The following is an 87,837-nucleotide window of genomic DNA, read 5'->3' on the forward strand; positions in this document are numbered from 1 at the left end:
ACGTCGTACTGATCGGCGGACCAGGCACCGGCAAAAGCCACATCGCGACGGCTTTGGGCATCCAGGCGGTTGAGCATCACCGCAAAAAGATCCGCTTCTTCTCTACTGTCGATCTGGTCAATGCGTTGGAGCAGGAAAAGGCCGCAAACAGGGCGGGCCAGTTGGCCGAGCGTCTGTTGCGCCTCGACCTCGTCATCCTTGATGAGCTGGGATATCTACCCTTCAGCCCTTCAGGCGGGGCCATGCTGTTCCATCTGCTCAGCAAACTCTATGAGCGGACCAGCGTTGTTATCACCACCAACCTGAGCTTCAGCGAGTGGTCCAGTATCTTTGGCGATGCCAAAATGACCACCGCCCTGCTGGATCGCCTCACGCATCATTGCCATATCCTTGAAACCGGCAATGACAGCTTCCGCTTCAGAGCCAGTTCCGCCGCCCCAAAATCCAGAAAGGACAAATCACCCGCTTGACCCTGCTCGTCGCAGGCAGCACATCAACCACGCCCACCCGGGTCACTTCTCAATGAAAATCCCGGGTCACTTCTCAGTGCAACTCAACACTCTCGCTGGAGACCGCAGCCTTGCACAGTGCTCGTGAGAACTACCTGGACTATGTCTCTACCGCTCGGCTCGACCGGAGCGAACCGATCGAAAACGACGAACTAGCTCAGGCCGAGGTCGCGAGCGACTTCGCTGAAGCGCTCGATGACACGCTCCATGACTATGCGGATAAACTCGAAAAGCTCAGGACGATCGATTTCGGCCCCAAGTTGGCCGTCGGCGAAGGCGCTGTCGTCAAGCTGTCCGGCCGCCACTTTGTGATCGCGGTGTCAACGAGCAAGTTTACCTGTCAGGGGCGTGAGCTCATGGGCATTTCCACGATGGCGCCGATCTTCGAAGCGATCGAGGGTGCCCGAGCCGGGGAGACCGTGCAGTTCAACGGCCGGGACCTCACCGTAGAAGACGTGGAATAAAGCCTGTCCGCCGTCAGCGCCCATGGCACAGATTTGAGGTTGTGATTTAAGGAGGATTTGGGCTTCGTCGTAGTGACGAAGGAACGAAGATGAAGCCCAAATCCTCCTATTCAAAATCGCCGTCGAAGGCCCCTGCGGAGCAGGTGGTGAAGGACATCCGGCGGCAGACCCGGCGGCATTTCTCGGCGGAGGACAAGATCCGCATCGTGCTGGAAGGTCTGCGCGGCGATGACAGCATCGCCGAGCTGTGCCGCAAGGAGGGCATCGCCCAGAGCCTATACTACACCTGGTCGAAGGAGTTCATGGAAGCGGGCAAGCGGCGCCTGGCAGGCGACACCGCCCGTGCCGCGACAACCGGCGAGGTGCAGGATCTGCGCCGCGAAGCCCGTGCCCTGAAGGAATGCGTGGCCGACCTGACGCTCGAAAACCGCTTGCTGAAAAAAAGCATGATCGCGGATGGGGGCGACGAAGAATGAGGTATCCCGCATCCGAAAAGCTCGAGATCATCCGGATCGTCGAGCAGTCGCACCTGCCTGCCAAGCGCACGCTGGACCAGCTCGGCATCGCCCGCCGGACGTTCTACCGCTGGTATGATCGCTACGTTGAAGGCGGGCCAGAAGCGCTGGAGGATCGGCCATCGGCGCCGAGCCGTGTGTGGAACCGCATCGGTGACGACATCCGGGACCAGATCGTCGAGATGGCGCTGGAAACAACCGAGCTATCGCCCCGGGAGCTGGCTGTGCGGTTCACCGACGAGAAGCGCTACTTTGTGTCGGAAGCCACGGTTTATCGCCTGTTGAAGGCCCATGATCTGATCACCAGCCCGGCATACGTGGTGATCAAGGCGGCCGATGCGTTCCACACCAAGACCACGCGACCGAACGAGATGTGGCAGACCGACTTCACCTACTTCAAAATCATCGGGTGGGGCTGGATGTATCTGTCGACCGTGCTCGACGACTTCTCGCGCTACATCATCGCCTGGAAGCTGTGCACCAACATGCGCGCCGAGGACGTCACCGACACGCTGGACCTCGCCCTCAAGGCATCGGGCTGCGACAGCGCCACGGTGCTGCACAAGCCCCGACTGCTGTCAGACAACGGCCCGAGCTACATCGCCGACGATCTGGCCGCATACATCGAAGCCCAGAAGATGAGCCATGTGCGCGGCGCCCCGTGTCATCCCCAGACCCAAGGCAAGATCGAGCGCTGGCACCAGACCCTGAAAAACCGCATCCTGCTGGAAAACTACTTCCTGCCCGGCGACCTCGAGGCCCAGATCGCCGCCTTCGTCGAGCACTACAATCACCAGCGTTACCACGAGAGCCTGGCCAACGTGACGCCCGCCGACGCCTACTTCGGCAGGGCTCCGGCCATCATCAAACAGCGCGAAAGGATCAAGCAACAGACCATCGAATATCGGCGCTTGCAGCACCGCAAGCTCGCCGCTTAACATCAACCCCCAGACGAGGCCCGCACTCCGCTAATCTACGCCGCGATCTGCGCCGAATGTTCTGACGACGGACAAGCATCTGCGCCGACGGCGGTCAAGGCACAGTCGCCCTCCTCGAACGCGGCTGACGGTAGATCAACGCCATGACAGCGATCCGCTTCCAACTGTCGGAGACGCGATATGACAACTGATGTGCTGCTGTACAGCACGAATTGGTGCCCGTTCTGCCGCCGGGCGAAGACGCTCCTCAAGGAGAAGGGCGTGCAATGGAAGGAACTCGATATCGAGGCGGATCCGGTTCACCGGCAGGCCATGACGGAAGCGTCGGGTCGAAACACCGTGCCGCAGATCTTCATCAACGGCACGCATGTCGGTGGCTCCGACGAGCTTTTCGAGCTCGATGTCAGAGGCGAACTCGACAAACTCCTCGGGCGCACGCCGCGCGCCAACTGAGGGGGCGCGGCCCGGGCAGACACCCCATGACCCCGCGCCGGTTTTTGAACGGGAAAGGAGAGTCCGTTGGTCTCAGCTATCTGGAATGACGCCACCATCGCCACAAGCAACGAGACGGTCGTCGTCGAGGGAAACCACTACTTCCCACCGTCGGCGGTCGATTTTGGCCTGCTTGAGATGAGCCCGCACACGTCCGTCTGTCCGATCAAGGGCACCGCGCGCTACTTCCATGTTCGTGTGGGCGATGCGCTCAACGCGAACGCGGCCTGGACCTATCCCGATCCGACGCCGGAAGCCGAGGGCATTCGGGATCACGTCGCTTTCTGGAAGGGCGTGGACGTTGCATAGCAGACCGGTCAGGCGGCGGCTTCGCTGATGGCCCTGTGCAAGCGCCGGCATCTAAAATCTTCCGCCCATCCCGAAACGGCTCGGCTGAAGGACACTGCCCCGGGCCGTTCGGCGCCAACAGCGTCGAATCCTTGCGTCTCTGCCGGATCAAGACGGGTGGATTGAGATGGAGCATGCCGGGTTCGATGCCGCTTTCGCCAAGCTTGCGGAGGGATACAGCGAAGGCGCCTACGAAGGCCGGCGTTTCGGCCTGACTGTCCGGCGATCCGGGGATGGGCGCCGCAACAGCCTGTTCGCCAGGGAGTTGGCCGGGACCGACATTGTCAGCTTCAACCTCTACCGCGTTACGTCAGACAAAACCTTGCTGAAGCCGTGCGAGATGTCCGCCGAAAAGGTCGTGGCGTTCGTGCTGGATTTCAGACCGGCCCCCTGACGGGCAGGTGGCGGTCCCGGCCGACCGGTCCGCGTGCGACGCCCGCTCCCTACGACTGCGCAGGTCGCTCAAAGGTATCGAAACTATAGCCGCTGGTCATTGGACTTCGTCTGGCGATGAATTCATCTTCTATGCATCGCCATCCGTGGGGAAATCGGTGCTGGCTCCCGTGTAAGCCAGATTGAGAAAGTCTAAGCGATGACGAATAACAATTCCGCCACCCTTCCGACACCTTCTGATCTTGACGAATGCGCAGCGATGACTGTCGCCGACGCTCTGAAGATTATTCTCGCGAACAGCTTCGCGATCTACCTGTAGACAAAAAATTTCCACTGGCACGTCTCCGGACCCTACTTCAGGGACTATCATCTGCTTCTTGATGAGCAGGCCGCAGAGATCCTCGCCGCCACCGATGCGATCGCCGAGCGCGCGCGAAAGACGGGTAACACCACTATTCGATCGATCGGCGATATCGCGCGCCACCAGACCATCAAGGACAATGATGCTGAGTTCGTGACGCCGCAGGACATGCTGGGCGAGCTCCGCGCCGACAATCTCCACATGGTCGAGTCATTTCGCCGCGCAAAGGACGTCGCGGACAAGGCGAAGGATAATGCGACGTCCGGCCTTATCGATGCCTGGACGGACGAGGCTGAGCGCCGTGCGTGGTTCCTCTTCGAAATCAGCCGCTAGCACTGCGCAGGGCAAACCTACGTCAGGAATGACGTCTGGGCGTGGGAGGTGATGATGGCGAAGGCCGGCTTTGGAGGGGGATGCCATTGGTGCACAGAAGGAGTGTTCCAGGCGTTGCGCGGCGTCGCCCAGGTCGACCAGGGCTTTGTCCAGTCGGACGCGCCGGCAGATACCTGGTCAGAAGGGGTGATCGTCACCTTCGATCCATCGGTTGTTCCGTTGGCGACGCTGTCCGAGGTGCATCTCAGAACGCATTCCGCTGCCAGGGCCCGCTCACCTCGCAGCAAGTACCGCAGCGCGATCTACATCTTTGAAGAGAGCCAGCGGCCGGAGGCCGAACTGGCGATCGACCGCTTCACCGACGCGTCGGGCAAGCCGGTGCACACCCTGGTCCTCCCGTTTAAAGGTTTCAGGGCGTCGGACGAGCGTTACCAGAACTACTATCGAACCGACCCGAGCAGGCCCTTCTGCCGCCGCTACATCGATCCCAAGCTGGATCATATCCGACGGCACTTTTCGGAACTGGCGCTCCCTGAAGCGAAGCCGACTGTCGGGGAGATCGACATGAAGTCGGAGCCGGGGCCTGTCAGGGCTTCACGAACCGATAGGCGAAGCGATCGGTTTTGCCCTTGATCGAGGGATCGAACACCTTGATCGAGTGCGGATCGTCCTCGTTCGCGAGTATGGTGCTTACCGCGTCCAGCACGAAGCCGGCCGCCTCGACCTCCTCGCGGACGGACGCGGGATCGATCCGATGCAGCGACTGGGCGTCGCTCGTGCCCGACCCAGCGGCGGCGGCGTGGTCGACGATGACGTAGGACCCACCCGGCTTAAGCCGCTCGTAGACGGCTCGATTGAAGTTGGCCGCCGTCGCGCCCTTGTCCTGGATCAGCGCGGTGTGGAGATCGTGGTAAAACAGGTGCAGCCACAGGACATCCGCGGGCTGCGTGGCCTTCGGCATCGCCACGAGGTCCGCCGAGACGGCCTCGACGTTCTCTCGGCCCGGCTCCTTCGCAAGCGTCCGCATGCTGCCGACCGGATCGTTCTTGAAGTGGGCGACTTCGGCCGGCACGAAGCTGTAGACCCGTCCTTCGGGTCCCACGACGTCGGAGAAGAGGCGGGTCCAGTCGCCGTCGCCTGGGTAAACGTCGATGACGGTGCAGCCCGCATCGACGCGTGCGAACCGGATTAATTCGGATAGCTTGGATTGGTCGTACATCGGGCTCTCCTTTACGTTTGAGCAGTCGACGAGGGCGCGCGGGGTGCGAGAGGCGATGCAAGGCTGATCCACCGTATGCTCCGATGCGATGGCCGCAGATGGTCAGCGCTATGCCGGCCCGGACGCGTCCACCTGCGCGGCCCGAGCCAGTGCCTGCGTATCGACATATTCCCGGATTGTCAACGGCGGAGTAAAAACCGGCCACTTGGCGGCGCAAAAGTCGGCCACCTTGGCGCGCGCATGAGACCCGCGGGAGGGCGTAGCCCGAGCGGGGTCTCATGCGCGCGCGGCGATTTTTTGAGAGGTCTCAGCCGGCCTTTCGGGCGCGGCTTTGGGCGAGACGATAGCTGTCGCCGTTCATCTCGAGGATGCTGACATGGTGGGTGATACGGTCGAGCAGAGCGCCGGTGAGACGCTCCGACCCCAAGGTCTCGGTCCATTCGTCAAAGGGAAGATTGCTGGTGATCAGAGTGGCGCCGCGTTCATAGCGTTGCGAGATCAACTCGAAGAGCAACTCTGCGCCGGTTTTGGAAAGCGGCACAAAGCCCAGCTCATCGATGATCAACAGCTTGTAGGCGGCCATCTGTTTCTGGAGCCGTAGCAGTCGCCGCTCGTCACGGGCCTCCATCATCTCGCTGACCAGTGCGGCGGCCGTGATGAAACCAACGGACAGGCCCTTCTGGCATGCGGCCAGACCGAGACCGAGCGCGACATGCGTCTTTCCCGTGCCGCTGGGGCCAAGCGCAATGACGTTCTCGCGCCGCTCGACCCACTCGCAACGCGCCAGGTCCAGCACCTGCATCTTGTTGAGCTTGGGGATGGCTGCGAAGTCGAAACTGTCGAGGCTTTTGACGACCGGGAACTTGGCCGCCTTGATGCGGCGTTCGACCTTACGGCGATCCCGTTCGATCATCTCCCGCTCGGCAAGCCGGAATAGGTATCCGACATGATCGACGCCTTCGGTGGCGCACAGCCGGGCCAGCTTCTGATACTCACGCTGGAATGTCGGCAGCTTCAGGGTCTTGAGATAGTGTGCGAGAAGGATCTCCGGCGCTTCGGTGCTCATGCCGCTTCTCCCGCATCCGACGACAGGAGGCGCATGTAGGCTTTCGCCGAAGTCGTCTCGACCGTCGCCCTCGGCAAGTAGGGATAGATGGACAGGTCCAGTCGCGGCGGCCGGCGTTCCACCCGGCACAGGATCAGATGCTTGATCGCGTCGAAGCCGATGGCTCCGAGTTGGAGGGCCTGCTTCACCGCCGCGTGAAGGTCGGCACGCTCAAAGCTCTCCAGCAGGCGCAGGACCTGAACATACTCACGCCGGCCATGCTTGGCCATGCGGCTCTCCATCAGACGGCGCAGCGTGGCGAACTCTTCGGGCAGGTCCCAGCCCTGGAGAGGGGCCGCCTGATCCAGCGAATTGATCTTCTGCTCGATCAGCGGCAGGTAGTGCACAGGATCGAAGACGACGTCCTCACGTTCCCAGCTTCGGGGATGACGCGCAATGATCTCGCCGCGGCAGCCGATCACCACCGCATCGACATAGCCCCTGACCCAAACATCCTGATGGCCATAGGCGACCGGGACGGAATAGTCGTTGGTCTTGTAGCGCACCAGCGACTGGGCCGTGACCTTGGCGCTGGCTTGATCGCAGGCATCGAATGGAGAGGCCGGCAACGCACGCATGGCAGCCAGATCCCGCTGCAGCCGATCGCCGATCGCCTCGCTTTCGCCCCGCAGTCTGTCACGCTGGCGCTTGCGGCATTGTTCTTCAAGCCAGGTGTTGAACGCCTCCCATGTCGCGAACTGCGGGATCGGAACCATGAAGTTGCGCCGGGCATAACCGACGAGACCCTCAACGTTTCCCTTGTCATTTCCCTTTCCCGGACGGCCGTAGCGATCCCGGATCAGATAATGGGACAGGAAGCCGCTGAACAGTGTTGCCCGCTTGCGTGTCCCATCGGGCAGGATTTTTGCGACAAGGCAACGATCGTTGTCATAAACGATCGACTGCGGCACGGCCCCGAAGAACGCGAATGCGTGGATGTGGCCGTCAACCCAGGCCTCGGCCACCGCCGCAGGATAAGCCCGCACGTAGCAGCCGTCGCTATGCGGCAAGTCGAGCACGAAGAAATGAGCCTTCTGCTCCACGCCGCCAATGACCACCATCGCCTCGCCGAAATCGGCCTGCCCATGGCCCGGTGGATGAGCCAATGGCACAAACACCTCCTGGCGACGCTGATCCCGCTCGCGCATATAGTCCTTGATGATCGTATAGCCGCCGGTGAACCCGCATTCGTCACGAAGCCGGTCGAACACCCGCTTGGCCGTATGGCGCTGCTTGCGCGGCACCTTCACGTCCTCATCAAGCCAGTGATCGATCGTCGAAACAAACGCATCCAGCTTGGGCCGCCGGATCGGTGATTGCCGCTGATAGCCGGGTGGCGTCGAATAGGACAGCATCTTGGAAACACTGTCGCGCGAAATGTTGAAATGCTTTGCTGCCTGACGCCGGCTCATTCCTTCAGAACAAGCCAGACGAACCCTCAGATAAAGTTCCACGGTATAAATCCCCAGCCCTCCTGCATGCGTCGCAGAAGGAAAATAGGTGGCCGACTTTTACGCCGCCCGAGGCGGGACTATCCCGCCGCTACCGTGGACTAATTTTGCACCGCCGCTCTCATCTCCGTCGAACGCGAACGACCCACCGCCGCCGGTCCGCCGCGATAGCCTGCTGAGTTTGACCTGATTTAAGAATGGTGCGGGTGGTCGGAATCGAACCGACACTCCTTTCGGAACCGGATTTTGAATCCGGCGCGTCTACCAGTTCCACCACACCCGCACATTTGCCGCCGATTCTAGCCGACGCTCTCTGCACCTATACTGCACCTAGAGCGAAAACCGAATATCGCCAGCCACTTTTCCTTCCTTCTCAAACCCCTGAAAACACGACGTTTTCAATTCATCGTGTTTTTCTGTGGATTGGTAGACAAACCACTTTTTGAAGGGAGTCGCGTCTTCCCCCCCCCCGCCTGCAACCGCCCCGCAGTGACCTCGAAAAACGCCTCATTCGTCGACGTAGCGACACCTATGCCGCACCTGACCGCTGCCGCGGTCACCTGGCAGAGAGCGCAACCCCGCCGATGTGGCGTCGCCTGTATCCATTTTCCCGACACTCACCTGAAAGCGCTTTTGCGGAAGAAAATTGCACAGCATTGATGTCGGTGCAGAAGCGTGAGCGCCCGGGCCTGGGTGATGAAAGTGGTGATCCGGAGGGACGGCCTTCGGCCTCATCGCCTACACGCGATCGTCAACCTAGAATCGGCGACACGACCTCAGTCGTTGCGGCGGACGGAGGCAGAAATGGCAGAAAGCAAATTCCTTACTCCGGAAGAGGTGGCGGAGCGCTACCGCGGTGGCATCTCCGTTGGGACCCTCCGAAATTGGCGCGCCATGCGTCATGGTCCTTCGTTCGTCAAAGTTGGCAAGGCGGTGCTCTATCCAGTTGACGAGCTTGATGAGTGGGACGAAAAGAATAAAGTGCAGTGCCGTGCATCCAAACGACTTGTCGAACACACGGGTGATCAGGCGTGATTATCACGGTCGGGCACGAACAACCGATCCCAATGCGCGGCACCATCATCTCCAAACTTCCAGAATAATACTGCAAAATCAGCAGGTTGGAAATCTCGTTGGCGTGGTGCACAACCACCCGTCCGGTGACCCGACCCCGTCGCGGGCCGACATCGACATGACGAAAACGATCGTGGAAACCGCCCGCCCGCTTGGTATCACGGTGCATGACCATATCATCATCGGCAAGGACGGGCATGCCAGTCTCAAGGGCTTGAGACTTATGTGACATCCCAAAATCGGATGAACGTTCTTTCATCCGATTGAAATGCTTTGCTGCCACATACGGTTGACGAAATTTGCAAGGCGAAGACAATTGCTGCGACGCAATATGATTCTTCCCGCACAGGACTGGGGCCATCTCACATGCAGGAATATGATCTCGTCGTCGTGGGCAGCGGCCCCGCAGGCCGCCGCGGCGCCATTCAGGCAGCCAAACTCGGGCGCAAGGTTCTGGTCATCGAACAGGGCAAGCGCGTTGGTGGCGTCTCGGTGCACACCGGCACCATTCCCTCCAAGACGCTGCGCGAAACCGCACTGAACCTCTCCGGCTGGCGCGAACGCGGCTTCTATGGCCGCTCCTACCGCGTGAAGCAGGAGATCAGCGCCGACGACCTGCGCCGCCGCCTGCTCATCACGCTCGACCATGAAGTCGACGTGCTGGAGCATCAGTTCGCGCGCAACCGCGTACAGCACATTCGCGGCAAGGCGAAATTCGTGACGGCCGACACGATGGAGATCGTCAAGGACGACGGCGAGGTCATCCATGTGCAGGGCAAGAGCATCATGCTCGCCGTCGGCACGAAGCCCTACCGTCCCGAAAGCATTCCTTTCGACGGTGTCAGCGTTCTCGACAGCGACGAGTTGCTCGATATCCAGGAGCTACCGCGCTCCATGGCCGTCATCGGCGCCGGCGTCATCGGCATCGAATATGCCACGATCTTCTCGGCGCTCGACACGCAGGTGACGGTCATCGATCCGAAGCCCACGATCCTCGATTTCATCGACAAGGAAATCGTCGAGGACTTCATCTACGAACTGCGCGACCGCAACATGAAGCTGATCCTCGGCCAGAAGGCCGACAAGGTGGAGAAGCTGGCAAACGGCAAGTGCGAGATCACGCTCGACAACGGCCGCCACGTCACCTGCGACATGGTGCTCTATGCCGCCGGCCGCGTCGGCGCGACGGACAGCCTGAACCTAGCGGCTGCCGGCCTCACCGCCGATTCGCGCGGCCGCCTCAGCGTCAATCCGGAAACTTTTCAAACCGAAGTGCCGCACATCTTTGCTGCCGGCGACGTCGTCGGTTTCCCGAGCCTTGCCTCCACCTCGATGGAACAGGGCCGCATCGCCGCCCGCGTCGCCGTCGGGGCGATTGCCAAGGAGCCGCCGAAATACTTTCCCTACGGCATCTACGCCGTGCCGGAAATCTCGACCTGCGGCCTCACCGAGGAAGAGGTCAAGGAGCGCGGCATTCCCTATGAATGCGGCATGGCGCGTTTTCGCGAGACCTCGCGCGGCCATATCATGGGGCTGAATTCGGGCCTGCTGAAGATGATCTTCTCGCTCAAGACCCGCCGCCTGCTCGGCGTGCACATCGTCGGCGAAGGTGCCACCGAACTCGTCCATATCGGCCAGGCCGTCTTGAACCTGAAGGGCACCGTCGAATATTTCGTCGAAAACACCTTCAACTACCCGACGCTCGCCGAAGCCTACAAGATCGCTGGCCTCGACGCCTGGAACCGCATGGGCGACCTGTCGCAGGCGGGCTGAGCCATCGGCGGGAGGAGCGGCACATGAAAATCCTGTCGCTGAACGTCTGGGGCGGCATGCTGCACACGCCGCTCCTCGCCTATCTCGCCGCCGTCGATGCCGATGTCTATTGCCTGCAGGAGGTGCCGCGCGCCGTCGCCGCGCGGTCGGACTGGCTGACCTACCGCGATGGCGCAGTGGAACTCCAGCAGCGGTCGAACCTTTACAGGGAAATCGCAACCACCCTGCCCGGCCACGATGGCTTCTTCGCGCCGGCGATGCGCGGTGAACTGCTGGACGGCGACCGTCCCTGCTTTCAGGAATTCGGCCTGGCAACCTTCATCCGGCACGACCTTGCCGTGATCGGCCAGGCGCTCGATTTCGTGCACGGCGCCTTTTCCCCAGACGGTTTTGGCGCCCATCCCCGCGCCCGCAACGCCCACGCCGTCCGTCTCTATGACTATGCGGCGGACCGCCCGCTTTCAGTCGTGCACTTCCATGGCCTTCGCGAAGTCGAGAGCAAGGGCGATACCGTAAACCGCGATGCCCAAGCCGAAGCCCTCGTCTCGCTCATCGGGCGATTGCATCGTGAAGGCGAAGGCCTCGTTCTGTGCGGCGATTTCAACGTGTTGCCCGAGAGCCGTACGTTCCAGGCCCTGGCCCGCCTCGGCCTCACCGACCTCGTCACCACGCGCGGCTTCACGGATACGCGAACGTCGCTCTATACCAAGCCGGGCCGCTATGCGGATTACATGCTGGTGAACGACACGATACGGGTCTCGGCATTCACCGTCGTGGAGGCACCCGAGGTCTCCGACCACCGGGCACTGCTTCTCACAATAGACTGAAGACGAACGGCAGTTGCGCCGCAGGCCGAGGGAGGAGCTCCCTCACCTTACTTCGGCCGCGTCATCGCAAAGACGTCCGCTCCGCCATCGGCATAGTCCATATAGCCCATCCGGCCGAGCGGACGGGCAACAGCCATGTCGATCATGCCATCGCGCAGGATTTCCGGGCTGATATGGATGCCGACGACCTGGCCGAACACCACCCAATTGTCCGTTTCCCGGCCTTCGATATCGACCGGCCGCAGGATCTGCGTCGCCCGGCATTCCAGTGCCGCATAGGCCTCGCCGACATAGGGCGCATCGACGAGGCGACCGGTCACCGGCGTCAAGCCGGAGAGGTCGAATTCATCGACCTCCCGCGGCACGGTGGCCGAACTCAGGTTCATCCGTTCGGCGAGATGCCGGCTCGCCAGCGAGCAGGTGAAGACACCGGTTTCCTCGATGTTCGTCACGCTGTCCTTGTGGCCACTGGAGGAAAACATCACCAGCTTCGGCCTGTCGCTGATCGCGTTGAAGAACGAATAGGGCGACAGGTTCAGCCCCCCATTCGCCGCTTTCGTGCCTATCCAGCCGATCGGTCGTGGTGCGACGATCGCCTTGAAGGGATCGTGCTTCAGGCCGTGCGCGTTTTGCGCGGTCTCGTAGAACAGCGCGTCAGGCGTCATCGCCAACCCATGTGACGATCTCGGCAAGCTCCGGCCGCGGCCGTTCGGTCGGCGGCACGGTCGGCGTGCCGATATGGATGAAGCCGGCGACTTTCTCGCCCTCGTTCACGCCGAGGATCGCATAGGCGCGCGGATCGAAGGCATACCATTCCGTCAGCCAGTTCGAGGCAAAGCCATGCGCATTGGCGGCCATCACGAGGTTGAGGCAGACGGCGCCGGCCGACATCAGCTGCTCCCATTCCGGGATCTTGAAATGCGGTGCGGCACGGCTGACAACGGCGACCACGACGGGCGCGCGGGTCAACCGCGTATTCTCCACCTTCACCATTTCGTCGGACAGGTCCGGCCTGTCGCCGATGGCGATCTTCGCCAGTTCCTCGCTGATGCGCCGGCGCTCCTCGCCGCGATAGACGATGAAGCGCCAGGGGGCGAGCTTGCCATGGTCCGGCACGCGCGAGGCGAGCGTCAGCATCTCCTCCACCACGTCTTTCGACGGGCCGGGCTCGCCCATCTGGAAGGCAGGGATCGACCGGCGGGTCGAAAGATAATCGATCAGCTTGATTTCGGTTTTCATCGGGAGAGAGTTCCAATAACTTGGCCAGCAGGCGCGGCCTTGAAAATGCCACTAGACGCGTCTTCAAGTGGAGCCTTACAGTCAGGAAGTCAATCATCCCCATGCGCATGCCGATCCATCCCGCCATTGCCGTGAGCCTTGCCATGGCGAGCCTCGTCTCGTCGCTTGTTCCGGCCCATGCGCAGGATTCGGTTGACAGTTTTTCCGAGATAACTGCGCCACTGAAAGGCAGCAAGCTCACCTCGTTCAATCCGGTAGTGACGGGCGAAGCAACGCCGAAAAACCTGCGCGACATCACCTGCGAGGCGCTGCTGACCAAGGATGGCAGCCCCATGCAGCATGGCCTGACCTGGCGCGTCTTCTCGCCGATCCCGGCGGCCGATGGCAAGCTGCCGCTGCTGGCGACCTCCGAGGGCGGCACGGCCGCCTTCCAGCTTGTGCCCGGCGAATATTTCGTCAACGTCGCCTTCGGCCGCGCGGGCGCCACCAAGAAGCTGCTGGTTCCCGAATCCGGAGATGTCGACAAGCAGGTCATGGTGCTCGATGCCGGCGGCATCATGCTGAACGCCGTCTCCGGCTCGGACGTGCGCATCCCGCCGAAGGAGCTGAGCTTTTCCATCTTCGCCGCCGAAGTGCGCGAGGACGGCGAGCGCAACCTCGTTGTCGCGGAGGTGAAGCCGAACTCCGTCGTGCGCCTCAACGCCGGCACCTACCACGTCGTCTCCGACTATGGCTCGGTCAATGCCGTGATCCGTGCCGACATCCAGGTCGAGGCCGGAAAATTGACACGCGCGACGATCCAGCACCGCGCCGCAAAACTCACGCTGAAGCTCGTCTCCGATCCCGGCGGCGAGGCGATTGCCGACACGGCCTGGTCGATCCTCACCTCCTCGGGCGACACCGTCAGCGAAAGCGTCGGCGCCTTCCCGACAGTGGTTCTGGCGGAAGGTAGTTACATCGCGGTGGCACGCAACAAGAACCGGATCTACCAGCGCGATTTCGCGGTGAAGGCCGGCGTCAACACGGATGTCGAAGTGCTGCTCGACGAAAATGCCAACGATGAGAAGGCTGCCGCGGAAGACGTGGTGGACTGACCCGGCGGAGAAATCCCGCGCCGGGTCGCATCCTCGCGCAGCGGTGATGCCGTTGCCGCGCAACAGCCCACCGCGTGCCACTTGGCTTAAAGAATGAAATCCGAAGCCACGAGGCTTGAGATGTTGTCGAACAGGATCGAGAAGTCGGCGGCCTTGTCGCCGTCGGTATCTGCAGAGACGTAGATATCGCCTCCGCTGGCCGTGGTGCAACGCAGTTCGCCCGCCGTTCCGGAAAAGCCGCTAGCACCACGGAACGTAAACGCCTGATTTCCATTTACCGTTTCGGAAGCGTCGATCCCCGAAAGATCGATGCGATCGCCTTCCGTACGGCTGAAATCTTTAACAACGTCGCGGGTTGCCGCAGTAATGCCACTCTCCGTCGAGCGGAGATAATAGAAGACATCGGCCCCACTGCCGCCAAAGAGTGTGTCCTGCCCGCCGCTGCCTCTGAGGGTATCCTTGCCCGCCCCGCCGTACAGCGTGTCGTTGCCTGTATCGCCACGAAGGGAATCGTTGCCGTCGCCGCCCTCGAGCCTATCGTTCCCGCCGCCGCCAAAAATGGTGTCGTTGCCTTTCTCGCCGAGAAGCTTGTTTGCTACGGCGCTACCGACAAGCCTGTCTCCGCCCCAACCGCCGACGACGTTCTCAATGCCGATATAGGTATCTCCCAACGCGTGGCCCGCGAGGCCCTTGCCCGCGGCCAGATCGACGGAAACGCCAACCGAGAGATAGGGGAGAAAAGAAAGGCTATCCACGCCGGCACCGCCATTCATGTGATCGACCGCTTCGCTTGCGATAAAGCGATCATTCCCGTTCTCGCCGTAAATCGTATTGGTTCCCTGGTCACCGAAGAGGATGTCGTCGCCGTCGTTGCCGTGCAGGACGTCATCGCCAATACCGCCTCTGAGGATGTCGTTTCCGGCATCGCCCCACATGTCGTCATTGCCATCGCCACCCCAGATCTGGTCGTCGCCTTCCTTGCCGTAGACGCCGTCATTGCCCGCGTCGCCCCACAGGGCATCGTTTCCGGTACCGCCGTTGACGTTGTCGTTTCCGGTGCCGCCACGGATGGTATCCGCGCCGTCCTCGCCGTAGAGGTTGTCGTTTTCGGAGCCGCCATCCATCGTATCGTCGCCGGTTCCGGCATAAATCGTGTCAAAGCCGGCATCGCCCGAAAGCCGGTCGCCTCCCTGGCCGCCGCTCAAGTAGTCGTTGCCGTTGCCGCCATAGAGGAAATCGTTGCCGTTTCTGCCATAGATCGTGTCGTTGCCATCCTCGCCATAGAGGGAATCGTCGGCACCCAAAACAAATAAAAGCCCACCGTCGCTATCGCCGCTGTCGATGACGTCGTCGCCGGTGCCGCCGTAGATGGTGTCCTTGCCCGTTCCGCCTTTTAGGGTATCAAGGCCCACGCCACCGTAAATGGTGTCGTTGCCTGTGCCGCCGTCGATAATGTCGTTGTGATAATAGTTGGACTCGGCGATGAAGTACGCGGCATCGCCCCAGATGGTGTCATTGCCGCTCCCGCCCGAGAGGTTATCCCGGCCCTCGTTGCCGTAGATCGTGTCCGCTCCGGCATCCCCGGCGACCAGGTCGTTGCCAAGGCCACCGGACATCGTGTCGTTGTCGCCACCGCCTTGCATATCGTCCTGGCCGTTATCCCCCCACATCCAGTCGCTGCCGAAGCTGCCGCGCATGGTATCGGCATCGTCGCCCCCATGCATCTCCTCGCTGCCGCTGCCGCCGAACATCTTGTCCGCGCCGGCATCGCCCCACATGGCGCTGTTATAGCCATCGGTGCCCCAGAAAGTGTCCCAGCCGACCCCGCCGAAAAGCTGGTCGTAGCCGCCGCCACCGGCATAGAGAATGTCGTCCCCCTCATCGCCGTTCAGGATATCGCTGCCGGCCCCGCCGGAAAGCACGTCATGGCCCCTTCCCCCGAAAAGCTTGTCGTTACCATCGCCGCCGTAGAGCCTGTCATTGCCGCCGAGGCCATAGAGGTAATCATCGCCGCCGTAACCGTAGATCGTGTCGTACCAATCATCACTTTCGACGCTGGAAATCACATTGTTGTATTCATTGCCTTCAAGAGTTCTGTAATACGGCATCGCATCTTCTCCTCGACCTTCGCAACAAGGCTCACCGCCGAAACAAGTCTTGCGGAATCTTGTTCACCCGGGGCATACTCACTCTTCGATAGCCATCCCGCCATTCCCATCTGGGAGTAATACCGCATGAAACCCGAGCAGATTCTGGACAAAATCCAGTCGATCTACGCCTGGGCGGGCGAGGCTGACACACGAAGCGGTCTCGACATCCTGCGGGACGCCGTCGGAGCCGAACATGCCGTTCTGGCACGCCAGGACAGGACAGGTGTCGATACCCCGCTGACCTGCAGTCGGCTGGCATCGGCTGAATTCGATTGCCTAGGCACATTCTGGAGCCGTGATTTCACCACCGCGCCGTTGAGACGGATGCCCGTCGACGGTGCGTTCCGCATTACTGATATCGTTCCGCTGCAAGCGTTGACGAACAGCCACAGCTACCAGGAAGTTCTGCGGCACATCGATGGCGGACTGGCGGCGGCAACCAAGTTGGCGGGCGCGGAAAGCTCATCCACGCTGTTCATCTGCCGTTCCGCCCGACGCGGGTTCGATTTCTCCAACCAGGAGCTGGTGACAATCAATCTCCTGGCCAGACACGTTGTCGAGGCAAATGAAATCCGTCTTCGACTGGAAACAGGCCGGGAGCGGGAAGCCCAAAGCTACGGCATTCTCGATCTTGTCGACGAGGCTGTCGTTCTCCTCGATCATGACGGACGGATCATCTTCATCAACCGTGAAGCCGATGTGCTCTTTTCCACATCCGCGGCCCTGTCCAGTGTCAACGGCTATGTTCGGGCAACGAGCCACGAGCACGACCTCCGGCTTCAGTCAGCGATAAGGAATGTCGTCGACCCCGACGTTTCGGGCTCGTCCCATGCGCCGTATACCGGGGCTCCTCACCGCTTGTCCGTGCCGCAGGAGCGCGGGCTTTCGCTGACGGTAAAGATCCTCCCCGGCAGAGAGATTGGCGGCGGTCCCAATCGAATGACGGCAGCCGCCGTCCTGCTCATCAAGGATCCCGAAAAATCCGGCCGGATTCACGCGCAGGAGTTTTCCGCGCAGTTCGGCCTGTCGGAGCGGGAAGCGCAACTGGCGGCGCTGATCTGCGGCGGTGCAACGCTGAAAGACGCGTCGGCGATCCTGGGCATCTCGGTCGGAACGGCGCGGCAATATCTGAAATCGGTGTTCCTGAAGACGGGCGTCGCCCGCCAGTCCGATCTCATCCGCCTCATCCGGAACTGACCACCGGCCGGCATTCAGGACGCTTCCAAGAACTGCGACAACCGAAGCCTCACCCCGCCCTGCGCAGAAACGGTTTTGGCGTCGGCGCCATGGCAAACACGGCCTCATAGAGCCGCGCCATGATGTTCTTGCGGTCGCCCGCATCCAGCTCCGCCCAGGGAATGATGCCGCCGATGCGCGCCGCGATGGTCGAACCGGACAGCCGGCGGAATTCCCGGATCAACAGCGACAGCCTGAGTGTCATCGACACCTTGCTCGCCAGGTGAAACAGCCGTCCGTTCTGCCCTTCGAAATAGACAGGGATGACATTCGCCTGCGCCGACTGGATGAGCTTTGCCGGAAACATCTTCCACGGCAGGTCTTCCGCGCGGCCGAAAACCTTCTTTGCCGTGGCCACGCCGCCCGCCGGGAACACGATCACCGTCGTGCCCTCCTTGAGCAGCCGCACCGCCTCCGCCCGTGTGCGCATGTTGAGCGCAAGCGCCTCCTTGGTCTCCTCGAAGGAGACCGGCAGCGCATAGGGCTGCATTTCCGGCACTTTCAGCAGATCGTTGTGGATCATCACCTTGAACGGCCGGCCGAGCTGTTCGGCGAGCGCCAGCACCGCAATGCCGTCGCCGATGCCGAAGGGATGGTTGGCGACGATGACGACCGGTCCTTCCGGCAGGTCCGGCGGCGGCCAGGAACCCTGCACGCTGAGGCGCACATTGATGAGTTCCAGCATGTCACCGAAGACGCGCGCGCTCGTGCCGACGATGGAGTGGCGCCACGTGTCGTAGATCCGGGCATAGCGGTTACGCCCGGCAAGACCTTCCATGGAGCGGATGAACCATCGTTTGAGGCGCGGATCGTTTTCGTTGGCGTAGGAGAGTTCCTTGAACCGCACGGTGTTCCCCAAAAAAATAATCCCGCACGGATAGCACGGGATCATTACAGTTTTCAGACAGGCGGCGAGACCATCAGGCCTTGCGAAGCTTGCGCTTGAGATCGGGCGGCGTGGCTTCCAGCGTCAGCGAAGCGATCGCCTCGTCGAGCGACATCGCCGTCTGGTTCTGCGAACCAAGCCGGCGGATGTTGACGGAGCGCTCCTCCGCCTCCCGCTTGCCGCAGACGACGATGACCGGAACCTTGGTCACCGAATGCTCGCGGACCTTGTAGTTGATCTTCTCGTTGCGGAAGTCCGTCTCGACGACCAGCCCGGCCTCGCGCAGCAGTTCGGCGACCTCGCGGCCATAGTCGTCCGCCTCTGAAGTGATGGTTGCCACCACCACCTGCATCGGCGCGATCCACAGCGGCATGTGCCCGGCGAAGTTCTCGATGAGAATGCCGAGGAACCGTTCCATCGAGCCGCAGATGGCGCGGTGGATCATCACCGGCTGCTTCTTGTCGGAGTTCTGGTCGATATAGAAGGCGCCGAAGCGTTCCGGCAGGTTGAAGTCGACCTGCGTGGTGCCGCACTGCCATTCGCGGCCGATGGCGTCCTTCAGCGTATATTCGAACTTCGGCCCGTAGAACGCACCCTCGCCCGGCAGGATGCCGGTCTTGATGCGCCCGCCGGACTGCGCCTCGATCTGCTTCAGCACGTCCATCATGACGCTTTCCGCCCGGTCCCACAGCGCATCGGAGCCGACGCGCTTTTCCGGACGGGTCGAAAGCTTCACGACGACCTCGTCGAAGCCGAAATCCTTGTAGACCGAGAGGATGAGGTCGTTGATGCGCAGGCATTCCGCCGCCATCTGTTCGTCGGTGCAGAAGACATGCGCATCGTCCTGCGTGAAGCCGCGCACGCGCATCAGCCCGTGCAGCGCGCCGGACGGCTCATAGCGATGTACGTTGCCGAATTCCGCAAGGCGAACAGGCAGTTCGCGATATGACTTCAAGCCATGCTTGAAGATCTGCACATGGCCCGGGCAGTTCATCGGCTTCAGCGCGAAGACGCGCTCGTCGTCGGTCTCGTCGCCGGCAACCGTCACCTTGAACATGTTGTCGCGATACCAGCCCCAGTGGCCAGACGTTTCCCACAGCGACTTGTCGAGCACCTGCGGCGCGTTCACCTCTTCATAGGTGCCGGAAAGACGACGGCGCATATAGGCGACGAGCGTCTGGAACATGCGCCAGCCCTTGCCGTGCCAGAACACGACGCCCGGACCCTCCTCCTGGAAATGGAACAGGTCCATTTCGCGGCCGAGGCGACGGTGGTCGCGCTTTTCGGCCTCGGCGAGGATGTGCAGGTAGCTGTCGAGCTCCTCCTGCGTGCGCCAGGCGGTGCCGTAGATGCGCGTCAGCATCGGATTGTTGCTGTCGCCACGCCAATAGGCGCCCGCGACCTTCATCAGCTTGAAGGCCGTGCCGATCTGGCCGGTCGCGGCCATGTGCGGACCGCGACACAGGTCGAACCAGTCGCCCTGGTAATAGATCTTGAGGTCCTGCCCCGCCGGAATCGCATCGACCAGCTCGACCTTGTAGGCCTCGCCCTTGGCGGCAAAAACCTCCTTCGCCTTGTCGCGCGACCAGATTTCCCGGGTAAACGGCTTGTTGCGCTGAATGATCTCCTTCATGCGCTTTTCGATCTTCGGCAGATCGTCCGGCGTGAAGGGTTCGTTCTTGGCAAAGTCGTAATAGAAGCCGTTGTCGATGACCGGACCGATGGTCACCTGCGTGCCGGGCCAAAGCTCCTGCACGGCCTCGGCCATCACATGCGCGGCATCGTGCCGGATCAGCTCCAGCGCACGGTCGTCCTCGCGCGTGACAATCTCGATCCGCCCGTTGGAAACGGTCTCGGAGAGATCGCGCAACTCGCCATCGAGCGCAATCGCAATCGCCTTCTTGGCCAAGGACTTGGAAATCGCCTCGGCGACATCACGGCCCGTCGAGCCCGCGGGATATTCGCGGACGGAGCCATCGGGAAAAGTCAGGGAAACAGGTGCAGACATTCAAAAATCTCCTATCCAGTCCCGCCAACGAATGCGGGTGGTATGCGAGGGTAATAGCCGGAGACCCGGCGCGTGCGTCGCGCGGTATACGGGGATTTGGGGGGGATTGGAAGGGGCGTTGATCTCGTGAAAACCACATGCGTCCACGCGTAGGGATTCGTCCTACTTGGGTAGCTCAAGAAATAGCCGTGGAGTACTCAAAAGATTCACATCTGATATAGCGATACCAGAGAAAATAGCACACTTGGTGTGAATCCAAAAAAACGCTTCCACTATTTTTCAATTTTATTGGAGTTACACACCAAGTTTAGATATCATAAATGAATACTGAATTTGCCCGCTGAGGAAAGCATGCAAGGCGATGGATTTCACCTGAACGGACAACGATATTCTGTTGCCCAGTTTCGCCGCCTACCTCGCACCAAGAAAATTGAAGCTCTTACAGAGTGGTTTCATTTTCATTATATGGCGGAAAAGAATTTAGATAACGAAGAAAAACGAAACAAAGTTGAACATAAATCTCAAGTCCCGACTGGGTCAATTTTAGAGAAACTTGAAGGAAAGTTCGGGGGCATTTTTGGGCGTTCATTGATACAACAATCGGCCGAAAATATTGCAGCAAATGGCGAACACAATTGGATAGAAAAAATAAAACCTCTCAGAAGCGATACGATACTGAAAGAGCCGGACTATCTGGCACATAACGTAGCAGAAATAACCTTTTCGGAGGCAGACAGGCAATATGATTTACCTTTCTCGTCCGCAGCTATTTTTCGTAACCTAAATTCTATCTATATAGAAAACAACGAAAAAGGGACAAATCATGGAAGTGAAGTAAATTTACTATCTGATTTGATAAATAAACTTGAGATACTTGAGAGTCAAATCGCGGCAATATTAGATAAAAAAAACAGTAGATCCCACAACAACCCACCAGAATTGATCGAGGAAACCTCACCATCGACGCAGTTACAAATCGCTGAAATTATGAAGGCGATCGATGATATTCGAATTCAAACCAGATCGTCGGCCCCAAGCCCATCGATCGTTATAGATAACGCAAAACTATTTAAGAGAAGCGGCGTATTGCTTATAGCAATGGGAACTTATACCGCTGGCAGTATGGCTGGTGGTCCGCTTGGAGATTTGGGAAGTTACATTTGGAACAATCGGCAAGCGATCATGAAGGCGCTTCAAGACGCCGCCACAAGCGCAATAGAGTGGGCCCAATACATCAGTTCAATGTAGATTCTTCATGCCAATCTGAAGGAAGAACACCCTTGAGCTGATACACTGCTTCATCAGATTCTCAATTCAACATTACACAGAAAATACGGAAAACTGTTAGCGCAGGCGGCTTTGCGTCGCACATGAACGACACGAAGTGGAGCGAATTCCGTGCTGCCACACAGGCATTTCCTTTCCCACTGGCTTATCAAGTCAAAGTTGTCAAAGAAAACGAGCTGTATCACTCCGGCATCGAATTTGCCCCGACCTATTCATGGTGAGATTGGGGGATGACGCCAGAGGCGGAGTTGGGAATTCATGCGAATGGATCCAAACTTCGCCGAGTTACGAGCGCCATATCGGACGTCTTGTTCAGCCAGAAATCGAGACATGCTCGGACGAGTTACGTATCGTACTGAAGAGCTAAAGATTCCCTTTGCTGAGGACGGCTGCTTCTTCACGACCTATGGACACGTTTCAGGCATCGATTTCCACAACAATTGACGCCGCCCCGGTGCAAGAAACCGCGTACACCACCGGCGAGTACCCACCCCCGCAATCTGGCACGTCCTCTCTTCCATCACCTAGGGCCGCGAGCCTGGATCCAGCCACCGCGTCCACGCGGCGAAAGGCCTCGCTTCTGCAAGCCGCCACGCCTCATGGCGAAAAAATCACACGTCGATTTCCCCACCCCCAAAACCTCCCATATCCTAAACCTCCTTCCGCCGTCGGACGGATCGCGTAACGTGTCGATGCGGGCGGGAGGAGGCGCTTTCGTTTCCTGCCGAAACGTACGGCAGGGGCGAAAGAGGCGTGGAGCGCCGTGGTGACCAAAAGCCTTTTCCCGTGTCTTACGGGATCGGGCCGGCGGGAGTTGCGGCGGGCGAGGCTTCCCCCTTCCCCGGGTCGCGGGGTCGGCTTGGGTCCGCCATGCAAGTATTGCCACGCATGCCCCCGAAACCCGTGCCAAGCGGTTTTCGGACAAGGCGATGCGAAGACGATGCGCAGCGAAGCCTTGCCATGCCTGAAGGAGGATTAGACCGCCTCCGAAGAACGCCTGGGCCGCGCGAAAGCGAAGCCACCCACTTACCCCATTCCAGAGGCAACGCTTTCGCGCGGTTCTCCGGACCAGGGCAATTCCAGCAAGGTGTTTGGAATTGCGAAACGAAAACGCCACACCAACCCGATGGGCAACCTGCGGGCCGTTTTTGGCTGCGCGCGATTTTGGGGAGTGCCGATGATGCCGGATACGAGGAAGACACCGCAGCCCGCGATCGACCGCAGCAGCCTGCCGGTCTACCATGCCGCGGCGAGCCAGGCCGGCTTCTTCCACACCTGCCGCCTGCCGCAATGCCGGCGTGCCCGGCGCTGCATCGGCTGGCACCCGGAGGATGCGCACGGCCCCGACGTCGTCGACCTCACGCTGCCGCCCTGCGTCACCGACAAAGCCAGCTTTCGACGGATGGGGCAGGCTCTGGACGAATTTAACCGTTGCCTCCAGGCGGCGTTCGACGCCGATGGCGACACCGACGACGCGCAGGACGCGGATGAAGACAGCGACGATGACGCAGACGTCTGGCCGTTCCCCGTCGTCGTCATTCCCCGCCACCGGCGCAGCCGCCACGGCGGCCGGCGCTAAAACACTTTCAGCCGAAGCGGCATCGCTTCGGCGCTGGAGACGCGCGGGAAAAACAAGACGCTAGACCATACCGGTGAACCGGATTTCACCGGCATTGATCCAGCGGATCAGGAGACGCCGAGCGCTTCCGCCGAAATCCAGAACACCGCGTCCTGCGATTCGGCGGTTTCCAGCCAGACGAAATCGAGATGCGGGAATTCCTCTTCCAGGATTTCCCGGCCCGAGCCGATCTCGCAGATCATGCCGCCGTCCGGATTGAGGAAGGCCGGCGCGTCCTGCAGGATGCGGCGCACGAGATCGAGACCGTCGACGCCGCCGTCATGGGCCATTTCCGGCTCGGCGCGGAATTCCGGCGGGTAGCCGTCGAGCGCCTCGTGGTCGACATAGGGCGGATTGGTGATGATGAGGTCGTAGGTGCGGCCGGCGAGCGGCGCGAAGAGATCGCCTTCGAGAAGGTTCACCTGCCCCGCGACGTCGTGTTCGGCGACGTTGAGCGCCGCCACCTCCAGCGCATCGGCGGACAGGTCCACCGCGTCCACCGTGGCGTTCGGGAAGAATTTCGCCGCCAGCACCGCCAGGCAGCCTGAGCCGGTGCAGATGTCGACCGCACTTTCCACCGCCATCGGATCGGGCAGGAAGGACGAGCCGTTTTCGCCGAGATACTCGGCAAACAGGATTTCGCCGATATGCGAGCGCGGCACGATCACCCGCTCGTCGACATGGAAGCGCACGCCCTGGATATAGGAGCGGCCGGTAATATAGGCGGACGGCTTGCGCGTCGTCACCCGCGTCTCGATGCGCTCGGCGATGAGCTTGCGCTCGGCCGGCAGCAGGCGGGCGTCAAGGAAGGGATCGAGCGCGTCGATCGGCAGGTCGAGCGTGTCGAGCAGCAGGAAGGCCGCGTCGTCGCTCGCCGTCGTCGTGCCGTGGCCGTAGCTGAGTTCTGCCGCATTGAAGCGGGAAATCGCATAGCGCCAGTAGTCGCGCAGCGTCACGAGTTCGGTTGTGATGTCGTCCTGTGTCAACGGCGGCCTCGCTTCGGCTATAATCCTCTGGACGGAACCGGCTTTAGAATGGCAAGGGCTGGCGGGTCAACCGATAGAACGGTGACAGGACGACGATGGCAGGGTTTTAGGGGCATGGCGAAGGATATTCGGAAACCGCAAAGGCAGATGCCCGGCTCCAGGCCGCGGGCCGGCCGCACGCCGGTCGTTGCCGATAGCGGCAAGCGCGTCACCCTGCCCCGCGCGCTCTCCAAACTCGGCTTCTGTTCCCGCACGCAGGCCGAGGCGCTGATCGCCGCCGGCCGCGTTTCGCTTTCCGGCCGCGTCGTCACCGATCCGGAAACGTGGATCGACCTCTCCACCGCCGCGATCGCCGTCGACGGAAACCCCGTAGTCGCGGAAGAACGCGTCTACCTGATGCTGAACAAGCCGCGCGGCCTCGTCACCACGCGGCACGACCCGGAAGGCCGGCCCACGGTCTACGAATGCCTGAAGGACCACGCGCACGCCCACCTCTCCCCCGTCGGCCGCCTCGACAAGGCGAGCGAGGGCCTGCTGCTCTTCACCAACGACACGGAATTCGCCAACGCGCTGCTCGATCCCGAGACGCATGTTGCCAAGACCTATCACGTCCAGATGGATCGCCTCGCCGACCAGCCGCTCCTCGATGCGCTGACGCAGGGTGTCGCGCATGACGGCGAATTCTTGCGCGCGAAGGCGGTGCGGGTGCTGCGCGAGGGCGAAAAAAATGCCTGGCTCGAAATCGAGCTCGACGAAGGCCGCAACCGGCAGATCCGCCGCATGCTGGAGGCACAGGGCGTCGAATGCCTGCGCCTCGTGCGCGTCGCGATCGGCAATCTCGCGCTCGGCGATCTTGAGAAGGGCGCTGTTCGGCCCCTCGCGGACGCGGAACTTCAGGACCTGCGCCGGCTCGTCAAACGGGCAGGCGAGCAGTGAGCCTTGCTGGCTGCGCTGCGCACGGAAACTTTCCGGTCCATTTTCCCCGCCCGCAAAATTTCCCGTATTCTGAATATGCAAACCGCCTGCGGTGGCAAAAACAGGCCTTGATCCTCTAGTCGCTAGAGCAAGTAGCGTGGACTGATCATCGAGATGGAGATTCGGTCGTGCCTTCCCTGCCCCTGCTGTCCGCCGCCATCATGGGCGGCTACCTCGCCGCCTTCCTCTACCTGACCGCCCGGTCCGCCCGTGCTGCCAAGAAGAATGTCTGGCTGTTTGGCCTTGGCAGCCGACAGGGCCTGCCTGCCCTGCTCTTCCGTCTCACCTTTGCCGGTGCGCTGATCCATCCGGCCCTGCTGGCCTTCGGGCTGGAGCCGGTGCCGGCATTTTTCTCGCCGCCCGCTGGTCTGCGTGTCACTGGCCTCGTCGTCGCGCTCGCCGGTGCCGTCTTTGCCATCCATGCCCAGCACTATATGGGCACCTCCTGGCGGATCGGCTCCGTGGCAGGGCATTCCGGCGCGATCGTCGATACCGGACCGTTCGGCCTGTCGCGCAATCCGGTTTTCGTCGGCCAGATCGCGATGTTCACGGGGTTCCTGCTGGCGCGGCCAGATGCAGTCCAGCTGGCGCTTGCGGCTGGTCTGGTGCTGGCCGTATGGCTGCAGGTGCATATCGAGGAGAAGGTGCTGGAGCGCGACCTTGGCGACCCCTATCGCGACTATCGACAGCGCGTTCGGCGTTGGCTGTGATGTTAGCCGAGCATTTTCGCGAGACCGTTGATCGTGTTGGCGTTGCGCAGGGTGCCGATGCCGAGTTTCCTCGTCGTCAGATGGGAAAGCAGTTTCGTTTCGCTCGGCTTGCGGCGAAAATCGATCCAGAGATCGCCATCAACGAGGGCAAGGGCGAGGTCGGAATCGGCGATCCGTTCGAGCTTCGGCAAGACATCGGCACCAAGCGGATGGCGCATGATGCGCACGCCGACATCCGCGCCTTTGCCTTCCGGAAAGGGATTGCCTGCGGCAACGCGATGCCATGCTTCGGCCGTGCGCAGGATGATATCGACATGCTTGCCGAAGCGCTCGCGAAAGGCTGTTTCGAGCTGGTTCTCAAGTGTGGCGACAGGGGCGGCATCGGCATCGAAAAGGAGATTGCCGGTCGCGACGAGGGTGCGGGTGTTGCGAAAACCGAGACCCTCCGCCATGGCCTTGAGGTCCGCCATCACGAGGCGCCTGCCGGGGCCGAGCACGATCGAGTGCAGCAGGGCGACATAGGTCGTCACGGTTCAGCCCCGTTCCGCTCGCGACAGGCGCCAGAGCCGCCACGGCGCCCACCAGCGAAAACGCGCCTCCAATCCCTCCGGCACAGGATCGAAACCATGGGTCCCGCCGGGGCCGCAGCGGGCGACCCGAAACAGCGTCATGAAGCCGCCCTGCCAGAGCCCGTGGCGAGCGACCGCCTCGTAACCATATTCCGAACAGGTCGGCAGGTGGCGGCAGGCATTGCCGATGAAGCCGGACAGCGTGAGCTGGTAGAGGCGGATGATGCCCATGCCGAAGAGCCGGCCCGGTGTCTTGCGGAACGGCCCTTGCCAGTTGCGGCCTTTATACGCCAGGCGCTCGCCGGAATGCCGGCAGTCCGGGGCATCGCACATCGCCCCTCACCCCGTCTTTTCCAGCCGCTTCGCCTCGATCTGGCCGATGGCATCGACCACGGCGTCAAAGGTCAGCATGGTGGAGGCGTGGCGGGCCTTGTAGTCCTTGACGGGCTTGAGGAAGCGCATGTCCTCGAATCGGCCGGACGGCCCCTCGCCGTCGGCCTTCAGCATGGCCAGCATGTCTTCGCGCGCCTGGCGAATTTCCCCGGTCGTCGCGCCGATGACGTGGCGCGCCATGACCGAGGAGGAGGCCTGGCCGAGCGCGCAGGCCTTCACCTCATGGGCAAAATCGCTGACCCGGTCGCCATCGAGCTTCAAGTAGACCTTGACCCGCGAACCACAGAGCTTGGAGTGGGCGCCGGCTTCCGCATCCGCGTCGGCAAGCGTACCGATCTTCGGGATGTTGCCGGCAAATTCCAGGATACGGCTGTTATAGATATCGTCCATCATGGCCCTGTTTTCCGCTTTTTTGCGGAATCTTCAATGATCCGAGGAGATTATTCCGGCGGCGGCGGGAAAAAAGCATGCCGTGTCGCCTTCAACCTCTTTCGCAGTCACCGTTCGATACTATATGATAACTCGTATTGGGGTGAGCGTTTTGCAAGAAGCAAGCATTCACCTGTTGTTTGGGAAACCGTGCCGGACGGTCTAGCGCACTGATAAGCCGAGACCAGAAAGCCCCGGAGCCCGCCGACGGAACCCAAGCCTGCAGGGTTAGGCGAATGGCCAGTGGCGAGTCCGATAAACACGTCAGGTAACCTGCAGAAAGGTTTATGGGTCCATGGACGCCATCGTCACCAATTTTCCGCGTCTCGACGATCAGTCGGACCGTCCCTCGCAGAAAGAAGCTGAAGACGCCGTTCGCGTCCTGCTTCGCTGGGCGGGCGATGATCCGGAACGCGAAGGCCTGCTCGACACGCCGTCCCGCGTCGCCAAATCCTACCGCGAGCTGTTTTCCGGTTATGACCTCGCCGCCGAGGACGTGCTGGGCCGCACCTTCGAAGAGGTCGCCGGCTACGACGACATGGTGCTGGTGAAGGACATTCCGTTCTTCTCGCATTGCGAACATCATATGGTGCCGATCATCGGCAAGGCGCATGTCGCCTACCTGCCGAATGGCCGGGTGCTGGGCCTCTCGAAGATCGCCCGCGTGGTGGAAATCTACGGTCGTCGCTTGCAGACGCAGGAAACGATGACGGCGCAGATCGCAAAATCGATCGACGAGACGCTGAACCCGCGTGGCGTCGCCGTGATGATCGAAGCCGAGCATATGTGCATGGCGATGCGCGGCATCCAGAAACAGGGCTCGACAACGCTCACCACCACCTTTACCGGTGCCTTCAAGACGGAGCCGACCGAACAGGTCCGCTTCATGACCATGATCCGGAGATAGGCGAAAGCCGGCTTCGTGCACCCGCAATTCGAGCAAGAGTGAGCAGCGATTTTGCTCGAATTGCGCAAGAACAAAAGACAAAGCCGACCGCCATGACGATCACCTTCAAAACGCCATCCAAGGACAAGGCCGAGCTGGAAACCGGCCCGGCCTTCACACCGCGCTTCGACGAAAACGGCCTGGTGACAGCCGTTGTGACGGATGCCAAGGATGGAGAGTTGCTGATGGTCGCCCACATGAATGCCGAGTCCTTGGCGCTGACCATCGAAACGGGCATTGCTCACTACTGGAGCCGTTCGCGCAAGTCGCTGTGGAAGAAGGGCGAGACCTCCGGCAATCTCCAGACCGTCGTGGAACTGCGGACGGATTGCGATCAGGATGCCGTCTGGCTCAAGGTGTCGGTTGCCGGCCATGACGCGACCTGCCACACCGGTCGCCGCTCGTGTTTCTACCGCACGGTTTCGAACGGGCCGGATGGCGCGGTGGTGACGATCACAGGTGGCGAGCCGCAATTCGACCCGGCCACGATCTACGGTAAAAATTAAGCATCTGCGCGAATTCCGTTCAGTTCCGGCACGGATTCACCAATTGGCAACCGGTCTGATCGCCTAATGCCACGCATGGCGGCCTGTATCCCCGCCATGTGGATCGGAACATGGAACCCAATCGCTGTAGTGCGTCACGACCGGTTTCCACCGCCACCCCGAAGGGGGCGACGATCCTGCGGGCCAGCGCCCTCCTCCAGCCTCACATGAACGCACGCGGCAGACGCGACACAGGGTTTTTTCCAGCAAAAGTTCCCCGGGTCACAGTCTGCCTCTATCCTGTCATCTATTGTGTAGCAGATAGGCCCGAGGTTCAGGAACCGATTGCCTCGGCGCGAATTCCTCTTTGGAATGGAGGCCTGGCATGCTGAACTGGAGTTTCAATCGTAGTCTCGTAACGGCAGATGCCTCAGATCCCGGCGGCCCTTCCATGAACGACATGTCTACCATTCCCGCGCCGGCTCCGCCGCGCAAATCCAAGATCGCGCTGGCGCTTGGCGGCGGCGCTGCTCGAGGCTGGGCCCATATCGGCGTGCTGCGGGCACTGGACGAGGAAGGCATCGATGTCGGCATGATTGCCGGCACCTCGATCGGTGCCCTGGTCGGCGGCTGCTACCTTGCGGGCAAGCTCGATGAACTGGAAACCTTCGCCCGGTCGCTCACCATGCGGCGCATCGCCAGTCTTCTCGACTTCACCATTCGCGGCTCCGGCCTGTTCGGCGGCATGCGGCTGACCAAGCGCATGCAGGAGCACCTGCAAAACCTGTCGATCGAAGACCTCGACCGTCCCTTCGTCGCCGTTGCGACCGAGGTGAACAGCGGCCACGAGGTCTGGATCAACAGCGGCTCGCTGATTACCGCCATCCGCGCCTCCTATGCCTTGCCGGGCATTTTCGAACCGATCAAGTGCAACAACCGGACGCTCGTGGACGGTGCGCTGGTCAATCCGGTGCCGGTTTCCGTCTGCCGGGCACATGAGGAACCGCTCGTCGTCGCGGTCAACCTCAACTACGATCTCTACGGCCGCTCGGCGGTGATCAAGCACAGTGCCAGCCAGCAGAAGATCGACGATCACCGGCAGGAAGACAGCGCAGCGCGCATGGGGTTGACGAGCGTGATGGTGCAGTCCTTCAACATCATCCAGGACCGCATTTCCCGCGCGCGCCTTGCCGGCGACCCGCCGGATCTTTCGCTGCATCCGAAACTGTCGGATATCGGTCTTTCGGAGTTCCACCGCGCAGGCGAAGCGATCGATCGCGGATACCTGGAAGCCAAGGCGCGGATTTTCGAGATCAAGCGCATGCAGGAAGTCGTCCTGATGCGCTGACGCGTTCTCAAAACCAACACGCACGAAAGGGCGGAGCGATGACAATCGTTCCGCCCAAAACCGTTTTGAGAGCAATCAGCTTGCGATGTAGGCCTTGATGGCGTCTGCTTCATGCTTGATGGCGCGGATGTGGGATTTCACCACGTCGCCGATCGAGATGATGCCGACGAGCCGGCCTTCCTTCTCCACCGGAATATGGCGGGCGCGCAGCTTGCTCATCATTTCCATGAGGTCATCGACGGTCTGGTCTTCATCGCAACGATAGACATTGCCCCACATGATGGAGGAAATGGGCTTGTCCAGGCTGTCTGCCCCATTGCGCGCAACCGCGGCAACGATGTCGCGCTCGGTCACAATGCCCGCGATGCGGTCGTTGCGATCGACAATGACAATGGCGCCGATGTGATTTTCATGCAGATAGACGGCAGCCTGTTTGACAGTGAGCTGCGGGCCGCCGGTTACGACGTTGCGGCCTTTTTCGTCCAGTATCGTCTTTACATACATGCGTACCTCCCGAGTGCATCATGACGCAGAAGGCGGGACACCCGCGCAGGGATGCCCTGCCTGTACCAGCGACATCCGCTTCCTCCCGCGGTATGCCGCATCCGTTCCGATGTGCATGTGCGAACCGGAACGCTTATATGGTGCGCCACGAAGGAGGCGATTGCAAGTCCGCTAATGGACAATCGTTAATCCCGGCGGGTTTCCGCCGCACCGACGTCGAACAACGGAAAGAACAGGAAGCCGAACAGGAAGCCGCCGATATGCGCCTCCCAGGCAATCGCGCCGCCCTCGGCCGAGCCGAACACCTGGCCGAAGCCGATCAGGAAGTTCGTCAGGAACCAGATGCCGGAGAATACCAGAACGGAGCGGTTGGAGAGCGCCTCGCCGATCGTCAGGCGCCGGTTGAGATGGGCGAATTGCCGGCTGATGCGGCCGCTCGGCGAAAAGACGAAGCGGGCTGCGGCCCCCATCAGACCGGAGACGACGCCGGACGCGCCGACCACCAGAATCATCGCGCCCCAGTGCAGCACCGTATGGAAAGCGACAGCCGCGGCGGCCGACAGGCACCAGAACAGGAAGAACCGCAAGAGACCGATGCGGCGCACGACGGGCGCACCGAAGGCGACCATCCAGAAGGCGTTGAAAATCAGATGTTCCCAGCTGCCGTGCAGCAGCGAATAGGTCACCGGGCTCCACAGCCATCCCAGATCCTGTTCGGCGAAGGGAATGGCGTAGCGGCCGGGGATGAAGGCGAAATGCAGCAGGACGAACTCGTCCGTCGAGGTCGAGAGCAGATAGGTCCGCACCACGTGAATGGCGATGAGGACTGCCAGAACCACGACGAGACTGCCCGGCAGGTTGAAGGCCGGCTCCCGCCTGCGGATATCCGCTCCGCCACCCTGCACCTCAACGCCATCGTTACTCATGAGCAGTCCACCAAATACACAAAATACGAATCGCGCTTATACAGATAAAAGAAAGGCCGTGCAGCTTTCGCTGAACGGCCGGCGCCCCCAATCCCCGGGACTAAAGTCGATGTGCAGTAAACCATTCCCTCGTGGAGGGATGACCGGATGTTCCCTCAACCCGGCCCGACGCGCAATCGAAACCAATCGTTAACCTTAACGGAGGGCTGGCACGAAAATCGCTCTTCCTTCTGAATACCGCCGTGCACGCGCTCTTTCGTGTCGGAACGGAACAGAAGCGATTGGAAGTGAGCATGCAGACGAAGGCCGCAACCGCACTTTACGACTATTGGACACGCCAGCGCGGCGATCGCGCCGTTCCGCTACGCGGCGCAATAGAGCCCGCCGACATCGCGCCGATCCTGCCTGACGTCTTCATTCTTGAACACAGCCGTCTTGCCGATCCGCACTTCCGCCTTGCCGGCACACGCATCTGCGCGCAGTTCGCGCAAGAGCTGAAGGGCGCGGCCTTCGACCAGCTCTTTGCGCCCGATCAGCGCAACCGGGTGGCACGGATCACGGAGAACGTCATGGCGCACTGTGCACCGGCAGTCATGCAGGTCGTGCTCGTCGACGGCACGCTGGAAACAACAGAGGCGGAAATCGTGCTGCTGCCGGTCGCCACGAAAGGCAAGGTGGCAGACCGTATCATCGGCGCCCTCGCGCCCCTGCCCGGCCAGTCGCCGCCGCTCGCGGCCTTCCGCTACGCGACGCTCGGCGCGCTTTCGGTGATCGACACAAGCCGCATGCCGGGTTTTGCAGGCAGCCGGCCGGCTGTTCCGATGCCCACCTCGATCATGGCCATCCGCCCGGCCGGGCTGGGTCAGACGATGAGCCGCGTGTTGCACCTGAGGATTTTTGAAGGCGGTCGACACGTTGACGGTGCATAAACACGCATGGCGACACCCAAAAAACTAGCGACACTAAATGGTTGCTAATACATATATTTATAGTTGCTTTTAGTGGTGTGGCAAACCTTCTGTTAACCCCGAAAGATTAAGAGTTGGAAACAGATAGGATCATCAGGCCCGCGCGCACATGTATTCATTCCAGCAGGCATCACCCGCCGCCCGGAAACCACAGCCCGAGCAACGCAGCTTCCAGCGCGTATCGGTGAACCTGGGTGGCCGGCTGATGTTGCCCAATCACGACGAATATGATTGCTCCGTTCTCGACATGTCGCCGGGTGACGCAAGCTTCGTCTGCGTGGCGCGCCCGCGCATCGGGGAGCGCATCATCGCCTATGTCGACCATCTTGGCCGCATCGAGGGTACGGTCGCCGTCCTCAACGACAACGGCTTCGCGATCTTCCTCAACGCCACAGATCGCAAGCGCGAAAAACTCGCCGCTCAGTTGACCTGGATTGCCAACAAACACGAACTCGGTCTGCCCGAGGATCGTCGGCATGACCGGCTCAGCCCGCGCCAGACGCCGACCGACCTGATGCTCGACGACGGGCGACGCTACCCCTGCCGCATCATCGACCTTTCACTTTCCGGCGCGGCGGTCGATATCGATGTCCGTCCAGCCCTTGGAACATCGGTCCAGCTTGGCAATATGAAAGGCCGCGTTGTGCGTCACTTCCAGGAGGGCGTTGCCATCGAGTTCTCCTCTGTCCAATCCCGGGAAGCCCTGACCGCGTTCCTGTAGCATTTTGGCACGGCCGCAAGTCGGATCCGTTCTATTGGGGGCCTTCGGCCCCCTTTGTTGTTTCAAGGCGAGACGACAGGCCAGCTGGAAAACAATCTCAAAAAAAAATTGCCGCCTCTAGATCCTTCAGCCGCTCTTTTAAGCAGCTAGGCTGACGTATTTCCATCTTTGACACTCCAGCAGTGGGCCTTGTCCAGCGCCTCCGGCCCGGTTTAAGGGCGCGGTTTCTCAGACTACGTCAGCTCACTCCGCAAGATTTTCGTTTCGATTCAAATACTTGTTGCAGCGCCTCAATCGCCCTCAGCCGAACGATTCCTTCAAATTTTACTCAAATTCCGCTCAAATACAGTTCAAATCAAAATCAAATTTTATTCTTGTTTAATTCTTATGCCTACTTGATTTGAACTAAGTTATACTTCGGCTTTTCGCGCAAGCTCAAAACATAGCTGCCATTGTGCCCTCATCAAACGGGGACACCGCAATGACAAAAATAATCAAGACAGGGACGTTCGCATTCCTCTTTTCTCTGGTTGCGGCGCAGGCCGCCCTAGCACTTCCGGCCAACATTCCGCTGGCAGGCGCAACCAACCAGCCCATCGGACATTATGAATTCTGCAAGCAATATTCCGACGAGTGCGGCCCGACCGGCAAGGACGCCGGCCCGCTCAAGCTGACGCAGGAAAGCTGGAAGACGATTCTCAACGTCAACTACGCGGCCAATACCGAATTCATGCCGATGACCGACATGGAGATCTACGGCGTCGAGGAACAGTGGACCTATCCTGATGGCGCCGCAGATTGTGAAGACTACGTGCTGATCAAGCGCAAGCGCCTGATGGAGGCCGGCATTTCGCCCTCCAATCTCCTGATCACCGTCGTGCTCCAGCCCAATGGCGAAGGTCACGCCGTACTTACGGTGCGTACCGATCGCGGTGACTTCGTGCTCGACAATATGCGCAACAAGGTCCTGCTCTGGTCCGAGACCGAATACCGCTACCTGAAGCGCCAGTCCTCGGTGAATGCCGGCAAGTGGGTGAAGCTGCAAGACGGTCGTGCCGACGCCGTCGGTAGCGTCAAGTAAGTCCCGGCGTCCACCAGACGCCACATGACGAGACTGCCCGGCGACACCGCCGGGCGTGAGAAAGGGCCCGGTCAGTCCCCAATCCCCGTCCCGACCATGGCCCTGCGGCCGGTTCCGCTGTCCCCGGAACCGGCCGCTCCCCTTTTGGGAAGCCCACACCATTGATCTCAACCAAAAATTAACCCTGTTCGCAGACGCTCCCGCAAAGACGGTTCTGACCCGAACCACCGGAGAGATGCGAGATGACAGCGGCCGCAACCGGCAACGAAGACCACGCCCCCCTGCTCTCTACCCGCCTTCTCACGCGCCTGACGATCGGGGTCGCTGTCCTGGCTGGCCTTACGGTGGCGATCAGCCTTGGTGGTCGCATGCTGGGCGAGCGCATCGCGCTTGCAGGCCACACGGAAAGCGGCGACGCCATCGACGTCGTCATCGGCCAGGACCAGATCCGGCTGCCGGCCAACACGATCCGCTTCGAGGAGCAGCGCCAGACCGGCCGCGCCGAGCGGCTCGACCTCTACCTGACCTGGCCTGAAATGAACGGCTATTCCAACGCGCAGCGTGGCCGGTTCAACGATGCCAGCCGCCCGGAAAGCCTGATTTTCCTCAATCTTTCGCAGAGCACGATGTCCAGGGACATGTCCGGCCGGCTCGGTCCGATATACAGCCACCTGTTCGACGACCGGCCGGAACCCGGCCCGGCGGGCCTCACCCTGCGGCGCGTTAAAGAAACGTCGGGCTACGGTGGCGAGATTTTCTTCACCGGCACACTGTCCGACGGCTCGGCCTATGTCGTGCGCTGCATGATGCCGATCGACGAATCGCAATCGACCAGCGCGGATTGCCAGCGCGATATCCACATCGGCCGCGATCTTTCCGTGCTTTACCGCTTTTCGAGCAGACTTTTGCCGCAGTGGCAGGCGATGGAGGCGCGCGTTCGCGACTATCTCGGCCGTTCGCTGATCCAGAACGGCCGCCCAGCCTCCACCCGCCAGAGCCGATAAAACAAGACCGATCTTAGAAACCTATGATTCATCATAAACCGATTGGTAACGCTATCTCGCTACTGTGCCAGGAACGGTCGTTCTGGGAGGCCACGCCCGGAACCCATCTGCAATCCGAGAATGAAGAGTAACGTAGTGTCCCGTTCCGTATTCCTCGATTTCCTCCCCCGCTCCTGTCAGGCAGTTGCCACTGCGGCGAAAAGTCTGGTGATGATCGGAATGGTCGCCACCGTTGCCGTCGCCACACCCGCGCAGGCCGCTCCGGAATATGCCGGCATCGTCATCGATGCGAAGACGGGCAAGGTGCTCTACAGTGAAGACGCGGACCAGTTGCGGTTTCCAGCCTCGCTCACCAAGATGATGACGCTGTATCTGACCTTCGAGGCGCTTGAGGCCGGCAAGATCCGTGTCAATACGCGGGTGCCCTTCTCCAAGAATGCGGCCAGCGAGCCTCCGACCAAGCTCGGCGTCGGCACGGGCAATTCGATCACCGTCGAACAGGCGATGCTTGGCCTGATCACACGCTCGGCGAACGATGCCTCGACGGCGCTTGCCGAACTCCTTGGCGGCTCGGAAGAGCGTTTTGCCCGTATGATGACGCAGAAGGCGCGTGCACTCGGCATGACGCGCACCGTCTACCGCAATGCCAACGGCCTTCCCAATTCGGCGCAGGTGACGACGGCACGCGACCAGGCCCGTCTCGGCCTCGCCTTGCGCCAGCATTTCCCGCAGTACTATTCGTATTTCTCGGTGCGCAGCTTCCGCTTCGGCAAGCAGACCATCAACGGCCACAATCGCCTGCTCGGCAGCGTGCGCGGCGTCGACGGCATCAAGACAGGCTACACCCGCGCCTCCGGCTACAACCTTGTGACCTCGGCCGTTGCCGATGGCCGCAGCGTCGTCGGCGTTGTCCTGGGTGGTCGTTCGGGTGGCGCTCGTGACCAGCAGATGCGCAAGCTCATTGCCGCCTATATGCCGAAGGCCTCGCGCCGCGGCGGTGGCGACCTGATCGCCGAAACCAAGGATGCGCCGACACTGACGGCAGAAGCCGACGACGCGCGGACCCTGTCCGCCGAGGTCGCCAGCAAGGCGACGACCGCTTCGGTCTCCGGCACGCTCGACCTGCCGGAAAACGGCCCGGTGCCGACCTACCGCTACAATGAAGCCCGCATCGAAACAGCCTACGCTGCAACATCGGAAGACAGCTCCAGCGTCGTCGGCAAGCGCGCGCTCGCCGCAACGCTGAAGATCCAGCGCGATGCCGCCGTTCCGCCGGCCGATCTCACCGAGCAGGGCGACACGAATGGTGCCGTCGACCAGCTGACCACCTCCTCGACGGTCGCATCCGCCTCCACGCCTTCGGGTTGGGTTATCCAGATCGGCGCCACGCCGGACCAGGGCCAGGCGTCGGATCTTCTCGCCAAGGCAAAGAACCAGGGCGGCAAGGCACTCTCCAGCGCGCAGCCCTTCACCGTGGCCGTCAACAGCGGCAATGGCCAGCTCTACCGCGCCCGCTTCGGCGGCTTCGACAACCAGAACGGCGCAGCGGCCGCTTGTAAAGCGCTGAAGCGCAAGGGTTTCGCCTGCTGGGCCAGCCAACAGTAACGACACTGGAACGCGCCATGTGCTGGCGCGCTCCCTGGATTACCGCCTTGCGCCCGCAACGGTCCCGGACAGGTATTGCGTACCGGGTGACTGCGCAGCAAGGCAGGCGGATCGCCGTGAAAGCGGCTCTGCCATCCTCGATTGGGTAATGCGTACGAGGCAAATTATGGCGATGAACGAGAACCTGTTCGACTTCCCTCCCACGACGCGCGACGAGAAGCGCAAGTCGCTGAAGGGCACGCTCCACCCGCTGCACGAAGCAGCGATGCGGATTGCGGATATCGGGCTTGGCCGTTCGCGCAACAGGACGAAGGATCTCGTCGGCATGCTGCTCGCCCACGGCGCCCGCGCCTGGCGCTCGGGCCAGCCGACCGCCGGGATTCACCTGCATGTCGGCGTCAGCGAGCGCCGCTATCCCGTGCGGATGCGGTTGCGTTAAGCGTCGGTTTCTTCAGAGAAGACCGAGTTCGGCGAGTTCGCGTCGAAGATCGAGCGGCAGATCGGCGGTGCCGTCGCCCATGTTCATGAGGTCGCGCGGCGCGTCGTCTTCCGGTAGGTAGCGCCACCCCTGAAAGGCGCGGCGCGGCTGGAGTTCCGTCTCTATGACCTCCGGCCCCAGCACAAGCTCGCAGCGCGAAATGCCGTCCACGTCCGTAAAACTCTTCAGATTGTGAAGGCGCTGGCGAGCCTGCACCTGCCCCTTGATCACCCAGTACAGCGAGCCGCCATCAAGCAGTTCATGATCCCGCTTCGGGATCATGCGGGTGATATGGCTGGAATGCGGCTCCATGCCGGCGGCGATCGCGATCAGCGAGCGCTCGGAAACCCATTCACGCAGGTCATCGATGGAATCCGCACCGACACAAAGTTTGATGAGATGTAGGGCCATGGCCTTTTGAACGCCCTTGCGGCGGCCGGGTCAAGGGGCCGCCGCGTCGCACTCCACAACGAATGCGCTGAAAACCTCAGCACTCCACCACGTTGACGGCGAGGCCGCCGGTGGAGGTTTCCTTGTATTTCTCGTTCATGTCGACGCCGGTCTGGCGCATCGTCTCGATGCAGGCATCGAGCGGCACGAAATGGATGCCGTCACCCTTGAGGGCGAGCGAGGCGGCCGTCACCGCCTTCACGGCGCCGAGCGCATTGCGCTCGATGCAGGGCACCTGCACGAGGCCGGCGATCGGATCGCAGGTCATGCCAAGATGGTGTTCCAGCGCGATTTCCGCGGCATTTTCCACCTGCTCCGGCGTGCCGCCCATGACGGCGGCGAGGCCGGCAGCGGCCATGGCGGAGGCGGAGCCCACCTCCCCCTGACAGCCGACTTCGGCGCCCGATATCGAGGCATTGTGCTTGATGATGCCGCCGATGGCGGCCGCTGTCAGCAGGTAGTCACGGACGCCATCCTGATCGGCATCCTCATGGAAATGCAGGTAGTAGCGGATCGTGGCAGGCACGACGCCGGCCGCACCATTGGTCGGCGAGGTGACAACACGGCCGCCGGCGGCATTCTCCTCGTTGACGGCCATGGCGTAGACGGAGAGCCAGTCGTTGGCGAGCAGCGGGTTGACCTTGTTGGAACGCCACTCCTCCTGCAGCTTGTCATGGATGGAGCGGGCGCGACGGCGCACCTTCAGGCCGCCCGGCATGATGCCCTCATTCTTCAGGCCGCGGTCGATGCAGCTCTTCATCGCGCCCCAGATGCGGTCGAGACCGGCATCCAGTTCCTCGCGCGACATGGTCGCCTCTTCGTTGGCACGCTTCATCTGCGCGATGGTGAGGCCGGAGCGTCCCGCCATCTCCAGCATCTGCTTGGCCGAGGAAAAGGGGAACGGCACCTTCTTGTCGCCGGCGCGCGCCTTGCTGGCCCGCATCTGCTCAAGTTCGGTGTCGGTGACGACGAAGCCGCCGCCAACGGAATAGTAGATGCGCTTCAGGAGCAGCCGGTCGTCACGGTCATAGGCCGAGAAAGTCATGCCATTGGCGTGGCCGGGCAGCGGGTTCTTCTTGTCGAAGATCAGATCGGTCTTCGGCTGGAAGGCGTAGCCGGGATGGCCGGGCGGGGTGATTCGGCCAGTGCGCTCGACCTCGCCGACAATCGCATCCATCCGGTCGGGATCAACCGAATCGGGCCGCTCGCCCATCAGGCCGAGGATCACGGCACGGTCGGAGCCGTGGCCGACGCCGGTATAGGCAAGCGAGCCGTGCAGACTCATGCGGATGGTGGCGACCTGTGCGCCGGAGGGGCGCGGCCAGTCGGAGGAAAGGATCAGGTCGAGAAACCGGTTCGCCGCCGACATCGGCCCCATCGTATGGGAGCTCGACGGGCCGATACCAATCTTGAAAACATCGAATACGGAAAGAAACATAACCCGGACTTCTCCCTTGCCTTTTGCAGGCGTCTTGATCCCTGAAGCTACGTTATCATGCCGTGCGGATAAGGCGATCTCCCGACATCGGGTTTTACTTACGCGACATAGGGCCAAAACAAAAACAGCGCGCTCGCGAGAGCACGCTGTCTATGTAGGGGCTGTCGTCTGGTATTTTCAGATGCCGCCGAAGAGATAGGCGATGACCAGGACGACGCCGAAACCGAGAACTGCACGGGCAGTTACGCCCCAGCAGGACTTTTGAGCAGTGCTTTCCATGATTACCCCAATGGAAGATGTCGTTGCAGCAGCCGTTTTCAGCGCTGCATGGGCTCTGTTTAATGAAGATTTCATGAAATCGCAATCGCGAAAAATGGCAAAACCAAGGCGGTGCCGTCGTAGGAGATACGCGCTCAGCGCATGACCTGTCGCAAAATCATACATTTACCGACGCCGACGGCAGGACCGGATTGCCCCTTTTCCGCCAAAGGTCTGAATGCGGCGAGCATGGTTTTCGAGGCCGGCTTGCAAATTGCCAGATCCGTGGCACAACGCTCATCCATGAGCACCCCGGATTTTGCCGCCCTCTTCATCTTCGTCGCCCTGTGGGTCGGATATTCCTGGATCACCGACCGGGCGAAATTTCTCGACCGTATCAGCCTCACCCGTGCGATGAGTTCGCAACGGGCGGTGTGGATCCGCAATACCATGCACCGCGACCTTCGCATGATCGACACACAGATCATGGCCGGCCTGCAGAACGGAACCGCCTTCTTCGCCTCTACGTCGCTTCTGGCGCTCGGCAGCTGTTTTGCACTGCTCGGCGCCACAGAGCAGGTCTTTGCTATTTTCAACGACCTGCCCTACGTCTTCCGCGGCAGCCGCGCCGGGTTCGAGCTGAAGGTCGGCGGCCTCGCCATCATCTTCGGCTATGCCTTCTTCAAATTCGGCTGGTCCTACCGGCTGTTCAACTATTGCACCATTCTGCTCGGCGCGATGCCGATGAGCGGCGACATCCACAAGGATCCCGCTGGCGCTGATCTCGCTGCCGACAAGGTCATCCGCATGAACATCCTGGCGGCAAAACACTTCAACATGGGACTGCGCGCCATCTTCCTGTCGATCGGCTACCTTGGCTGGTTCGTCAGCCCCTATCTGTTCATCGTGACGACCATCGGCATCATCATCGTGCTCGTTCGCCGGCAGTTCTACTCCGAAGCGCGCCTCGCCGTGCTGGAACGGCTCGACTGATCAATCCCCCCATCGGCCACCTTTCGGCCATCCGCCCGGCGCAAGCTTGGCGTGGCACTTTCCTATGGACCAAACAATGCGACGACCCGGAACCATGACCACCACGGTGATTGACGGCAATGTGGCAGGAGACGGCGCAACGATGCGCCGCCTGCCGCGCATTCCGCTGATCGACCAACTGCGCGGCATCGCGCTGATCGCCATGGCGATCTACCATTTCACCTGGGACCTCGGCTTCTTCGGCTATATCGAACCGGAAACGGCAACAACCGGCGGCTGGCGTATCTTTGCGCGGGTAATCGCCGGAAGCTTCCTGTTCCTCGTCGGCTTCAGCCTCGTGCTCGGCCATCAACAGGGTTTTCGCCTGCGGCCGTTTCTTATCCGCTTCGCGAAGATCGGCCTTGCAGCGGCGGCCATAACCATCGCCACCTGGTTTGCCTTTCCCGAAACCTTCATCTTCTTCGGGATTCTGCACGCGATTGCGGCGACGAGCCTGGTCGGTCTTCTCTTCCTGCGCCTGCCGGTCATCGTCACACTGCTTGTCGCCGCAGCGGCCGTCGCCGCGCCGCTTTATCTGCGCGCTCCGCTCTTTGATCATCCGGCCCTGTGGTGGGTCGGCCTTTCCGTCAACATCCCGCGCTCGAACGACTATGTGCCGCTGTTGCCATGGCTGGCGCCGGCCTTGCTGGGCATTGCGCTTGCCCGCCTGTTCGTCGCCAGTTCACTGCCGGAGCGGCTTGCCGGCTACGGGAACACGACGAAAATCTGGTGGAAAAGCCTTCTGGAAAAGGCCGGTCGCCACAGTCTTGCCATCTACCTTATCCATCAGCCCTTACTGATTGCGCTGGTCTACGGCTTTTCTCTAGTGGTTCCAGCACCTGCGCCGGACCCGGTCGTGGGTTACACGAAGAGCTGCATGCGCGCCTGCGAGAATGGCAGCAGCGCCGTTTTCTGCCAGAGTTTCTGCGGCTGCACGCTGGATCGCCTGATCGGCGAAAACCTGTTTGCCGATCTGAACCGCGGCACGATCGACATAACGACAGACGAGCGGATCTCGAAAATCTCGTCGCAATGCACTGCGAATGCGGAAACGAAAACCGACCTGAAGGAGTAGGATCATGAATGCCTATCGCATGAAGCCACTCGCCTTTCCATGGCCGCCGTTCATCTACGGCGCGGCCATAGCGGCGGCTTTCCTGCTTCAGGCGTATTTTCCGCTCGCCGTTGCGGAAACCAATATCTGGATTGCGCGCGTGGCTGGCGGCGCGTTGATCGTCACGGCGATCGTGCTGGATGTCTGGGCGATGCGCACGCTGCTCGACTGTCACACGACAATCCTGCCAAACCGCTGTTCCACCCATCTGGTGACTTCAGGCCCCTACCGCCTGACGCGCAATCCCATCTATCTCGGCTATACGCTGGCGACCGCCGGCATCGGCCTGGCGGTCCTCAATCCCTGGTGCATACTGACGGCCATGGTCGCGACCGGTGCGACGAGCATCGTTGCCGTCCGTCGTGAAGAGCTGCATCTGCTCTCCCGCTTCGGCATCGACTTCGAACGTTACTGCACTGGAACGGCACGCTGGATCTGACGCTTTTCCGGTAGAACAGCGACCGGGCCACGTCCGAAATAACGCAAGGCAGGATATCAGGTACCGACGCCGATTTCGGCCAGGCGTGTGAGGCAAGCCTCCTCGACATTGTCGAGTTCGGTCAGCGTTTCCTCGATATCGCGCCGCTTCTGGCGCAACTCTTCCCGCTTCTCGCTGACTTTCGTCATGAGCAGTTCAAGTTGCCCCACCTCGCCCGGCGGGTCCTTGTAGACTTTGATAATGTCGCGGATTTCAGCGATGGTGAAGCCAATGCGGCGGCCACGCAGGATTTCCAGGATGAGGCGGCGATCGGCAGGGCGAAAAAGGCGCGTACGACCGCGACGCTCGGGGTGGATCAACCCTTCGTCCTCGTAGAAGCGCAGGGTGCGGGTGGAAACCCCGAATTCGCGCGTCAGCTCGGTTATGGTATAAAACTTGTCCACGCCTGCTCCGATCTCGTCTGAGCGGGTATTTTATTGACTTTTACGTATAAGTCAATTTTTTCGCTCAACGGATGGCGAACCACCACGTTGCAAGCCCAAGAAACGCGAAGAATCCGACGATATCGGTGACCGCCGTCACGAAGACGCCGGAGGAAACGGCAGGGTCCGCCCCTGCCCGGTCGAGCAGGATCGGGATCGTGATGCCGGCAAGAGCTGCCGCACACATGTTGATCAACATGGCGGTGGCAATGACCCCGCCGATATTGATGTCGTGGAACCAGAGGGCGGCAACGGCGCCGATCATCAGGCCGAAGGCGATACCATGCAGAAGGCCGACGCCCGCCTCACGCCGCACGACGCGCCAGGCATTATGAATATCGAGATCGCGCGTCGCCAGCGCTCGCACCGTCACGGTCATCGTCTGCGATCCGGCATTGCCGCCCATGCCGGCGACCGTCGGCATCAGAATGGCAAGCGCGACAATCTCCTCGATGGTCGCCTCGAACAGCGAGATGACAGAGGCAGACAGGAAGGCCGTCAGCAGGTTTACGAGGAGCCATGGCACGCGCGAACGGGACGTCGCGATGATGGTGTCCGACAGCTCTTCGTCGCCCACGCCGCCGAGGCGCATCAGGTCTTCCTCGGCCTCTTCCTGGATGACGTCGACGACGTCGTCGATGGTGAGCACGCCGACAAGGCGACCGTTCTCGTCCACGACGGCGGCGGACAGAAGGTCATACTGCTCGAAGAGCTGCGCCGCCTCTTCCTGGTCCATCTCGGCCGGGATCGGATGGTTGGTCTCGCGCATGACGGCTTCGATCTTCGTGCCCCGCGCGGTGCGCAGAATGCGGTCGAGATCGATGGCGCCGAGCAGGCGGAACGTCGGGTCGATGACGAATATCTGCGAAAAGCTCTCAGGAAGATCGGCGTCCTCGCGCAGGTAGTCGATCGTCTGGCCGACCGTCCAGAACGGTGGCACGGCGACGAATTCGGTCTGCATGCGGCGGCCGGCCGTGCTTTCCGGGTAGTCCAGCGAGCGGCGCAGGCGAATCCGTTCGGTGAACGGCAGCTTGGAGAGGATCTCCTCCTGGTCCTCCTGGTCGAGGTCTTCCAGAATGTAAACGGCGTCGTCCGAATCCATCTCGCCGAGTGCCGCGGCGATCTGCTCGTTCGGCATGTGCTCGACGATGTCGAGACGGATCGCCTCGTCGACCTCGGTCAGGGCCGCGAGGTCAAAATCGGTGCCGAGCAGCGAGACAAGCTGGCGGCGCTGCTCCTGCTGGATCGCCTCCAGAAGGTCGCCCATTTCCGATTCATGCAGCCGTGCCACATGGCGGCGCAGGAACAAGAGGTCGCGGTCGGCAATCGCCGCACCGACATACATGAGGAAATCCGAGCGGATCGAGCCGTCCTCGGCGTAGATATCCTCGCCGTCGAAGGTACTGTGGCCCTGTTGCCCCTGATGGATACGGTCTTCGTCGCCGGTGTTTTCCATCGGGCCGCTCCTTGTATCGGGTTCGTCCCGCCCGGCCTGTCGGCGGAGAGACGACAGGGATTGAGATGCAGGGTTTCCTCGGCAAGGCTCAGCGCGCCGAGCCCTCACTTTCACCGTGCTAAAGCAAAGCGCGCGAACGGTCCATCGCCGAAAGCGGCAAAAGGTCTGCGGACATTAAAATTTCGCAAGCTGTTGCAATTTCATGCAAATCGCATGTTTTGGGGTGCCAAGGAGAGGGTCGGCATTTTCCCGCTGCCGCAAACAGGCTAGGAAGGGCTGACCTCGTTGACGCCCGGAGCCCGCATGGCGATCCTTCCCATTCTCCGCTATCCCGATCCCCGCCTGCGTTTGCCCTGTAAAAAGGTCGAGGCGTTCGACGCACGATTGGCAACGCTTGCCGACGATCTCGCTGCTACGATGCGTGCCGCACCCGGCATCGGCATCACCGCCGCCCATGTCGGCATTCTCGAACGACTGACGGTGATCGAACTCGCTGGGCCAGATTCGCAACGCGTCTATGTGAACCCCGAAATCGAATGGTTCTCACCGGACATCCAGCGACACGCGGAGGGAAGCGTTTCCATGCCCGGCGTGACGGACGAGGTGGAGCGCCCTGCCCGCATCCGCCTCACCTACCAGGACCTCTCCGGCAACAGCCACACGGAGGATGCCGATGGCCTGCTCTCCATCTGCCTCCAGCACGAAATCGACCAGTTGAACGGCATTTTCTGGATCGATCGCCTCTCGCGGCTGAAGCGCGAACGCATCGTCAAGAAGTATAACAAAGCCCGGGACTGAAGCGCGCAAGCCATGCTCTGGCCGGTGACCTGCGGCGAGGTCTGTCAGCCGACGCCTGCCCTGCATATCCACGTCTTTGAAGGCCACGACAGGCCGGCGTGCGCGCCTCACCGTCATCGTCGCGGTGCGGGAAGTGCGCCTGCGGATCATGCCGTATCTGTGCGGATCATCTCACACGCAAGCATCTGATAGAAAACAAAAAACCCGGCTCGAAAGCCGGGTTTTTTTGGTGCGGTCGAGAAGACTCGCTCTCACGCCGCAAAGCCCTGAAAATGAGGCGTCGGGCGGTCCAACGCGTTTGAAATTGGGCCACAAAGAATCAACTCGTTACAGCCAAGTGGTCCAACGCTCGTTCACGTTTTGAGCATCCGGCGGGCAACTCTATCCACTGCTATCGGCCTGCTGTGGATAACCCTTGACACCTCCCCATCTGCCGAACCGCCAAACCGATCGGCTGACCATTTTTTGATTCTCTTTTCTCGTCTGTTGACTCCATCCCAGACAAGAACATATTGAGAACAAACCGGCGATGCGGCCGCTAATCTGAAACCCAATGACCAATGCCTGCTGTGGCATAGACACAGGAGAACGAAGACGTGCGCCCGCTTGAAAGACAACAAGATGAGACCAGCGAGATCGACGAAGCGCTGGCTTGGCACGATGGGAACGCCCGCGCTGCAATTGCCACTCTACTTGCCGATTGCGCTTACTTGCGCTGGCAGCTTGAGCTTGCCGGGCGGGCCTTGAGCCCCGGCTTTACCCGCGGCTGGCGTCCACACACCGATCGGGAGTGAGGAAGGTGGAAACGCTAGGTGAAGCCTGGGAGGCTGGCTGGGCCGTGTCCGCGGTCTGTCATGGCGGCATGATCGATCTCGGCCCGAAGAGTCACAAGAAATGCGACTGGAAACACGAACTGGATATGCCGACGCTGCTGGCCGCGAAAGGGCGGAAATTCCCGGTTTGCGACCTTTCAATGAAAGTGCGCTGTCCGCGTTGCGGTATCCTTGGCCTGCGGCTGATGTTTTACGTTCCAAGCGGGCACGATAGGAAGGTGGCAAGATGAGCAGGCGCAAGGGGGAATTGACCAGCGCCGGCATCGACAGCGGATGGCCGCATCAGATTGCGCGGCTGGCCTCGCTCGGCACGATGGAGCAGGGTGACGCCATCGCGAAATTCTGCGCTAGCTTGTCGCTGTGCCCACGAGGTCATAGCGTCGTTTGGGAATCCGAATGGCATCGGGTCTATTGCTTTGCCAAGCTGGAGGATGCGGAGGCCTTCCTGACTCACTTCGGCGGAGAGTGGTTCGATCCCCGCGATCGAGGTCGAGGTCATAAGTGGCACTTTTGGTATAAGGGAAGGGCAAAGGAGAAGCGGAATGGCAGGGGCAGGTAAATTGATCGTGCTCGCAGCATTCAACAAAAATGATGAGGGAGATTTGATGCCGGCCTTCGAGCCACGCCAGATCGACACGGAAGAGCGAGCGATCAGTGAGGCGAGGCTCATGGCGAGCCATTTTGCCGGCGTGCTGGCGTGGAGCCGCGATGCAGATCCAGCGCTTGGAGAGTATGGCCCACCGTCGATACTGTTTCAGGCCGGCGAAATTCCGGTGATGGAATAAAGCGGCGCAAAGGGAACAAGCGGAGGCGATCACGGTTGTTGACGCGCGGTCGCCCGGTACCCACTGAGTATTTGGTCCCCCCAAACCAACGGCCGCACCCCGAGAGCCGCAAAGCGCGTCTGGGAAGTCGCGCTTTGCGGTTCTCAAGGAGGATCGGTGGCCCTTTCGGCGGCTTCCCGCCACTACCCTCAGTTTACGGGTTGTGGTTCGGGAAATTTCCATTCTCTGCTCAGAATTTCAGGACGCGGCCGGTACATCCGAATGGCAGCATTCCACCCCTTCATAATCGGTATGCAATTCGGAATGTTGCCATCGCAGCCTCCAAACTGAATAGCGGTTGAGCCGTCGACTTCTTTTTTGGCCGTGATGTTGTTGAGAGAATAGGCGTCCTCCGGGTTTTTGACGAAGTAGCCTTCCTCGTTGTAGACGCTGACCGACCAGAATCCATCAACCGGGACGTCTTTGACGTTTAGCTTGTAGACTGTGGTTCCATCGTTCTTAGCTGGCGTCACCATGGCGTAGGTCGCATCCTTGTCCGGATTGCCGCCCCAGCCGGAAGCGGTGCCGATTAGATGCATAATTGGATCGACCTCGCCTTTAACCCCAAAACCGTTTTTAAAGTCGGAGATGGTGGTATTGAGCACGAGCAGTGCGTCGCGCACCTTCTTCTGACTGGCTTGATCCCACGTCGGCACTTCGAATTTACCGATATCTTTCTGGCTCGCCTTGAGCCCGTCTTGAAGTGCGTGAACTTCCTCGAGGTCTTTCGGGTCAGCCGGATCAACCAGCGTGCGCACCACTGCCGCGACGTAGCGTGTTCCGATTCCCTCCTTCGTAAGGGTGTGTGTGCCAGCATCGTAGAAAACCGCGGGTACGTAGTGGTCTTGGTCGACGATCATAACAGACATAAAACGCTTGCCGGCGTCCGGCATTGTGATTGTGACCGGCCCCGCATCGAGATCGAAAACCGCTTGGGAATATAGCGTGTCGCGGTTCATGCGGATAACAGTTTGATTGTCGATGTTTGCCGGTTCGCGGCTATGAGTGAACTTTCCTAGAGCGTCGCCTTTGACTATGCCGCCAAAGTACATGTCGGTTTCCGCCCGGGGGAAATTGGTCACTGTTACCGGCACCGCTTCGGCGGCTGGGCTCAGCCCAGGAAAACTTGCCGCAAGAATGAGGCCTAACGCGCCAGCACTGATTATTCGGCTCATTTTTTCGCTCCATGTTGAGTAGCGGCTCACCAAACGTGCTCGGCAACCTAATGCCCTGGTCTGAGGGCTTGGAAGTACGTTACGGTAACATGGGCGTAAATTCGCGAGGCGTCTCTTGGTCGTTGCCCGCCGCGGCGCGGAAGGCGTTTATCAAGGCGGCGGATGTGGCAGGGGTGTTTATCCGGACGTACAAATCGACGCGCCGGTGCGGCGCGCACCTCACCTAGACCGGTTGCATATTGCTGACTTCCTCCGGCATTTCATCGCCATGGAAATAGATCAGCTTCGGCTCGCCAAAGTCGCCACTCTCTGGATCTCCTTCCATCACAGTCGCGAAGACCATGGGCTTGCTCAACGCCAGGCGTTCGGCCACCCGCCGGGCATGCACGAGGCTATTGGCTTGGACGGCAATGTCTGGCTTCATGCCGCGCTTACCCGGGCTGAAGGACTGAACCACGAAGTACGACGCCATGCTCATTCTCCTGTACGCTAAACTGCTTCTACCACGGTTCAGCTATCAGGCCTAAGCTAGAACAGTCGCCTCTCTTGTAAGCCGACGGAATCACGATATCGTGCGGCAGGCGTCTAGGAGGGATTGATGCCGAAGAAACCCAAACCTCAGAACCGCTTCGACATGCGCGAAGACGGAACAGGCTTGTGGGCGGTCTACGACATCTTCACGGGGCTGACGGCCGAGGTGAATGGCGTGCCGCAAGACGGGCTGGACATCGAGGTTGCCGACGACCTCGTCGACCTGTTGAACGCTGAGTACATCGCGAGACGCAAGGGGACGACGCATTGAGGAAACGAGATTGGAGGCGAATTGGGACCACAATCCATTAGCGATTGGCTGTCGCTCTGCCAACAACATGAACGAGCGGCGAAGGCAATCGCAGAAGACAAAAGAGCGTGTGCACAGGCGGTGCATCACGCCGGGTTCGCAGTTGAATGTGCGCTTAAGGCATACATCTGGCATGTTGAACGCTTCAACCAATGGCCCTCGAAAGACGCACGGCCCGATTTGTATGTTCACGATTTGCGCAAATTGAGAGTAATTTCGGGCATTCAATTGAACCCGGGGGACCCCACTGCACCTTATTGGCATATCATGCTACAATGGGATCGAAATCAGGGCTACGACCCTAAACCGATGCCAAGGAAAGTTGCCCGCTCGTTCGTGGAAGCTGCTTTTGGATCGGATGGAGTTGCGACATGGCTACGCCTGAAATTGACGAACGCTTCCTGACGGCGGGAAGAGAATACGGTGACGCCCTTGTTAATCTGGGGCTGGAACCGCATGCGCTGTTCTGGGCTTATGATAATGGCGAACAGCGCCACATCCTTGTCCTCGTAACAGATTTCTTTGACTTTAAAGGCCCCTTGGAGATCTCGAAACAATTATTTCGAGCCTACAACGCGTCTGTGACACCTAAGGAAATCGACCCGTTCACAGTGAGGCTGCATAGCATCAATCAGTCCATTGGGGAAGAATACAGAAATTTTGCAGGGTCTGACGGCAAGTTCAAGGTTTGGGACAAAAACATGGTAAGAAAGCCCTTACCAGAAGAAGCTCGCGTAGAGTCCATGAACATAGGCGACATCACAATGAAGCCTACCTGGACGATCTGCGTCCGCCCTGGCAAGCGCCGCACCGGCGTTGATTTAAGCCGTAGATGGGAAAGGTTCACGCGCAATGTGGACCGAGCTGCGGCCTAAGCAGTCTGTATCCATCAATGAGCCCCGAGCCCGCCCTCACCGGCGGGCTTTTTGGTGAACCGTACCGGATTGACGGAATCGGACCTTCCCCCCGGCGGGCAAATGGCTAAGCTAAGGCCGAGTCCTCTCTGGCTCTCCCGCGATACTGAGCCAAGGGTATCGCCTTCTTGCCCCGCCACTGTGCGGGGCTTTTTTGTAGGCCTTCAGCCGCATACGATCTATACCGGTAAGTTGTGCGCACGCTCATCCTACTCCGTTCATCTCGCGTTCAGCGAATTTGGACGAGTTTCATACTCGGTCGCTGTGCATGTGGCCTGAGAGGGGTCCGTGGACTCAAGCCCCCTACGCCCCTGCGGACCTCTCACAACTAGTGTTCGCCCGTCCTCACCCCTTCCCGATCACCACCACACCTATCCGCATCACTCGCGGCCGACCGGCTTGAACCGCCGAACGACGAACTCGAACAGCGCATCGCTGATCCACATGGCCGAGACGCCGATCAGGAACGCAGCCGCATGCTGCGCGGCCAACTCATCGGGCGGCAGCGGCCAGTTGACGGCGCCGAGGTAGTGAACTGCCGGTGACGTCAGGTATCCGGCCGCCAGGGCTCCGCAAATCGGTGATGCCACCAGTTCGCGGACCTTGTACGACCGGCGAGACAAAGCGCGCAGCACCCCGCCAGAAAGGCCAGCAAGGACGATACTGGCTTTGATTCCCAGGAAGTCGAAGAATTCAGCGGGTGTCATGCAGCACCTTGCCTTTCAGGTATCAGGATGCATTTTTCGGAGCGAGATAGGCGGCGACCGCCGGCAACAGGATCACCGCCGCATAAGCCGCTATCGTGCCCCACCAGGGCGTGCCTTCCGGCAGCGCGAACGGCAGCACCGCAAGACCGCCGACAACGCCGCCGGCACCGGCGCCGAGAGCTTTCGAAATCTTATCCATGGTCATTTCCTTTCGAGAGTTGAGGCCTACGCCTCGTTGGTGGAAATCTTGGCGTTGAAAGCGCTGAATTCGAGCGGCTTGGCCGGCAGGGAGAACGTGCGGGGGAACCGGAGCCCCTTCACGCGGCCCTTCGGCATCTTGACGATGCTCACACTGTTGGACTGGTTACCGCCGAGGGCGTGGTAGTTGTCCTTGTCGTGGCCGACGACGAAGAAGACATGGCCGCCCCCGTTGCGTTCAGCCGCGCCGATCGAGCCGAGGACGGGCTTGTCCTTTGAGACCTCTTGGCCGAACTTCAGCCAGTTGAGAGCCCAGTAGGGATTGGCAATCATCGCCTCGTTCGGAAGGGCGACAGCGATGCAGGTCTCGACGAAGTCCCCGCACCACGGCAGCTTGGCCGGATCGCCGAGAGCATGGCCGTCGCTCTTCAGGAATTCCTTCAGCCACTTGTTGTCGCGGACCTCGTGAAGGCCCATCTTGCGCTGCGCCAGTTCAATCCAAGGCGGGATGACGGCCTCTGTTTCGGACAGCCCGAGCGCCGCCCGGGTCTTCGGCCCGACTGAGCCCGGATTCTTAATGTCGAGCCCCTGATCCTGCTGAAAGCGGATAATGGCCTTTGTCGTGTTACGGCCGGGAACGCCGTCGGCACCTGTCGGGCCGAGATAATAGCCGAGCGCAACCAAGCGCTCCTGGATTGCCAGGGTCGTTGACATGGAAATATCCTTGAAGTTGAAGTGACTCGACTCTTGCGAGTGTCGGTGCTTCTCTCCGCCAAAACGGAGGGAAGGATGTATCAAGTCGATCCGGAAATTCTGCGAGAGATGGAGGCCGGCACCGAACGCGCGTCCGTCATAGTAGGGCACGCGCACATTGAGGAAGAATGCACAGCTGCACTACGCAAGATGCTGAGGAAACACTCAGCATTCGATGACGCCATCAAACAAGGTTTCCTTAACAACCATACCGCAAGGGTAAATCTCCTGCATTTGCTTGGCGCGTACAACGACGAGATTAGGAACGATTTGAGGATCCTAGCGAGGATACGAAACGAGTTCGCACACAACTCGCATGTGAAGGACTTCACAAATCCAACAGCTTCCAAACTTCTAGCGAAAATAACACTTCTCAGCGTAGGCGGCGCGATGTTCCGGTTCTCCGAAGGGCACGACGCGCCTAGACGGCAACAATTCGAATACTGCGTCGGGAATGCTGTTGCTATTCTTCGCCGGAGATACCCTCAGGTCTCGCTGGAATAACCTGTTGCATTAACCGAACGCGCCGCATCGCAACAAACGCCCGGTAGATACACTCCTCGGCGTACAGGTCAGGCTCCCCGTACGTCTGAACCTCCAAAGCCGCCTGAACTCCCGCTGCCAACATGGCATCATTGACATCCACGTTGATGTGGCGAAGCGGAGCGTCTATCGCCACATCGAGCGCATCATTGAGCGCTTTTTGACGGTCGATCTTCGAGAGTTTAGGATCAAACATCGCATCAAACACGGCGGCCGTTAGCCTGGGAAACGTGATCTTCATTGCGTCATCTCCGGCCAGTTCAGCGCCGGCAGTTCGTTAAGAAACCCTTCCTCGGTCGGCCGCGCCCGCTCACCAGCCATAACTTTGGCAAGCTCCCGATAGGCGAAAGCCCATACTTCATCGCGCCATTCGATGAAGGCCAGCGCCTGCGCCTGCCAGTTCGGATTGGTCGACGCCGCATAGCTGGCCAGCGTCACGCCGTCGCGGAACGCGCGTTCCCGCGGCTTGGCGTCGACATGGGCCTGAATAGCCTGCTCATAGAGTGCGACCAGCGCGTCGTTCTGCGCGGCAGCCTTCGCCTCTATCGTGATGATTTTCGCGGGATCAGGCTTCCACATTCGCTGTCTCCTCGTCGTGTGGCACTGCGATCGCCCCGTCAGGCGGATTGATGATTGGCGCCGGATGCGCCACGGCGGCGGACGGATTGGCGCCATGCGGCAGAATAAGGGTGACATGGATGGAGCCGCCGATGCGCTCGACGTCACCTGTGATCCATGGGCAATTGATTTCGGAGGCCGGATAGGTCGCACCTTCCGGCAGGTCCGAGAAATCGTAGAATTCGCCGTTGATCGTCAGGATGTCGCCATGCTTTTGCACGGTCAGCCGCCCGTCGATGCGCAAGGGGTCTAGAGTAATGAGCATCAGTACCATCTCCCGATGTAGAGGGCGTCGACGACAAAGGTCGTCGCGCTGCTGGTCGCCGGGCGGTAGAGGAGCACGGCGCCGCCGTCCGTCGATGTCTGAGGTGACGAGCTGGAACCAAGCCAGCACTGCGCGCCGCCTGGTTCACGGGAAAAGGCCATGCGCCGCGGCGGCGTCGCGAAAGCGGCCGCCATTGTCCCGATCGCGATATTGGCGGAGATGAATATACCCCCGACCGCCGTGTTAATCGGTCCGAGACCCGTCAAGGTTTTGAGGCATATCTGCGTGCCATCGGCCCACCGGATATACTCGCCGTTGGCGTTGGTGCCGTATTCGACGATTGCCCCCGTAGGCACCCCACTGGATTGACCGACCGTGCCGACGATATCGCGCAACGCAGCAGTGCTCGCCCCGGTCACCACAGGGATCTTCGCGCCGGATACCCCGGTCAGTGCGAGGATTGCCCGGGCGGCCGCGGTGAAATCAGTCAGCGCCGCAGAGCCAGCCCCCTGATAATACGGAAGCTTGTTGGCGGCCGTCGTCAGCGCGGCGATCGAGGACAGGTTGCCGTTGGTGAGCGAGGCAAGAAGTTGCCGGGAGGCCTCCAGCACCCGAACCTCGTCGGGCACCCGCTCAATTTCGTATGCCGCGGCCGTTCGCGTGCTTCCGGGCCAAGCATAGGCCAGAGTGAGCGACGTGTTGCTGTTGATCGAGGCGATGCGGACAAAATACCCGGCCGCCCAGAAAAGATCGCCAGCAGTGAGGCCGATGGTCAGCCAGCTCGTGCCCTGTCCCGTAGCGGTAGTTTCGCCGGCATTGATGCTGGCGGTCCCCGTATTATAGACGGTGGGTATCGCCATCATGCACCTCCAATCTGATCAACAAGGATGTCAGCACTAGCCGTCGCCGTGGCGGCTTCCTTCAGAGCGGCGATCTGCGCCTCGGCACTGGCGAGGTCCAACCGCAAATCATGGACCACTTGAGCGAGAAGAAGGTTGCGATCCTTCAGGTATTTGAGCATGTCGTTGCTTTCCTGCTGAATGACAGCAGGGCTGATATCGATGGTTGTCATGATGTTTTCCTGTCAGGCTGGAATGCCGAGGACGAAGTAACGAATGCCGACGATCGGGTTATCGTCGAAGACCTCAACGATGCCTTGGGACTGGCTAAAGTAGCGGTATCGGGAGTTGCCTTTGGCGGTGTAGAATGTTGCCGAGGTGCTGTTGTACTTGCAGTAGGAAGCGTCGCCGCCCATGCCGCCGGGGCTCAAGCTGTTCTGGTAGCGCCGGTTGACGCGTGGGGCACGGACCTCTTCGTTTAATCCGGAGCCGTGGTGCGTCATATATTTGACGTAAGGGAAGAACCCTGCGGCGTTGAAGGCAACGGTCTGATCGGTGACGCCGTTCGGGACGGTGAGGTAGCCTTCGTCGAGGATCTGGATCACCGGTCGGCGCGTATCGAGAATGATATCGCTAAACCGGGGCGGATTGCCCGAGCCAGGCCGCAAGAACTGCACGACGTCTTGCCCGTTCTCGCTGAAGTGCCGCAGGACGTCGTTCGTGCCCGTCGATGGTCCGAGGGTGTCGACACCAAAGACAATAAACCGTGCCCGGCAGGCCGCCTGCACATTGAAAAAGCGGATCAATGGGCCATCGTACTCGTAATCAATTCCATAGCCGTTATCATTCCCGGCCAATTTCATCGGATAGTAGATGTTCGCATTGTCGTCATAGCATGACATTTCAACGTGAATGTTCGGCGGCAAGGGTATTCCTGTGTCGTAGGTGGTAACGCCGACCGGAATGGCAATGTCCGCCGCAGCAATGACACTCAGCGGCCGGCCTGAACTATTGAACGCGAGTTGCGCGGGGGTAGCCGTCCGCAGATCGTATCCTGGCTTGGCAACACGGCACGCGTCAGAATCAATCTCGATGGCATATTTTCCGGCACCAGGTGGGATTGTCGTCGGCCCATCGAGCGGCGCATCGTTGCCCGGGAGGTTCCACACCAACAGAGAGCCGGTGCTGGTCTCCGTTCCAGAGAGCACTTCCGGGCTATAGTCGATGGTAAAGTCGGTGAATGTCTGACGGCGAAACCAAGAACCACCGCCCCCCGTGCCGACGAACCCGCCGACGACTCCCGCTGGCCCATATTCTTGACCGAACGATCGCTGCGTCATCTGCCGTTGCTTGTATCGGCCGTTCGCAGGGTTGATCCACTTGACCTCCATCATCGGCAGGTCGTATCGGATGCTCGGATACCGCAGCTTGCCCCGAACATAGTAGTTGCTGACAAACCCGCTCGCGTCGTGGCGCATCATGGCAAAGCCCGATGCACCGGAGCCGGACGGGAAGTAGACCTTGCGCTCGCTACCGAACGGCACCAGGGGCGCAACCTCGATCTCCGGTGTCGTGACCTGATTGGGCCACTTGGAGTTGAAGTGAAACCGGGCGCGCTGGCTGTCGTTCGTCGCCAGCGGGTCGAAATTCCCGATCATGATCTTCACACATTCGATGCCGGTGGCGTCTTCACCAATGAGAATGGTCGTCATGTCCGGATCAATATCCTGCCGTTGTTGAGGTCGATCGTCATCTTCCCGTTGGTACTCTCCAAGAGCCCGGCATTGACCGTGCCGATGTTGGCGACGTTCATGCGGACAACACCGCCCTCGATGACGAACGGAAATTGCCGAGCCGAGCCATTAAGCACAGCAAACTGATCCGCGACGATGACCACGCGGCTCTTGCCGCCGGTGATCGCCTCCAGGAATAGCGCCGCTTCGGAACTTGCCTCCGACCCGTTCGCCGCCGCGGAAAGGCCAATGCGCGAGCGGGCGCCCGAAGGTGTAGCCTCGACATCGACCCTAAAACGTCCTCCGGCCGAGACATTCCCTACCGTGGCATTGATGGCCGTGATCGAACTGGCCTGCGATGTGATTGACCCTTCCGCATCCGATACCCGCGTCGTCAACGCATTAAGCGCCGACGTGCTTGCCTTCGTGCCGAGCGTAGAGTTGATCGACGTGATCGAACTGGCTTGCGACGTGATCGTGTTTTCTGCCTCAGTCACTCGCGTCGTTAGGGCGTTGAGCGCGGAGGTGCTCGCTTTCGTTCCGAGCGTGGAGTTGATGGACGTGATGGAAGACGACATCGCGGTAATGTCGCCTTCGGTCGCCGTTACCCGCGACGTCAGCGCGCTGAGGGCGGCCGTACTGGCTTTCCCCGTCAACGATGCATTGATCGAGGTGATCGAGCTAGATTGCGACGTGATAGTGCCTTCGGCTTCCGTCACGCGCGTGGTCAAGGCATTCAGCGCCGACGTGCTCGCCTTGCCCGCCAGGTCTGAACTGATCGAGGCGATGGACGTGCTGACCGATGAGATGGAACTTTCGGTAAGCGTGACGCGAGTCGTCAGCGCTGACAACGCGGACCCACTTGCAAAGCCCGGAAGCTCAGCCTTGACCTGTGTTACCGCCCTGGAGACGATCGCGATGCCTTCGTTGGTCAGCTCGATCCGGTTGTCGAGGGTAGTCGCCGCTTCCGCCGTAGCGCGCAGGCCGTCCATTTTATCCAGGAAGTTCGCGAAATCCTGTTCGACCCCCATGCCTGCCATCGGCAGCAGCGTATTGCGGATCGCCGTGATAGCGCTGCCCTGGGAGACCACGCCGCCGCCGCCGATCGCGGATACTTCCGCCTCCAGCGCGGTCAAAGCATCAACGCTGGCTTTCTCATCCACCTCCGCCGTCAGGGCAGTGAGAGCCGCGCCCTGCGCAACGATCTCGTCGCCAAGATCATCGACGCTGGCGGTGAGTGTCGAGACGCCTGTGGCTAGGCCGGAAAGCTCACCGGTGGCGTCGGTCAGTTCCGCACTCAGAGCCTCGATGCTGCTGGCGAGCGCGCTATCGGAGTCGATACGCGTTAGCCGCTCCGCCGCGAGTGCTGCACGCGACGCACCGGGCGAAGGCGAGCCGATCGACACCCAATCGATCGTGAAATAGTTGCTCGACGTCTGCGCGGTCGAGAGGTCGAGACGGATGCGCTCGATGGTCCCGCTCCAGTCGGGATCGAAGGTGATGAGACCCACGCCATTCCCATCGAAGACCGGCTCGGCAACGGACATGCGCCGTCCAGTATCCCACGACTGGCCTTCGGCGGCCCACCACAGATAGCCCTCCCACGTCGGCGAACCATACCGCCGGATGCGCAGGCGCACCTGCCGGTAGGTCGCGGCCACAGCCGCAACAGCCGCGGACACGACATAAGGGTCGGACGCGTGGTCCGCGGGACGCAACCAGCCATTCGAAACGGTTGGCGTGCCGTTGCCACTAAAACCTTCAACGGTGGTGTCAAATCCCCATAGGACATAGGGGTCAAACTGGTTGTCAGTGCCAGCCGTCAGCAGCGCCATCTGCTGTGTGATGGCAACGTCACCATCAACGCGGGCCTGGTCAATGGTCGTCAGACGAGCGTTGAGTTCGCCGGCGGAGACCTGGAAGTCGGCAACACGCTGCACAATCGCAGCCGTTTCCGAAACGGCAACGGTGATACGCTCGTCAAAACTTGCGAAAGTCGTCTCCATGCGCACGGTAAGCGCACGTCGGATTTCCGCCATGTCCGAGTAGTTGGCGAAATCCTGTTCGACCACAAACTGTCGAAGCGTGTCGATGGCGCCAAGGATGGACCGCGCCTGCGCAGCCGCCGCTATCGCATCGGTCGTGCGCTCGGTCACCTCCTGCGAGAGGCCGTTCGCGACCTCCGTCAGTTCCGTAGCCTGCGCCTCGATCTGCGTGATCACCTCGCCGATGTCGCCGAGGAGTTCCGCGACCGCTGCATCAAGCTCGCCGCCCATAAATTCGCGCAGTTCGTCGAGCTTTTCGTTGATCTCGTCGACCATGCCCGGCAGGTAGACGTCGGCGTCGATCAGGCGGACGTCGAGCGTGGTAACCGGCAACCAGCCGGACCACGTGAATTCACGGCCGGAGAACGGCAAGTAGGCGAAGCGCGCCTCCAGCGCCATGGCAGGCGGCAAAGTATTGTTGATCCGCGTACTCTTGGGGTCGGGGTTCGTCGCCGGATCGCCGTAGGGAATGTCGCCGGCGGCAATCAGGTCGGCGTCGGCCGCGGCGTTCAATTTGATCTGGAAGCCGACCGCGCGCACGTCGTCGAGGTCACCATCATACACTACGCGGATAACAGGACGGCGCGGCGTGCCGGCATTGTCGTTGATGGAGTCGGGGAAGACTGCAAACCCGGTAACGTCCTGCACCGGCGGCCAGCGTGGGTCGAGGTCGCCGACGATCCACGGCAATTCATCCGTGTTCGGCGTCCAGTCGTAGTCGCCGGGATCGACCTCGATCATGGCAAGCGACTGGTTGACGTTCGCCATCTCGTCTTTCGACCGGATGTCGAAGAGCTTGTCGATATAGCCGTTGCGGGCGCTCGACCACGAAATGACGTCCAGCGGCTCCAGTCCGAAGGCGATCGGCGACAGGGTCCCGCGATGCGAGCGCATGCTCCGCCCGTCGAGGATCATCGACTTCATCAGCCGCTGCACCTGACGCGGGCGCGACACGGTGCTGAACTGGAAGTTCGCCAGGAGCTGCCGGTTGTCGTCTTCCACTTCCAGAGCCGGGAACAGCCGCTGCGGCGCGTCCTTCATCTCCCACGCGGCAGCCGGATCGGGGTAGCTCGCCGTCGCGCCGTTAAACGTGGCCTCAAGCCCCTTGAACGGGTCCAGTTCCTGCGGGTCAGTGATGATGAAATCTTCGTCGGTGACGAACATGACAGGCAGGCCGGGCGGCCCCACGCGCACCTTGTAGACGCCGCCGATCTCCGCAATCTGCCCATTGCAGGCCTTCAGCAGTTCGTCGATGACGTCGGCCGGTTCGTGCTCGGCAATCTTGATCTCATAGCCAGCCTGGAACTGAGGCTCGGTCCCGCCGCCCTTGATGGCGATCGGCAGGTCGCATTCGTTCATGCCGGCAATCCACGACGCCAGCGGCAGACGCGGCGCGCTGATCCCCGGCCCATACAGCCGCTCGCCGTCGAAATGGATCCCGCGCAGGATATTGTAGACGATGACGATCGGGTTTGCCGTCGCCTCATAGGTTGCCGGCTGCCCCCAGCGATGCAGGCCCGAGCCGCCCACGGTGCTGTCCTTGCGGGGGTCGTAGAGCGGCACGGCAAGCGGCTCGTACCGTCCGACCGGCCAACTCGTGAAAATCTCGCGGTTGAACCTGGCCGTCAGAATAACGACCGTCGATCCGACCCCGATCATGTCGGGCTCCCACGGACGGTCCGGATCTCCCCCGAAAGAGGTCGTCAGGAAGGCGTCGGCCGTCGTCTGCTCGCCGGTCAGTACCTTCACCCAGAGGTAATCGCGATCACCCCGGCGATATTCCTTGACGGGATATCCCTGCGCGACAGGATCTGCCTCGAAGTCGATCTCGCACATTTCGTTGTTGATGAAGACGCGGCTCGAAATGCCGGGCTGCGGCAGATCAGACAGCGTGACGACCGAGGTGAAATAAGCGTTCGGCGTCTTCTTCTCTGCGCCCCACGTCCCGACATAGTCCAGTGAGCCTGCAGTCGCAAAGCTACCAACGAAAAACGAAAACGAGTTGTTGCCGCCGACTTGCAACTGCCCGGAAATGCCGGGCTGCGCTTGTTTCTTCGCGGCCGCGCGCTGGAGCAGCGACGTTCCGACCTGAAGGGCAACCGTGAACGCCAGCTTGAGCAGTGTCGCCGCAATCCCGCCCGCCTTGAGCAGACCAGCGATAGCGCCGATGGCCGCCGATATCGGATCAGCATGCGCGAAGGTGATGGCGCACAGCATGAACCAGACGGTCCACGCCGCGAGACGTAGAATCTTCATAGCGATCCTGGAGCGAGGCCCTACGGGCGAATGATCAGAAAGGGACGCGGAAAGCGCGTGCGGCAGAAAGCCGGGAGACAGTCCCGATGCCATCGGCGCCGGGTCGCAAGACGTAGATACGTTCGCCCTGGCAAATCCCCAGCGCGACGTGACCGTCGACATCGATCGCGGCAACATCGCCGATCTGGGCCATTGCCGGGTGAACCTCTTCCATCAGCGCGGCCGCCATGGCTGCGTGATCAGCATATCCCGCCTTACGCAGATGCCGTAGACCGCCGGCTATGGTTGAATAGCGACCACGATAGCCGGCCGCGAAGTCTTCGCCGGTCATCGCCTGCACTGCGCCGGCCGCGAAGAGCGCGCAATCGTGCTCGCCCCACTTGAACGGCTTCGCGGCGACGGCGTGCGCATAGTCGAAGAGCGCGGTGCGCCAGAAGGTATAGCGCTTCATTTGGATTTGGCCTCACCCCAATGGATATTCTGCAGCCAGCCGCCGGCGACGTCGGAATAGCGGCGGAAGCGATCCGGAACGCCACCGACGACACGGCGCTGTTGCATTTCGTCAGAGCGCTTCAGGGGATTGAGCCGGGTCAATTCGCGCGTGTCCGAAACGCAGGAGAGTTCAATACTACCTTCGCTCCCCGCCGCCGGTGTCGTGATGGGCGACCCGTTCACTCGTCCGACGAACACCGGTACGGCCGGCGCAACGGGCAACATCGTGGCGGTATCGAACAGTCCGAGATGCAATTCGATCGGGGCATGCTTTGGGTCGTAGCCGCGGATGGCGATCTGCACCGCGTCGTTGATCTGCGAGAGCCGAATCCGAATTGGCCGAACAGGGAGACCTGTTTCTAGCGGGATCGCGGGCCAACCCACAATGCTCCCGCCGGCCTGATAGTCTCGCGTCACGGGCATTCGCGTGTCAGGATCAAGCACTTCGGCCGTCACCGCATCCCAGCCACTCCAGAGACCCATGGTCTCGACCGCGAGACTCGACCGGTTCCGGGCGGTGATCCAGAGAAAATAAGCTGGAGCAATGCCCTGCCGTGATGAGATCGCCGCGATAGTCGGCGCGTCGAGATAGTCCTTCATGGGCGCTGCATCACCTGAAATGACATGCCTTCGGTCCAAGGGCCAATTGCCGTCCCCGGATTAAAGCTGCCAGGCACAATGAACACCTTGGCCGCTGGCTCTTTCAGGGTGACGACGAGGTCAATCGCAACGCCGGGGCGAAGATGTGGGCGGATTTCAAAGAGCGGCGTAAGGCCGGAGGAGTTTGCTGTGGCGGATTCGACGATGCGATGAAACGCCCTCCGAACCGGATTGCTACCGTAATCGAAGGCAAGATAGTCGCCGACGGTCAGCGTGTATGCTTCGGGAAGTTCATCGATCCGCAGCGACTTGTTGTTGGCGCCGACGGTATGAATGGTCGGAACGAAAGAGCCGAGGATGGTGCCGGCAGGATCGGCCTGCGGATATTTCCTGCGCGGGTCATAGAGGTAGAAGCTGTTAATCGCCCCATCGAGGCTTTCAATCCGTGCCTGGACTTGCGCCGCCTCGTCGTGTCGCATCGGCTTCAAGCCAACGTCTGCCACGATACGGGGCGGGGCGAGCTGCGCGGTCAGCACTTCACCGGTTCCCAGCCCGGACATCTCATCATAGCGTTCAAGCTTCCAATTTACCGACAGGATCGGCAACTTGTCGGCCAGCACGGGTAGCCCCAGAGGGAATGTCAAAGCCATATTTAGCCCACCGCCCTAGGGTCTTGGGAGATTTCGTTCACTCGACCTGGCAAGACGTCCTGCGAGAACCGCGTGACAATCTCACCGGAGGTCCGAGCCGACGTCTGCTCAACGAACGCCCTCAGATTTCCGTTGTTATCTACAGAAACCCGCACATCGGAAGTGACGTTGATCTGCTGAGATCCGGCGCCCTGCCCGCGTGTGTGGTCAACGACTGTCTCATCCGGATGCAGGAGCGCCATGAAACCTCCCTTCCCGTCTACGCCGCCAGAGCGAGAGCCTTTGCCCGTGTAGCCGCCGCCGTCAAAAGACGGCGTCCGTACACCTGCCCATGGGTCGGCTTTACCTCCGCCACCTCCGAACAGACTGAATAGCCCGCCGAGGAACCCGCCCCCGCCGCCCGTGCCGCTGCTCATGTTGACCAGCGCGTCAACCAGATCATCTTCGATCTTGTCGATCACCTTATCGAGCACACCAATCGCGATGTCCCCGAACTCCTCCCAGGTCAGCTTGCCATCATCGAGCGCTGATCTTAGATCGCCGAAGACGCCGTGCAGCATCTCGCGCTGATCTTCCATCGCCTCGGATGCAAGGCGCGTCTCTTCCTCCACCTTCGCCATGGTTTCGGCGAGGGTCATCAACTGCTCCCGCTGCGGGTCGCTCAGGTCGATCCCGCGCTGGCCGGCGTCGTTCAGGAGGTCCGTTTGATAGAGGAGACGGCTGGCTGCTTCTTCTGTGAGGCCGAGCGCGTCGTGTTCTGCCTGAAGGCTAGCGATACGACGTTCCGCAGACTTGACGATGTCGTCGTACATGTCCGCTTCGGACTTGCCGCGTCTGCCTCCCTTTCGGCCCTTCTTGCTGAATTCGCCGGGAAGGCCGTCAAGCTCGATCAGCGGGCGACGGTCTGGGGTTGGAGGGTCCCGGGGCGTGAAATCATCGCCACTGAAGAACTGGCCGTCCTCGCTGAAAAGAGGCGACAGAGTTCCGAGTTGATTCCCGACCAACGTGAGGGCTTGAATTGCCTCCTGTTTGAAAACCTGAGCGCCTCGAATGGCTCCAGAAATGCTCTGCGCTAGGCTACCAAACGCTGTTGCAAAATCTGCAAGCGCTGGGATGCCCGTCTGCTGCACCGCGTCGGCAAGTGCGTCCTGAACATCCTTCATGGCAGTGACATCGTCCCTGCCATCGGCAACGGCTTCTTGAACTTTAGAAAAGGCATCCTGTAGCTTAAGGATCGTTTCATCCTCGGCGCCCGCCTGCTGTAAATCGACCAGAAGAACGCTCAATTGATCGCTCAGATCCTGGACATCCTCACGTGCAACCTGCCACTTCGAGGATGCGGCTACATCTGCAGCGGCGATCAGATCAGTCACTTCGCGCGCGCGTTCGATTTGAGCGATATACTCCTGCAGGGCCGGGACAGCGTCACCCCAGACATCCGCTACCCGGCGGATGAGCTCTTCCTGTTCCTTCAGGATTTCGTTGGCGTCGTCTCCGCCCTCGTAAGAGGCAAAGTAAGCGAGGACGGCACCAGCAGCCGCGCCGGCCGCAATTCCGATCGGCCCGAAGCCCAACACCAGATCGGGAAGTTGGATTGCAAGTGCTTGCAACCAATTGCCCGTAGCCGATGCCTGCTGAGCAACCTGAGAAAGCTGCATCGCCATCAAACGCGAATTCTGCGCCGCGTAGAGGCTCTGCTTTCCCACCTGCTCAGCCGCCTTCCCAACGTCGCTAAGAGCCTTGCCCGCTCGGCTTTCGGTCTTCTCTGCCGCCACCGCCAATCGATCAAGGGCTTGTTCGCCTGTGACAAGGCCACGGCTATCCGCAGCGAGGACGAGCGTCGCAAAATCAGTCATGGCTTTACCTTCGGTGGAATCGCGCAGTATCTTCCCGGCAACTGGAGGGTTGCTGGATGGATGGTTGGCTAAAGGGGCTCATTGCGACGGCGTGCGTAGTCGTCATTGCGATTGGTGGCTACTTCGCGGTCTCGGAGTACAGAAAATCGACCGCGGAAGCTGCGCGGAAGGAGCGCCTTGACGGAGCAAGGAAGGAACTCTTTGACCTCGCCAATGCGCAACCAAACGAAGAGGAGAAAGTGCGTGAGTTTTGTAAGAATCTGAAAGTTCGGATAGCGACCGATCTACAGAACAACGAGATGGCGCCGGTTCTAATGCGGAATTGCCGCGCTTTCGGCTACACGTTCTGAAGTGAAAAGGCGCCCCGAAGAGCGCCTTTCGTGTTCGCAAGCTCTCGATCGAGGCTTGATTAGGCCGTCGCGCCGCCGCCTGCCGACCTGACAACGGAGTAATCGAGCAGGTTCAGCTGACGCGGGTCGTGGAGCATCGCTGGGACGACAGGGAGCCCAAGGCGAAACCACAGCTGAGCTGCCGCCTGATTTCCAAAAACCTGACGGCTCTCGTTCACCATGCGCAGCTTCACACTTTCGTTCTCCTGGGGGTCGTCAATCGTCTCGCCGGTTTTGGCATGCGAGACGCCGGCCTGCTTGCCCGCAAAGTGCTTGGCGAGGACGCCGTAGCATTCGCGCTGGTAGACAATGACCTTCTCACGCACGGCATCATCCTTGATGCGGGACGTGTCGATGGTGAAAAGCCAGCCGTTTACCAAATCGAGCTTGAGGCAGACCGCCTCTTGCGCGCCGCCACGACCGAAAGGAATGTGCATGACACACATACCTTCGGACAGAATCGGGTCGCGTTTTACGCGTTGGTACTGACCGTTCCAGTCCATTCCCATGCTTTCGACGATCGGCTTAAGTGCAACAAACACGCCGTCGTCGTTCTCGAAGCCGTAGAGATCATCTCCACGGAAGTTGACACTCACAATGGTTCCCATATTAGGGTCCTTCTGTTCCGGAGCCCTCCTAAAAGCTCCGTGCACAATGAGAGGGGCGGTGCCAAGGTGTGCAAAATCTCAGACACCGCTCCCTCTCGCCCCGTTTAGGAGCCGGGGCGTTCGCCGCTAAGCGAATCTTCTATTGTGTGGCAGATGCGGGCGCTCCGTTGCAAATGCTAACGGCGATTACACCGTGGTTTATTCGACTTTTCCCCGTTCTGGGTTTGATCACGCCACCATCAGACTGTGAAATCGGTGTAAATCGCCCACGGGCCGGTTGATTTTGCCTGAATGACCACGCGCTCGTAGTCCTCGATACTGTCGAGTAAATCAGAAATCCTGCGTGACAGACGCTGGACTTCTTCCCGCGGATCTTCGATCGCCGGAACAGCGCCGGTATGCTGCGGCGATGAAACAAAAGTGTGAGAAGTGGCGGCAAAAACGATGCCTCCTTTCAGAACCGTGCGCCTGTTCATCAAGCCACCTCCCCGCCGATTAGAACGGGGCCGGTCGGAGCTGGCACGGCCGTTGCAGAGCCTCCATCGCGTTCGGCGCGGCGGAATGCGTCAGCGACGGCAGGGTTTCGAATGAGCGCAGAAAGGGGTATACGGCGGTCAGCCATAGCGATGATCTCCTACGATCTTCGTTTCGGTTAGGCGGGAGGAGAAGCGCCAACTTCCCTTCCGCTGCTTTCTGTGGTACCACCGATTTCATGACAAGTCAAACCGTGGTACCAAAGAAAAAACGAGGACCGCCCGCGACGGGCAAAGGCACCCAAATACAGGTGCGCCTTCACGATGACCTGCTTTCAACCATCGATGACTTTGTAGCTTCGCAGCCGGACGCTCCATCTCGGTCCGAAGCAATCCGACGTATTCTTCGCGAGAATCTCATTGACGACCCGGACGCGCTTATCAATGAGCTCTACAAGACTAGCGAGCCAGGCATTGGCGCCGCATTCATGAGAGCCATCAACAACCATCTACGCTCCTTTGCCAATTCGAACCCTGAAGCCTCAGTGGATGAGTTCAAAGAGTTCGTCCTTGACCTGTTTAACGACTATGGTCAGGACCTTCAGGAGTTTGCAGAGAAGGCAAAACGCTAGCAGCTGCCGGACAGGATGTCGCTGATGCCCCTCACCCCCGAAATCGAAGAAGCCCTTGACCGCTTCGCCCTTGAGCAAAACCTCACCCGAGAGGAAGCCCTCGCCGTGATCGCCGAGGACTGGCTGATCGGCCATGGGTATTTTCCGGCTCCGAGTGCAGAAATGCCTACGCCCGGGACCTTGGACAGCGACGGCAGCACTGATTAACGCTCTCCATCATTACTGAAAATTCCATTTCAAGGCGCCAATTTTTACGTGCGCAACAACTCCGCGGTCCGTGTGAGACACTAAGTTCTTTGCATTGCAGGTGCAAATCCGATCCACATCAACATACTGATAACGCGACCAAAATACCTCCACCAATCAGGCTTCTTCACAAGACCTAAGAATGCCGGAAGCTGTGTTTTGTGATCCAACAACTGCGATACCAGCGTCTCGCTGACCCCAACATATGTGCAGGGAGAGAGCGCCATTTTTCCAATAGTCCATTCTCTGATATGATCTGGCGTCACCTTCTCAAGTTGGACCAAATCGACACCCTTTTTCAAATCGTAGAACCACCAAAACCGCTCATCGACCGGAATACCATCGCTTTCTTCCTGCGACGCCAATTTCTTGAGCGATGCAATGTGGTTGGCGCGATCAACGCCACATGGTAGCGCTTCAACAACCTCAAGCGGAATCAGATTTTCAATCTCTCTGCAAGGAATGAAATCCACCCACGCTAAGAGCCAACCAACGTCACTGACCGCTCGCCTATAGCTTAGGATCTTAGCTGGAACGCCCTGCTTAGGCAGCTTACAATCCGAGTCGCTCACAAGTACGCAAATCCTTTGCTCTTCTGCTAACTTCAACAACACGTGCTTACTACGTTCCCCACCTCCGTGCCGAACATCCAGCGACACTTGAGGAGCGCCAATCTTGCTTCTGCAGGCTCGTGCTAATGCGACATACAATTTTCCATCAGCCTCTTGATCCTCAACGACGAATGCAGCTTGATCAAAAAAATAGGTACCCTGAACGTCATCGAGGCCTACAACCACAGCGTTGGCGACTATAGTCGCACCTCCCCTATGGCCAACTTGTATCGATACAAACTTCTCGGCCGCTTTGAGCAAGCCTGCGGTGGTGGTGAATTCACCAGCGAGACGTGCAAGCGTCGCGTGGTCCCGAGGATTGAGCGCTATGTTCGCCAGGAGCCAAGAAGAGGTTTCCCTTGGAATAATGCCGAAATGGTGGCCCTTACGATGGGCAATGAGTAACTCTGTAATTGCGTGACTGAGTTTGTCCAGATCAGCGTTGGAGAGCTCTGACTCGGTCCCCCTAAATTCGATAATCATGTCAAACCTCTGGCTGGAAAAAGCCAAAGGGCCAGTTCTGAAGAACCCCATGCTCGTCGAACGGTGATATTCTTACGGTAGTTACGGCCTGCTCTTTGTCATCCTCAAAAACTAAGACCTGCACGTCCCCATGTGGGACAACTCCGTCCGCAACCAACTGCCCCAGTCGGTTCACCAAGGCCTCGCTGTGCGTTTCTACGATAAACTTTATTCGGGCATCATCCGGGGTATCGGCATTACGCTCGCCGACGATTGCATCCGCTAGGAGTGCTTGATGCGCCGGGTGCAAATGAAGTTCCGGCTGCTCGATGACAATGGTAGCCCCGTCCGACTGCTGAGATGGGAATACTTGCGTACCCTTGCCACGAGAGGCCCACCAAATCTGACCGAGAACAGGAAGAACTTGAGATATTCCGTAACCATTATCCACGATATTGCTCGTGTCAGCGCCGAATTTTAAAAGAATACTAATGTGTCCGGATTCACTTCTAACATCCACCCCGTAACCGAACTGTCTTTGCACCCAGTCCGAAAAATCATCGCGCTGATGCTGCCGCAGTGAATTCAAGAACATTGGAAAATTCTTGCCATCCGGATCAATTTCCGAGACGGAAAGATCTTGGTATCGATAGTAACGTTCACTGCGCGCCCTGACCGGACCGATATATAACGACTTTGACAACAAATCTCGCAGTTCACCAAATACAGACGGGAGCAACCTTAAAAAGGCTGCGGTTTCATATATTTGGAATAATATTTCCCGCAAATGATTGCTATTTTTCCCCCGAACATCTGATAATAGCTTTCGGAAACTCCCTTGACCTACATTTTTCTCCAATGCCTGGATGTTATCATTGGTAAATGCATCCATATCAAGCAGCTGGCTGACAAAAATATTCACTTTACTGTTTCCGATTCTCTTATCTATATGCCCCCTGATGTGCTTTTGGATGAGGCTAGAAGCCCAGTTTGTTTCATTATACCAAAAATAGCGCTCAGCTCCCTCGGCCTTGACGCGAACTACTAGCTCTGGGAAAAGTGAACCCAGTGCAAACCTTACATCTACACCGCCGAATAAGTGGAAGACGTCCCTATCGTTTAACTTGATTGCTGATAGTTCGCCGCCATGCCCGATACTTACATCGAACCGGCACCCTCCATCATCAAAAGCGAGGGAAAATCCCTCAAGCATAGTTTTGTTAGCTTCGCCAGATATTACTAAATCTATATCGACTTTTTTCTTAATTCTGTTTTTTCTTCGCACCCATGTCGGCTCTATAACGAAACTGTTACTACTAGTTGCGTATATCTGATCCAGGCCAAAAGAAAGCGTTATCTTTTCCTGCTCATCTCCACCGGAAACAACGGAAGAATACTGGCCAAAATCAACGAGGTCACCATACCAGAGAATCGGTGAGCTAGTGCGGGTGTTGATTGATTGCCGTATTAGAGGAAAAGTTCTGAGGAATGTGCTTTTCCCGCTGCTATTTCGTCCGACTAATACCGTGATAGGCTTCAGTTCAATCGGAGGCACATCTTTGAGACGCCGCATATTTTTTACGCCGAAACGAAACATCTGACGTTGACCCTCCCCGCTTTGGAGCTCAACCTTAAGATGGGCTGCGTCAGCATTGCGAGTCATTTTTTTCCCCGCCGAGGATCAAGGCGCATTTTTGCACTGCCGTCAGCAACGGTTCTTGTAGCGGCATGCCAAAGCCCGCTTTCACTGAATGAAGCCACGCTCTACCGGCGGGATGCAGAATGGATCTTTCCCTGCATTGAACTCTCGCAGGTAGGCAGCGCACATCCGTTTGATGAGACGGTGCTCCCATGGCTCCAGCGCTAGACGCGAAGCGCCGGCGAAAGCCACCAGCTCTTGCCAGTCCGGCGTCGTAAGCCCCATGCCCGCGCTACGGATCGGCCCGAGCTGCTGCATGATGTCCAAGAGGTATTCGCCGCCATCCAGTTCGACCAGCGGCAGCGGCCGGCCGGCGTCAATGAAACGCTGCCCACGGGAAACACTCTCGTTCTTGATGGTCGATGCCAGCCAGCCCAGTTGCTCAGCGGCAAGGACTAGCTGGCGTTCCCTTCCCCCAGGATCGCGGCCCGATCCGACGCGAAGGCGCGCACCTGTTCAAGGAAAGTGGCTTGCCCGCGCGAGCCGGTGACAACCTGGAGGTTGAGGAACCATTCGACATCATCGGGCGCGTTGGCCGGCTTGGCGCCGCGGTTGACGTGCTCGAACCCGACGATCAGCGGGGCGATCTCTCGGACGCTCTGCTCGTGGATCTTCGACAGCGTCTGCGGGTCGGATTCCTTCTTCTCGTCCATTCGCGCGCGCTGGCTGGCGAGGATGGCGTTCTGACCCGTCGCGCCCTCAATGCCGAGGACGAGAACGTGGCACGGCTTCTCGTCGTCATAGAGAAGCTTGCCCGTGCCGGGATGCTTGAGGTGGAGCGCACGCGGCGTCTCGGATGCCTTGCGGCTATCAAACTGACCAAAGTCCATGGTTCACCTCAAGGTGCTTCAGCGATGACGCTGTCGTAGTTGGCGCGGATGCTGAACGTGAAGCCGGCATAGCTCGTCGTCGAGCGCTCGTTCCGCTGCCAATCGTAGGCGATACCAGTGATGTATTCGACCTCGCCCGAAGCATCCGGCTCTACGATCTTGAAGCTGTAGAGCTTGTGTTCGCCCTCCTGAGCTGCAGCCTTCACCGCCGTCTGGCCAGCGTCACCCTTGATTTCGCGCAATGCGATAGCGGTGACGGAACCGGACTTGGCACCCTTGGCGCCCATGATCCAACCCGATTCGAGATCCGGCACGTCGATGATGTTGTTTGTGCCACCCACCGGGCCGATCGACACCACGCCATTGATCTTAATCGGGGAGGTTGTGAACAGGGTCTCGTATGCGGCTTCGGTAAACGCCGTCGGCGCACCTGCTTTCATGTAGATGGTATGGCCGATGTCAGAAGTGGACATGCCTCGATCCTTTCAAGGGTTTAGGATGCTTCGTAGTCGACGATGACGGGCGTCCGCCAATCAGCGTCTTGGGGATAGCCCTCGCGGATGTCGGCGGGCTTCATGATGACGATCTCGCCGCCAGTGACGGGGATGCGGCGGCCCATGAGGAAGAGCGCGGCGAACTGGTCGGCCTTTTGATTGGCGGTCTTGGTGGAAGTGCCGAGGGCAACAACCACTGAGGCGATCACCTGACCGCGCGAGATGGTCAGCTCACCGTTGAGCGTCTCGTCCCGGCGCGCGACCCGCACGATCTGAACGCCGATGTAGGGCTTTGCGCCGTTGAAGTGGATGTTGGGGTAGGCGATAGGCCAAGACAGCCCTGCCCCGTCGATCGCGGCCTTGAGAGCCACTTCGATGTCAGCTTCCAGAATGGCCATCACTTAACCCTTGCTGCCCACTTGGCGACGAACTGAGGCCACTGCGCCGCTGCGGCGCCGACGAAGTGATTGCCTGGCTGCTCATAGGTGCGGCCAAGGCTATCCGTTCCGAAGAAGCCGAGTTCCATGCGACGCGCATACGGCGCGGTCCAGGCGAACTGTGCAATATCGCCTATTTCAAGCTGGCTCAGCGTAACGATGTAGCCGCCGGCCGATGGTGCTCCGAAGGAACCATTGAGCCCCGAGGCCAGGCTGTTCCGCAGATTGCCGGTATCGACCGGCATACGCCCGCCGCGCGCCTTGGGCTGCTGCGCCGTCTCGATAACGTCTTGCACGGCTTCAGAGAATACATCGCGCATCTGCGCCTTGGTCTTGTCGCGGAAGGCGTTGACCGAGGCGGTGAACGATTTCTGAGCCATGGCCTACCTGATGTAGCGAATGCGGATTTGCTCAAAGCAACGGCACTGGACCAGCTCGTCCGCCGGAGCGCCGAGGCTGGCATCGCCGGGGAACATCATGCGCGCGCCCGTGACGGGCGAAACGAACGGCGCCGACAACCCAGTTACCTTCTGGCCATGCATCGCGAGATGGGAAAGCCGGGTGCGATCGTCGCCTGTAGCGTCCCAACTGCGCTCGATCTGGTCTTCGGACACTCTGCCAGTCTCGATCAACTGAACAAATCCCTCATGCCGGCCGGCACGCTTCGCCGTGATGCTCTCGTTCCGGGCTATCGTCTTTGCCCGGAGCTGAAGGTTTCGGTCCCGCAGCTGGCGCATGATCTTGCCGAGATCGTCGGCGTTGACGGGACGACTTGCCTCGATCGCCCTTCGCACGGCGCGGTCAAACCGACGGTCGCGCGTTTTGAGGGCGAGATAGTCCCTCATCTTCGCCGGATCGCCTGATAGAAGCTTTGCTTCAGTGTTGAGCATCAATTCGACCTGGCGGGAGTTCAGACCGATGATTCCGCCTTCCCTTTTGCCCGTGATGCGGTTTTTCACCCCTATGAGGCTTCGTGCGATCTGGTCGGGCGTCTTGTTCTGCTCAAGGCCGGAAAGGATCTGCTGGCGAGTAGCGAGCCGCATATCCTCCACCATGCCCGTCGGGCCGGTGATCAGTCTTCCGATGTGCTCCCTGCCCCAGGCTTCGGCGCGAAAGTGGCGGCCATCAAATCCGAAAACCGCTGCTCCACCAGAAAAGGGTCGGGTATCCGCGGAAGCGAGGCCAACGCCAACACTCCTCCCCGGTAGTAGGCTTCCATGATCGCCCTATCGAGCGGCTGGAAGAATACCGGGTCAAGTCTCAGCGCAAGGATCGCAGCTTCGACATTGCCGGCCTGTAGATGGGCGGTGATCGTGCTCAACTGGGCCTGAGACGTGATCCGATCGATTGCCTCCAGAAAGGCTTTCCGGATCTCGGGCTCAAGCTCGTCGAGGAGCGCCTGAACATCAGAAGGTAGGGCCACGGGCTGTCCTATGCTGCGATGATGACTTCATAGAACACCGTGAGGCCTGCTGGCGAGAGCGGCCGCACAATCTTCATGGCATGTTTCTGACCGGCAATGGTGAGTTCGTCGGCGGTAGTCAGGTTTTCCGGCAGGCCGGCGACGGAGATGTAGGCCATCTTGTCGTCCGCCTGGATCACTGTGCCGTCCACCTTGGATAGGTCGATGTTCATCACCGCCAGCATGCAGGGATAGTCCGTCGGCGTGAGTACCGGGTCATACGCTGGCCCGGACTGCACGACGCGCGTCACTGTGCCAGCCTGGCCGAACTTGGTGATGAGGCGCTGCGCAGTGGCCTGCAGGCGGGTGTAGAGCGGGTTTACCATTTTGCCTCGCCGCCCTTTCCTTTTGTATTCAACGCCATAGTTACGCCTTCACGGTGCAATTCAGCACCGGCTTAAGGAGTTGGGGCATTGGCTACATCTGTTCTCATCAGCATTCTGATCACCTTCCTGGTAATCGTGCTGGTTCTCTATCTCATCGGCCGCCTGCCGCTCGATGGACGCGCAAAGCAGATCGCTCAGGTGGTCGTCATCATCATCGGCATTATCGCGCTGCTGAAATACATCGCAGTATTTTAAACGACGGCAATGCCCGGGAGGATCGGGCATAGGAAGGGCCACAACATCCCCTCTATGACAGTCACGACGGGCGTTGCCATGGCGATCATGTCCGCAACGCTCGTCGACGATGACGCGGCGTATTCGACCTCAAGCTGGCCGACCTTCTCGCGCTTCACTGTGGAGGAGCCCGTGACCACCGGCGAAAGGCTGCCGGGATTGGTGAGTTCGAGGAAAGCGGCCTCATAGGAAGCGTTGAGGATGGCCACCGGGATCTCACCGGTCGGGATTGCCTGACCGTAGTAGGTGGAGGCGCCGGTCCGCCCCCAAGCACGTTCCTGCGAATAGCCGCCGGTTCGGTTGCCTGAAAAGTACCGCTCGTACCGATCGATCACCAGAGAGCCGCGCTGCATAGCCGCGTCTTTCTGGGCATCGGTCGTGCCATCGGGGAAGACATAGCCGGCCGCGGTCGCGTAGGTCGTGAAATCCGCTCTCGTTCCGTATCCGGCCATGTCTCTCTCCTTGGGTGTTCACCCGGCAGTTGCCCGCCGGGCAAGTTATCAGGGCTGGGTCGCCAGTTCTTCGAGGGCCGAGATGATCTCGTCCTTCTTCGCCGGCGTCTTGTCGCCGAGGAGCTTCGTGGCCGCCGACTTGAAGGTCATGAACTGGACCGTCGGGTCATTGGCCATTGCAAGGACCTCCTGTGCCGTCTTGGGCTGGTCGGAACTCTCGGGCGCCGCCTTGCTGGCCCGCTCCCCCTCAACGGTGAGGTGGCCAGTGTCCACCCACGCCTTGACGACGGGGTGGTCCTCGACCTCTGCCCAATCTGTCGCCTCAACTTCGAGAGAAGCACCGGCTTCGATGACGGGGCCGCCGGGGATGCCGAAGCCGCCAGGACGGGTATTCTTGATCGTGAGCTTGCTCATCAGCGTTCTCCTCAAATCCCGTCAAGGTAGCGAGCGGCACCCGGCCGGCGCCACTCGACGCCGCCGAAGCGGAAGATTCCCGGAACCTCGTACTTGAGCAGCCGCTGTTCAGCCTGCAGCCAGCGCAGCGGCATGGGGATGTGGACCTTCACGACATCCGGCGTGCGGCGGTAGGCGAGCATGCGCTGGGTGTTGCCGGCGCCGGCCGTCTCCAGGCCGAAGACGGCGCGGATCTTGAGCGGCTGACCGGTGCGGATTGTGTAGATGTTGACGCGCTGGATGTGTTCCAGAATCGTCGTGGTCTGGGTCGCGTCGAGGCGCCGGGTAGCGATGTAGGCGTAACGATCCTGGCTGAGCAGCAAGGTGTCGGCCTGCTCGATGCCATTGGAGGCGGTGAAGACGACGCCGAGCACGTCGTTCACATCCTTCACGATCTCATCGACCGTCTTCGTCGGCCAGGTTGCCGTACCACCGACACCATTGGGAGCCGTGAGTGCGGTAACCGACGTGGAGTTCAACAGACCGGTCAGGCCCAGCTTTGAACGGCCGAGGAAGCAGAGGTTGTCGACGAACTGCTCATACTTCCGGCGAGCCGCATCAGCGCGGGTGCCATCCAGGCGAATGCCGTATGCCTGTGCGTGGGCAAGCTCCTGAAGATTGTAGCGATAGCCGATACCCGCCATGTAGACCCGGCTGTCGCCCTTATCGAGCTTGAAGTCGACGAACGGGATGTCATCGCCGTCCGGCGCGAATTCTCGGGCCTGGCCGACATCATCGCCCATCGAGAAGAAGTCGATATGTGTCGTCCAGTCGGGCGCCGAGTTGTCGACCGGAACCAGTTCCCGGTACTGAAAGTCCGGATACTGGCGGGCGTAGATACCCGGCTCGATGTAGTTCTGCGCGGTGCGCAGGAAGTTGAGCGCCAGAGCGGGCGCGTCGGTAGTGAACATGCTCGTTCTCCTTTACTTGGTGACGCCAAGGCGGAGACGTGCGAGCTGGTTCGTGGTGCTCGTGACGCTTGCCCATTCGGCATTTTCGATGAGTTGGTTCGCCGACGAGTTCGAGACGTTGGTGAACGTGCCCGTCGGGGTCATGTAGACCGGATCGCCCTGTGCAACGGCGACGAGTGCCGTGACCCAGATCGAGCCATTCTTCATCACACTGATCTGGTCATACGGTTTGTAGACCTCGCCGTTGGCGAAAGGCAGTGTTCGGTCAACGACGGCCACGCCGGCAAACTTGCCGATCGCCGCCGGGAGAGCGACCGTGTCTTCGGCGGTGGCGTAGATAACGCCGCGGCCAAAAGGAACGTCGCTGGAAGCCGCACCAACGATCATCGAGGTGATGAAGTGCGGCTCAGTGGTCGCGATCATGCCGGGATAGCCGGCCGGCGTGTCGCGGGAGTAGGAAACGGTCGGAAAAGCCATTACGCGGACTCCTTCTGGTTGCCCTGCCAGGCCATGCGGTCACGCTGGAGCATGGCTTCGTAGGCCTTGTTGGCATCGGTGAGGTTGGCTGGGCTCGTGATGCCGTCGGATACGACACGCGCGAACGGATCCGGGTTCTTTTTCGCCTCTTCGGCGAGGATGTCGAAGCGAGCGTCGATATAGGCGTCGGGCTTGCCGGCGACGGCAGCATCGCCGAGCTTAGCAATTACGACCGCCTTGCGGATGGCGCTGTCGGCCAGGCCTTCAGTCTTGACGTCGTTGGCGATCGACTTGGCCACGGTGATGAGGTCCGCGCGGGCCTGCACCTTGGCGTCGAGAGCTTTTTCGTCGAGCACCTTGGCCTTGAGAGCGTCGATCTCGGCGTCCTTCTTGGCGAGGTCGGCGTCCTTGGCGGCGATTGCCGTCTGGTGAGCCGTTTCGGTGGCGGTGATCTTGGAGACCGCATCGGCAAGCCGCGACTGCAGCGTGGCGATGACGGTGGCGCCCTGGTCGGTCACCTCGACCGGGATTCCATCGACGGTAACCGTCTTCAGGTTCATGATCTTGTCCTCTTCCGGTTTCTGATCATTGGTTACAGGGCATGCGCCCCACGACCTCACACCGTCACCGATGCGAGCTTTGGAACCGGCACGAGCGCGGTCCACAATTGCGAGATGGTTGATCTTGATGTTCGTCTGGGTGGCGTTGAACGCCTCGCCGTCCGGCGTCACGCCGTCGGCGAATACCAGTTCGCAGGTATAGCCGGCGGAGAGTTCGCGCTTGCCAGTCTCCACGGCTTGGATGGCGGCCGCGTCCTTCAGGATCAGAGGGAGGTGAACCCACTCGCCATCCTTCTTGGCTGCGGTGCTGACCTCGCCGACGGCGAGAGCTTTCCAGTTGTCGGCGGTGACAGCCTCTGCCGGATGATCCATTGTCACAGGCGCGTGCGTGAAGCTCTGGAGGCTGGCATCGGCGAAGACCTGATCCGCGGGGCGGTAGACGCGCACCACGGACATGTCCGGCTTGCCGACCTCGGAGCCCGCATAAAGCTGGATGCCGGTGCGAACCGAGCGCGCTTCGGCAATCAGATAGCCGTCTTCAGTCCGGCGCGCTCCCGCGACGGTTACAGCGTCGATGAATTGCATTATGACCTCATCTTTGAGACATGCGTCTCGCTACGGCAGGAATTGAGGCAGCGATGAGTTTGATCCGAGTACCGCTTGAAGGGCCATTGGAGGAGGAGCTCGAGCTTCTCCTCGCCCAGATTGGTCCCGATGGCTATGTGATCAAGCACATGGTTTCCCTGGTGGACGGGAAGCTGAAAGTGGAGGTTCGCGCGAACGAACATCCACCTCCGCATTTTCACGTTGTCTATGACGGCGAGGACGCCAGCTTCTCGATATTGACCGGGGAACGGTTGCCTAATGTCTATGGGCTAGAGCGCTACGAGAAAATGATCCATCTTTGGTGGAAACAGAACCAAGGAAAGATCATTTCAAAGTGGAATGATTGTCGCCCTACTGGGTGTCCGGTGGGTCCGGTAAGGCTCCCTTAATTTCTTCAAAGATTTCCGGCCCGAGTTCTATCTTGCCACGGAACGGCTCGACTGTATTCAGTTCAGGCCCTCCGGCCGCATAGCTGATTGTAACGTGCGGCTGGTAGTCTTCGCGGTCAGAGGATGCGCCGTTTCGCTTCATGTCCTCATGCCGCCATGACAATGCGCTCGAGGCGAACGAAAGAACCTTGGCTTCACCGTTCTCCCCGAACGCTTCCATCAAGCGCGGGCCGCCGGCCGGGATGGTCAAACCGCCCTTGCCGTTGTCCGACCAGTTGTCGCCCATCTTCATCCAGTCAACCGGGGTGCGGCTGTAGGTGATGGTGACGTGCAGGTCTGGCACGATGCCTGTAAACCCCTGCGCTTTCGCCCATGCGATGATTTCGTCAGCGTTCAGGACGTCGCGGCGGACGTAGAGCGTGCGCGGCGCGGCGTCGGCCGTCTGCTGAGGTGGTTGCTTGGCGACCTGCGCTGCGGCAGCAGCGGCAAGCTCTTCTTCTGAAGGCTCTTGCTCGCTCAGCTTGCCGTATTCCTCGATCGCAGCGTCGAGACCCGGCAGAACGCCATCCTCGACTAGCCGATTGACGAGAGCGTCGGACACGGCCTCGCGCGGAATGATCTCCTGCCCGGTCGTCGTGCCCACCAGCTGGCGGGCGGCGTCGGCCGTGATCTTGAAGATGTCGGCCCGCTCCTTCTCGCTCATCTGCTCCAGGGGCGCCCATCGGTAGTGCACATCAGGGTCGCGGACGTCGGCCGATCGCTCGAGACATTCGTCGAGCCGCACCATGGCCGGCTGGAGTTCCAGCTCCTGCATCGACTGGATGCGGTCATGGTAGTTTTTCATGTCCGAGGTGCCGGTCGAATTCATACCCGCCGGCGACTGCCCCAGAAGGCGCGTAACCGGGATATCGGCAGCACCGGAGACGATTTGCATGAAGGCCATGAGGATGTCGGTCAGCCCGCCGAGTTGAGCGCTCTTGCTCTCGTATTCCTCTTCCTTGTCGAGGAGCAGCGTGCCGTTGATGCCCTTCGACATGTTGGCAAGGGTGTATCATTCAATGATTTTAGAGCGATACACCTCGTTGTTCAACGATGCCATGAAGTCGGGAATGCGGATAATGTCGATCTTCGCCTCGAACACCAGGGAGGCGATGTTGCCGGCCGTGCTGTCCGCGTTCTTGATGGCATCTAGCGTCGATTGAAGGACGCTGTCGCCCCAACCCTGCCAAGGATTGGTTGTGATCTCGTCGTCAGCCGGCATGGCGCCGGAGAACAGCACCAGGCGCGACGGGTGGATTGTGATCTGCAGGCCGTTGTTGCCTTTGAGCTGATAGTCCTTCGGCTTGCCGTACCATTCCGATTCCGGGTCTCGATCAATCTCGCCGGCCGTAAGCTGGCGCCGGGAGACGACATTCAGGAACCGGAGACCGGACTTCCCGAGGCGCTCGACATCAAGGGGCTTGGCCGGATCAGCATCACCCGTCCCGATGTAGAGTGCTGCGCCACCAAAAAGGCGGGCCTTTTTCATGGCCTCCAGCACCTTGCCGCGCACGTTCAGCCGCTTCTCTTCTTCCTCGATAGCCTCGATCTGCGGCTTCTTCGCCTGCCAGTCGCGCCACTTGCGACAGGCGTCGAGCGCGGGAATGTCGACGATCTTCCGCGGAAGCCATGCTGTGCTGTAGGCGGCGATCAGCTGCTCGTCGGTCATCACCGTGTGGGCGTAGAACGTCGTAGCCGCCTTATCTCGCTCGGTGCCCATGCGGGACACCAAGCTGGTCAGGCTGTCGCGAAACAGCGCGATAACATTTGCCATTGTCGGGCCTTCCGCTCGGAACGTCTGAGCTGGTTCGAGTGTTTAGGCATACCTGTTGCTAAAGACGCCGAACGCGAAACGTCTTGGCGACCGGCGACCCGCACACCCACCTTCGAAAGGTATCGGCATGACCGACGAACACGAATTCGCTGACAAATTCTGGAAATCAATCCGCTCAGATATGACCGCGATGGTTGGGACCGAGGACGTCCATCCCAAGCCCCTCACCGCTCAGTTCGACGGCGACCGCAGGTCGATTTTCTTCTTCACCGCAAAAGGCACCGAACTGGCCGACAGCGCGACCTCTCCCGTTGCTGCGACACTTGTCTATTCGTCTAAGGGACACGACATTTTCGCTACCGTGCAGGGCACCCTCGAAATCGACAATGACCCTGCACTCATCGACCGCCTGTGGAACCGCTTTGTGGAGGCGTGGTTCGAGGAGGGCAAGGATGACCCGAAGCTTTGCCTACTACGTTTTGAGCCCGCCGATGCAGAGATCTGGAAAGACGCATCCAGCATCGTCGCAGGCCTGAAAATGTTTCTAGGGATGGGTGACCCGAAAGAGGACTACAAGGACAGCGTTGCCACCGTAAAGCTGTAGTGGCAAAACGTCGGGGCCGGCGCTGTCGGCCCCCTAAATGTTCGCCAGAGTAAAGGTGCTCGCGTTTAGGAGAGCGTTGAATGCCCGGCTCGTGCTGTCGGCGTCGTCATCGTGCTTCGCCTCGGGGAAGCTCTCGAGGGCCGAGAACCACGCGTTGTTCCACGGCGCCCGTAGGACGAGGACGTTCCCCGCCTCGGCCTGCGCCGAAAACGGTGAGAACCGCGTGACTTTGTCGCCCGATTCCGGTGTGGCGCGGACGTTGTAGCCGGAGAGCATCTTCGTCAGGCTTGTGACCTGCGACTTACCCGCCTGCCCAGGATCTTGAGGAAGCGATATCTGCGTCTCTTGGCCGTCCTGCGCGGCCGTGTTCTTGATCAGCGCCTCAACGCCGCTTGGCGAGAGGAAATCGGTGACGTGGTGAGCCACGATGTACCGACCATCCGGCAGCTTGCCGATCTTCGTTCCCGCCGTAGCGTCCGGGTCATTCCCTTCCACCTTCGGCGTGGAGGCCAAGTCCCAGCCCCGCATCCAGCGCGCGCCGGCCGGGATCGCGTCGACCACCTCGCACCAGCCACGCTGGAACAGCAGCCCAGCCGCGGGCCTGATTTTCCAGTTGCCACCAAGGAGGCGTTCCCGCTCGACCGTCGGCTGCGCCATGAGATTGGCGAGATAGCCAGGGTCGGCAGCCACGAGCAGAGCGTTATCGCTGAGCTTGGCGGGGATGAAAGTGACCGACTTCGGCGGGATGGGCTCGCCGTTGAGCGGGTTGACGTGGTGTGCAAGCTCCTCGGGGCTGTCGGCCCAAACGATGGAATCCCCGATGCGGATGAACCAGCGGAGGACGCCGGCACGCTCCGGGATCGAAAATCCGGTCTCCTGATCGATCCACCAGGCTATGAACTCAGCGACCCAGCTATCCGCATCGGGGTTGCAGGTCGCCCGAACGTAAGGTCGAACGCCGCACATCGAGCGGTTTCGGCTGAGCATGTACCAGAACTGCTTGGCGCTGAAATGCGTCAGCTCGTCGAAGCAGATGAGCGGGATCTGTGACCCCTGCCAGTTATAGATCGTCTTCTCGTGTTCAAGGTGGGCGAATGCTACACCTGCCCCAGAAGGAAACGTCCAGCTCAGATCCGGCGCCGATCGCGGGTTCGCGCTCAGGTGCGGATAGAGCTTCTCGCTTTCATCCCATAGGCCGCCCTCGTTGCGGACCTGCGTCAGGTTCCGCCGAAAGAAGACCGCGCCGAACGCCGGATTACCGACATGACGTAGCGGCTCCATGAGAAGGGCCCATGTCTTCCCGCCGCCCGCCGCCCCGCCATAGATCGCGATATCCGCCGGCGAAGAAAGAAAGGTCGTCTGTGGCCCTGGTTGCGGCCGGATGACCGTCTGGGCTGCCGCGCCCTTCTCATCCCCTGCCATTATCGGGCAACTGGAAGATCGTCACCGGAGATACTGGCACCGGCAGATCCTTTCCGTCCTTCCCTGTCAGCTCGCGCCGATTGGTGTAGCTGCCACCAACCTCCTCGGCCGCCTGCTTGAGCAGCGACGAGGCGAGCACCATGTTGCCTTGCGTCTCTGCCTTCTCGGCCATGCGCTGGAGAGCACGTAGGCGAACGGCGCGGTGGCTGATGGCGATCGAGGCGGTGTCCTCAAGGAAGGTCTTGCGCGTCTCTTCGAACAGCAGCCGCCACTTCTCCGCAAGGTTACTTCCCGCCTTCTTAGTGGGGTCGTACCCTTCAACGGATTGGCGCGTGATTGTAGCGCCGAATTCCTTCCTGACTGCTTCGACGACAATCGACGGCGTGTCGAAACAAGCGAGGCTTTGGACGATGAATGTTTTGACCCCTTCCTTCAGTGTACCCTTGGCCATTTGTCTGTCAGGCTCCGGTCAGGTCGACTCAGCTTATCAAAGGCGAAGCAGATGGAACTGCACCCGGTGATGAACAACACAAAATGGGACGAACTCCGGCTCGCAATGTACGGGCTGGGGTCATTAACCTATTTTCGAGCCAAAGATATGAATGGGTACTACTCCCCGCCGGACGCAGAGTGGTTCCATCACTTTCGCACTGGGGGATATGAAACCATGGTCTACGTCGACATCATCGCGAAAGACGCTACGCATCGTGAGGCAATCAGAGCCGCCCTCAAACGAGTGCATGTGCCCGGCGACGAAACAGAACTCGGCTTTCGGGTATTCGGCTATACCGAGCGGGGCCAGGCGGTGGACTATATCTAGGCTCACGCGACCCCGAGTTGGCAGGTGCCACATGCATGCTCGATGTGAGCGCGGGCGACCTCTGGCGGTCGGCTGGCGGCTTCGATGAGTTCGCGCACACCGGCGGCGTCTGCCCCATAGCGACGAACCACACCGATGAACTGCTCTACGTCATGCCCGCGAATGGTGAAGACCGGACGGCCGGTCATGCTGTTGAACTTCGGGGCGCCGAATGAATCGACGTCTTGGGCGGCGTGATAAAGCTCGTGCTCGACCAGCGCCATGAACTCGGCATCGCCACAGGCGGCGCAGTAGTTGGCATCAAGCGTGATGATGAAATCCGGGACGAAGCCGAACCATTCCGTGATTTGCTGCTCGACGCGGGCCTTTGCCCACTTGCCCATTGCGCCCTGTGGAGTTCCGGTCTCACACTGCCCTATGATGCGCTTGCCCTTGCGGGTGTTTTCGACCGCGGCCCAGAGATAGCCAATGTGAGCGTCTGCCAAGTGGGCGTGCTCGGGGTTAGCTACCGGCGAGGCCTCATCCAGAAACGTGACCTGCACCCACTCCGGCATGTCGAGCGCGGGCGTGAAAGCCAAACCATCTACCCCGAACATGCTTTCTGGAGGTTGTGGGCGCTCAATCATTGCTTGCTTTCCATCGCAATGCGCGCAACTCTTTGGCAACCACGACAAGGAAGCGAACGAGATGCCATCCACCTTACAGGCGCAGAGAGACAACTTTCAGGCCAAAATCGATAACGCTAAAAAACACCTCGCCTTCAATGAAGACAATGATGTCAGGTTCTGGCGCGTTGAAGGGAGTGGCCCGCAGATCGACATCACGGAAGACATCAATGAGGATCACCGAAAGCTGATCGAGAGTTTCGGCGCGTTGGTCAAAGCCATTGACGAAATGATCGCGGCCGGCCGTTAAAACCCCTGCCTCTACCCTCCACCGAGGATACAGAGAGAAGCATCTGAGGAGGGCGTATGATCGCCCAGCTAGAAAACTGGTACACCTGCGAGATTTCGTCCGGCGTAGACGTCAATCTTCCGGGCATTTACGAGTGGAAGATCGAAGGCGTCGGCAGCTACATCGGGCGCTACACTCGGCGGTCTCGACCATTCAAAGAATACGAGCGGAACGTCCTCAAGCTATTAAACGGCAGACCCTATCGCCCGGCAAAGCCTGACAAGTTTCGAGCTATCCACCGCGCCCTCTTCGCAGCTCATACCGAGGGGCGCCACATCACCTTGATTATTCTCGAGAACTGCGCGCCAAGCGAACTGAATGAACGCGAAGCGGTTCACATAATAGACCGAGGTGTTTTGAACGGCCCTATCACGCGGGTTTTGAGAATCCGGACCTGAGCCCGGCTCTCGTTTCAGGCATGCGGGGGTTAGGAGATACTTCGGCCTGGCGGGTGATGCGGATCGGGTTTGGAAGCCACTGCGGCGCAGAGAAATCCGAGAACGAACCCACTGACCCACACGAGAGCGATGGAGGCGACCAATGCTGAAGAGAGGGTCATGCTGGTTCCTTTCTGCTGGGGATGGCCTCGTGGAACTATCCCGGGATATGGAGGTTATGGCCAATCTGAACTCACACGGGAGATCGAAATGATAAACCGCACCGCCAGCATTGTTGCCGCGGCTGCCTTCGCTTGCCTTACCCTTGCTGGCTGCGTCGGTTCCAGCGGCGGATACGGCAACAGCTACAGCGGCGGGGTGATTTATGGTCAGTACGACGGGTATGATCGGTATGATCGGCCTCATTACCGAGATCGCGTCCACCGGGATCGCAGGGACCGCCGCGACCGCGACCGGAACTACGTGAGGCCTCGTGACCGAGCGGCAGACCGCGACCGCCGCCAGGATAGGAACGACCGCCGCATCCGTGAACGTGTGGGCTGGTCGGACGGAGGCTCGGACGATATCCTGATAATCCGGCGTCCATAAGATCTTCGCACGCGCACTTGGCGAAAACCCGCCTCCGGGTGACAGACCGGGGCGGGCTCAACCACGCTATATTTCTAGCTGCTAACTTCTCGGGAACGGTCAAAGAACGGTTCACGAACTGACGGGTCGACTACGCCTTTTGGACAGTGAACAAAAGGCTCCAGCGATATCGCTAGCCACGGTCCTGACGCGCAGCGGCCCCACCCGTAGGCAGGGAGATTACTCAGCACGTCTGCACTCCCTTCCGCGCATTCCAAACTGTTGTCCCGACCAATGTTGGCGGAGAATAGAAGTCGTCGTCGATCCGTTGAAACTAAAAAGGAGTGCGCCATGCCCGCCTATATGATTAGCTACGACCCCCGGACGGCCAAGAACTATGATGCGCTGACCAAGCAGTTGAGCGAATGGAACTGTGTCCGGCCCTTGGAATCGTTGTGGTTCGGAAACCTGAATGGCGATGCCCTGACAATCCGCGAAATGCTCAGGGCACTGATCGGCGGTAATGACGGACTTTTCGTCTGTGAAATCAAACCTTCGAGCGATTGGGCGGGCGTGAAACTGCACGAAGCCGTCACTGCGTGGGTCCGCGCGAACATCGGGAAATAATCCCCCTACCTCGGCACTTCCCGACTATCAGCGCCCCGGTTTGGCTGCTGGCAATTGTGCATGCCGATCGGCCTCTAACAGGCGGGACGCAGCGGCTCCCCCTTTGATGGCTTTGGAATGGGAAAGACGGGGGACTCGAACCCCAACCTACCGCGATGCGGTCGCTCTATCCAGTGAGCTACGGGAGCCTGGTGTTCTGCGCAGTGATGACCCAAACAGGCACATGCCAAGGATTGCATTAACGACGTCAGCGGCAAGCAGTTGCGAGGCTCGGCTGCTACCCTACGATGCAAGCATGAGAAACGACGATCCGAATCAGATAGCTCGCCGTCGCACCCATTGGCTCGATCCCGCTCGGGAAGAGATCTTCATGTTCCTTATCGCGGGCGTAATTTCTTTCGCATGGTTGGCCTTCGCTCTAACAATGAATTACTGATCTGAATTTGTGATAATGCCTGTTTGTAATTGCTGGGGCCTCGCTGTCGTCTTGGTGCCAGCCGCTATCTTCGTTGCTTGGCGATGGCTCTAACCCCAACTAACCCGCAAGCCGGGCTTGAATGGTCGGGAAGGCTGGCCGTCCCGATTCTGTTACGCCGACAAGTAGAGCAAGGACGCATAGCCTGTAGTCCTTGCGGCATTCGGGGAATCAAAAAGCCGCCTCGGCGGGCGGCTGATTTGGCGACCGCTTTACGCAAATCACCACTATGAATTTTCTATACCAGTCTCGGGTTTCGAATGGAATAGTAAATCAAGCTCTTTTCCTGATATTACCGTGGTTTTCGTAGCCAAAATGAGTTGCCAGTGCCGTGAGGCTTTGCTTCAGGATTTCTATATAGGCACGCTGGAGGTTCTTGCTCTGGGTGAGGTCGGCGACAGCCCTACCCTCGCCGGCAACCTTTACCATGATGTCATAGCCGATGCCGAGAACGCGCCGGCAATCCGCCAGATCGATCCCGGCTTGGATTTGCCGATCGGACAATGCTGATCGCGGCCCGCCGCCGTCCACCGGTTCGCGGCTATAGTCAAACGATCCGGCGCCAGCACCCCCCAGCGCCTCCCAGATAAGGCGGAAGCGCTCGCCGGCCTTGGACTGCGCATCGTTGATCAGTTTGCGCTGCTCCAGTGTGACCAGCGCGCTTTCCCGCATGTTCACCGCTCCAAGTACGCGCTTCGGGTTCCACCGCTCGCCGTCGTGCGCCGGGTTGTGAAGCGGGTTGTCGATTTCTCTCAACTGGGGCTGAGCTTGCCGATGGCCGATATCTGCCAGGGTGATAGGTCCCAGCTTTGCCTTGCGTCCTCGTTTTGCCATCCTCAGCCCCTCGCCTTCTGCTTCTCGAAATTACGGCCAAAGCCGAGCTGCAGCCGGCGGGTCTTGCCGCACCAGTCGCACGTTGGGTCTTCGTTGCCGGGATTGTTGCCTGCCTTGCAGGCCTTGACGTATTTGGCCTTCCTAGTCTCGTACGAGCCACAGACGCAGCGAACGACCCAGTTGGTTCCGGTCTTGGAAATGACTTCGGCCGCAATCCCCAGGACGGTCAGCCGGCCAATCCTGACGCCCTTCAAATCGACAAACTGGGGTTGGCCGAGTTCCTGCGGCGTTGGCGCGCGGGTGGTGAGCGGGTCGGCGGAATGAACCTTGCCCGCCAACGTTGGCGACCATTCGAAGTGTTCGCCTCGGGACGCCACCCGGCCCGCGACCTTGTCGGCTGGCAGCAGCGGAGCGACGGACGCCATATCGACACGAGCGTATCCGGTCATGCCGTCCTCCGCTGATGCTCGATGACCGCCCGGCGCTTTCGCTCCATGAAATCGTTCGGCTGACCGTCGATCATCTCCTGGATCTTGCGGCAGGCGAACAGCACGGAGGTATGGTCTCTCCCGCCAAAGACGCGGCCGATATCGGGATAGGACATCTCGCGCCGGATCTTCGTCTTGATCTCCCACATAAGCAGGTGACGGATGAAGGAAATCGGCTGCGAACGGCTTGGGCCGAGGACATCCTGAAAATCGACGCCCAACTGGTTGCACCGATCGCGGACGTATTCCCGGCACGGTCTAGCGCCGATCATGACCTTCCAGACCTTCCAAGCCAGGACGTGCGCATCCTTGGGCCGCTTGTCGAGCTTCAGATGGTGCGTCCTAACTTCCACATCAGCCGGGGCCGGGATCACTGGCGCGGGCGTGGGTGGGCTGAATAGTCGCCGGCGAACCGCGGCGGCATCCGCCAACATCGCAGCAGCATTTGAGAACGTCTTGGCAGATACCTGGATGTTCATCGCTGGAAACTCCTTTCCGAACGCCGCAACTCCGCGGCAATGTATGCTTCACGGCTCGGGACCTTTGGCCCTGCCTTGGGAGGTTTCTCGGGGGGCTTGCTCTGGACGCGGGTCCACATTTGCTTGCGCAGGTACTTGGCCGCGGAGCAGATCACCGTGCGGCCTCCGCCCTTGGCTTGCTCGGCATAGGCGCTGGAAAGGCCCTTGGCGGCGGCCCGTTCCTCGTCGGGAAGCTCCGACCAAGCCCGGAAGGCGTCGTCGTGGTCGTCACTGGCCTGTGAAGGCCAGGACGAAATCCAAGAATCAAAATCCTTGCGCTCGCGCTCTTTCTTTTCGACTTCTGAACGGAGTGAAGAAGTATCTGTCTCTGCATCTGTATCTAGTGTTGCAGATGCGTTCGTTTGCGTTCGTTTGCGTTCGCGCCACTCTTTCGCGCGTTCGGCAGCGCCGTCCTCGCGCTTCGGCTGCCGCTTTTCCCAGCTGGAGAACCGGCCGCCGGCGATCATGCCCTTGTCTGTCATGGCCGCGACGATGGCTTCCACCTGCTCCGGCTCGCAACCATAGAAGTACGCTAGGCCTTCGGCGTCGTAGCCTTCGATGGATCCGCGATCAGAAGATTGAGACGCGCGGTCCATCAGCGCCCATGCCACCGCTACTGCGATGCCCGGAGCAACGCCGGCACGCTTGGCGATACCGAGCCACTTGGGATCAGTCGGGGCGCCATGCCATGAGCGGAACCAATCGTTCACGGCGCCACCTCGACCGGCTCAAGGATGACGACGCAATCAGCCTCGATATCCTCGGACCACGTCATGAACAGGCTGCGGCAATACCGATCGTCCTTGATGACGCCGTGCGCGACGAGGAAGTCGGAAAGCGACTTCTCCCGGTTCGCGATATCGCTGAGTGAGCTGACGACGGACTGGCGAAGCTGGATAGAGATGTTGTAAGGGCCGAGCGCCTGACGGTGGCTGGCCTTGATGAAGGTGCCGGCGAGCTTCTGCCAGGCTTTGTACTCAGCCGTCTTCGTCCGGCCTCCTGCCTTCTTGTTGGCAAAGAGACAGTTGACGGATGGAGGCATGGGGAGAGCGATGCGGATCATGCTGCCACCTCGCCCACCGATTGGAACTTCTCCGCGCCGGCCGGGGTTGGTTTCGACACAAGGAGACCAGCATGGCCATTGCCCCAATCGATCCCACGCCGAAGCAACCACCGGACATCATCCCGGATCTGCCGCCGGATTTGCCCGAGCCGCCCATCAAGGAGCCGGACCCAGACGTCCTTCCGGACGAATTGCCGAACCCTAATCCGGATGAAGGTGACGATGTGCCGAGGCAGCTTTAGGGCAGAGGGCATCATGCCGCCACCTCGAACTTCCCTGTCTCATCACCGAAGTGATCCCACCCGGGCCGATCGGTGCGGGAGTAGAGTTCAACCCTGCGGGCTTTCGGCATAAGTTGCTCGGCGGCGCGATAGGCCTCCTCCGGCTTGCGAGAATGCTCTCGAGCTAGACCAAGAAAGCCGGATCGGACCGACTTCGTGGTCTTGGGCTTGCCTCGGGTGCCGATGATGAAGGGCTCGTTGCTCGAACGGAGGATGTAGCCTGTGCCGAACCCAATCTTTCCATGCTTCGTAGTTTTCAGCCAGGTGCCGGCGGTTTTGAACTCGAACCCCTGAGCCCGCATTACCTCAATGGCCTTGTCGAGCATCGGATTTGTTGCCCACATCCAATGCAGGGCGTTATCGCGGCACAGATCGAGCACCGGCAACTCCATGATCTCCTGGAGAGGCATCACGCGGTATTTCGCCTGCGCAGCCTTCTTCTCGCCCTTGCTCGAGCGCAGGCGGTATGTCCAAGCGAAGTCGGACATGATGAAATCATATGTGTGAGGTTCGAGTTCGCCCCACGGCCAGTTGAAAAGTCTCATGCGCTCGCCCTCCTGTTCTCAAGGGCGCGGCAATAGGCAACGCGGATTTCTTCGAACCGGGAGACGTCGTATTCCTTGGTCTCAATCTCCAATTCAGGGCGCGGCTTCTTCGAGCCACGACCATGGTCGTCGAGCCATGTCTTGGCGCTGGCGATACGGCGATCGAGCCATGCAATCATCTCTGCAGGGTCGGTCACGGTGCTCAATCCCCCACGATCCAGTCGGCCCTATCGGCCCATTTCCGAGAACGGTCGCGCCAGCGCTTCGCGATGCGCAGCCGCCTTAAAAGCGGCAATCTTTTCATCCAGCGAAGCCAGACGGGCGGTAAGTTCACGTTGTTCACGTCTGCTCTCCTCGACGAGGGCGGCCCGCAGGGCGTCCATTTCTTCGCTGTCGATACGCCGCGCCTTGCCTTCCCAAATCGAGCGAACTCGACGAATGGTGAAGTCCTTTCGAACGCGACGGCTGATGAAGCGATGCGCTTCATAGAATGCGGCTTCGACCTTCCCGTACCGACGCACCGGGAAAGCGTCCCTGAGTAGATTTTGGGCTGCGCAAAT

At 60.2% G+C, this 87,837-nt stretch carries 110 protein-coding genes, 1 tRNA gene and 4 pseudogenes; 49 read left to right on the plus strand and 66 right to left on the minus strand.

The window, feature by feature from the left end; translation table 11 throughout:
* From istB (ACT6VE_RS26695) to ACT6VE_RS26730, 8 genes and pseudogenes are all read left to right on the plus strand, one after another.
* Positions 1–470, plus strand: a pseudogene (gene istB / locus ACT6VE_RS26695) (IS21-like element ISRsp3 family helper ATPase IstB); the annotation flags it as partial.
* Positions 471–580: 110 nt separating this feature from the next.
* Positions 581–973 carry a hypothetical protein gene (locus ACT6VE_RS26700; protein ID WP_444801350.1) on the plus strand — a complete coding sequence of 131 codons (393 nt, stop codon included), beginning with the start codon at positions 581–583 and terminating at the stop codon, positions 971–973.
* Between the two features lie 89 nt (positions 974–1,062).
* Positions 1,063–2,426 (plus strand): IS3 family transposase gene (locus tag ACT6VE_RS26705; RefSeq protein ID WP_444801351.1). Its coding sequence is split into 2 segments (ribosomal slippage): positions 1,063–1,410 and positions 1,413–2,426, totalling 1,362 coding nucleotides; the frame shifts between segments, so codons are not numbered across the junction.
* 180 nt (positions 2,427–2,606) lie between these two features.
* Positions 2,607–2,879: a glutaredoxin 3 gene (gene grxC, locus ACT6VE_RS26710; RefSeq protein ID WP_052818853.1), complete on the plus strand. Its 273-nt coding sequence runs from the start codon at positions 2,607–2,609 to the stop codon at positions 2,877–2,879.
* A 66-nt stretch (positions 2,880–2,945) separates the two neighbouring features.
* Positions 2,946–3,227 carry a DUF427 domain-containing protein gene (locus ACT6VE_RS26715; RefSeq protein WP_052818854.1) on the plus strand — a complete coding sequence of 94 codons (282 nt, stop codon included), beginning with the start codon at positions 2,946–2,948 and terminating at the stop codon, positions 3,225–3,227.
* A 166-nt stretch (positions 3,228–3,393) separates the two neighbouring features.
* Entirely contained in the window at positions 3,394–3,660 is a 267-nt protein-coding gene (locus ACT6VE_RS26720) for a hypothetical protein (RefSeq protein WP_052818855.1), read from the plus strand.
* 198 nt (positions 3,661–3,858) lie between these two features.
* Positions 3,859–4,353: pseudogene (locus tag ACT6VE_RS26725) on the plus strand (Dps family protein).
* A gap of 54 nt (positions 4,354–4,407) precedes the next feature.
* Positions 4,408–4,986 (plus strand): peptide-methionine (S)-S-oxide reductase, encoded by a 579-nt coding sequence (locus ACT6VE_RS26730; protein WP_218142126.1) that lies wholly within the window; start codon positions 4,408–4,410, stop codon positions 4,984–4,986.
* Here ACT6VE_RS26730 and ACT6VE_RS26735 read toward each other — a convergent pair.
* The 4 genes from ACT6VE_RS26735 to ACT6VE_RS26750 all read right to left on the minus strand — a co-directional run bounded on the left by ACT6VE_RS26735 (position 4,940) and on the right by ACT6VE_RS26750 (position 8,411).
* On the minus strand, positions 4,940–5,572 hold the full coding sequence (locus ACT6VE_RS26735; RefSeq protein ID WP_052818857.1) for a class I SAM-dependent methyltransferase: 633 nt from the start codon (positions 5,570–5,572) through the stop codon (positions 4,940–4,942). The two genes, ACT6VE_RS26730 and ACT6VE_RS26735, sit on opposite strands and share 47 nt — an antisense overlap.
* Positions 5,573–5,879: 307 nt before the next feature.
* The gene (gene istB / locus ACT6VE_RS26740) at positions 5,880–6,638 is read right to left on the minus strand and encodes an IS21-like element helper ATPase IstB (RefSeq protein ID WP_444801352.1); all 759 of its coding nucleotides are present in this window, start codon (positions 6,636–6,638) and stop codon (positions 5,880–5,882) included.
* A complete protein-coding gene (gene istA / locus ACT6VE_RS26745) occupies positions 6,635–8,131 on the minus strand; it encodes an IS21 family transposase (protein ID WP_183368613.1) in 1,497 nt (498 codons plus the stop codon). The genes istB (ACT6VE_RS26740) and istA overlap by 4 nt, the downstream gene beginning before the upstream one ends.
* Before the next feature lie 195 nt (positions 8,132–8,326).
* Positions 8,327–8,411, minus strand: a tRNA-Leu gene (locus ACT6VE_RS26750).
* Positions 8,412–8,932: 521 nt separating this feature from the next.
* On the opposite strand from ACT6VE_RS26750, the gene ACT6VE_RS26755 reads away from it, so the two are divergent.
* From ACT6VE_RS26755 to ACT6VE_RS26770, 4 genes and pseudogenes are all read left to right on the plus strand, one after another.
* On the plus strand, positions 8,933–9,163 hold the full coding sequence (locus ACT6VE_RS26755; protein ID WP_092161062.1) for a helix-turn-helix transcriptional regulator: 231 nt from the start codon (positions 8,933–8,935) through the stop codon (positions 9,161–9,163).
* Positions 9,164–9,266: 103 nt separating this feature from the next.
* Positions 9,267–9,431 (plus strand): annotated as a pseudogene (locus ACT6VE_RS26760) (JAB domain-containing protein); the annotation flags it as partial.
* 137 nt (positions 9,432–9,568) lie between these two features.
* A complete protein-coding gene (gene sthA / locus ACT6VE_RS26765) occupies positions 9,569–10,975 on the plus strand; it encodes a Si-specific NAD(P)(+) transhydrogenase (RefSeq protein WP_444801353.1) in 1,407 nt (468 codons plus the stop codon).
* Positions 10,976–10,998: 23 nt separating this feature from the next.
* Entirely contained in the window at positions 10,999–11,802 is an 804-nt protein-coding gene (locus ACT6VE_RS26770; protein WP_444801354.1) for an endonuclease/exonuclease/phosphatase family protein, read from the plus strand.
* 47 nt (positions 11,803–11,849) lie between these two features.
* On the opposite strand, the gene ACT6VE_RS26775 is transcribed toward ACT6VE_RS26770, so the two are convergent.
* Both ACT6VE_RS26775 and ACT6VE_RS26780 read right to left on the minus strand, forming a co-directional pair.
* Complete coding sequence (locus ACT6VE_RS26775; RefSeq protein WP_444801445.1) at positions 11,850–12,452, minus strand: flavin reductase family protein; 603 nt, start codon at positions 12,450–12,452, stop codon at positions 11,850–11,852.
* A 4-nt stretch (positions 12,453–12,456) separates the two neighbouring features.
* Positions 12,457–13,041, minus strand: a complete 585-nt coding sequence (locus tag ACT6VE_RS26780) for a nitroreductase family protein (RefSeq protein WP_444801355.1) — start codon at positions 13,039–13,041, stop codon at positions 12,457–12,459.
* 101 nt (positions 13,042–13,142) lie between these two features.
* Here ACT6VE_RS26780 and ACT6VE_RS26785 point away from each other — a divergent pair, with 101 nt between their 5' ends.
* Positions 13,143–14,135 carry a hypothetical protein gene (locus ACT6VE_RS26785; protein ID WP_444801356.1) on the plus strand — a complete coding sequence of 331 codons (993 nt, stop codon included), beginning with the start codon at positions 13,143–13,145 and terminating at the stop codon, positions 14,133–14,135.
* A gap of 86 nt (positions 14,136–14,221) precedes the next feature.
* On the opposite strand, the gene ACT6VE_RS26790 is transcribed toward ACT6VE_RS26785, so the two are convergent.
* Positions 14,222–16,243, minus strand: a complete 2,022-nt coding sequence (locus tag ACT6VE_RS26790; protein ID WP_444801357.1) for a calcium-binding protein — start codon at positions 16,241–16,243, stop codon at positions 14,222–14,224.
* A gap of 126 nt (positions 16,244–16,369) precedes the next feature.
* On the opposite strand from ACT6VE_RS26790, the gene ACT6VE_RS26795 reads away from it, so the two are divergent.
* Positions 16,370–17,482, plus strand: a complete 1,113-nt coding sequence (locus tag ACT6VE_RS26795) for a helix-turn-helix transcriptional regulator (RefSeq protein WP_444801358.1) — start codon at positions 16,370–16,372, stop codon at positions 17,480–17,482.
* A gap of 49 nt (positions 17,483–17,531) precedes the next feature.
* Here ACT6VE_RS26795 and ACT6VE_RS26800 read toward each other — a convergent pair whose 3' ends face one another.
* Both ACT6VE_RS26800 and thrS read right to left on the minus strand, forming a co-directional pair.
* On the minus strand, positions 17,532–18,368 hold the full coding sequence (locus tag ACT6VE_RS26800) for a lysophospholipid acyltransferase family protein (RefSeq protein ID WP_444801359.1): 837 nt from the start codon (positions 18,366–18,368) through the stop codon (positions 17,532–17,534).
* Positions 18,369–18,441: 73 nt separating this feature from the next.
* Positions 18,442–20,415 carry a threonine--tRNA ligase gene (gene thrS / locus ACT6VE_RS26805; protein ID WP_444801360.1) on the minus strand — a complete coding sequence of 658 codons (1,974 nt, stop codon included), beginning with the start codon at positions 20,413–20,415 and terminating at the stop codon, positions 18,442–18,444.
* Between the two features lie 351 nt (positions 20,416–20,766).
* Here thrS and ACT6VE_RS26810 point away from each other — a divergent pair, with 351 nt between their 5' ends.
* The 3 genes from ACT6VE_RS26810 (at position 20,767) to ACT6VE_RS26820 (ending at position 23,281) form a co-directional block, all read left to right on the plus strand.
* The gene (locus ACT6VE_RS26810) at positions 20,767–21,663 is read left to right on the plus strand and encodes a hypothetical protein (RefSeq protein ID WP_444801361.1); all 897 of its coding nucleotides are present in this window, start codon (positions 20,767–20,769) and stop codon (positions 21,661–21,663) included.
* A gap of 83 nt (positions 21,664–21,746) precedes the next feature.
* The gene (locus ACT6VE_RS26815) at positions 21,747–21,923 is read left to right on the plus strand and encodes a DUF6678 family protein (RefSeq protein ID WP_444801446.1); all 177 of its coding nucleotides are present in this window, start codon (positions 21,747–21,749) and stop codon (positions 21,921–21,923) included.
* A gap of 956 nt (positions 21,924–22,879) precedes the next feature.
* A complete protein-coding gene (locus ACT6VE_RS26820; RefSeq protein ID WP_444801362.1) occupies positions 22,880–23,281 on the plus strand; it encodes a hypothetical protein in 402 nt (133 codons plus the stop codon).
* A 107-nt stretch (positions 23,282–23,388) separates the two neighbouring features.
* Here ACT6VE_RS26820 and prmB read toward each other — a convergent pair whose 3' ends face one another.
* The gene (gene prmB, locus ACT6VE_RS26825) at positions 23,389–24,306 is read right to left on the minus strand and encodes a 50S ribosomal protein L3 N(5)-glutamine methyltransferase (protein WP_444801363.1); all 918 of its coding nucleotides are present in this window, start codon (positions 24,304–24,306) and stop codon (positions 23,389–23,391) included.
* Between the two features lie 147 nt (positions 24,307–24,453).
* On the opposite strand from prmB, the gene ACT6VE_RS26830 reads away from it, so the two are divergent.
* Together ACT6VE_RS26830 and ACT6VE_RS26835 are read left to right on the plus strand one after the other, a co-directional pair.
* A complete protein-coding gene (locus ACT6VE_RS26830) occupies positions 24,454–25,242 on the plus strand; it encodes a pseudouridine synthase (RefSeq protein WP_444801364.1) in 789 nt (262 codons plus the stop codon).
* Between the two features lie 167 nt (positions 25,243–25,409).
* Positions 25,410–25,991 carry a methyltransferase family protein gene (locus ACT6VE_RS26835; protein WP_444801365.1) on the plus strand — a complete coding sequence of 194 codons (582 nt, stop codon included), beginning with the start codon at positions 25,410–25,412 and terminating at the stop codon, positions 25,989–25,991.
* Positions 25,992–25,993: 2 nt separating this feature from the next.
* Here the strand turns inward: ACT6VE_RS26835 and ACT6VE_RS26840 are convergent, their stop codons facing one another.
* The 3 genes from ACT6VE_RS26840 to ACT6VE_RS26850 are packed head-to-tail and all read right to left on the minus strand — an operon-like array spanning position 25,994 to position 27,346.
* Positions 25,994–26,521: a DUF1697 domain-containing protein gene (locus tag ACT6VE_RS26840; protein ID WP_444801366.1), complete on the minus strand. Its 528-nt coding sequence runs from the start codon at positions 26,519–26,521 to the stop codon at positions 25,994–25,996.
* 3 nt (positions 26,522–26,524) lie between these two features.
* Entirely contained in the window at positions 26,525–26,893 is a 369-nt protein-coding gene (yidD, locus tag ACT6VE_RS26845) for a membrane protein insertion efficiency factor YidD (RefSeq protein WP_444801367.1), read from the minus strand.
* Positions 26,894–26,899: 6 nt separating this feature from the next.
* Positions 26,900–27,346 carry an iron-sulfur cluster assembly scaffold protein gene (locus ACT6VE_RS26850; RefSeq protein WP_444801368.1) on the minus strand — a complete coding sequence of 149 codons (447 nt, stop codon included), beginning with the start codon at positions 27,344–27,346 and terminating at the stop codon, positions 26,900–26,902.
* Between the two features lie 331 nt (positions 27,347–27,677).
* Here ACT6VE_RS26850 and folE point away from each other — a divergent pair, with 331 nt between their 5' ends.
* The 3 genes from folE (at position 27,678) to ACT6VE_RS26865 (ending at position 30,161) form a co-directional block, all read left to right on the plus strand.
* A complete protein-coding gene (folE, locus tag ACT6VE_RS26855; RefSeq protein WP_069058886.1) occupies positions 27,678–28,289 on the plus strand; it encodes a GTP cyclohydrolase I FolE in 612 nt (203 codons plus the stop codon).
* Between the two features lie 92 nt (positions 28,290–28,381).
* On the plus strand, positions 28,382–28,834 hold the full coding sequence (gene hisI, locus ACT6VE_RS26860) for a phosphoribosyl-AMP cyclohydrolase (protein ID WP_444801369.1): 453 nt from the start codon (positions 28,382–28,384) through the stop codon (positions 28,832–28,834).
* Between the two features lie 364 nt (positions 28,835–29,198).
* Complete coding sequence (locus ACT6VE_RS26865; protein WP_444801370.1) at positions 29,199–30,161, plus strand: patatin-like phospholipase family protein; 963 nt, start codon at positions 29,199–29,201, stop codon at positions 30,159–30,161.
* Between the two features lie 75 nt (positions 30,162–30,236).
* Here the strand turns inward: ACT6VE_RS26865 and ACT6VE_RS26870 are convergent, their stop codons facing one another.
* Both ACT6VE_RS26870 and ACT6VE_RS26875 read right to left on the minus strand, forming a co-directional pair.
* Positions 30,237–30,665: a CBS domain-containing protein gene (locus ACT6VE_RS26870; RefSeq protein ID WP_444801371.1), complete on the minus strand. Its 429-nt coding sequence runs from the start codon at positions 30,663–30,665 to the stop codon at positions 30,237–30,239.
* Positions 30,666–30,850: 185 nt separating this feature from the next.
* On the minus strand, positions 30,851–31,591 hold the full coding sequence (locus ACT6VE_RS26875; protein WP_444801372.1) for a rhomboid family intramembrane serine protease: 741 nt from the start codon (positions 31,589–31,591) through the stop codon (positions 30,851–30,853).
* A gap of 293 nt (positions 31,592–31,884) precedes the next feature.
* On the opposite strand from ACT6VE_RS26875, the gene ACT6VE_RS26880 reads away from it, so the two are divergent.
* The 6 genes from ACT6VE_RS26880 to ACT6VE_RS26905 all read left to right on the plus strand — a co-directional run bounded on the left by ACT6VE_RS26880 (position 31,885) and on the right by ACT6VE_RS26905 (position 37,409).
* Positions 31,885–32,520: a PAS domain-containing protein gene (locus tag ACT6VE_RS26880; protein ID WP_444801373.1), complete on the plus strand. Its 636-nt coding sequence runs from the start codon at positions 31,885–31,887 to the stop codon at positions 32,518–32,520.
* A 148-nt stretch (positions 32,521–32,668) separates the two neighbouring features.
* The gene (locus tag ACT6VE_RS26885; RefSeq protein ID WP_444801374.1) at positions 32,669–33,280 is read left to right on the plus strand and encodes a PilZ domain-containing protein; all 612 of its coding nucleotides are present in this window, start codon (positions 32,669–32,671) and stop codon (positions 33,278–33,280) included.
* A 481-nt stretch (positions 33,281–33,761) separates the two neighbouring features.
* Positions 33,762–34,361 carry a transglutaminase-like cysteine peptidase gene (locus ACT6VE_RS26890; RefSeq protein ID WP_444801375.1) on the plus strand — a complete coding sequence of 200 codons (600 nt, stop codon included), beginning with the start codon at positions 33,762–33,764 and terminating at the stop codon, positions 34,359–34,361.
* A gap of 242 nt (positions 34,362–34,603) precedes the next feature.
* A complete protein-coding gene (locus tag ACT6VE_RS26895) occupies positions 34,604–35,365 on the plus strand; it encodes a hypothetical protein (RefSeq protein ID WP_444801376.1) in 762 nt (253 codons plus the stop codon).
* Positions 35,366–35,485: 120 nt separating this feature from the next.
* Positions 35,486–36,970 carry an SPOR domain-containing protein gene (locus ACT6VE_RS26900; RefSeq protein WP_444801377.1) on the plus strand — a complete coding sequence of 495 codons (1,485 nt, stop codon included), beginning with the start codon at positions 35,486–35,488 and terminating at the stop codon, positions 36,968–36,970.
* A gap of 166 nt (positions 36,971–37,136) precedes the next feature.
* Complete coding sequence (locus tag ACT6VE_RS26905) at positions 37,137–37,409, plus strand: hypothetical protein (protein WP_069058896.1); 273 nt, start codon at positions 37,137–37,139, stop codon at positions 37,407–37,409.
* 12 nt (positions 37,410–37,421) lie between these two features.
* Here the strand turns inward: ACT6VE_RS26905 and ACT6VE_RS26910 are convergent, their stop codons facing one another.
* The 3 genes from ACT6VE_RS26910 to ACT6VE_RS26920 all read right to left on the minus strand — a co-directional run bounded on the left by ACT6VE_RS26910 (position 37,422) and on the right by ACT6VE_RS26920 (position 39,780).
* The gene (locus ACT6VE_RS26910; RefSeq protein WP_444801378.1) at positions 37,422–37,859 is read right to left on the minus strand and encodes a DUF1489 family protein; all 438 of its coding nucleotides are present in this window, start codon (positions 37,857–37,859) and stop codon (positions 37,422–37,424) included.
* Positions 37,860–37,935: 76 nt separating this feature from the next.
* Positions 37,936–39,336 carry an L-serine ammonia-lyase gene (locus tag ACT6VE_RS26915; protein ID WP_444801379.1) on the minus strand — a complete coding sequence of 467 codons (1,401 nt, stop codon included), beginning with the start codon at positions 39,334–39,336 and terminating at the stop codon, positions 37,936–37,938.
* Positions 39,337–39,513: 177 nt separating this feature from the next.
* Positions 39,514–39,780, minus strand: a complete 267-nt coding sequence (locus tag ACT6VE_RS26920; protein WP_444801380.1) for a hypothetical protein — start codon at positions 39,778–39,780, stop codon at positions 39,514–39,516.
* A gap of 117 nt (positions 39,781–39,897) precedes the next feature.
* Between ACT6VE_RS26920 and ACT6VE_RS26925 the strand changes: the two genes are divergently transcribed.
* The 3 genes from ACT6VE_RS26925 to ACT6VE_RS26935 all read left to right on the plus strand — a co-directional run bounded on the left by ACT6VE_RS26925 (position 39,898) and on the right by ACT6VE_RS26935 (position 42,179).
* On the plus strand, positions 39,898–40,587 hold the full coding sequence (locus tag ACT6VE_RS26925; protein WP_444801381.1) for a DUF599 domain-containing protein: 690 nt from the start codon (positions 39,898–39,900) through the stop codon (positions 40,585–40,587).
* Between the two features lie 142 nt (positions 40,588–40,729).
* Positions 40,730–41,701 (plus strand): DUF1624 domain-containing protein, encoded by a 972-nt coding sequence (locus tag ACT6VE_RS26930; protein ID WP_444801447.1) that lies wholly within the window; start codon positions 40,730–40,732, stop codon positions 41,699–41,701.
* 4 nt (positions 41,702–41,705) lie between these two features.
* Positions 41,706–42,179 carry a methyltransferase family protein gene (locus ACT6VE_RS26935; protein WP_444801382.1) on the plus strand — a complete coding sequence of 158 codons (474 nt, stop codon included), beginning with the start codon at positions 41,706–41,708 and terminating at the stop codon, positions 42,177–42,179.
* 56 nt (positions 42,180–42,235) lie between these two features.
* On the opposite strand, the gene ACT6VE_RS26940 is transcribed toward ACT6VE_RS26935, so the two are convergent.
* Together ACT6VE_RS26940 and mgtE are read right to left on the minus strand one after the other, a co-directional pair.
* Positions 42,236–42,622 carry a MerR family transcriptional regulator gene (locus ACT6VE_RS26940; protein WP_444801383.1) on the minus strand — a complete coding sequence of 129 codons (387 nt, stop codon included), beginning with the start codon at positions 42,620–42,622 and terminating at the stop codon, positions 42,236–42,238.
* Positions 42,623–42,686: 64 nt separating this feature from the next.
* A complete protein-coding gene (mgtE, locus tag ACT6VE_RS26945; RefSeq protein WP_444801384.1) occupies positions 42,687–44,117 on the minus strand; it encodes a magnesium transporter in 1,431 nt (476 codons plus the stop codon).
* A 303-nt stretch (positions 44,118–44,420) separates the two neighbouring features.
* Here mgtE and ACT6VE_RS26950 point away from each other — a divergent pair, with 303 nt between their 5' ends.
* From ACT6VE_RS26950 to ACT6VE_RS26970, 5 genes are all read left to right on the plus strand, one after another.
* Entirely contained in the window at positions 44,421–44,915 is a 495-nt protein-coding gene (locus ACT6VE_RS26950; protein WP_444801385.1) for a peptide deformylase, read from the plus strand.
* Between the two features lie 596 nt (positions 44,916–45,511).
* Complete coding sequence (locus ACT6VE_RS26955; RefSeq protein WP_444801386.1) at positions 45,512–45,709, plus strand: dehydrogenase; 198 nt, start codon at positions 45,512–45,514, stop codon at positions 45,707–45,709.
* A 68-nt stretch (positions 45,710–45,777) separates the two neighbouring features.
* On the plus strand, positions 45,778–45,978 hold the full coding sequence (locus tag ACT6VE_RS26960; protein ID WP_444801387.1) for a hypothetical protein: 201 nt from the start codon (positions 45,778–45,780) through the stop codon (positions 45,976–45,978).
* Entirely contained in the window at positions 45,975–46,307 is a 333-nt protein-coding gene (locus ACT6VE_RS26965; protein WP_444801388.1) for a hypothetical protein, read from the plus strand. Before ACT6VE_RS26960 ends, ACT6VE_RS26965 begins: the two co-directional genes overlap by 4 nt.
* Positions 46,291–46,533: a hypothetical protein gene (locus tag ACT6VE_RS26970; RefSeq protein ID WP_444801389.1), complete on the plus strand. Its 243-nt coding sequence runs from the start codon at positions 46,291–46,293 to the stop codon at positions 46,531–46,533. Before ACT6VE_RS26965 ends, ACT6VE_RS26970 begins: the two co-directional genes overlap by 17 nt.
* A gap of 188 nt (positions 46,534–46,721) precedes the next feature.
* Here ACT6VE_RS26970 and ACT6VE_RS26975 read toward each other — a convergent pair whose 3' ends face one another.
* On the minus strand, positions 46,722–47,747 hold the full coding sequence (locus ACT6VE_RS26975) for a DUF1254 domain-containing protein (protein ID WP_444801390.1): 1,026 nt from the start codon (positions 47,745–47,747) through the stop codon (positions 46,722–46,724).
* 223 nt (positions 47,748–47,970) lie between these two features.
* The gene (locus tag ACT6VE_RS26980) at positions 47,971–48,219 is read right to left on the minus strand and encodes a hypothetical protein (protein WP_444797602.1); all 249 of its coding nucleotides are present in this window, start codon (positions 48,217–48,219) and stop codon (positions 47,971–47,973) included.
* 126 nt (positions 48,220–48,345) lie between these two features.
* On the opposite strand from ACT6VE_RS26980, the gene ACT6VE_RS26985 reads away from it, so the two are divergent.
* Positions 48,346–48,549, plus strand: a complete 204-nt coding sequence (locus ACT6VE_RS26985) for a hypothetical protein (protein ID WP_444801391.1) — start codon at positions 48,346–48,348, stop codon at positions 48,547–48,549.
* Positions 48,550–48,959: 410 nt separating this feature from the next.
* A complete protein-coding gene (locus ACT6VE_RS26990; RefSeq protein WP_444801392.1) occupies positions 48,960–49,463 on the plus strand; it encodes a hypothetical protein in 504 nt (167 codons plus the stop codon).
* A 419-nt stretch (positions 49,464–49,882) separates the two neighbouring features.
* Here ACT6VE_RS26990 and ACT6VE_RS26995 read toward each other — a convergent pair whose 3' ends face one another.
* The 14 genes from ACT6VE_RS26995 to ACT6VE_RS27060 form a co-directional block, all read right to left on the minus strand.
* Positions 49,883–50,209 carry a hypothetical protein gene (locus tag ACT6VE_RS26995; protein ID WP_444801393.1) on the minus strand — a complete coding sequence of 109 codons (327 nt, stop codon included), beginning with the start codon at positions 50,207–50,209 and terminating at the stop codon, positions 49,883–49,885.
* A 22-nt stretch (positions 50,210–50,231) separates the two neighbouring features.
* The gene (locus ACT6VE_RS27000; protein ID WP_444801394.1) at positions 50,232–50,408 is read right to left on the minus strand and encodes a hypothetical protein; all 177 of its coding nucleotides are present in this window, start codon (positions 50,406–50,408) and stop codon (positions 50,232–50,234) included.
* Positions 50,409–50,434: 26 nt separating this feature from the next.
* Positions 50,435–51,121, minus strand: coding sequence for an NlpC/P60 family protein (locus tag ACT6VE_RS27005; RefSeq protein ID WP_444801395.1), 687 nt, complete (start codon positions 51,119–51,121; stop codon positions 50,435–50,437).
* 502 nt (positions 51,122–51,623) lie between these two features.
* A complete protein-coding gene (locus ACT6VE_RS27010; protein ID WP_444801396.1) occupies positions 51,624–51,944 on the minus strand; it encodes a hypothetical protein in 321 nt (106 codons plus the stop codon).
* A complete protein-coding gene (locus tag ACT6VE_RS27015; RefSeq protein WP_444801397.1) occupies positions 51,941–52,282 on the minus strand; it encodes a hypothetical protein in 342 nt (113 codons plus the stop codon). Before ACT6VE_RS27015 ends, ACT6VE_RS27010 begins: the two co-directional genes overlap by 4 nt.
* Positions 52,269–52,586 (minus strand): hypothetical protein, encoded by a 318-nt coding sequence (locus ACT6VE_RS27020; RefSeq protein ID WP_444801398.1) that lies wholly within the window; start codon positions 52,584–52,586, stop codon positions 52,269–52,271. The genes ACT6VE_RS27015 and ACT6VE_RS27020 overlap by 14 nt, the downstream gene beginning before the upstream one ends.
* Positions 52,586–53,446 carry a hypothetical protein gene (locus ACT6VE_RS27025; protein ID WP_444801399.1) on the minus strand — a complete coding sequence of 287 codons (861 nt, stop codon included), beginning with the start codon at positions 53,444–53,446 and terminating at the stop codon, positions 52,586–52,588. Before ACT6VE_RS27025 ends, ACT6VE_RS27020 begins: the two co-directional genes overlap by 1 nt.
* A complete protein-coding gene (locus ACT6VE_RS27030; protein WP_444801400.1) occupies positions 53,446–53,658 on the minus strand; it encodes a hypothetical protein in 213 nt (70 codons plus the stop codon). Before ACT6VE_RS27030 ends, ACT6VE_RS27025 begins: the two co-directional genes overlap by 1 nt.
* 12 nt (positions 53,659–53,670) lie before the next feature.
* Positions 53,671–55,137, minus strand: a complete 1,467-nt coding sequence (locus ACT6VE_RS27035; RefSeq protein WP_444801401.1) for a hypothetical protein — start codon at positions 55,135–55,137, stop codon at positions 53,671–53,673.
* Positions 55,134–59,459 carry a hypothetical protein gene (locus ACT6VE_RS27040; protein ID WP_444801402.1) on the minus strand — a complete coding sequence of 1,442 codons (4,326 nt, stop codon included), beginning with the start codon at positions 59,457–59,459 and terminating at the stop codon, positions 55,134–55,136. Before ACT6VE_RS27040 ends, ACT6VE_RS27035 begins: the two co-directional genes overlap by 4 nt.
* 34 nt (positions 59,460–59,493) lie before the next feature.
* Complete coding sequence (locus tag ACT6VE_RS27045) at positions 59,494–59,910, minus strand: DUF6950 family protein (protein ID WP_444801403.1); 417 nt, start codon at positions 59,908–59,910, stop codon at positions 59,494–59,496.
* Positions 59,907–60,551: a hypothetical protein gene (locus ACT6VE_RS27050; RefSeq protein WP_444801404.1), complete on the minus strand. Its 645-nt coding sequence runs from the start codon at positions 60,549–60,551 to the stop codon at positions 59,907–59,909. Before ACT6VE_RS27050 ends, ACT6VE_RS27045 begins: the two co-directional genes overlap by 4 nt.
* Positions 60,548–61,171 carry a hypothetical protein gene (locus ACT6VE_RS27055; protein WP_444801405.1) on the minus strand — a complete coding sequence of 208 codons (624 nt, stop codon included), beginning with the start codon at positions 61,169–61,171 and terminating at the stop codon, positions 60,548–60,550. Before ACT6VE_RS27055 ends, ACT6VE_RS27050 begins: the two co-directional genes overlap by 4 nt.
* 32 nt (positions 61,172–61,203) lie before the next feature.
* Positions 61,204–63,057, minus strand: a complete 1,854-nt coding sequence (locus ACT6VE_RS27060; protein ID WP_444801406.1) for a hypothetical protein — start codon at positions 63,055–63,057, stop codon at positions 61,204–61,206.
* A gap of 56 nt (positions 63,058–63,113) precedes the next feature.
* Here ACT6VE_RS27060 and ACT6VE_RS27065 point away from each other — a divergent pair, with 56 nt between their 5' ends.
* The gene (locus ACT6VE_RS27065; protein ID WP_444801407.1) at positions 63,114–63,407 is read left to right on the plus strand and encodes a hypothetical protein; all 294 of its coding nucleotides are present in this window, start codon (positions 63,114–63,116) and stop codon (positions 63,405–63,407) included.
* A 59-nt stretch (positions 63,408–63,466) separates the two neighbouring features.
* Here ACT6VE_RS27065 and ACT6VE_RS27070 read toward each other — a convergent pair whose 3' ends face one another.
* Together ACT6VE_RS27070 and ACT6VE_RS27075 are read right to left on the minus strand one after the other, a co-directional pair.
* The gene (locus tag ACT6VE_RS27070; RefSeq protein ID WP_444801408.1) at positions 63,467–64,054 is read right to left on the minus strand and encodes a phage antirepressor N-terminal domain-containing protein; all 588 of its coding nucleotides are present in this window, start codon (positions 64,052–64,054) and stop codon (positions 63,467–63,469) included.
* 239 nt (positions 64,055–64,293) lie between these two features.
* Entirely contained in the window at positions 64,294–64,530 is a 237-nt protein-coding gene (locus ACT6VE_RS27075; protein ID WP_444801409.1) for a hypothetical protein, read from the minus strand.
* Between the two features lie 236 nt (positions 64,531–64,766).
* Here ACT6VE_RS27075 and ACT6VE_RS27080 point away from each other — a divergent pair, with 236 nt between their 5' ends.
* Both ACT6VE_RS27080 and ACT6VE_RS27085 read left to right on the plus strand, forming a co-directional pair.
* Entirely contained in the window at positions 64,767–65,159 is a 393-nt protein-coding gene (locus ACT6VE_RS27080; protein WP_444801410.1) for a ribbon-helix-helix domain-containing protein, read from the plus strand.
* Between the two features lie 24 nt (positions 65,160–65,183).
* The gene (locus ACT6VE_RS27085) at positions 65,184–65,366 is read left to right on the plus strand and encodes a hypothetical protein (protein ID WP_444801411.1); all 183 of its coding nucleotides are present in this window, start codon (positions 65,184–65,186) and stop codon (positions 65,364–65,366) included.
* Between the two features lie 80 nt (positions 65,367–65,446).
* On the opposite strand, the gene ACT6VE_RS27090 is transcribed toward ACT6VE_RS27085, so the two are convergent.
* The 10 genes from ACT6VE_RS27090 to ACT6VE_RS27135 all read right to left on the minus strand — a co-directional run bounded on the left by ACT6VE_RS27090 (position 65,447) and on the right by ACT6VE_RS27135 (position 71,726).
* Entirely contained in the window at positions 65,447–66,499 is a 1,053-nt protein-coding gene (locus ACT6VE_RS27090; RefSeq protein WP_444801412.1) for a hypothetical protein, read from the minus strand.
* A gap of 1 nt (position 66,500) precedes the next feature.
* On the minus strand, positions 66,501–68,141 hold the full coding sequence (locus ACT6VE_RS27095; protein ID WP_444801413.1) for a DUF3696 domain-containing protein: 1,641 nt from the start codon (positions 68,139–68,141) through the stop codon (positions 66,501–66,503).
* 81 nt (positions 68,142–68,222) lie between these two features.
* Entirely contained in the window at positions 68,223–68,444 is a 222-nt protein-coding gene (locus tag ACT6VE_RS27100; RefSeq protein ID WP_444801414.1) for a hypothetical protein, read from the minus strand.
* A gap of 128 nt (positions 68,445–68,572) precedes the next feature.
* Entirely contained in the window at positions 68,573–69,007 is a 435-nt protein-coding gene (locus ACT6VE_RS27105; RefSeq protein ID WP_444801415.1) for a hypothetical protein, read from the minus strand.
* Positions 69,008–69,015: 8 nt separating this feature from the next.
* Positions 69,016–69,480: a hypothetical protein gene (locus ACT6VE_RS27110; RefSeq protein ID WP_444801416.1), complete on the minus strand. Its 465-nt coding sequence runs from the start codon at positions 69,478–69,480 to the stop codon at positions 69,016–69,018.
* 20 nt (positions 69,481–69,500) lie between these two features.
* A complete protein-coding gene (locus ACT6VE_RS27115; RefSeq protein WP_444801417.1) occupies positions 69,501–69,899 on the minus strand; it encodes a phage tail terminator-like protein in 399 nt (132 codons plus the stop codon).
* Complete coding sequence (locus ACT6VE_RS27120; RefSeq protein WP_444801418.1) at positions 69,899–70,318, minus strand: HK97 gp10 family phage protein; 420 nt, start codon at positions 70,316–70,318, stop codon at positions 69,899–69,901. Before ACT6VE_RS27120 ends, ACT6VE_RS27115 begins: the two co-directional genes overlap by 1 nt.
* Before the next feature lie 3 nt (positions 70,319–70,321).
* On the minus strand, positions 70,322–70,993 hold the full coding sequence (locus tag ACT6VE_RS27125; RefSeq protein WP_444801419.1) for a phage minor head protein: 672 nt from the start codon (positions 70,991–70,993) through the stop codon (positions 70,322–70,324).
* Positions 70,994–71,010: 17 nt separating this feature from the next.
* Positions 71,011–71,361, minus strand: coding sequence for a hypothetical protein (locus ACT6VE_RS27130; RefSeq protein WP_444801420.1), 351 nt, complete (start codon positions 71,359–71,361; stop codon positions 71,011–71,013).
* Between the two features lie 8 nt (positions 71,362–71,369).
* Positions 71,370–71,726, minus strand: a complete 357-nt coding sequence (locus ACT6VE_RS27135) for a hypothetical protein (protein ID WP_444801421.1) — start codon at positions 71,724–71,726, stop codon at positions 71,370–71,372.
* Positions 71,727–71,813: 87 nt separating this feature from the next.
* Here ACT6VE_RS27135 and ACT6VE_RS27140 point away from each other — a divergent pair, with 87 nt between their 5' ends.
* Positions 71,814–71,981, plus strand: a complete 168-nt coding sequence (locus ACT6VE_RS27140; protein WP_257951385.1) for a Thivi_2564 family membrane protein — start codon at positions 71,814–71,816, stop codon at positions 71,979–71,981.
* On the opposite strand, the gene ACT6VE_RS27145 is transcribed toward ACT6VE_RS27140, so the two are convergent.
* The 5 genes from ACT6VE_RS27145 to ACT6VE_RS27165 are packed head-to-tail and all read right to left on the minus strand — an operon-like array spanning position 71,978 to position 75,458.
* Positions 71,978–72,472: a DnaT-like ssDNA-binding protein gene (locus ACT6VE_RS27145; protein WP_444801422.1), complete on the minus strand. Its 495-nt coding sequence runs from the start codon at positions 72,470–72,472 to the stop codon at positions 71,978–71,980. The genes ACT6VE_RS27140 and ACT6VE_RS27145 overlap by 4 nt on opposite strands.
* 48 nt (positions 72,473–72,520) lie before the next feature.
* A complete protein-coding gene (locus ACT6VE_RS27150) occupies positions 72,521–72,886 on the minus strand; it encodes a hypothetical protein (protein WP_444801423.1) in 366 nt (121 codons plus the stop codon).
* 11 nt (positions 72,887–72,897) lie between these two features.
* Entirely contained in the window at positions 72,898–73,836 is a 939-nt protein-coding gene (locus ACT6VE_RS27155; protein WP_444801424.1) for a DUF2184 domain-containing protein, read from the minus strand.
* A 12-nt stretch (positions 73,837–73,848) separates the two neighbouring features.
* A complete protein-coding gene (locus tag ACT6VE_RS27160) occupies positions 73,849–74,313 on the minus strand; it encodes a structural cement protein Gp24 (RefSeq protein WP_444801425.1) in 465 nt (154 codons plus the stop codon).
* Positions 74,313–75,458, minus strand: a complete 1,146-nt coding sequence (locus ACT6VE_RS27165; protein WP_444801426.1) for a DUF2213 domain-containing protein — start codon at positions 75,456–75,458, stop codon at positions 74,313–74,315. Before ACT6VE_RS27165 ends, ACT6VE_RS27160 begins: the two co-directional genes overlap by 1 nt.
* Before the next feature lie 53 nt (positions 75,459–75,511).
* Between ACT6VE_RS27165 and ACT6VE_RS27170 the strand changes: the two genes are divergently transcribed.
* Positions 75,512–75,868, plus strand: coding sequence for a DUF4160 domain-containing protein (locus ACT6VE_RS27170; protein ID WP_444801427.1), 357 nt, complete (start codon positions 75,512–75,514; stop codon positions 75,866–75,868).
* On the opposite strand, the gene ACT6VE_RS27175 is transcribed toward ACT6VE_RS27170, so the two are convergent.
* Together ACT6VE_RS27175 and ACT6VE_RS27180 are read right to left on the minus strand one after the other, a co-directional pair.
* A complete protein-coding gene (locus ACT6VE_RS27175) occupies positions 75,831–76,265 on the minus strand; it encodes a hypothetical protein (RefSeq protein WP_444801448.1) in 435 nt (144 codons plus the stop codon). The genes ACT6VE_RS27170 and ACT6VE_RS27175 overlap by 38 nt on opposite strands.
* A gap of 69 nt (positions 76,266–76,334) precedes the next feature.
* Positions 76,335–77,681: pseudogene (locus ACT6VE_RS27180) on the minus strand (DUF1073 domain-containing protein); the annotation flags it as partial.
* 127 nt (positions 77,682–77,808) lie between these two features.
* On the opposite strand from ACT6VE_RS27180, the gene ACT6VE_RS27185 reads away from it, so the two are divergent.
* A complete protein-coding gene (locus ACT6VE_RS27185; RefSeq protein WP_444801428.1) occupies positions 77,809–78,285 on the plus strand; it encodes a pyridoxamine 5'-phosphate oxidase family protein in 477 nt (158 codons plus the stop codon).
* Between the two features lie 33 nt (positions 78,286–78,318).
* Here ACT6VE_RS27185 and terL read toward each other — a convergent pair whose 3' ends face one another.
* Together terL and ACT6VE_RS27195 are read right to left on the minus strand one after the other, a co-directional pair.
* Positions 78,319–79,707, minus strand: coding sequence for a phage terminase large subunit (gene terL, locus ACT6VE_RS27190; protein WP_444801429.1), 1,389 nt, complete (start codon positions 79,705–79,707; stop codon positions 78,319–78,321).
* Positions 79,694–80,158, minus strand: coding sequence for a DUF2280 domain-containing protein (locus ACT6VE_RS27195; RefSeq protein WP_444801430.1), 465 nt, complete (start codon positions 80,156–80,158; stop codon positions 79,694–79,696). Before ACT6VE_RS27195 ends, terL begins: the two co-directional genes overlap by 14 nt.
* A gap of 51 nt (positions 80,159–80,209) precedes the next feature.
* Between ACT6VE_RS27195 and ACT6VE_RS27200 the strand changes: the two genes are divergently transcribed.
* The gene (locus ACT6VE_RS27200) at positions 80,210–80,527 is read left to right on the plus strand and encodes a DUF6678 family protein (RefSeq protein ID WP_444801431.1); all 318 of its coding nucleotides are present in this window, start codon (positions 80,210–80,212) and stop codon (positions 80,525–80,527) included.
* Between the two features lie 2 nt (positions 80,528–80,529).
* Here the strand turns inward: ACT6VE_RS27200 and ACT6VE_RS27205 are convergent, their stop codons facing one another.
* Positions 80,530–81,153, minus strand: a complete 624-nt coding sequence (locus ACT6VE_RS27205) for a putative metallopeptidase (protein ID WP_444801432.1) — start codon at positions 81,151–81,153, stop codon at positions 80,530–80,532.
* Positions 81,154–81,214: 61 nt separating this feature from the next.
* Here ACT6VE_RS27205 and ACT6VE_RS27210 point away from each other — a divergent pair, with 61 nt between their 5' ends.
* The 3 genes from ACT6VE_RS27210 to ACT6VE_RS27220 all read left to right on the plus strand — a co-directional run bounded on the left by ACT6VE_RS27210 (position 81,215) and on the right by ACT6VE_RS27220 (position 83,073).
* On the plus strand, positions 81,215–81,442 hold the full coding sequence (locus tag ACT6VE_RS27210) for a hypothetical protein (protein ID WP_444801433.1): 228 nt from the start codon (positions 81,215–81,217) through the stop codon (positions 81,440–81,442).
* Between the two features lie 56 nt (positions 81,443–81,498).
* Positions 81,499–81,879 (plus strand): hypothetical protein, encoded by a 381-nt coding sequence (locus tag ACT6VE_RS27215; RefSeq protein ID WP_444801434.1) that lies wholly within the window; start codon positions 81,499–81,501, stop codon positions 81,877–81,879.
* Positions 81,880–82,797: 918 nt separating this feature from the next.
* Positions 82,798–83,073 carry a hypothetical protein gene (locus tag ACT6VE_RS27220; RefSeq protein ID WP_444801435.1) on the plus strand — a complete coding sequence of 92 codons (276 nt, stop codon included), beginning with the start codon at positions 82,798–82,800 and terminating at the stop codon, positions 83,071–83,073.
* A gap of 748 nt (positions 83,074–83,821) precedes the next feature.
* Here ACT6VE_RS27220 and ACT6VE_RS27225 read toward each other — a convergent pair.
* Genes ACT6VE_RS27225 through ACT6VE_RS27245 form a run of 5 tightly spaced genes read right to left on the minus strand, consistent with a single transcriptional unit; the run spans position 83,822 to position 86,451 of the window.
* Positions 83,822–84,382, minus strand: a complete 561-nt coding sequence (locus tag ACT6VE_RS27225) for a hypothetical protein (RefSeq protein WP_444801436.1) — start codon at positions 84,380–84,382, stop codon at positions 83,822–83,824.
* A gap of 2 nt (positions 84,383–84,384) precedes the next feature.
* Positions 84,385–84,831 carry a hypothetical protein gene (locus tag ACT6VE_RS27230; protein WP_444801437.1) on the minus strand — a complete coding sequence of 149 codons (447 nt, stop codon included), beginning with the start codon at positions 84,829–84,831 and terminating at the stop codon, positions 84,385–84,387.
* On the minus strand, positions 84,828–85,349 hold the full coding sequence (locus tag ACT6VE_RS27235) for a helix-turn-helix domain-containing protein (protein WP_444801438.1): 522 nt from the start codon (positions 85,347–85,349) through the stop codon (positions 84,828–84,830). Before ACT6VE_RS27235 ends, ACT6VE_RS27230 begins: the two co-directional genes overlap by 4 nt.
* Positions 85,346–86,098, minus strand: coding sequence for a hypothetical protein (locus tag ACT6VE_RS27240; protein WP_444801439.1), 753 nt, complete (start codon positions 86,096–86,098; stop codon positions 85,346–85,348). The genes ACT6VE_RS27235 and ACT6VE_RS27240 overlap by 4 nt, the downstream gene beginning before the upstream one ends.
* Positions 86,095–86,451: a RusA family crossover junction endodeoxyribonuclease gene (locus ACT6VE_RS27245; RefSeq protein WP_444801440.1), complete on the minus strand. Its 357-nt coding sequence runs from the start codon at positions 86,449–86,451 to the stop codon at positions 86,095–86,097. The genes ACT6VE_RS27240 and ACT6VE_RS27245 overlap by 4 nt, the downstream gene beginning before the upstream one ends.
* Before the next feature lie 71 nt (positions 86,452–86,522).
* Between ACT6VE_RS27245 and ACT6VE_RS27250 the strand changes: the two genes are divergently transcribed.
* A complete protein-coding gene (locus ACT6VE_RS27250; protein WP_444801441.1) occupies positions 86,523–86,693 on the plus strand; it encodes a hypothetical protein in 171 nt (56 codons plus the stop codon).
* Between the two features lie 11 nt (positions 86,694–86,704).
* Here ACT6VE_RS27250 and ACT6VE_RS27255 read toward each other — a convergent pair whose 3' ends face one another.
* From ACT6VE_RS27255 to ACT6VE_RS27265, 3 genes are read right to left on the minus strand one after another with little or no spacing between them, the layout of a single operon-like run.
* Positions 86,705–87,277 carry an MT-A70 family methyltransferase gene (locus ACT6VE_RS27255; protein ID WP_444801442.1) on the minus strand — a complete coding sequence of 191 codons (573 nt, stop codon included), beginning with the start codon at positions 87,275–87,277 and terminating at the stop codon, positions 86,705–86,707.
* On the minus strand, positions 87,274–87,474 hold the full coding sequence (locus ACT6VE_RS27260) for a hypothetical protein (protein WP_444801443.1): 201 nt from the start codon (positions 87,472–87,474) through the stop codon (positions 87,274–87,276). The genes ACT6VE_RS27255 and ACT6VE_RS27260 overlap by 4 nt, the downstream gene beginning before the upstream one ends.
* A 30-nt stretch (positions 87,475–87,504) precedes the next feature.
* Positions 87,505–87,837, minus strand: a complete 333-nt coding sequence (locus ACT6VE_RS27265) for a hypothetical protein (RefSeq protein WP_444801444.1) — start codon at positions 87,835–87,837, stop codon at positions 87,505–87,507.

This window comes from Shinella sp. (assembly GCF_052438155.1).
Taxonomy (GTDB): domain Bacteria; phylum Pseudomonadota; class Alphaproteobacteria; order Rhizobiales; family Rhizobiaceae; genus Shinella.

Coding starts and splice junctions, on each gene's coding strand:
- ACT6VE_RS27155 (WP_444801424.1), bottom strand. CDS start 73,836: ATGTTCACTACCGACGCGCCCGCTCTGGCGCTCAACTTCCTGCGCACC.
- ACT6VE_RS26960 (WP_444801387.1), top strand. CDS start 45,778: ATGATCGATCTCGGCCCGAAGAGTCACAAGAAATGCGACTGGAAACAC.
- ACT6VE_RS27015 (WP_444801397.1), bottom strand. CDS start 52,282: ATGTGGAAGCCTGATCCCGCGAAAATCATCACGATAGAGGCGAAGGCT.
- ACT6VE_RS27070 (WP_444801408.1), bottom strand. CDS start 64,054: ATGGGAACCATTGTGAGTGTCAACTTCCGTGGAGATGATCTCTACGGC.
- ACT6VE_RS26720 (WP_052818855.1), top strand. CDS start 3,394: ATGGAGCATGCCGGGTTCGATGCCGCTTTCGCCAAGCTTGCGGAGGGA.
- thrS (WP_444801360.1), bottom strand. CDS start 20,415: ATGTCTGCACCTGTTTCCCTGACTTTTCCCGATGGCTCCGTCCGCGAA.
- ACT6VE_RS27245 (WP_444801440.1), bottom strand. CDS start 86,451: ATGATCCGCATCGCTCTCCCCATGCCTCCATCCGTCAACTGTCTCTTT.
- ACT6VE_RS27095 (WP_444801413.1), bottom strand. CDS start 68,141: ATGACTCGCAATGCTGACGCAGCCCATCTTAAGGTTGAGCTCCAAAGC.
- yidD (WP_444801367.1), bottom strand. CDS start 26,893: ATGTGCGATGCCCCGGACTGCCGGCATTCCGGCGAGCGCCTGGCGTAT.
- ACT6VE_RS26925 (WP_444801381.1), top strand. CDS start 39,898: ATGAGCACCCCGGATTTTGCCGCCCTCTTCATCTTCGTCGCCCTGTGG.
- ACT6VE_RS27125 (WP_444801419.1), bottom strand. CDS start 70,993: ATGGTGGAGGATATGCGGCTCGCTACTCGCCAGCAGATCCTTTCCGGC.
- ACT6VE_RS26935 (WP_444801382.1), top strand. CDS start 41,706: ATGAATGCCTATCGCATGAAGCCACTCGCCTTTCCATGGCCGCCGTTC.
- ACT6VE_RS27220 (WP_444801435.1), top strand. CDS start 82,798: ATGCCCGCCTATATGATTAGCTACGACCCCCGGACGGCCAAGAACTAT.
- ACT6VE_RS27145 (WP_444801422.1), bottom strand. CDS start 72,472: ATGGCCGGATACGGAACGAGAGCGGATTTCACGACCTACGCGACCGCG.
- ACT6VE_RS26885 (WP_444801374.1), top strand. CDS start 32,669: ATGTATTCATTCCAGCAGGCATCACCCGCCGCCCGGAAACCACAGCCC.
- folE (WP_069058886.1), top strand. CDS start 27,678: ATGGACGCCATCGTCACCAATTTTCCGCGTCTCGACGATCAGTCGGAC.
- ACT6VE_RS27020 (WP_444801398.1), bottom strand. CDS start 52,586: ATGCTCATTACTCTAGACCCCTTGCGCATCGACGGGCGGCTGACCGTG.
- ACT6VE_RS27205 (WP_444801432.1), bottom strand. CDS start 81,153: ATGATTGAGCGCCCACAACCTCCAGAAAGCATGTTCGGGGTAGATGGT.
- ACT6VE_RS26785 (WP_444801356.1), top strand. CDS start 13,143: ATGCGCATGCCGATCCATCCCGCCATTGCCGTGAGCCTTGCCATGGCG.
- ACT6VE_RS26730 (WP_218142126.1), top strand. CDS start 4,408: ATGGCGAAGGCCGGCTTTGGAGGGGGATGCCATTGGTGCACAGAAGGA.
- ACT6VE_RS27105 (WP_444801415.1), bottom strand. CDS start 69,007: ATGGACTTTGGTCAGTTTGATAGCCGCAAGGCATCCGAGACGCCGCGT.
- ACT6VE_RS26820 (WP_444801362.1), top strand. CDS start 22,880: ATGATGCCGGATACGAGGAAGACACCGCAGCCCGCGATCGACCGCAGC.
- ACT6VE_RS26735 (WP_052818857.1), bottom strand. CDS start 5,572: ATGTACGACCAATCCAAGCTATCCGAATTAATCCGGTTCGCACGCGTC.
- ACT6VE_RS26950 (WP_444801385.1), top strand. CDS start 44,421: ATGGCGATCCTTCCCATTCTCCGCTATCCCGATCCCCGCCTGCGTTTG.
- ACT6VE_RS26910 (WP_444801378.1), bottom strand. CDS start 37,859: ATGGCCCTACATCTCATCAAACTTTGTGTCGGTGCGGATTCCATCGAT.
- terL (WP_444801429.1), bottom strand. CDS start 79,707: ATGGCAGGGGATGAGAAGGGCGCGGCAGCCCAGACGGTCATCCGGCCG.
- ACT6VE_RS27115 (WP_444801417.1), bottom strand. CDS start 69,899: ATGGCCATTCTGGAAGCTGACATCGAAGTGGCTCTCAAGGCCGCGATC.
- ACT6VE_RS27110 (WP_444801416.1), bottom strand. CDS start 69,480: ATGTCCACTTCTGACATCGGCCATACCATCTACATGAAAGCAGGTGCG.
- ACT6VE_RS27200 (WP_444801431.1), top strand. CDS start 80,210: ATGGAACTGCACCCGGTGATGAACAACACAAAATGGGACGAACTCCGG.
- ACT6VE_RS27210 (WP_444801433.1), top strand. CDS start 81,215: ATGCCATCCACCTTACAGGCGCAGAGAGACAACTTTCAGGCCAAAATC.
- ACT6VE_RS26875 (WP_444801372.1), bottom strand. CDS start 31,591: ATGAGTAACGATGGCGTTGAGGTGCAGGGTGGCGGAGCGGATATCCGC.
- ACT6VE_RS26780 (WP_444801355.1), bottom strand. CDS start 13,041: ATGAAAACCGAAATCAAGCTGATCGATTATCTTTCGACCCGCCGGTCG.
- grxC (WP_052818853.1), top strand. CDS start 2,607: ATGACAACTGATGTGCTGCTGTACAGCACGAATTGGTGCCCGTTCTGC.
- ACT6VE_RS27010 (WP_444801396.1), bottom strand. CDS start 51,944: ATGAAGATCACGTTTCCCAGGCTAACGGCCGCCGTGTTTGATGCGATG.
- ACT6VE_RS26970 (WP_444801389.1), top strand. CDS start 46,291: ATGGCAGGGGCAGGTAAATTGATCGTGCTCGCAGCATTCAACAAAAAT.
- ACT6VE_RS27090 (WP_444801412.1), bottom strand. CDS start 66,499: ATGATTATCGAATTTAGGGGGACCGAGTCAGAGCTCTCCAACGCTGAT.
- ACT6VE_RS27255 (WP_444801442.1), bottom strand. CDS start 87,277: ATGAGACTTTTCAACTGGCCGTGGGGCGAACTCGAACCTCACACATAT.
- ACT6VE_RS27000 (WP_444801394.1), bottom strand. CDS start 50,408: ATGGATAAGATTTCGAAAGCTCTCGGCGCCGGTGCCGGCGGCGTTGTC.
- ACT6VE_RS27060 (WP_444801406.1), bottom strand. CDS start 63,057: ATGACTGATTTTGCGACGCTCGTCCTCGCTGCGGATAGCCGTGGCCTT.
- ACT6VE_RS26790 (WP_444801357.1), bottom strand. CDS start 16,243: ATGCCGTATTACAGAACTCTTGAAGGCAATGAATACAACAATGTGATT.
- ACT6VE_RS26890 (WP_444801375.1), top strand. CDS start 33,762: ATGACAAAAATAATCAAGACAGGGACGTTCGCATTCCTCTTTTCTCTG.
- ACT6VE_RS26895 (WP_444801376.1), top strand. CDS start 34,604: ATGACAGCGGCCGCAACCGGCAACGAAGACCACGCCCCCCTGCTCTCT.
- ACT6VE_RS27230 (WP_444801437.1), bottom strand. CDS start 84,831: ATGACCGGATACGCTCGTGTCGATATGGCGTCCGTCGCTCCGCTGCTG.
- ACT6VE_RS26880 (WP_444801373.1), top strand. CDS start 31,885: ATGCAGACGAAGGCCGCAACCGCACTTTACGACTATTGGACACGCCAG.
- ACT6VE_RS27040 (WP_444801402.1), bottom strand. CDS start 59,459: ATGAAGATTCTACGTCTCGCGGCGTGGACCGTCTGGTTCATGCTGTGC.
- ACT6VE_RS27030 (WP_444801400.1), bottom strand. CDS start 53,658: ATGACAACCATCGATATCAGCCCTGCTGTCATTCAGCAGGAAAGCAAC.
- ACT6VE_RS27170 (WP_444801427.1), top strand. CDS start 75,512: ATGAGTTTGATCCGAGTACCGCTTGAAGGGCCATTGGAGGAGGAGCTC.
- ACT6VE_RS27065 (WP_444801407.1), top strand. CDS start 63,114: ATGGATGGTTGGCTAAAGGGGCTCATTGCGACGGCGTGCGTAGTCGTC.
- ACT6VE_RS27160 (WP_444801425.1), bottom strand. CDS start 74,313: ATGGCTTTTCCGACCGTTTCCTACTCCCGCGACACGCCGGCCGGCTAT.
- ACT6VE_RS27120 (WP_444801418.1), bottom strand. CDS start 70,318: ATGGCTCAGAAATCGTTCACCGCCTCGGTCAACGCCTTCCGCGACAAG.
- ACT6VE_RS26870 (WP_444801371.1), bottom strand. CDS start 30,665: ATGTATGTAAAGACGATACTGGACGAAAAAGGCCGCAACGTCGTAACC.
- ACT6VE_RS27035 (WP_444801401.1), bottom strand. CDS start 55,137: ATGACGACCATTCTCATTGGTGAAGACGCCACCGGCATCGAATGTGTG.
- ACT6VE_RS27080 (WP_444801410.1), top strand. CDS start 64,767: ATGACAAGTCAAACCGTGGTACCAAAGAAAAAACGAGGACCGCCCGCG.
- ACT6VE_RS26975 (WP_444801390.1), bottom strand. CDS start 47,747: ATGAGCCGAATAATCAGTGCTGGCGCGTTAGGCCTCATTCTTGCGGCA.
- ACT6VE_RS27195 (WP_444801430.1), bottom strand. CDS start 80,158: ATGGCCAAGGGTACACTGAAGGAAGGGGTCAAAACATTCATCGTCCAA.
- ACT6VE_RS27045 (WP_444801403.1), bottom strand. CDS start 59,910: ATGAAGCGCTATACCTTCTGGCGCACCGCGCTCTTCGACTATGCGCAC.
- istB (WP_444801352.1), bottom strand. CDS start 6,638: ATGAGCACCGAAGCGCCGGAGATCCTTCTCGCACACTATCTCAAGACC.
- ACT6VE_RS27150 (WP_444801423.1), bottom strand. CDS start 72,886: ATGAGCAAGCTCACGATCAAGAATACCCGTCCTGGCGGCTTCGGCATC.
- ACT6VE_RS27235 (WP_444801438.1), bottom strand. CDS start 85,349: ATGAACATCCAGGTATCTGCCAAGACGTTCTCAAATGCTGCTGCGATG.
- ACT6VE_RS26770 (WP_444801354.1), top strand. CDS start 10,999: ATGAAAATCCTGTCGCTGAACGTCTGGGGCGGCATGCTGCACACGCCG.
- ACT6VE_RS27085 (WP_444801411.1), top strand. CDS start 65,184: ATGCCCCTCACCCCCGAAATCGAAGAAGCCCTTGACCGCTTCGCCCTT.
- hisI (WP_444801369.1), top strand. CDS start 28,382: ATGACGATCACCTTCAAAACGCCATCCAAGGACAAGGCCGAGCTGGAA.
- ACT6VE_RS27225 (WP_444801436.1), bottom strand. CDS start 84,382: ATGGCAAAACGAGGACGCAAGGCAAAGCTGGGACCTATCACCCTGGCA.
- ACT6VE_RS26865 (WP_444801370.1), top strand. CDS start 29,199: ATGCTGAACTGGAGTTTCAATCGTAGTCTCGTAACGGCAGATGCCTCA.
- ACT6VE_RS26965 (WP_444801388.1), top strand. CDS start 45,975: ATGAGCAGGCGCAAGGGGGAATTGACCAGCGCCGGCATCGACAGCGGA.
- ACT6VE_RS27165 (WP_444801426.1), bottom strand. CDS start 75,458: ATGCAATTCATCGACGCTGTAACCGTCGCGGGAGCGCGCCGGACTGAA.
- ACT6VE_RS27075 (WP_444801409.1), bottom strand. CDS start 64,530: ATGAACAGGCGCACGGTTCTGAAAGGAGGCATCGTTTTTGCCGCCACT.
- mgtE (WP_444801384.1), bottom strand. CDS start 44,117: ATGGAAAACACCGGCGACGAAGACCGTATCCATCAGGGGCAACAGGGC.
- sthA (WP_444801353.1), top strand. CDS start 9,569: ATGCAGGAATATGATCTCGTCGTCGTGGGCAGCGGCCCCGCAGGCCGC.
- ACT6VE_RS26810 (WP_444801361.1), top strand. CDS start 20,767: ATGCAAGGCGATGGATTTCACCTGAACGGACAACGATATTCTGTTGCC.
- ACT6VE_RS27025 (WP_444801399.1), bottom strand. CDS start 53,446: ATGGCGATACCCACCGTCTATAATACGGGGACCGCCAGCATCAATGCC.
- ACT6VE_RS27215 (WP_444801434.1), top strand. CDS start 81,499: ATGATCGCCCAGCTAGAAAACTGGTACACCTGCGAGATTTCGTCCGGC.
- ACT6VE_RS26900 (WP_444801377.1), top strand. CDS start 35,486: ATGAAGAGTAACGTAGTGTCCCGTTCCGTATTCCTCGATTTCCTCCCC.
- ACT6VE_RS26830 (WP_444801364.1), top strand. CDS start 24,454: ATGCCCGGCTCCAGGCCGCGGGCCGGCCGCACGCCGGTCGTTGCCGAT.
- ACT6VE_RS26995 (WP_444801393.1), bottom strand. CDS start 50,209: ATGACACCCGCTGAATTCTTCGACTTCCTGGGAATCAAAGCCAGTATC.
- ACT6VE_RS26930 (WP_444801447.1), top strand. CDS start 40,730: ATGCGCCGCCTGCCGCGCATTCCGCTGATCGACCAACTGCGCGGCATC.
- ACT6VE_RS27005 (WP_444801395.1), bottom strand. CDS start 51,121: ATGTCAACGACCCTGGCAATCCAGGAGCGCTTGGTTGCGCTCGGCTAT.
- ACT6VE_RS26905 (WP_069058896.1), top strand. CDS start 37,137: ATGGCGATGAACGAGAACCTGTTCGACTTCCCTCCCACGACGCGCGAC.
- ACT6VE_RS27050 (WP_444801404.1), bottom strand. CDS start 60,551: ATGAAGGACTATCTCGACGCGCCGACTATCGCGGCGATCTCATCACGG.
- ACT6VE_RS26990 (WP_444801392.1), top strand. CDS start 48,960: ATGGCTACGCCTGAAATTGACGAACGCTTCCTGACGGCGGGAAGAGAA.
- ACT6VE_RS27135 (WP_444801421.1), bottom strand. CDS start 71,726: ATGGTAAACCCGCTCTACACCCGCCTGCAGGCCACTGCGCAGCGCCTC.
- ACT6VE_RS26795 (WP_444801358.1), top strand. CDS start 16,370: ATGAAACCCGAGCAGATTCTGGACAAAATCCAGTCGATCTACGCCTGG.
- ACT6VE_RS26985 (WP_444801391.1), top strand. CDS start 48,346: ATGCCGAAGAAACCCAAACCTCAGAACCGCTTCGACATGCGCGAAGAC.
- ACT6VE_RS27250 (WP_444801441.1), top strand. CDS start 86,523: ATGGCCATTGCCCCAATCGATCCCACGCCGAAGCAACCACCGGACATC.
- ACT6VE_RS26980 (WP_444797602.1), bottom strand. CDS start 48,219: ATGGCGTCGTACTTCGTGGTTCAGTCCTTCAGCCCGGGTAAGCGCGGC.
- ACT6VE_RS26755 (WP_092161062.1), top strand. CDS start 8,933: ATGGCAGAAAGCAAATTCCTTACTCCGGAAGAGGTGGCGGAGCGCTAC.
- ACT6VE_RS26920 (WP_444801380.1), bottom strand. CDS start 39,780: ATGTATGATTTTGCGACAGGTCATGCGCTGAGCGCGTATCTCCTACGA.
- ACT6VE_RS26915 (WP_444801379.1), bottom strand. CDS start 39,336: ATGTTTCTTTCCGTATTCGATGTTTTCAAGATTGGTATCGGCCCGTCG.
- ACT6VE_RS26850 (WP_444801368.1), bottom strand. CDS start 27,346: ATGATGGACGATATCTATAACAGCCGTATCCTGGAATTTGCCGGCAAC.
- ACT6VE_RS27185 (WP_444801428.1), top strand. CDS start 77,809: ATGACCGACGAACACGAATTCGCTGACAAATTCTGGAAATCAATCCGC.